This window comes from Bacteroides graminisolvens DSM 19988 = JCM 15093 (assembly GCF_000428125.1).
Taxonomy (GTDB): domain Bacteria; phylum Bacteroidota; class Bacteroidia; order Bacteroidales; family Bacteroidaceae; genus Bacteroides; species Bacteroides graminisolvens.
This window is the reverse complement of the sequence record NZ_KE386627.1, coordinates 197,375-312,717: the sequence shown is the minus strand read 5'-3', so window position 1 is coordinate 312,717 and position 115,343 is coordinate 197,375. Positions and strand designations below refer to the sequence as shown.

At 43.2% G+C, this 115,343-nt stretch carries 93 protein-coding genes, 6 tRNA genes and 2 riboswitches (1 of these 101 cut by a window edge); of the genes, 60 read left to right on the top strand and 39 right to left on the bottom strand.

Annotation, left to right across the window (positions count from 1 at the left end; translation table 11 throughout):
- Both C511_RS0113865 and serB read right to left on the bottom strand, forming a co-directional pair.
- Positions 1–1,074 carry the 5' portion of a DEAD/DEAH box helicase gene (locus tag C511_RS0113865; RefSeq protein WP_024995606.1) on the bottom strand. It extends 156 nt beyond the left edge of the window, so the window shows 1,074 of its 1,230 coding nt (coding positions 1–1,074); its start codon is at positions 1,072–1,074; its stop codon lies off the left edge, out of view.
- Between the two features lie 67 nt (positions 1,075–1,141).
- Positions 1,142–2,377, bottom strand: coding sequence for a phosphoserine phosphatase SerB (gene serB / locus C511_RS0113860; RefSeq protein ID WP_024995605.1), 1,236 nt, complete (start codon positions 2,375–2,377; stop codon positions 1,142–1,144).
- 267 nt (positions 2,378–2,644) lie between these two features.
- On the opposite strand from serB, the gene C511_RS0113855 reads away from it, so the two are divergent.
- Positions 2,645–3,139, top strand: coding sequence for a peroxiredoxin family protein (locus C511_RS0113855; protein ID WP_024995604.1), 495 nt, complete (start codon positions 2,645–2,647; stop codon positions 3,137–3,139).
- Between the two features lie 109 nt (positions 3,140–3,248).
- Here the strand turns inward: C511_RS0113855 and C511_RS0113850 are convergent, their stop codons facing one another.
- The 3 genes from C511_RS0113850 to lon are packed head-to-tail and all read right to left on the bottom strand — an operon-like array spanning position 3,249 to position 7,948.
- On the bottom strand, positions 3,249–4,343 hold the full coding sequence (locus tag C511_RS0113850) for an LptF/LptG family permease (RefSeq protein ID WP_027318298.1): 1,095 nt from the start codon (positions 4,341–4,343) through the stop codon (positions 3,249–3,251).
- 9 nt (positions 4,344–4,352) lie between these two features.
- Complete coding sequence (gene tgt / locus C511_RS0113845) at positions 4,353–5,483, bottom strand: tRNA guanosine(34) transglycosylase Tgt (protein ID WP_027318297.1); 1,131 nt, start codon at positions 5,481–5,483, stop codon at positions 4,353–4,355.
- Positions 5,480–7,948, bottom strand: a complete 2,469-nt coding sequence (gene lon / locus C511_RS0113840; RefSeq protein WP_024995601.1) for an endopeptidase La — start codon at positions 7,946–7,948, stop codon at positions 5,480–5,482. The genes tgt and lon overlap by 4 nt, the downstream gene beginning before the upstream one ends.
- Before the next feature lie 192 nt (positions 7,949–8,140).
- Here lon and C511_RS0113835 point away from each other — a divergent pair, with 192 nt between their 5' ends.
- Positions 8,141–8,845: a tRNA1(Val) (adenine(37)-N6)-methyltransferase gene (locus tag C511_RS0113835; protein WP_024995600.1), complete on the top strand. Its 705-nt coding sequence runs from the start codon at positions 8,141–8,143 to the stop codon at positions 8,843–8,845.
- A 4-nt stretch (positions 8,846–8,849) separates the two neighbouring features.
- On the opposite strand, the gene ispE is transcribed toward C511_RS0113835, so the two are convergent.
- Positions 8,850–9,674, bottom strand: coding sequence for a 4-(cytidine 5'-diphospho)-2-C-methyl-D-erythritol kinase (gene ispE / locus C511_RS0113830; protein WP_027318296.1), 825 nt, complete (start codon positions 9,672–9,674; stop codon positions 8,850–8,852).
- A 143-nt stretch (positions 9,675–9,817) separates the two neighbouring features.
- On the opposite strand from ispE, the gene dnaB reads away from it, so the two are divergent.
- The 11 genes from dnaB to nhaA all read left to right on the top strand — a co-directional run bounded on the left by dnaB (position 9,818) and on the right by nhaA (position 25,531).
- Positions 9,818–11,374 (top strand): replicative DNA helicase, encoded by a 1,557-nt coding sequence (dnaB, locus tag C511_RS0113825; protein ID WP_024995599.1) that lies wholly within the window; start codon positions 9,818–9,820, stop codon positions 11,372–11,374.
- Between the two features lie 36 nt (positions 11,375–11,410).
- Positions 11,411–14,263 (top strand): bifunctional fucokinase/fucose-1-phosphate guanylyltransferase, encoded by a 2,853-nt coding sequence (locus C511_RS0113820; protein ID WP_024995598.1) that lies wholly within the window; start codon positions 11,411–11,413, stop codon positions 14,261–14,263.
- 11 nt (positions 14,264–14,274) lie between these two features.
- Positions 14,275–15,471 (top strand): sugar MFS transporter, encoded by a 1,197-nt coding sequence (locus C511_RS0113815; RefSeq protein WP_024995597.1) that lies wholly within the window; start codon positions 14,275–14,277, stop codon positions 15,469–15,471.
- Between the two features lie 74 nt (positions 15,472–15,545).
- A complete protein-coding gene (pheT, locus tag C511_RS0113810) occupies positions 15,546–18,008 on the top strand; it encodes a phenylalanine--tRNA ligase subunit beta (RefSeq protein ID WP_024995596.1) in 2,463 nt (820 codons plus the stop codon).
- Positions 18,009–18,075: 67 nt separating this feature from the next.
- Positions 18,076–18,807, top strand: coding sequence for a YebC/PmpR family DNA-binding transcriptional regulator (locus C511_RS0113805; RefSeq protein ID WP_024995595.1), 732 nt, complete (start codon positions 18,076–18,078; stop codon positions 18,805–18,807).
- 580 nt (positions 18,808–19,387) lie between these two features.
- Positions 19,388–20,641: an Nramp family divalent metal transporter gene (locus tag C511_RS0113800; protein ID WP_024995594.1), complete on the top strand. Its 1,254-nt coding sequence runs from the start codon at positions 19,388–19,390 to the stop codon at positions 20,639–20,641.
- A gap of 3 nt (positions 20,642–20,644) precedes the next feature.
- Positions 20,645–21,406 carry an exodeoxyribonuclease III gene (locus C511_RS0113795; RefSeq protein ID WP_024995593.1) on the top strand — a complete coding sequence of 254 codons (762 nt, stop codon included), beginning with the start codon at positions 20,645–20,647 and terminating at the stop codon, positions 21,404–21,406.
- Between the two features lie 17 nt (positions 21,407–21,423).
- Positions 21,424–21,879, top strand: coding sequence for a C-GCAxxG-C-C family protein (locus tag C511_RS0113790; protein WP_024995592.1), 456 nt, complete (start codon positions 21,424–21,426; stop codon positions 21,877–21,879).
- A gap of 110 nt (positions 21,880–21,989) precedes the next feature.
- Positions 21,990–22,190, top strand: coding sequence for a winged helix-turn-helix domain-containing protein (locus C511_RS0113785; protein WP_024995591.1), 201 nt, complete (start codon positions 21,990–21,992; stop codon positions 22,188–22,190).
- A 131-nt stretch (positions 22,191–22,321) separates the two neighbouring features.
- On the top strand, positions 22,322–24,103 hold the full coding sequence (lepA, locus tag C511_RS0113780; RefSeq protein ID WP_024995590.1) for a translation elongation factor 4: 1,782 nt from the start codon (positions 22,322–22,324) through the stop codon (positions 24,101–24,103).
- A 75-nt stretch (positions 24,104–24,178) separates the two neighbouring features.
- Positions 24,179–25,531, top strand: a complete 1,353-nt coding sequence (gene nhaA, locus C511_RS0113775; protein WP_034782526.1) for a Na+/H+ antiporter NhaA — start codon at positions 24,179–24,181, stop codon at positions 25,529–25,531.
- Positions 25,532–25,608: 77 nt separating this feature from the next.
- On the opposite strand, the gene C511_RS0113770 is transcribed toward nhaA, so the two are convergent.
- Both C511_RS0113770 and map read right to left on the bottom strand, forming a co-directional pair.
- Positions 25,609–26,856: a DNA recombination protein RmuC gene (locus tag C511_RS0113770; protein ID WP_024995588.1), complete on the bottom strand. Its 1,248-nt coding sequence runs from the start codon at positions 26,854–26,856 to the stop codon at positions 25,609–25,611.
- Between the two features lie 14 nt (positions 26,857–26,870).
- A complete protein-coding gene (gene map / locus C511_RS0113765) occupies positions 26,871–27,725 on the bottom strand; it encodes a type I methionyl aminopeptidase (RefSeq protein WP_024995587.1) in 855 nt (284 codons plus the stop codon).
- A gap of 234 nt (positions 27,726–27,959) precedes the next feature.
- Here map and C511_RS0113760 point away from each other — a divergent pair, with 234 nt between their 5' ends.
- Positions 27,960–28,859 (top strand): PhzF family phenazine biosynthesis protein, encoded by a 900-nt coding sequence (locus C511_RS0113760; RefSeq protein WP_027318293.1) that lies wholly within the window; start codon positions 27,960–27,962, stop codon positions 28,857–28,859.
- 47 nt (positions 28,860–28,906) lie between these two features.
- Here the strand turns inward: C511_RS0113760 and C511_RS17985 are convergent.
- Positions 28,907–28,994: transfer RNA gene (locus C511_RS17985), tRNA-Ser, on the bottom strand.
- A gap of 148 nt (positions 28,995–29,142) precedes the next feature.
- Between C511_RS17985 and C511_RS0113755 the strand changes: the two genes are divergently transcribed.
- Positions 29,143–29,568: a hypothetical protein gene (locus C511_RS0113755; RefSeq protein WP_024995586.1), complete on the top strand. Its 426-nt coding sequence runs from the start codon at positions 29,143–29,145 to the stop codon at positions 29,566–29,568.
- 97 nt (positions 29,569–29,665) lie between these two features.
- Here C511_RS0113755 and C511_RS16945 read toward each other — a convergent pair whose 3' ends face one another.
- Both C511_RS16945 and rlmD read right to left on the bottom strand, forming a co-directional pair.
- Positions 29,666–30,637 carry an RluA family pseudouridine synthase gene (locus C511_RS16945; protein ID WP_034782522.1) on the bottom strand — a complete coding sequence of 324 codons (972 nt, stop codon included), beginning with the start codon at positions 30,635–30,637 and terminating at the stop codon, positions 29,666–29,668.
- 39 nt (positions 30,638–30,676) lie between these two features.
- Entirely contained in the window at positions 30,677–32,104 is a 1,428-nt protein-coding gene (rlmD, locus tag C511_RS0113745) for a 23S rRNA (uracil(1939)-C(5))-methyltransferase RlmD (protein ID WP_024995584.1), read from the bottom strand.
- A 197-nt stretch (positions 32,105–32,301) separates the two neighbouring features.
- Between rlmD and ppdK the strand changes: the two genes are divergently transcribed.
- Positions 32,302–35,022: a pyruvate, phosphate dikinase gene (ppdK, locus tag C511_RS0113740; RefSeq protein ID WP_024995583.1), complete on the top strand. Its 2,721-nt coding sequence runs from the start codon at positions 32,302–32,304 to the stop codon at positions 35,020–35,022.
- 88 nt (positions 35,023–35,110) lie between these two features.
- Here the strand turns inward: ppdK and C511_RS0113735 are convergent, their stop codons facing one another.
- From C511_RS0113735 to C511_RS0113695, 9 genes are all read right to left on the bottom strand, one after another.
- Entirely contained in the window at positions 35,111–35,719 is a 609-nt protein-coding gene (locus tag C511_RS0113735; RefSeq protein ID WP_024995582.1) for a thiamine phosphate synthase, read from the bottom strand.
- Positions 35,720–35,776: 57 nt separating this feature from the next.
- The gene (locus C511_RS0113730) at positions 35,777–36,469 is read right to left on the bottom strand and encodes a HesA/MoeB/ThiF family protein (protein WP_024995581.1); all 693 of its coding nucleotides are present in this window, start codon (positions 36,467–36,469) and stop codon (positions 35,777–35,779) included.
- Positions 36,469–37,593: a 2-iminoacetate synthase ThiH gene (gene thiH / locus C511_RS0113725; protein ID WP_027318292.1), complete on the bottom strand. Its 1,125-nt coding sequence runs from the start codon at positions 37,591–37,593 to the stop codon at positions 36,469–36,471. The genes C511_RS0113730 and thiH overlap by 1 nt, the downstream gene beginning before the upstream one ends.
- 18 nt (positions 37,594–37,611) lie before the next feature.
- Positions 37,612–39,300 carry a phosphomethylpyrimidine synthase ThiC gene (gene thiC, locus C511_RS0113720; RefSeq protein ID WP_027318291.1) on the bottom strand — a complete coding sequence of 563 codons (1,689 nt, stop codon included), beginning with the start codon at positions 39,298–39,300 and terminating at the stop codon, positions 37,612–37,614.
- Positions 39,301–39,347: 47 nt separating this feature from the next.
- Positions 39,348–40,115, bottom strand: coding sequence for a thiazole synthase (locus C511_RS0113715; protein ID WP_024995580.1), 768 nt, complete (start codon positions 40,113–40,115; stop codon positions 39,348–39,350).
- Between the two features lie 31 nt (positions 40,116–40,146).
- Positions 40,147–40,761 carry a thiamine phosphate synthase gene (locus C511_RS0113710; RefSeq protein ID WP_024995579.1) on the bottom strand — a complete coding sequence of 205 codons (615 nt, stop codon included), beginning with the start codon at positions 40,759–40,761 and terminating at the stop codon, positions 40,147–40,149.
- A 3-nt stretch (positions 40,762–40,764) separates the two neighbouring features.
- Entirely contained in the window at positions 40,765–40,965 is a 201-nt protein-coding gene (thiS, locus tag C511_RS0113705) for a sulfur carrier protein ThiS (protein ID WP_024995578.1), read from the bottom strand.
- Between the two features lie 69 nt (positions 40,966–41,034).
- Positions 41,035–41,126: riboswitch (TPP riboswitch) on the bottom strand.
- A 72-nt stretch (positions 41,127–41,198) separates the two neighbouring features.
- Positions 41,199–43,136, bottom strand: coding sequence for a sensor histidine kinase (locus C511_RS0113700; protein WP_226992428.1), 1,938 nt, complete (start codon positions 43,134–43,136; stop codon positions 41,199–41,201).
- 182 nt (positions 43,137–43,318) lie between these two features.
- Positions 43,319–43,936 carry a superoxide dismutase gene (locus C511_RS0113695; protein WP_024995576.1) on the bottom strand — a complete coding sequence of 206 codons (618 nt, stop codon included), beginning with the start codon at positions 43,934–43,936 and terminating at the stop codon, positions 43,319–43,321.
- Positions 43,937–44,058: 122 nt separating this feature from the next.
- Here C511_RS0113695 and C511_RS0113690 point away from each other — a divergent pair, with 122 nt between their 5' ends.
- The 12 genes from C511_RS0113690 (at position 44,059) to C511_RS0113635 (ending at position 52,840) form a co-directional block, all read left to right on the top strand.
- Positions 44,059–46,368 carry an ATP-dependent helicase gene (locus tag C511_RS0113690; protein ID WP_024995575.1) on the top strand — a complete coding sequence of 770 codons (2,310 nt, stop codon included), beginning with the start codon at positions 44,059–44,061 and terminating at the stop codon, positions 46,366–46,368.
- A gap of 109 nt (positions 46,369–46,477) precedes the next feature.
- Complete coding sequence (locus C511_RS0113685) at positions 46,478–46,861, top strand: hypothetical protein (protein WP_034782648.1); 384 nt, start codon at positions 46,478–46,480, stop codon at positions 46,859–46,861.
- A 20-nt stretch (positions 46,862–46,881) separates the two neighbouring features.
- Complete coding sequence (locus C511_RS0113680) at positions 46,882–48,198, top strand: UDP-glucose dehydrogenase family protein (protein ID WP_024995573.1); 1,317 nt, start codon at positions 46,882–46,884, stop codon at positions 48,196–48,198.
- 9 nt (positions 48,199–48,207) lie between these two features.
- Positions 48,208–49,143, top strand: a complete 936-nt coding sequence (locus tag C511_RS0113675; protein WP_027318288.1) for a UDP-glucuronic acid decarboxylase family protein — start codon at positions 48,208–48,210, stop codon at positions 49,141–49,143.
- Positions 49,144–49,385: 242 nt separating this feature from the next.
- The gene (locus tag C511_RS0113670) at positions 49,386–49,727 is read left to right on the top strand and encodes a hypothetical protein (RefSeq protein ID WP_024995572.1); all 342 of its coding nucleotides are present in this window, start codon (positions 49,386–49,388) and stop codon (positions 49,725–49,727) included.
- A gap of 71 nt (positions 49,728–49,798) precedes the next feature.
- The gene (locus C511_RS0113665) at positions 49,799–50,590 is read left to right on the top strand and encodes a phage tail tape measure protein (RefSeq protein WP_024995571.1); all 792 of its coding nucleotides are present in this window, start codon (positions 49,799–49,801) and stop codon (positions 50,588–50,590) included.
- Between the two features lie 19 nt (positions 50,591–50,609).
- Positions 50,610–51,002, top strand: coding sequence for a YybH family protein (locus tag C511_RS0113660; protein ID WP_027318287.1), 393 nt, complete (start codon positions 50,610–50,612; stop codon positions 51,000–51,002).
- A gap of 195 nt (positions 51,003–51,197) precedes the next feature.
- Entirely contained in the window at positions 51,198–52,331 is a 1,134-nt protein-coding gene (nspC, locus tag C511_RS0113655; protein ID WP_027318286.1) for a carboxynorspermidine decarboxylase, read from the top strand.
- A gap of 111 nt (positions 52,332–52,442) precedes the next feature.
- Positions 52,443–52,515 (top strand) — tRNA-Gly (locus C511_RS0113650).
- A 23-nt stretch (positions 52,516–52,538) separates the two neighbouring features.
- Positions 52,539–52,621: transfer RNA gene (locus tag C511_RS0113645), tRNA-Leu, on the top strand.
- Positions 52,622–52,658: 37 nt separating this feature from the next.
- Positions 52,659–52,745 (top strand) — tRNA-Leu (locus C511_RS0113640).
- 22 nt (positions 52,746–52,767) lie between these two features.
- Positions 52,768–52,840: transfer RNA gene (locus tag C511_RS0113635), tRNA-Gly, on the top strand.
- Positions 52,841–53,007: 167 nt separating this feature from the next.
- Here the strand turns inward: C511_RS0113635 and C511_RS0113630 are convergent.
- On the bottom strand, positions 53,008–56,103 hold the full coding sequence (locus C511_RS0113630; protein WP_024995570.1) for a glycoside hydrolase family 2 TIM barrel-domain containing protein: 3,096 nt from the start codon (positions 56,101–56,103) through the stop codon (positions 53,008–53,010).
- Positions 56,104–56,182: 79 nt separating this feature from the next.
- On the bottom strand, positions 56,183–56,893 hold the full coding sequence (locus C511_RS0113625; RefSeq protein WP_024995569.1) for a precorrin-2 C(20)-methyltransferase: 711 nt from the start codon (positions 56,891–56,893) through the stop codon (positions 56,183–56,185).
- Positions 56,894–57,008: 115 nt separating this feature from the next.
- Between C511_RS0113625 and C511_RS0113620 the strand changes: the two genes are divergently transcribed.
- The 3 genes from C511_RS0113620 to C511_RS0113610 are packed head-to-tail and all read left to right on the top strand — an operon-like array spanning position 57,009 to position 60,241.
- Positions 57,009–58,169, top strand: coding sequence for an ABC transporter substrate-binding protein (locus C511_RS0113620; RefSeq protein ID WP_024995568.1), 1,161 nt, complete (start codon positions 57,009–57,011; stop codon positions 58,167–58,169).
- 7 nt (positions 58,170–58,176) lie between these two features.
- On the top strand, positions 58,177–59,214 hold the full coding sequence (locus tag C511_RS0113615; protein ID WP_024995567.1) for an iron ABC transporter permease: 1,038 nt from the start codon (positions 58,177–58,179) through the stop codon (positions 59,212–59,214).
- Between the two features lie 7 nt (positions 59,215–59,221).
- Entirely contained in the window at positions 59,222–60,241 is a 1,020-nt protein-coding gene (locus C511_RS0113610) for an ABC transporter ATP-binding protein (RefSeq protein WP_027318285.1), read from the top strand.
- A 38-nt stretch (positions 60,242–60,279) separates the two neighbouring features.
- Here the strand turns inward: C511_RS0113610 and cbiD are convergent, their stop codons facing one another.
- From cbiD to C511_RS0113575, 7 genes are read right to left on the bottom strand one after another with little or no spacing between them, the layout of a single operon-like run.
- Positions 60,280–62,088: a cobalt-precorrin-5B (C(1))-methyltransferase CbiD gene (cbiD, locus tag C511_RS0113605; RefSeq protein WP_027318284.1), complete on the bottom strand. Its 1,809-nt coding sequence runs from the start codon at positions 62,086–62,088 to the stop codon at positions 60,280–60,282.
- Positions 62,085–63,926 carry a precorrin-4 C(11)-methyltransferase gene (gene cobM / locus C511_RS0113600; RefSeq protein ID WP_024995566.1) on the bottom strand — a complete coding sequence of 614 codons (1,842 nt, stop codon included), beginning with the start codon at positions 63,924–63,926 and terminating at the stop codon, positions 62,085–62,087. Before cobM ends, cbiD begins: the two co-directional genes overlap by 4 nt.
- Positions 63,923–65,116, bottom strand: a complete 1,194-nt coding sequence (locus C511_RS0113595) for a bifunctional cobalt-precorrin-7 (C(5))-methyltransferase/cobalt-precorrin-6B (C(15))-methyltransferase (RefSeq protein ID WP_024995565.1) — start codon at positions 65,114–65,116, stop codon at positions 63,923–63,925. The genes cobM and C511_RS0113595 overlap by 4 nt, the downstream gene beginning before the upstream one ends.
- A gap of 2 nt (positions 65,117–65,118) precedes the next feature.
- Entirely contained in the window at positions 65,119–66,528 is a 1,410-nt protein-coding gene (cobJ, locus tag C511_RS0113590) for a precorrin-3B C(17)-methyltransferase (RefSeq protein ID WP_024995564.1), read from the bottom strand.
- 32 nt (positions 66,529–66,560) lie between these two features.
- The gene (locus tag C511_RS0113585) at positions 66,561–68,024 is read right to left on the bottom strand and encodes a hypothetical protein (RefSeq protein WP_034782515.1); all 1,464 of its coding nucleotides are present in this window, start codon (positions 68,022–68,024) and stop codon (positions 66,561–66,563) included.
- Between the two features lie 19 nt (positions 68,025–68,043).
- Entirely contained in the window at positions 68,044–68,961 is a 918-nt protein-coding gene (locus tag C511_RS0113580) for a sirohydrochlorin cobaltochelatase (protein WP_024995562.1), read from the bottom strand.
- A gap of 2 nt (positions 68,962–68,963) precedes the next feature.
- Positions 68,964–71,144, bottom strand: coding sequence for a TonB-dependent receptor (locus tag C511_RS0113575; RefSeq protein ID WP_051260534.1), 2,181 nt, complete (start codon positions 71,142–71,144; stop codon positions 68,964–68,966).
- A 99-nt stretch (positions 71,145–71,243) separates the two neighbouring features.
- A riboswitch (cobalamin riboswitch) is annotated at positions 71,244–71,469 on the bottom strand.
- Positions 71,470–71,515: 46 nt separating this feature from the next.
- Here C511_RS0113575 and C511_RS0113570 point away from each other — a divergent pair.
- Positions 71,516–72,817 (top strand): cobyrinate a,c-diamide synthase, encoded by a 1,302-nt coding sequence (locus tag C511_RS0113570; RefSeq protein ID WP_027318282.1) that lies wholly within the window; start codon positions 71,516–71,518, stop codon positions 72,815–72,817.
- Between the two features lie 15 nt (positions 72,818–72,832).
- A complete protein-coding gene (locus C511_RS0113565; protein WP_024995561.1) occupies positions 72,833–73,408 on the top strand; it encodes a cob(I)yrinic acid a,c-diamide adenosyltransferase in 576 nt (191 codons plus the stop codon).
- A gap of 671 nt (positions 73,409–74,079) precedes the next feature.
- On the opposite strand, the gene C511_RS0113560 is transcribed toward C511_RS0113565, so the two are convergent.
- Positions 74,080–74,715, bottom strand: coding sequence for an NAD(P)H-dependent oxidoreductase (locus tag C511_RS0113560; RefSeq protein ID WP_024995560.1), 636 nt, complete (start codon positions 74,713–74,715; stop codon positions 74,080–74,082).
- Positions 74,716–74,872: 157 nt separating this feature from the next.
- Here C511_RS0113560 and C511_RS0113555 point away from each other — a divergent pair, with 157 nt between their 5' ends.
- From C511_RS0113555 to cbiB, 9 genes are all read left to right on the top strand, one after another.
- The gene (locus C511_RS0113555; protein WP_024995559.1) at positions 74,873–76,495 is read left to right on the top strand and encodes a DUF6377 domain-containing protein; all 1,623 of its coding nucleotides are present in this window, start codon (positions 74,873–74,875) and stop codon (positions 76,493–76,495) included.
- Positions 76,496–76,659: 164 nt separating this feature from the next.
- The gene (locus tag C511_RS0113550) at positions 76,660–78,639 is read left to right on the top strand and encodes a glycoside hydrolase family 97 protein (protein WP_024995558.1); all 1,980 of its coding nucleotides are present in this window, start codon (positions 76,660–76,662) and stop codon (positions 78,637–78,639) included.
- Between the two features lie 32 nt (positions 78,640–78,671).
- Positions 78,672–81,608 carry a SusC/RagA family TonB-linked outer membrane protein gene (locus C511_RS0113545; RefSeq protein ID WP_034782509.1) on the top strand — a complete coding sequence of 979 codons (2,937 nt, stop codon included), beginning with the start codon at positions 78,672–78,674 and terminating at the stop codon, positions 81,606–81,608.
- Positions 81,609–81,647: 39 nt separating this feature from the next.
- Entirely contained in the window at positions 81,648–83,465 is a 1,818-nt protein-coding gene (locus C511_RS0113540) for a RagB/SusD family nutrient uptake outer membrane protein (protein ID WP_027318280.1), read from the top strand.
- Positions 83,466–83,480: 15 nt separating this feature from the next.
- A complete protein-coding gene (locus C511_RS16940) occupies positions 83,481–84,590 on the top strand; it encodes a starch-binding protein (RefSeq protein WP_024995556.1) in 1,110 nt (369 codons plus the stop codon).
- A 27-nt stretch (positions 84,591–84,617) separates the two neighbouring features.
- Entirely contained in the window at positions 84,618–86,069 is a 1,452-nt protein-coding gene (locus tag C511_RS0113530) for an alpha-amylase family glycosyl hydrolase (RefSeq protein ID WP_027318279.1), read from the top strand.
- Between the two features lie 267 nt (positions 86,070–86,336).
- On the top strand, positions 86,337–87,830 hold the full coding sequence (locus C511_RS0113525; protein WP_027318278.1) for a cobyric acid synthase: 1,494 nt from the start codon (positions 86,337–86,339) through the stop codon (positions 87,828–87,830).
- The gene (locus C511_RS0113520) at positions 87,823–88,836 is read left to right on the top strand and encodes a threonine-phosphate decarboxylase (protein WP_024995554.1); all 1,014 of its coding nucleotides are present in this window, start codon (positions 87,823–87,825) and stop codon (positions 88,834–88,836) included. Before C511_RS0113525 ends, C511_RS0113520 begins: the two co-directional genes overlap by 8 nt.
- Positions 88,837–88,873: 37 nt before the next feature.
- Positions 88,874–89,809: an adenosylcobinamide-phosphate synthase CbiB gene (gene cbiB / locus C511_RS0113515; RefSeq protein WP_027318277.1), complete on the top strand. Its 936-nt coding sequence runs from the start codon at positions 88,874–88,876 to the stop codon at positions 89,807–89,809.
- Here cbiB and C511_RS16935 read toward each other — a convergent pair.
- From C511_RS16935 to C511_RS0113500, 3 genes are read right to left on the bottom strand one after another with little or no spacing between them, the layout of a single operon-like run.
- Entirely contained in the window at positions 89,782–90,195 is a 414-nt protein-coding gene (locus tag C511_RS16935; protein ID WP_024995552.1) for a hypothetical protein, read from the bottom strand. The two genes, cbiB and C511_RS16935, sit on opposite strands and share 28 nt — an antisense overlap.
- Positions 90,196–90,229: 34 nt before the next feature.
- Positions 90,230–90,712: a GNAT family N-acetyltransferase gene (locus C511_RS0113505; RefSeq protein WP_024995551.1), complete on the bottom strand. Its 483-nt coding sequence runs from the start codon at positions 90,710–90,712 to the stop codon at positions 90,230–90,232.
- Positions 90,696–92,273, bottom strand: coding sequence for a sigma-54 interaction domain-containing protein (locus C511_RS0113500; RefSeq protein ID WP_226992426.1), 1,578 nt, complete (start codon positions 92,271–92,273; stop codon positions 90,696–90,698). The genes C511_RS0113505 and C511_RS0113500 overlap by 17 nt, the downstream gene beginning before the upstream one ends.
- Before the next feature lie 310 nt (positions 92,274–92,583).
- Here C511_RS0113500 and C511_RS16930 point away from each other — a divergent pair, with 310 nt between their 5' ends.
- The 16 genes from C511_RS16930 to C511_RS0113420 all read left to right on the top strand — a co-directional run bounded on the left by C511_RS16930 (position 92,584) and on the right by C511_RS0113420 (position 107,384).
- Positions 92,584–92,925: a winged helix-turn-helix domain-containing protein gene (locus C511_RS16930; RefSeq protein ID WP_034782641.1), complete on the top strand. Its 342-nt coding sequence runs from the start codon at positions 92,584–92,586 to the stop codon at positions 92,923–92,925.
- A 119-nt stretch (positions 92,926–93,044) separates the two neighbouring features.
- Positions 93,045–94,367 carry an alginate export family protein gene (locus tag C511_RS0113490; RefSeq protein ID WP_027318275.1) on the top strand — a complete coding sequence of 441 codons (1,323 nt, stop codon included), beginning with the start codon at positions 93,045–93,047 and terminating at the stop codon, positions 94,365–94,367.
- Between the two features lie 16 nt (positions 94,368–94,383).
- On the top strand, positions 94,384–95,130 hold the full coding sequence (gene modA / locus C511_RS0113485) for a molybdate ABC transporter substrate-binding protein (RefSeq protein ID WP_024995547.1): 747 nt from the start codon (positions 94,384–94,386) through the stop codon (positions 95,128–95,130).
- A 263-nt stretch (positions 95,131–95,393) separates the two neighbouring features.
- Positions 95,394–96,218, top strand: a complete 825-nt coding sequence (gene nifH, locus C511_RS0113480) for a nitrogenase iron protein (protein WP_024995546.1) — start codon at positions 95,394–95,396, stop codon at positions 96,216–96,218.
- 25 nt (positions 96,219–96,243) lie between these two features.
- Positions 96,244–96,570 carry a P-II family nitrogen regulator gene (locus tag C511_RS0113475; RefSeq protein ID WP_027318274.1) on the top strand — a complete coding sequence of 109 codons (327 nt, stop codon included), beginning with the start codon at positions 96,244–96,246 and terminating at the stop codon, positions 96,568–96,570.
- A gap of 14 nt (positions 96,571–96,584) precedes the next feature.
- The gene (locus C511_RS0113470; protein ID WP_024995545.1) at positions 96,585–96,950 is read left to right on the top strand and encodes a P-II family nitrogen regulator; all 366 of its coding nucleotides are present in this window, start codon (positions 96,585–96,587) and stop codon (positions 96,948–96,950) included.
- Between the two features lie 16 nt (positions 96,951–96,966).
- Positions 96,967–98,595: a nitrogenase molybdenum-iron protein alpha chain gene (gene nifD / locus C511_RS0113465; RefSeq protein ID WP_024995544.1), complete on the top strand. Its 1,629-nt coding sequence runs from the start codon at positions 96,967–96,969 to the stop codon at positions 98,593–98,595.
- Positions 98,596–98,621: 26 nt separating this feature from the next.
- The gene (locus tag C511_RS0113460) at positions 98,622–100,001 is read left to right on the top strand and encodes a nitrogenase component 1 (protein WP_024995543.1); all 1,380 of its coding nucleotides are present in this window, start codon (positions 98,622–98,624) and stop codon (positions 99,999–100,001) included.
- Positions 100,002–100,069: 68 nt separating this feature from the next.
- Entirely contained in the window at positions 100,070–101,395 is a 1,326-nt protein-coding gene (gene nifE, locus C511_RS0113455) for a nitrogenase iron-molybdenum cofactor biosynthesis protein NifE (protein ID WP_024995542.1), read from the top strand.
- Positions 101,396–101,407: 12 nt separating this feature from the next.
- A complete protein-coding gene (locus tag C511_RS0113450; RefSeq protein ID WP_024995541.1) occupies positions 101,408–102,814 on the top strand; it encodes a nitrogenase component 1 in 1,407 nt (468 codons plus the stop codon).
- A gap of 25 nt (positions 102,815–102,839) precedes the next feature.
- A complete protein-coding gene (gene nifB / locus C511_RS0113445) occupies positions 102,840–104,117 on the top strand; it encodes a nitrogenase cofactor biosynthesis protein NifB (RefSeq protein ID WP_034782505.1) in 1,278 nt (425 codons plus the stop codon).
- Positions 104,118–104,184: 67 nt separating this feature from the next.
- Entirely contained in the window at positions 104,185–104,493 is a 309-nt protein-coding gene (locus C511_RS0113440; RefSeq protein ID WP_024995539.1) for a (2Fe-2S) ferredoxin domain-containing protein, read from the top strand.
- Positions 104,490–105,611 (top strand): homocitrate synthase/isopropylmalate synthase family protein, encoded by a 1,122-nt coding sequence (locus C511_RS0113435; RefSeq protein WP_024995538.1) that lies wholly within the window; start codon positions 104,490–104,492, stop codon positions 105,609–105,611. Before C511_RS0113440 ends, C511_RS0113435 begins: the two co-directional genes overlap by 4 nt.
- Before the next feature lie 46 nt (positions 105,612–105,657).
- The gene (modB, locus tag C511_RS0113430; protein WP_027318273.1) at positions 105,658–106,323 is read left to right on the top strand and encodes a molybdate ABC transporter permease subunit; all 666 of its coding nucleotides are present in this window, start codon (positions 105,658–105,660) and stop codon (positions 106,321–106,323) included.
- Positions 106,324–106,327: 4 nt separating this feature from the next.
- Complete coding sequence (locus C511_RS0113425) at positions 106,328–107,008, top strand: ABC transporter ATP-binding protein (RefSeq protein ID WP_027318272.1); 681 nt, start codon at positions 106,328–106,330, stop codon at positions 107,006–107,008.
- On the top strand, positions 106,980–107,384 hold the full coding sequence (locus C511_RS0113420) for a NifB/NifX family molybdenum-iron cluster-binding protein (RefSeq protein WP_024995536.1): 405 nt from the start codon (positions 106,980–106,982) through the stop codon (positions 107,382–107,384). The genes C511_RS0113425 and C511_RS0113420 overlap by 29 nt, the downstream gene beginning before the upstream one ends.
- Positions 107,385–107,393: 9 nt before the next feature.
- On the opposite strand, the gene cobC is transcribed toward C511_RS0113420, so the two are convergent.
- From cobC to cobU, 4 genes are read right to left on the bottom strand one after another with little or no spacing between them, the layout of a single operon-like run.
- Positions 107,394–107,921 (bottom strand): alpha-ribazole phosphatase, encoded by a 528-nt coding sequence (cobC, locus tag C511_RS0113415; protein WP_024995535.1) that lies wholly within the window; start codon positions 107,919–107,921, stop codon positions 107,394–107,396.
- A 5-nt stretch (positions 107,922–107,926) separates the two neighbouring features.
- Positions 107,927–108,685 carry an adenosylcobinamide-GDP ribazoletransferase gene (gene cobS / locus C511_RS0113410; RefSeq protein ID WP_034782503.1) on the bottom strand — a complete coding sequence of 253 codons (759 nt, stop codon included), beginning with the start codon at positions 108,683–108,685 and terminating at the stop codon, positions 107,927–107,929.
- Positions 108,685–109,725, bottom strand: a complete 1,041-nt coding sequence (gene cobT, locus C511_RS0113405) for a nicotinate-nucleotide--dimethylbenzimidazole phosphoribosyltransferase (protein ID WP_024995533.1) — start codon at positions 109,723–109,725, stop codon at positions 108,685–108,687. Before cobT ends, cobS begins: the two co-directional genes overlap by 1 nt.
- Positions 109,726–109,752: 27 nt before the next feature.
- A complete protein-coding gene (gene cobU, locus C511_RS0113400; RefSeq protein ID WP_027318270.1) occupies positions 109,753–110,265 on the bottom strand; it encodes a bifunctional adenosylcobinamide kinase/adenosylcobinamide-phosphate guanylyltransferase in 513 nt (170 codons plus the stop codon).
- A gap of 121 nt (positions 110,266–110,386) precedes the next feature.
- Here cobU and C511_RS0113395 point away from each other — a divergent pair.
- Positions 110,387–110,459: transfer RNA gene (locus tag C511_RS0113395), tRNA-Gly, on the top strand.
- 490 nt (positions 110,460–110,949) lie between these two features.
- Here the strand turns inward: C511_RS0113395 and C511_RS0113390 are convergent.
- Complete coding sequence (locus C511_RS0113390) at positions 110,950–112,758, bottom strand: MutS family DNA mismatch repair protein (protein WP_027318269.1); 1,809 nt, start codon at positions 112,756–112,758, stop codon at positions 110,950–110,952.
- Between the two features lie 435 nt (positions 112,759–113,193).
- Here C511_RS0113390 and C511_RS0113385 point away from each other — a divergent pair, with 435 nt between their 5' ends.
- Positions 113,194–114,483 carry a dicarboxylate/amino acid:cation symporter gene (locus tag C511_RS0113385; RefSeq protein WP_027318268.1) on the top strand — a complete coding sequence of 430 codons (1,290 nt, stop codon included), beginning with the start codon at positions 113,194–113,196 and terminating at the stop codon, positions 114,481–114,483.
- An 88-nt stretch (positions 114,484–114,571) separates the two neighbouring features.
- Here the strand turns inward: C511_RS0113385 and C511_RS16925 are convergent, their stop codons facing one another.
- Positions 114,572–115,159, bottom strand: coding sequence for a hypothetical protein (locus C511_RS16925; protein ID WP_024995530.1), 588 nt, complete (start codon positions 115,157–115,159; stop codon positions 114,572–114,574).
- Positions 115,160–115,343 lie beyond the last annotated feature (184 nt).

Here is a 115,343-nt window from a genome sequence, read left to right as displayed (position 1 = left end):
ATTTTTAAAATTGCTTTGTTCTTTCTCGTTTACGAAAGTAATAGCTACGCCATCATTATTAGCGCGCGCAGTTCTACCAATACGATGTACATAGTCCTCACTGTCATTTGGAACATCATAATTGATAACTAGGCGAATATCGTCAATATCAATGCCTCTTGATACAATATCAGTTGCTACAAGAATGTTTATCCTGCCCGATTTGAAATCGCGCATAATCTGTTCTCTCTGAACTTGCTCTAAATCAGAATGCATTTCACCAACATTGAGCTTTTTCATTTTCAAAGCACGTGTAACCTCTTTAACTTTTATCTTAGAAGATACAAATACGATCACTTTTTCGGGAACTTCCTGTTCGAAGAGGTGTTGTACAATACCTAACTTTTGGCGTTCGTAACAAACGTACGCAGCCTGAATAATTTTTTCGGCAGGTTTAGATACCGCTAATTTAATTTCAGAAGGATTACGTAGAATTGTGTTTGCTAACTGTTGTATCTTGGCCGGCATAGTAGCAGAAAACATGATTGTTTGTCTTTCTTTAGGCATATGCTTGACAATCTGCATTATATCGTCAAAAAAACCCATATCAAGCATTCTATCAGCTTCATCAAGTATGAAATAAGAAACATGTGACAAATCTACATATCCTAAATTCAAATGAGAAAGCAGTCGTCCAGGAGTTGCTATGACAACGTCTGCGCCCAAAGATAAACCTTTTTTCTGCTGCTCAAATAAGCTTCCGTCATTTCCGCCGTATACAGCTACACTAGATACGGGCATAAAATAAGAAAAGCCCTCCATTTGTTGGTCTATTTGCTGAGCCAGTTCTCTGGTAGGCGACATAACCACGCAATTTATAACATCCTGTCTGTGTTCGCCTTTACATAGTTTGTTGAGCACTGGCAAAAGAAAAGCAGCCGTTTTACCGGTTCCTGTTTGCGCTACAGCTATTAAATCTTTGCCTTCGAGGATAATTGGAATTGCTTGTTCCTGTATAGGGGTGCACTCGTCAAATCTCATGGCATCAAGTGCCTCTAGAACACTCTCTTCTAATTCAAGTTCAGAAAACTTCATCTTATTATCTATTTATGTACAAAGATAAACTAATTCATTGTGCTCACAAATCTTTTCAGGATAGATGTTACAATATGCCTTGTTCATCTAAATAAGAGTCTTTAAATCCGAGAAAATAAAGAACCCCATCAAGGCCAATCGTATTAATTGACTGTTTGGCATTTGCTACTACTTTTGGTTTCGCATGAAAAGCGATACCTAAACCAGCTACACCAAGCATGGGGAGGTCATTAGCACCATCACCAACAGCTATCGTTTGGGCAATATCCACCTTTTCAACTTGAGCAATCAGTTTCAGCAGTTCAGCCTTTCGTTTACCGTCAACCACATCTCCTAAGTAATTACCGGTTAACTTTCCATCAACAATTTCTAATTCATTAGCATAAACGTAGTCTACACCATACTTATCTTGTAAATAACGACCAAAATAAGTAAATCCACCTGATAAAATTGCGATTTTATAACCATATTTTTTCAACACATACATTAATCGGTCTACGCCTTCAGTAATAGGCAAATTTTCTGCTATTTCCTTCATTACTGATTCGTCCAACCCTTTAAGAAGTGCCACACGTTCACGAAAACTTTCGGTGAAATCAATTTCACCTCGCATAGCCCGCTCTGTGATTGCTTTCACCTGATCGCCTACGCCCGCTTTGATAGCTAATTCATCAATAACTTCCGTTTCAATCAATGTAGAGTCCATATCAAAACAGATTAAACGCCGCATTCTACGATACATGTTATCAAGCTGGAAAGAAAAATCCATCTCTAATTCGCTTGCTAACTTCATCAACTGCTCCTGCATTTGTATCCTATCTTTAGGCGTACCGCGTACAGAGAATTCAATACATGCACGGATATTGGCTTTGCATTCGTCAAGCGGAATACGTCCCGTCAAACGTTTAATCGCATCAATATTCATGCCTTGCTCTGCCAATATTTGAGTTACGGCAGATATTTGGCGAGCAGTCAACTTACGTCCTAAAAGCGTTAATATATAACGGTTTTTTCCTTGCATTTTAACCCAATTCTCATATTCACCAACTGAAATTGGATAAAACCGAATGGTGACTCCTAAATTGGAAGCTTTAAACAGCAATTCTTTCATTATAAATCCGGAATACTGTTCTTCCGTCTTACAAAGAATACCTAATGACAGAGTATTGTGTATATCAGCTTGTCCGATATCAAGGATAGCTGCATCATATTTGGCTAATATTTCTGTAACTGAAGCTGTCAAACCGGGCCTATCTTCTCCGGTTATACGCATTAAGATAAGTTCAGTATTTGATAATTCCATAACTTATATTTTATATAATTGGCAAAAGTAAGGAAAAAACCTACATTCTATGCTAAATAACATCAAATATTACAGCTAACAAGGAAGAAAAAAGTATTATTATTTGGATGTTAAGATAATAATTACTTACCTTTGCCCTGATTTCTATAAATAAAGGCCTTGATTATCAGTATATTTTGTGTACTGAATGCCTTTCACAGACAATGTTTCGGGTAGAAATCGCTGTTGGAAGACAGGCCCGGATAGTATTAACTAAAACCTAATTACATGAAATATGTAAAATGGATTTTTGTTGTATTATTAATTAGTTCCTTGACTTCTTTTGTAGCAAAAGACAAATCCACTGAAGGATTGAATGTGGGTGATGTAGCCCCGGATTTTATAATCGAATCTACATTGAGTGGGCACAAATTTAAGCTTGACGATTTAAAAGGCAAGTATGTGCTTATTAGCTTTTGGGCAAGTTATGATGCTCTTTCGCGCATGCATAATGCGCAGTTGAACGAGGTACTCAATCACACTTCCCGAAAGGTTGAAATGATTTCTGTTTCATTTGATGAATTTTCGTCAGTATGCAAAGAAACCATTCGCAAAGACCGACTAAATGCACGTGTTTGTGCTGTCGAAACAAAAGGGGAAGATTCAGGTTTATTCAAAAAGTATCGTTTAAACCGTGGTTTCGCAAATTACTTATTAGATGATAATGGCATAATTATAGCCAAAAACATCTCTGCAGAAAATTTACTCTCTATTTTAAATTAAGGGTAAGTCACATCTGCTGAATGCTACAAATGTATACAACAACAAAAAGTCCCGTTACACTTCAATAAAGAAGTTAACGGGACTTTTTTATTATACTAGTCATCACCATTTACTTAGGAGCCTTCATATATAAATAGACAGCAATAAATGCATATAAAACATTCGGGATCCATACGGCCAGCGCTGGTGGAACATTACCATTAATGGCAAATGTTGATGAGATTGTTTGAAACAATATATATGAGAAGCTAAGTGCCAAACCTATTCCTAAATGAAGTCCCATTCCACCCTTTACTTTTTTGGAGGATAATGACAACCCTATTGCGGTTAGAATAAATGAAGCAAAAGACATAGCAATACGCTTATGATACTCTATCTCAAATTCTTTTATATTCGCAAACCCTCGTTGTTTTTGCCTGTCTATGTACGACCCTAGCTGCGGGCTCGTAAGAACTTCCTGCTGGTTTTTCATAATTAGAAAATCAGTGGGTTGCATGACGATAGTAGAATCAAGCGTTTCGCCACGGGTTATTTTTTCCTTCATTCCATGAAGCTCACGAATCATATAATCTTTAATGATCCACTTGTTTACTGCGGTTGTATCGTATGATATACTACGAGCAGTAAGATGTGAAACCAACTTTTTATCTACAAATTTATCCAAGGAAAAGCGATAACCGGTTTTATTATAATCCTCATATCTCTCTATATATGCAATAACTCCGCTATCAACTTCTAGCTGTACATTTCTTACTGAAGTAGCCTTTCTTTTTTTATAATACCTATCCTCAAAATTTAAGCGTTTCACACTCCCTTTGGGAATTACATAAGATCCGAGACCAAAAGTAACCAAGGCAATGATACCTGCTGATATCATATAGGGGCGCATTAGTCTTTTGAAACTCATGCCCGTAGAGAACATGGCAATGATCTCCGAATTTTCAGCAAGCTTGGAGGTAAAGAATATAACGGCAATGAATACAAACAAAGGACTGAAAAGATTGGCGAAGTAGGGGATGAAGTTCATGTAGTAATCAAAAATGATTGCTTTCCATGGAGCCTCATTGGTCATAAACTTGTCCATCTTCTCATTAAAGTCAAATACTACCGCAATAGATATAATCAAAGCGATAGCAAATACATAGGTACCCAAGAACTTTTTAATGATGTACCAATCCAGCCTTTTAATAAATTTGTTATTCATGTTCGTATGTTACAATCTTGTTGAAACACGTTTAACCATCATTGGCTTCCAGATCGAAAAATCACCGGCAATTATATGTTTACGTGCTTCGCCTGCCAACCATAAATAGAATGCCAGATTGTGTATAGAAGCTATTTGCATGGCCAAAAGTTCCTGAGCATGAAATAAGTGACGCAGATAAGCTTTGCTGTAAAGGGTATCTACATAAGATGCACCATCGGCTTCAATAGGAGAAAAATCTGTTTCCCACTTTTTGTTCCTCATATTCATTATGCCGTCTTTGGTAAAAATCATGCCATTTCGTCCGTTTCGCGTAGGCATTACACAATCAAACATATCAACTCCTCTTTCTATACCTTCCAAAATATTAACGGGAGTTCCTACTCCCATTAAATAACGTGGTTTATCAGTAGGTAGTATTTCGTTAACCAGTTCAATCATCTCGTACATCTTATCAACCGGTTCACCCACTGCCAATCCGCCAATAGCATTACCATCTGCATTTTTCGATGCGATAAATTCAGCCGACTGCTTTCTCAAATCAGGATAAACACAACCTTGTACAATAGGGAACAAAGATTGACTATATCTGTATTTAGGTTCTGTTTCATTGAAGCGTTTAATACATCTGTCGAGCCAACGATGCGTAAGTCCCATTGACTTTTTAGCGTATTCATAATCAGAATCTCCCGGAGGGCATTCGTCAAAAGCCATCATGATATCTGCCCCGATAATTCGTTCAATATCCATAACCTTTTCCGGAGTGAACACATGCTTACTTCCATCAATGTGAGATCGAAACTCGGCACCTTCTTCTCTAAGCTTACGAATTCCCGCCAAAGAAAACACCTGAAAGCCACCACTATCTGTTAGCATGGGACGATCAAAGCCGTTGAATTTATGTAAACCGCCCGCTTTTTCCAAAACATCCAATCCCGGTCTCAGATATAAGTGATATGTATTACCCAGTATAATCTGAGCTTTAATATCCTCTTTCAGTTCTGTTTGATGTACTCCTTTTACAGAGCCAAGGGTACCAACCGGCATGAAAATAGGAGTTTCAATTTGCCCGTGATCAGTTGTAATCAGTCCGGCACGGGCATTGCTTTTTGAATCAGTATATTGTAACTCGAATTTCATTCTTTCGTTGTTGTTTTCTTTATAGTAAAGTCGATAGCATCTACCACCTTTTCCTCACTCAAAGCCAGCGCAAAAACTTCCTTTATATCATTTACATAATGAAACTCCAGTCCTTTTAAATATATATCCTGAATGTCTTCTATGTTTTTCTTATTCTCTGCACTCATGATGATTTCTTTAATACCGGCACGCTTAGCTGCCAATATTTTCTCTTTAATTCCACCTACAGGAAGTACTTTTCCTCTAAGTGTAATTTCACCGGTCATGGCGATGTTGGCTTTTACCTTGCGTTGCGTTAGTGCAGACGCAATAGAAGTAGCCATGGTAATACCGGCAGAAGGTCCATCTTTAGGAATGGCACCTTCAGGTACGTGCACATGTATATTCCAATTTTCAAAGATCTCATCTTCAATTTGTAACATTGCGGCATGAGCTTTGATGTACTCCAAAGCCAGCATGGCCGACTCTTTCATTACATCACCCAAGTTACCTGTCAACGTCAGTCGGCCACCTTTTCCCTTGCTTAAACTTGTTTCCACAAACAAAATTTCACCTCCAACAGCTGTCCACGCTAATCCGGTAACAACACCGGCGTATTCATTGCCCTGATATTTATCACGATTGTATTCAGGTAGTCCCAGAAAGTAGTACAAATCCTCAGGTTTGATTTCCTTGCGACTAAAGAATCCATCAGTAGCATATTCGCGTGCCAGCTTTCTGAATATCTTATTTATTTTCTTTTCCAGTTCACGTACACCACTTTCACGCGTATATGACTCCACCATTGCCTCAAGCGTTTTCTTAGCAAATTTGATATCGTGCTTATTGATCCCGTTAGCTTCCATTTCCTTAGGAACCAAGTGCTTCTTTGCAATTTCCACTTTTTCTTCAGTTATATAACCGCTTACCTCAATTAGTTCCATACGATCAAGTAGCGGAGCCGGTATTGAATTCAAGTTATTGGCAGTAGCAATAAACATAACCTTAGAAAGATCATAGTCAATATCCAGGTAGTTATCGTGGAATGTATTATTTTGTTCAGGATCCAAAACCTCGAGTAAAGCAGAAGAAGGATCTCCCTGACGATCGGAACTGAGTTTGTCTATTTCATCAAGAATGAATACCGGATTCGAAGAGCCAGCTTTAGCTAACCCCTTGATAATACGTCCCGGCATAGCGCCAATGTACGTTTTACGGTGTCCGCGTATCTCTGCTTCATCATGTACACCACCCAAAGACATTCTAATGTATTTCCTTTTTAAAGCTGCAGCTATTGACTTGCCCAAAGATGTTTTACCAACCCCCGGAGGTCCGTAAAGACAGATAATGGGCGATTTCATATCGTTTTTAAGTTGCAGCACCGCCAGATGCTCTAAGATACGTTCCTTCACTTTTTCCAGTCCGTAGTGATCTTTATTCAAAACTTTCTCGGCATTCTTTAAGTTCAGACTATCGGTAGTGTACACCCCCCACGGAAGTCCCAACATAGTTTGTAAATAACTAAGTTGTACATTGTAATCGGGTGATTGTGAGTGTGTTCTTTCTAGTTTGGCCAGTTCCTTATTGAAAACTTCCTGAACTTCGAAAGACCATTTCATTTTTAAAGATTTCTCACGGAGTTCTTCTATTTCTTGCTCCTGAGCACTGCCACCCAATTCATCCTGAATGGTTTTAATTTGTTGTTGCAAGAAATACTCACGCTGTTGCTGATCAATATCTTCCTTAGCTCGCATCTGTATGTTTGCCTTGATTTCTGCCATTTGCAGTTCGGTCGATAACATACGCAGCAAAAGCTGTCCGCGATCCAAAATAGAAGAACAGCTCAAGAGTTCGTTCTTTTGCTTAACTGAAAGCGATATATTGTTACTGATAAAGTTAATAGAAGCCGTTGCATTCGGAATGTTCCTAATAGCAAAAGTAGCTTCATCTTTCAGTTCGGACAATTTAAGCAAGGTAATAGCATACTCTTTACAAGTATCAGCCAAAACCTGAAAGTTCTTATCATCCTTTTCCGGACGATCTTCTTTGGCAAGTTCTACTTCCGCCTTGATGTAAGGAGCATCCTGAACAATTTGTTTCAGTTCGCAACGTACTAAACCCTGAAAAATAACGGTCACGTTATTATCAGGCATTTCCAGTATACGAAGTATCTTGGCTATAGTGCCATATTTATGTAAATCATCTTTTTCAGGAAATTCGGTTTCTGCTTGTTTTTGAGAGAACAGGGCTACTTCTTTTTTCTTCTTATAAGCCTCTCTGATTAGTTTCAAAGAAGAAGGTCTACCCACGTGCACCGGCATCAGTACATGCGGAAATAAGGCTAGATTCCGAAGCGGAAGAACAGGCATCGCATCTAAATCAAATTTCATCTCAGAAACCTTCTCATCATCTTGATAATCTGTCAAGAAAGAAAAGACTTCGTCATCCTGCTGGTCAGTTTCTGAACTGTATATAAAATCATTCATTTTTCGTATATTTCTAGTTTTTAATAATGTCCTCTTCATGGAAATAAAGCGGCTGCAAAGTTAATTTATTTTTTAATAATATGAAATAAAGCAGTTATAAAGGAACAAAAACAATGCCAAATATCTGAAAAGGTCTTTATTACTCTTCAAATATTTATTTAATTTTGCAAAACATATAGATTATTGAAAGCAATGTCCAATTCATATTTTCAGTTTAAGCAATTTACGGTATGGCATGACAAATGTGGCATGAAAGTAGGTACTGATGGAGTTCTATTGGGTGCCTGGACCCGTGTAACACATTCTAAACGAATATTAGATGTGGGTACCGGTACCGGTTTGGTATCTCTGATGCTTGCTCAGCGTTCCGATGCTCTAATTACCGCAATAGATATTGATGCAGATGCTGTTATGCAAGCCAAAGATAATGCCGAAAAATCTCCTTGGGCACATCGCATTGCAGTAGAGCAACACGACTTCACCAGCTACCATACAGGCGCATTATACGATACCATTGTTTGCAACCCGCCCTATTTTATTGATTCGCTGAAAAGTCCGGATAAAAAGCGCAACACAGCGCGGCATACGGATGAACTTACTTACGAAGATATTTTCAAGGGAGTTTCACTATGCATGGAATCAACAGGTGAATTTACAATGATTGCTCCGTTCGACGTGTATGTTGATTTGGTTGCACTTGCCGGCAAACACCATTTATATCCCATACGCCGTTTATCGGTAATCACCAAACCTGGCAGTACCCCCAAAAGAGTAGTAGCCACCTTTTCGTTTACACAGCAATCTTGCGAAAATGAAACCTTGCTTACCGAGATAAGTCGCCACCAATACAGCGAAGAATATATTGCCTTAACCCGCGATTATTACCTGAATATGTGACCGTTTAATCAAGCAACGTTTCGTATACAAAGCAATTACCGAATACATTGGTATTTACTTGTTGCTCGGCATTGAACAATCCGTATACCGAAGCTCCCGATCCACTCATTGATGCATAAATTGCTTCGCGTGCGTACAATTCTTCCTTTATCTGTGCAATCTCGGGGTAAAGTGCAAAAACGCTTGTCTCAAAGTCATTTTTCAGCAGCTCTTTCCATTCCGTGATGGGAGTAGCTAGAATCTCTTTCACTGATACCGGCGGTTTGACTGGGATGATTCTGGAAAAAGCATCTTTGGTCGAAACAAAAACACGAGGTTTTACTAATATCAGTTTATAACCCTTCAATGACAGACTGACAGGGGAGAACAAATTTCCAGTGCCTTCGGCATAAACCGGTGTATTGCGAATAAAGAAGGGACAGTCGGCTCCCAATTTTCCTGCATATGCCTCCAGCTCTTCAGTCTGTAGGTTTAGGCTAAAAGCCTCATTAAGAAGCTTCAACATAAATGCTGCATCAGACGAGCCTCCGCCTAATCCGGCGCCGGTGGGGATGTTTTTATGCAAATAAATATCAATAGGAGGTAGTTGATAGGCAGTTGATAGTAATTTGTATGCCTTCACAACTAGGTTTGTTTCCGGGTCACCTTCTATATCAATGCCCGATGCAGTGAAGCGAAAACTTTTCTCCTGTGCCGGAGCAGGAACAATTTCAAGTGCATCTTGTAGTGGGATGGGGTAGAAAACCGTCTCCAGATTATGATATCCGTCAACCCGCTTTTCTACTATATTCAATCCTATGTTTATCTTCGAATTAGGGAAAGTAATCATGAGTTTTACGTATTAAACAGTGCACAAAGTTATGATTAAATTACATAATAGAAATATTTAATAGGCAGAAGTTTTTATTTTGAATTCAATCACTAACTTTGTAAGCTCTAAAATTAAATAACAACGATATAATTAACGATAAAATGGCTGAAGCAAAGAGAAACACCCGTACTACCAAAACCCGATCACCCCAGCCTGTCAGTGATTATGGCAGACTGCAACCTCAGGCGCCCGAATTGGAAGAAGCCGTGTTGGGGGCTTTGATGATAGAAAAAGATGCTTATGCCCAGGTTAGTGAAATTTTACGTCCCGAATCGTTTTACGAACACAGACACCAATTAATTTATTCAGCTATTACTGATTTGGCCGTTCAGCAAAAGCCTGTCGATATCCTTACCGTGACTGAGCAACTTCGTAAACGCGGAGATATTGATGAGGTAGGCGGACCGTTTTATATCACTCAACTGAGTAGCAAGGTTGCTTCTTCGGCACACATTGAATACCATGCTCGTATCATTGCGCAAAAATACTTAGCTCGCGAGTTGATTAGTTTCAGTAGCGACATTGAATCGAAAGCATTTGATGAAACACTCGATGTTGATGATTTGATGCAGGAGGCGGAAGGTAAGCTTTTTGAGATTTCTCAACGAAACATGAAGAAAGATTATACGCAGATCAATCCGGTTATTGCCGAAGCGTATGATCTCTTACAGAAAGCAGCTGCCCGTACCGACGGTTTAAGTGGTCTGGAAAGTGGATTCTCTAAACTCGACAAGATGACTTCAGGCTGGCAAAATTCCGACTTGATCATTATCGCTGCCCGTCCCGCCATGGGTAAAACAGCCTTTGTACTTTCCATGGCTCGTAACATTGCGGTTAACTTCCGTCACCCGGTAGCTTTGTTCTCGCTTGAAATGAGTAACGTACAGTTGGTAAACCGTTTGATTGTGAACGTTTGCGAGATTCCGGGTGAGAAAATTAAAAGCGGTCAGCTGGCTCCTTACGAATGGCAGCAACTCGATTATAAGTTGAAGGATTTGATTGATGCTCCTTTGTATGTAGATGATACTCCGTCTCTTTCGGTATTTGAACTGCGTACCAAAGCGCGTCGTTTGGTAAGAGAACACGGAGTGAGAGTCATCATTATTGACTACCTTCAGTTGATGAATGCCAGTGGAATGTCATACGGCAGTCGCCAGGAAGAGGTAAGTACCATTTCACGTTCGCTCAAAGGACTAGCCAAAGAGCTGAACATTCCTATTATTGCCTTGTCACAGTTGAACCGTGGTGTTGAAAGCCGAGAAGGTATTGAAGGTAAACGACCTCAGTTGAGCGACCTTCGTGAGTCGGGAGCCATTGAGCAGGATGCTGATATGGTGTGTTTCATTCACCGCCCCGAGTACTATAAGATATATGAAGATGACCGAGGTAACGACCTCCGTGGCATGGCTGAAATCATTATAGCCAAGCATCGTAACGGTGCTACAGGTGATGTGTTGCTACGATTCAAAGGAGAGTTTGCCCGCTTCCAGAATCCGGATGATGATATGATTATTCCGACACCCGACTCGGGAGCCGTACTGGGTTCAAAGATAAACCGCAACCATGCCGGAGCCATACCGCCTCCACCAACAGAAGGGGTACCGTTTCCGGAAAATCCGTTCGGAAGCAATGGAAACGACGGACCGCTACCTTTCTAACGCTCATACATTACAGAATCTGATAACATGAATAAAATGCAAAAATTACTATCTGTACCGTCTAATTTGGTGGACTATTTTTATGAGTTAGAGCAGGTTACTACCGACGAATGGTTTTGTACTTCGGATCCGGAAGGATCCAAGCTCGGATCGGGTGGGGGAACCACCTGGTTGTTAGAATCTTGCTACCGAAACAAAGGCAATAACTTGTCTTTCGATGAATGGTTGAGAACAGATAAACGCATTTTATTGCATGCAGGCGGACAAAGCCGGCGTTTGCCGGGTTATGCTCCTTCGGGGAAAATACTCACGCCCATACCTGTTTTTCGCTGGGAACGCGGACAGAAACTGAATCAGAATCTTTTGTCTTTGCAACTTCCGCTTTACGAACGTATTTTATCTCAAGCACCGCAATCGCTGCACACGCTCATTGCCAGTGGTGATGTATATATCCGCTCTGACAAGCCGTTACAACCTATTCCCGAAGCCGACGTAGTATGTTACGGGCTTTGGGTAGATCCTTCGCTCGCCACACATCACGGAGTATATGTTTCGGAACGGAATAACCCTGCCGAACTCGATTTCATGATTCAGAAACCAACGCTGGGCAAGCTCGAAGAATTATCTAAAACACACATCTTTCTTATGGATATTGGGGTGTGGCTGCTGAGTGACAAGGCCATCAGGCTATTGATGCAAAAGTCTCGAAAAGAAGAATCTACCGACCTTACTTATTACGATTTATATTCGGAGTTTGGGTTGGCATTGGGCAATCATCCTTTACTGCCCGACCCGGAACTTAACGAATTGTCAGTCGCCATTCTGCCTTTGCAAGGAGGAGAGTTTTATCACTACGGCACCAGTCGTGAACTCATTTCGTCCACACTCTCACTGCAAAATAAAGTATATGATCAACGACGCATCATACATCGTAAGATCAAGCCCAACCCGGCTATGTTTATTCAAAACTCCTGCACGTCGGTAGACCTGACTGCAGGCAATGCCGATTTATGGATTGAAAATAGTTATGTATCTCAAGGGTGGCAACTTTCTAGTCGGCACATCATTACCGGAGTACCGGTTAACCAGTGGACAATAACCTTGCCTGAAGGTGTTTGTGTAGACATTGTTCCGGTTGGCGATAAGGAATGGGCGGTGCGTCCTTACGGCATGAATGATGCCTTCAGGGGAAGTCTGACAGCTACAGATACTCATTTCCTGGAGAAACCTTTCACGCAATGGATGTCTGAAAGAAATCTCACTTTGGAAGATTTTAACGGTACAAACACAAACGATTTGCAAGCGGCCGGAATATTTCCTGTCGTTACTAACGTGGAAGAAATGGGACAGGTGCTCCGCTGGATGGTATCCGAAGCCCGGCAGGAAGCAGGCAAAGAGATTTGGAAACATGCCACACGACTATCTGCCGATAAAATTGCATCCCAAGCCAACCTCAAACGCCTGTATGCACAACGTGAAGAGTTTACCCGTCAAAACTGGGTAAGTCTGGCACGCAATTATGAGAAAAGTGTGTTCTACCAGCTTGATCTTCAACATGCTGCCGATGAGTTTGTACGCTTAGATCTCGATGCACCCGATGAACTGCCCGAAGAAGCTCAGCTCATGTCGAGAATACATAATCACATGCTTCGCTCACGCATCAACAGCCGGAAAGGAACTGATGGCGAAGCGGAAAAACTCAAGGCATTTGAATTGCTGCGTGATGGTTTATTAGGAGAAATAAGCAATCAGAAAAGTCTTCCGCAACTCAACGTTTACTCAGATCAGATTGTGTGGGGGCGCAGTCCGGTACGCATTGACGTAGCCGGCGGGTGGACCGATACACCTCCTTACTCTTTGTATTCGGGAGGAAATGTAGTGAACCTGGCCATTGAGCTAAACGGACAACCACCGTTACAGGTGTATATTAAACCTTGCAACGAGCACCACATTATATTGCGTTCCATTGATATGGGAGCAATGGAAATCATTAAAACGTATGAGGAATTAAGCCAATATAAGAAAGTCGGTTCTCCCTTCTCCATTCCCAAAGCTGCCTTGGTACTGGCCGGCTTTCATCCCGATTTCTCTGCTGAACATTACGGCACTCTGAGCGAACAGTTGGAAGCATTTGGAGCCGGACTGGAAATTACTTTGCTGGCTGCCATACCTGCCGGTTCGGGTTTAGGGACGAGTTCCATCTTAGCTTCTACCGTATTGGGGGCTGTAAATGACTTCTGCGGATTAGCTTGGGATAAGAACGAAATTTGTCGTCGCACGCTGGTGCTCGAACAGTTACTTACTACAGGTGGTGGTTGGCAAGACCAGTACGGTGGCGTGTTGCACGGCATTAAACTACTGCAAACGGAAGATGGTTTCAATCAATCGCCACAGGTTCGCTGGTTGCCCGACTACCTCTTCAGTGAACCGGGTTTCAAAGAATGTCATTTGCTGTACTATACGGGCATAACCCGCACAGCCAAAGGCATTTTAGGAGAGATCGTGAGTTCCATGTTCCTCAATTCATCGGCACATCTTAGTCTGCTAGCCGAAATGAAAGCACATGCACTCGATATGGCCGAAGCCGTTCAACGAGGTCACTTTAATCGGTACGCCACACTAGTGGGCAAATCGTGGATGCAAAACAAAGCCCTTGACAGCGGAACCAATCCCCCTTCCGTTGAAGCGATTATCGACCGGATTAAAGATTACACACTCGGTTACAAGCTTCCCGGTGCAGGAGGTGGCGGATATCTCTATATGGTAGCCAAAGACGTTGAAGCAGCCGCAAGAATCAAAGAAATATTAACCAACAATCCACCCAATGCCCGTGCCCGTTTTGTACGCATGGATCTTTCCAACAAAGGATTGCAAATATCACGTTCATAAAACAAAACACCATGAAAATAGTAAGAACCAAAGAAGGTATCTCATACTTCTGGCCTTTTGTATTAGTCACCTCGCTTTTCTTTCTGTGGGGATTTGCGCATAGCATACTTGATGTACTGAATAAGCACTTTCAGGAAGTGCTGGTTATTTCGAAAGCCAAATCGGCATTGATTCAGGCAGTGGTTTACGGAGGTTATTTCCTTATGGCACTACCGGCAGGATACATTATTAAACGATACGGCTATCGCAAGGGAGTGGTATTGGGACTGCTGCTTTATGCCATTGGAGCTTTTTTGTTTATCCCCGGCAGTCGACTCATGTCTTTTGAGTTTTTCCTTTTCTCTCTTTTCATTATCGGTTGCGGACTTACTTGTCTGGAAACAGCCGCTAATCCGTACATCACCGTATTGGGCGATTTAAAGTATGGTGCCAGCCGACTAAACCTGGCTCAGTCATTCAACGGATTGGGTTGGATACTTGGTCCCTTGGTGGGAGGTATGGCTTTGTTCTCTACCAATGCCGACGTGTCTATTCCCTACATCATCATAGGAAGTGTCGTGTTACTAGTCGCTTTCTTTTTTATGCGCATTCGGTTGCCCGAGATAAAAGAAGAAGAACCCTCGGCCGATGCCGCTGTTCTAAATAAAGGCTTATGGCAACACGCTCATTTTTTATGGGGCGTAGTAGCTTTGTTTTGCTACGTTGCCGCACAAACAGGTATCAATAGTTTCTTTATCAATTATGTAACCGAGAGCGATTTACAGGTTAACAATGCCACCGCAGCGATGTTACTTTCTTTTGGAGGAATGGGACTTTTCATGCTGGGACGTTTTCTGGGAAGCTGGCTGATGAATCTGGTGCGGGCGGAGAAGTTATTGTTCTACTTTGCGGTGGGCGCTTCTGTGTGCATGGTTATTGTGATAGGTAACTGGGGATGGCTGTCGGTTGGCGGACTATTCATCTGCTATCTTTTCGAATCGATCATGTTCCCAACCCTGTTTGCTTTGTCCATCGTGCGGTTAGGACATCACACCAAAAGAGCCTCTTCGTTCCTGATTATGGCTATCGTAGGTGGAGCCGTTGCCCCTGTTCTGATGGGGTTGATTGGAGAAAACAACATGGCAATTGGCTTTATTGTACCACTTATTTGCTTCCTTGTTATTGGCATTTATGCTATGGCTTATAAAAGGATGACACGATTTTCATAAGCATAATAATCTGACAACCAAAAAATCTTATTAACTTTGCGTGTCGTTTTTGAAAATAATAAAATACTAATGATATGAATATCTCTTATAATTGGCTAAAAGAGTATGTCGACTTTAATTTAACTCCCGACGAAGTTGCCGCAGCATTAACCTCAATCGGCCTTGAAACCGGAGGAGTAGAAGAAATGCAAACCATTAAAGGCGGATTGGAAGGCTTGGTTATCGGCGAGGTGCTGACATGTGAAGAGCATCCCAATTCAGACCACCTACACGTAACTACTGTTAACCTGGGTAGCGGTGAACCGTCTCAGATTGTGTGCGGTGCCGCCAATGTGGCTGCCGGACAAAAAGTTGTTGTTGCTACCTTGGGCACCGTTCTTTATAGCGGCGAGGAAAGTTTTACCATCAAGAAATCAAAAATACGCGGCGTTGAATCAAACGGTATGATTTGCGCTGAAGACGAAATTGGTATCGGTACTTCTCATGACGGCATCATTGTATTGCCCGCCGACGCTGTTCCCGGTACACTGGCCAAAGACTATTACAACATCAAAAGCGACTATGTGCTCGAAGTGGATATCACCCCCAACCGAGCCGATGCCTGCTCTCATTACGGTGTGGCAAGAGATTTGTACGCTTACTTGCTTAGCAATGGTTTCGAAGCTACATTGAAACGACCTTCGGTAGATGAGTTCAAGGTGGATAATCACGACCTGGATATAGATGTTCAGGTAGAGAATACAGAAGCTTGTCCGCGTTACGCTGGTGTATCCATCAAAGGAGTTACCGTTAAGGAAAGCCCCGAATGGTTGCAAGACAAACTGCGCATCATCGGTATCCGCCCCATCAACAACGTAGTAGATATTACCAATTATATTGTTCACGCCTTTGGACAACCGTTGCACTGCTTTGATGCGTCAAAGATTAAAGGAAACCGCGTGGTTGTAAAAACCATGCCGAACGAAACTCCTTTTGTTACCCTTGACGGAGTAGAACGCAAACTGGCCGATAAGGATCTGATGATTTGCAACAGCGAAGAGGCGATGTGCATTGCCGGAGTTTTTGGCGGACTGGAATCAGGATCAACGGAAACTACGACCGACATCTTCCTCGAGAGTGCTTACTTCCATCCCACATGGGTGCGTAAAACCGCTCGTCGTCACGGGTTGAATACAGATGCATCGTTCCGCTTTGAAAGAGGTATCGATCCCAATATTACACTTTACTGTCTGAAACTGGCTGCACTTATGGTGAAAGAGTTGGCGGGAGGAACCGTTTCATCTGAAATCAAAGATGTGTGTGCAACACCTGCGGCAGATTTCATGGTGAATCTCTCATACGACAAAGTAAACACGCTGATCGGGAAAGTAATTCCGACAGACAAGATAAAGAGCATCGTTCTCAGTCTGGAGATGAAGATCACTTCGGAAACAGAAGAGGGATTGGTACTTGCCGTACCTCCTTACAGGGTAGATGTGCAACGCGATGTTGACGTAATTGAAGACATTCTGCGTATTTACGGATACAACAACGTTGAAATTCCCAGTACGCTGAAGTCGAGCCTCACCACCAAAGGAGAAGCCGACAAGTCGAACAAGTTACAGAATTTGATAGCAGAACAGTTAGTTGGTTGCGGATTCAATGAAATATTGAACAACTCACTGACACGTGCTGCTTATTATAGTGAACTCCCCACTTACCCCGCAGATAATTTGGTGATGCTGCTCAATCCGCTAAGTGCCGATTTGAATGCGATGCGTCAAACACTTTTGTTTGGTGGTTTGGAAAGCATTACGCACAATGCAAATCGTAAGAATGCCGACCTGAAATTCTTTGAGTTTGGTAATTGTTACTATTTCAATGCCGAGAAAAAGAATGCGGAGAAAGTACTTGCGCCTTATTCGGAAGACTATCACCTGGGCATGTGGGTAACCGGTAAAAAAGTATCGGGCTCATGGGCACACGCCGATGAGAACAGTTCCGTTTACGAACTGAAAGCATACGTTGAAAATGTACTCCTTCGTTTGGGATTAAACCCACAGAATTTGGTTATCGGTAACCTTGCCGATGACGTATTTGCTTCTGCACTTTCTGTGAACACACGCGGAGGCAAGCGATTGGCCGTCTTTGGTGTGGTAACCAAAAAACTGTTGAAGGCATTCGACATCGACAATGAAGTGTATTATGCTGACCTTAACTGGAAAGAGTTGATGAAAGCCATCAAATCAGTAAAAGTAAGCTATACCGAATTGTCGAAGTTCCCCGCTGTGAAAAGAGATTTAGCGTTATTGATTGACCGCTCGGTAACCTTTGCCGAAATAGAAAAGATAGCTTATGATACAGAGAAGAAGCTACTAAAGGAAGTCTCTCTTTTTGATGTGTACGAAGGTAAAAACCTGGATGCCGGAAAGAAATCATACGCAGTCAGCTTCTTGCTTCAAGATGAGAATCAGACGCTGAATGACAAGACCATCGATAAGGTCATGAGCAAACTCATTAAGAATCTGGAAGACAAGCTAGGTGCACGCCTGAGATAAGAATTAATAAAAAAATAAATAACAAATGCCTGCCTTCCTCATAGAGACAGGCTTAAAAATTACACCAATGGGAAGAGCATTTGAATACAGAAAAGCCACTAAAATGAAAAGATGGGGCAACATGGCCCGTACATTTACCAGAATAGGAAAACAAATAGCCATTGCGGTGAAAGCCGGTGGTCCGGATATTGAAAACAATCCTCACTTGAGAGCGGTTGTAGCCAATGCCAAACGCGAGAACATGCCCAAAGATAACGTAGAGCGTGCTATCAAAAATGCAATGGGTAAAGACCAGAAAGACTATAAAGAAATGGTGTACGAAGGTTACGGACCCTTTGGTATTGCAGTTTTGGTGGAAACAGCAACCGATAACACGACTCGCACCGTTGCCAACGTTCGCAGTGTTTTCAATAAATTTGGCGGTACTTTAGGTACATCGGGCAGCTTGGACTTCATGTTCAGTCACAAGTCCGTATTTACCATCGCCAAGAAAGAAGGAATGTCAGTAGAAGACCTTATTCTGGAACTGATTGATTTCGGAGTAGATGAAGACGTGGATGATGATGGCGATGAATTGACTATCTACGGTGAATTCCAGTCATTCAATCTGATTCAGAAATACCTGGAAGAAAACGAATACGAAATTAAAAGTTCGGAGTTCACACGCATCCCCACAGATGAAAAAGAACTGAATGCCGAACAACGTGCAACGATTGAAAAAATGGTTGAACGCCTCGAAGATGATGAAGACGTTCAGAACGTATATACCAACTTGAAGCCGGCTGAGGACGAAGAGTAATCAGCAATACATTTACTTTGCCGGTTTTTATAATACCCCAAAGGCTATTAAAATGGCTTTTGGGGTATTTCCGTTTCCGTCGTTTCGCTACATAAAAGTTATGAAAAAAAGTATCACCAAGTATCACCAACCTTGCAATGCGCTGAAAGTCAAGTTGTTAAGGTGTGATACTTGCTCAAAAAAAGTATCACCAAGTATCACCAAGTGTCACACCCGTTTTTATAAATCATTCGTTACACATTTAGGTAATTATCAATAAGCATTATATAGACAAAATGGCGGTTTTAATCTATTGATTTGCACGTGAACAAAATCGTTGTACACCCGGGTGTACAACAGTTATACACCCCCATCTACACAACTTGTAGATCCGGGTGTACACGGTCCATACACCCGGGTGTATACGAAGTTTGTAAACCATCAAAAAAGGAAACATACAGTATGCATTAAAGTATAGCATTACTTCAACAAAACCCATTTTTAGCTACTACCGAAACACCACCAAAATGCACCGTTATAATTGAACCATGAACAAGAATAATTGTTTTAAAACATTATCTTTGCACAAACAGATGAAAATATGAAGAACTATTTAAAAGATTTAAAACGGAAAGACCACAAGCGTTATTTGGGTGGTCTTGATATTTTCAGATACATAGGTCCGGGACTACTCGTGACGGTAGGTTTTATCGACCCGGGCAACTGGGCATCAAACTTTGCTGCCGGTTCCGAATTCGGCTATTCACTGTTATGGGTAGTAACCCTCTCAACCATTATGTTGATTATTTTGCAGCACAACGTAGCCCACTTGGGCATTGTAACCGGCTTATGCTTGTCGGAAGCTGCCACCCAATACACTCCCAAATGGATATCCCGCCCTATATTGGGCACTGCCGTGCTGGCCTCCATCTCCACCTCGCTGGCCGAAATTCTGGGGGGAGCCATTGCTCTGGAAATGCTGTTTGACATCCCCATACTCTGGGGTGCCATACTCACCACACTCTTTGTTGTATTGATGCTTTTCACCAATTCATATAAAAAGATTGAACGCTCCATTATCGCCTTTGTATCCGTTATCGGACTTTCATTCATCTATGAATTATTTCTGGTCGAAATTGACTGGCCTGCCGCTACCGCAGGGTGGGTAACACCCTCTTTTCCGAAAGGAAGTATGCTTATCATTATGAGCGTATTGGGAGCTGTGGTCATGCCTCATAACTTGTTCCTACATTCGGAGGTCATTCAAAGTCACGAATACAATAAAAAAGACGATAACTCCATTCGTAAAGTGTTGAAATATGAGCTGTTTGACACACTCTTCTCCATGATTGTGGGATGGGCCATCAACAGTGCTATGATTCTGCTGGCAGCAGCTACCTTCTTTAAAAGTGGCATACAAGTTGAAGAATTGCAACAGGCAAAGTCTTTATTGGAACCGCTTTTAGGTAATAATGCCGCCATGGTATTTGCTTTGGCATTGCTCATGGCAGGTATCTCTTCAACCATTACCAGCGGTATGGCGGCGGGCTCTATTTTTTCGGGCATATTCGGCGAACCATACCACATCAAAGACAGCCATTCACAGGTAGGTGTATTGCTATCGCTCGGTGTGGCCCTGCTGCTTATCTTTTTCATTGGCGATCCGTTCAAGGGGCTCATTATTTCGCAAATGATTCTGAGCATTCAGTTGCCGTTTACCGTTTTCCTGCAAGTGGGACTCACTTCCTCGCCCCGTGTGATGGGTAAATATGTGAATAGCCGTTGGAGTACTTTTGTGCTTTACAGTATTGCAGTTATCGTATCTATATTAAATATCATGTTACTTTTTTCATAGATTATGAAGATCATTACATACAACGTTAACGGCCTGAGAGCCGCAGCAAGCAAAGGACTGCCAAACTGGCTGGAGCAAGAAAGTCCCGATGTGCTTTGCCTTCAGGAAACCAAGCTGCAACCCGATCAGTATCCTGCTTCTGAATTTGAAGCGCTGGGTTACAAAGCGTATCTTTTTTCGGCAGAAAAGAAAGGATACAGTGGAGTGGCCATTTTAACACGTCGTGAACCCGACCACGTGGAGTATGGCATGGGACTGGAGGAGTACGACCGCGAAGGGCGTTTCATCCGTGCCGACTTTGGTGACTTGTCGGTTGTCAGCGTGTACCACCCTTCGGGTACCAGTGGTGATGAGCGGCAAGATTTTAAGATGATCTGGCTGGAAGCGTTTCAAAAGTACGTTAACCAACTGCGCAAGGAACGTCCCAAGCTCATTCTTTGCGGAGACTACAACATTTGCCACGAGCCCATTGACATTCACGACCCGGTGCGCAATGCAACCAATAGCGGTTTCTTACCCGAAGAGCGCGAATGGATGACCCGATTTTTAGCCGATGGATACATTGACACCTTCCGGCATCTGTACCCCCAGAAACAAGAATATACCTGGTGGAGCTATCGTTTCAACTCACGCTCCAAGAATAAAGGATGGCGTATTGATTACTGTATGGTTACCGCCAATCTGCAACCAGACCTGAAAGAAGCACGCATCTTGGGAGATGCCGTTCACTCGGACCACTGCCCCATGATGCTCGAAATAGTGTAATTTGAAACATGGAAGAAATGCAAAAAAGAATTGAAAGAGCAGTTGAACTGTTTAAAAACGGCTACAACTGCTCTCAGTCTGTCGTGGCGGCTTTTGCCGATATGTACGGATTTACCGAAGAACAGGCCCTGCGTATGTCGGCCTCCTTCGGAGGAGGAATAGGACGCATGCGTGAAACCTGCGGTGCTGCCTGTGGTATGTTTATCTTAGCCGGACTAGAAAAAGGGAGCGTGGTAGCCGGTGATCGTGAGGGAAAAGCAGCCAATTATGCTTTGGTACAAGAGCTGGCCGCCGAATTTCGTAAGAGAAACGGTTCGCTAATCTGTGCCGAATTGCTGGGGCTAAAGCCCCAAACTCCGGTTGTATCGACTCCCGAAGAGCGCACACAGCAATACTATGCCAAAAGACCTTGCGTCAAAATGGTTGAGGAAGCAGCCTGTATTTGGGCCGAATACCTTGAAAAAGTAAAATAAAGTCGGCTTTTTGTGTTGTAAAACATATAATTTATATATATTTGCAAACATTACGTAGTGAATTGATTGCCAGTTCACTGAAAAGAATGTCTAACCAAAACTCTAGAAGAATGTTAAAAGAAAAAGCAGGCGAAACAGCCGGAAAAATCTGGAATGCGCTAAATGAAAGCGAAGGACTCACAGCCAAACAGCTAAAAAAAGCCACTAAACTAGTGGATAAAGACCTTTATTTGGGTCTTGGATGGTTGTTGAGAGAAGACAAGATTTCGACCTCTGAAGTCGATGGAGAACTGTTTGCAAAACTAAAGTAAGGAGAAACTTTCTGCAAACACATAAAATGCAAAAAAAGTGTGCCGTTACATTACGATATGTGATAGGTACACTTTTTTTTATTCTTCCCTTTATGTATCTTTGCACACTAAATTAAAGTTAAATATCCAACATGAAGAATATTCGAAACTTTTGTATCATTGCTCATATAGACCACGGTAAGTCAACATTGGCCGACCGCTTGCTGGAATTCACCAAAACCATTCAGGTTACGGGAGGGCAGATGCTCGACGATATGGACCTGGAAAAGGAGAGGGGCATCACCATTAAAAGTCATGCCATTCAGATGGAATATATGCATAATGGCGAAAAATATATTCTCAACTTGATTGATACTCCGGGACACGTAGACTTTTCTTACGAGGTATCCCGTTCCATTGCCGCTTGTGAAGGAGCTTTGCTGATTGTCGACGCTTCGCAGGGAGTTCAGGCGCAAACCATTTCCAACCTTTACATGGCCATTGAGCACGACCTGGAAATCATTCCCATCATCAACAAATGCGATATGGCCAGTGCCATGCCCGAAGAAGTGGAAGATGAAATAGTTGAGTTGCTGGGATGCAAACGCGAAGAGATTATTCGTGCGTCGGGTAAAACCGGTATGGGAATAGAAGAAATACTGGCTGCCGTCATTGAACGTATTCCTTGTCCGGTGGGTGATGAAGAGGCACCGCTACAGGCCTTGATTTTCGACTCTGTATTCAACTCGTTTCGCGGCATCATTGCCTACTTCAAAATTACAAACGGTGTAATTCGCACGGGAGATAAAGTGAAGTTTTTCAATACCGGAAAAGAATACATGGCCGATGAAATTGGGGTTCTAAAAATGGATATGGTACCCCGGAAAGAGCTTCGCACAGGCGATGTAGGTTATATTATTTCGGGAATAAAGACTTCAAAAGAAGTAAAAGTAGGTGATACCATTACCCACATTGCACGTCCTTGCAGCAAGGGCATTTCAGGATTCGAAGAAGTGAAGCCTATGGTCTTTGCCGGCGTTTACCCCATTGAAGCCGAAGATTTTGAAGATTTGCGTGCCTCCTTAGAGAAATTACAGCTCAACGATGCCTCGCTTACCTTCCAGCCGGAGTCTTCTTTGGCTTTGGGCTTTGGTTTCCGTTGCGGATTTCTGGGCTTACTCCACATGGAAATTGTTCAAGAACGTTTGGACCGCGAGTTCGATATGAATGTGATTACCACTGTTCCCAACGTGTCATACAAGGTGTACGACAAACAGGGCAACATGGCCGAAATACACAACCCGGGAGGTATGCCCGACCCAACACTGATTGACCGTATTGAAGAACCTTACATCAAGGCTTCGGTTATTACCACGACGGATTACATCGGACCGATTATGACCCTTTGTCTTGGAAAGCGCGGAGAGCTGATTAAGCAAGAGTACATCTCGGGCAATCGGGTAGAGATTCATTATAACATGCCTTTGGGAGAGATTGTGATTGATTTCTATGATAAACTGAAGAGTATCTCCAAAGGATATGCTTCTTTTGATTACCATACCGACGGATTCAGACCATCCAAACTGATCAAGATGGACATTCTGCTCAACAGCGAGCCGGTTGATGCTTTGTCAACACTGACCCACGTTGATAATGCCTACGAATTAGGCAAGCGAATGTGTGAAAAGCTCAAAGAACTCATACCGCGCCAGCAGTTTGATATTGCTATTCAGGCAGCTATTGGTTCCAAGATTATTTCCCGGGAAACAATTAAAGCCGTTCGTAAAGATGTTACCGCTAAATGTTATGGAGGTGACATCAGTCGTAAGCGTAAATTGCTTGAGAAACAAAAGAAGGGTAAGAAGCGCATGAAACAGATTGGTAATGTGGAAGTTCCGCAGAAAGCCTTCTTGGCAGTGCTGAAACTCGATTAGTAAAAAACAAAAAGGGGTAACTGCACTTGTTCGCAGAGCTTTGAGCGAAGTTACCCCTTTATAATTTAGATTTATATGGAAAAAGTTCTGAAATCAATTCTTAAAACCATTCGTTTGTGGAGCGCTGCGGTGCCCATGAATATAGTAGCTAGTGCATTTCTCTTTCTGATGGCGTTGTTGGCTGCCGTTGCTGCCAATTCCTCTTTCGCTCCTGCCTACAACGAGTTCTTGTCGCATCAACTGTATTTTCAGGTTGGTGATTTCAATCTGTTTTCGCACAATGGTCACAGCCTAACGGTGCATCAGTTTATTAACGACGGATTGATGACGGTTTTCTTCCTGACCGTGGGACTGGAAATTAAACGTGAATTACTGGTAGGTGAGCTATCGTCCGTTCGCAAAGCATTGTTACCTTTCATTGCAGCCTGTGGCGGAATGATTGTTCCGGTGGCTATTTACACATTTATTTGTCCGGCAAATACCGATGCAGGTCACGGGTTAGCTATTCCTATGGCAACAGACATCGCCTTTTCGCTGGGTGTACTTAGTTTGCTGGGAAAGCGAGTGCCACTGAGTTTGAAGATATTCCTCACCGCCTTTGCTGTGGTCGATGATATTGGTGGCATCATGGTGATAGCAGCATTCTACAGCAAACACGTAAGTCTGGGATATTTAGCTTGGGCAGCCGTTTTATTGCTGATGTTGTTCCTCATAGGTAAAAGAGTGTCGACCAACAAGACTTTCTTCATGCTGATTGGAATTGTAATCTGGTATCTCTTTTTGCAATCGGGCATACACAGTACCATTGCAGGCGTATTGCTTGCCTTCGTGATACCCGCTCGTCCACGTCTGGATGTAGGAAAATACATTGAACGCATCCGGCGTACTATTAATATGTTCCCGGTAACGAATGAAGATGAGATTGTACTTACCAACAGGCAAATCGCCATGCTGAAACGGGTGGAGTCTGCTTCCGACCGCGTAATCAGTCCGCTACAATCACTCGAAGACAACCTACACCTGGCAGTAAACTTTGTGATCTTGCCTTTATTTGCTTTTGCCAATGCCGGTGTGGTGTTTAGCGGAAGCGGGGAGTTGATAGGAGATGTAACCTGGGCCATTGCAGCCGGATTGCTTTTCGGGAAACTCTTCGGTATATATCTATTCACATGGCTTGCCGTTAAAACGGGCATTGCCGGCATGCCAAGGGGTATGACCTGGAAAACAACGGCGGGAGTGTCCTTGCTGGGCGGTATCGGTTTTACCGTTTCCCTGTTTATCACAAATCTATCTTTTGGAGACGGGCAGGCAGTACTGCTAAATCAAGCTAAGTTCGGTGTACTTCTGGGTACTTTAGTGGCGGGTATGCTGGGATTTCTCTACCTGCGTTGGGCATTGGCCTATGATGAAAGAAAATTGAAACATTAATAAACTGCATGTTATCAATAACAAATTGCCCCAAAAGCTCTGGTGAACTTTTGGGGCGATTTTGTTTGTGTAGCTGATTAAGGATTTTCCGTTGTCTCGTCATCGTCGTCATCAAAAGCTTCCAGAGGAAGAATTTTACGACTTTCATCTTGAGGTAGTTCCTCCACTTGCCGCAACCTACGTTCAATGGCGCGTGTTCGTTTTCCCATTACCTCTTCCAGTTGGTCTCCTGCATTTTGCAGGTTCTTTTGAACCTTTTGCAACATGCCTCCAAACTTTCCGAATTCTGTTTTGACAGCCCCCAACACGCTCCACACTTCACTGGTACGCTTCTGAATAGCCAACGTACGGAAACCCATCTGCAAACTATTTAGTATGGCTCCCAGGGTAGTAGGACCGGTAACCACAATCTTATATTCCTTCTGCAGAGTCTCTACCAATGCCGTTCGCCGAATCACTTCAGCGTAAATGTTTTCAAAAGGTAAAAACATAATAGCAAAATCAGTTGTGGCAGGCGGATCAACATACTTCTCATGAATATCTTTAGCCATTTTCTTAATGACAGTCTCCAGCTGTTTGCCGCAAGCATCCATCGCTACGGCATCTCCGGCCTCAAAAGCATCATAATAGCGTTCGTAAATATCCTGTGGAAATTTGGCATCGACCGGTAAGTACACCACCTCTTCGTTATCATTCTTTCCGGGAAGTTTGATGGCATACTCTACAAAATCGGTAGAACTCTTTTTGGTTTTCACATTGACGGCGTATTGCTCCGGACTCAACATCTGCTCCAACAAAGCCCCCAATTGTACTTCACCGAAAGTACCGCGCATCTTCACATTGCTCAGTACTTTCTTCAAGCCTCCAACGTCTTGCGCCAACGATTGCATTTCGCCCAGTCCTTTCTGCACGTTTTCGAGCTGCGAACGAACGATTTCAAACGACTGACCAATGCGTTCGTTCAATGTTTTCTGTAGCTTTTCCTCTACCATCACGCGCATATCATCGAGTCTTTTTTCCGTGGAAGTCACCAGCTTATCCTGCTGCTTGGTCAGCTCATCGAACTTTTGCGCCTGCAACTCACCGTTAGCACGCATATTCTGATACATGGCATCTTGCAAATGACGAATGTTTTCACTCAACGTTTGCGTTATTTCCATGCGTAACTCACGAATGCTACGGTTTAGCTCTTCACGGTTTTCTTGCATCTGCTGACGCAAGACGGTTTGCAGTTCATCCCACTGTTTGGTTTGTCTGCGTCCGATAAAAAGGAAAAGCAACACCAGCAGCACCACCAGGTTGACCGTTAGCAAAACAATCTCCATAAAGTAGTAAGCGATTAATAAGTAAGCACCTCGTTGCCCGTTTCCGTAATCAGAATCATTTTCTCCCATTGAGCAGACGGCATGCTATCATCTGTGTAAACAGTCCATCCGTCTTCCTCATCAATGAAAACATCGCACTTACCCATATTAATCATCGGTTCAATAGTAAAAGTCATGCCCGGCAAAATCATCATTCCCGTTCCTTTACGTCCAAAATGCTCTACATCAGGTTCTTCGTGAAACTTAATGCCAACACCATGTCCGCACAACTCACGTACCACACTGTAACCGTTCTTTTCAGCGTGTTGTTGAATGGCCGCACCCACATCACCCAGTCGGGCCCAGGGCTGCGCTGCTTGAATACCAATTTCCAGGCACTCTTTGGTCACATCTACCAATCTTTTGATAGCCGGGTGCACATTGCCAATCATAAACATGCGCGATGCATCCGAGAAATAACCATTATAGATGGTAGAAACATCCACATTGACAATATCGCCGTTCTTCAGAAATTCTTGTTCCGATGGAATGCCGTGACACACTACATCATTAATTGAAGTACAAACACTTTTAGGGAACCCTTCGTAGTTGAGCGGAGCGGGGATGGCACCATGGGCAAGCGTATAGTCATACACCAGCTTATCGATTTCGGCTGTGCTCATTCCCTCACGGATATGTGCCGCTACATGGTCAAGTACTCCTGTATTGATAAGCGCACTAGCCTTTATCCCTTCAATCTGTTCCGGTGTTCTCAGAACTTTTCTAGGAGGAAGTTTAATGCCTTGCTTTCTATATTTTTGGATTCTTTCTTCCATTTCATCCGGATAGTTTTTAGGTGTAAACCGGCCACCATTCATTATTTTTTTCATCTTGTAAGAAGTTTGTCTCACAAAAGTAATGCTTTTATTTTATCCGTTTATCAAAAGAGAATGAATTAAATCATTATTTTCAATAAAAAAGAAAGGACATTTAAGAAAAAAAAGTATTTTTGATGCGGTTTATTTATTACTTGGTCGATACCTGACAGGCAAGTGGAAACATCTGTTGTATTAGCTAACACAGACAATATCTGAGGTACGAACAAAACTAAACTCAAAAGAAGGATGAAAGAATTCAATTTTAAGAAGATTGATGCATTTGCAACAGAAAGCTCAACCGGAAACCCGGCAGGTTATATACGTTTGGCTGAACTGGCAGATATAACAACTGCCGAGATGCAACAAATAGCCAAAGAATTAAAAGGCTTTGTCAATGAAGTAGGATATCTAGCTCAAGTTAATGATTTTGAATTCGATCTACGTTACTATTCGTCCGAAAGAGAAGTCGATTTTTGTGGTCATGCAACCATTGCAATCATGTATGATCTGATCCAAACAAATAAATTCTTGGCCGAAGTTCCTACCCTGAAAATAAACACCAACAGAGGTTCTCTCACCGTCTACAATCAAACGAAATCCGAAGATGCCGTTTTCATCATGTCACCCGTACCGGAACACAAGAAAATCTTGATTGACAGTGCAGAATTGGAAAAACAACTGAAACTTACATTGGGTGAAGTCGACACGCAACGCCCCATATCTGTTATTAATGCGGGGTTAACCACGCTGATTGTGCCCATTGTTTCATTGGAAGCAATTATAAAAATAAAACCCGATATGGAGGAACTAAAACGGTTTTGTGTGAAAAGCCAGATTGATATTATTGAAGTATATACTGCCGAAACACGAAACAAAACAAATGATTACAGGACAAGAGTTTTTGCACCCACATTCGGCTATCTTGAAGATCCTGCTACCGGCTCCGGTAATTCCGCCTTTGGTTACTATTTAATAGAAAACGATTGGTGGACGGAAGGATTGCTAACGATAGAACAAAATGGATTAATTGACAATTATAACGTTGTTAAGTTGCAAATGCAGAAAGATGAAAGCAATGGGATTAGGGTCTGCTTTGGTGGTAATGCCGTGACCAGAATTGAAGGGAAATACTATATATATAAATAAAGGCTGCCCAATAAATCAGACAACCTTTATCACAACGAACAATTTAGCGGAAAGAGTGGGATTCAAACCCACGGTACAGCAAAGCCGTACAACGGATTTCGAGTCCGTCCCGATCGATCACTCTGGCATCTTTCCTTAACTTGGGCGCAAATATACATCTTTTTAGAGTTCGTTATCACCCGTTGTTGTGCAAAAAAAGTATAAATAACAAAAGAATCTTTCAAATATAATTTTATCTTTGCACCAAATTTAATTAAGTATCAATTATATAATAAAAACTAAAATGAGAAAATTAAACTATGTAAGCATCTTACTTGCGGTAATCACAGTTCTGGGGTTAACTTCCTGCGAAGAAAATGAAGATTTCCAAAACAGTGAATCAAAATTATGTAATCAACTATGGGTGGAGGGGTATAATATAACCTCCGAGGATCATTGTACGCATCAATTGGAATTTGCCTACAACGGTTCGGGTCGCGAAATATTTATTTACCAACGCTACTATAACGGTTACTTACAAACACCTTATAAAACGGAAACCTTTAGTTTTACGTGGTATTGGCAAAACGATAACAGAGAAGGGTTGGTCTTAAAATACGGATCGAATGATTTTATTTATTTTGATGATGTTTGGGTGAGAAATGATTATCTTTCGGGAGTATTTGATGGAGTGAAATCTACTTTTACTAATTCTGTCATCTTGAACTAAGACAGACCAAGTGTTTATCTATATATAAAAAAGAGTGCTCTTCGTAATGAAAAGCACTCTTTTTTTATGTAATTATCAAGAGAATAGCCGCTTCAGATTATTCTGTATCAATGACATCTTCCTTTGGTTTTGCTGTCTTTTGTTTCAACATGATTTTCCTGAATTCCGAAGGATAAGGTGTTTCAAACTCTAACAACTCATCGGTTACAGGATGATAGAATGAGAGTTTGTAGGCATGTAATGCCAAGCGTCCAATCGGATTGTTACCATCACCGTATTTCACATCTCCCAGAACCGGATGTTTGAGATCTTGCATGTGTACGCGAATCTGATTTTTGCGTCCCGTTTCCAGTTCAAGTTCCAGCAATGAATAACCATTTGCTCTTTTGATTACCTTGTAATGCGTAATGGCTTTATCACCTCCGTTATTGGTCATGCTTGAGTAAGTGATAAACACCTTGTTGTCTTTCAACCACGAAGTAATGGTACCACCGTCTTTCTCCACCTCACCCGATACAACAGCCACATACCTTCTGTCTTTCACAATTCTGTCCCAATAATCCTGCAAAGTAATTTTGGTCTTCTCATCCTTGGCAAAAACCAATAAGCCCGATGTATCACGGTCTAAGCGATGTACCACATATATTCTATGGTTTTTGCCCGAACGTTGCACATATTCATTCAAGATGCTGTGAGCAGTACGTTCCTTTTGCTTATCAGTTCCTATTGTGAGAAGTCCTTCGCGTTTATCAACCACCAAAAGATATGCATCTTCGTATACCAGTTTCAGGAGACTGCTTCTAAATTCTTTATTGCCTTTATTTTTGCTCACCTGCACTTTCATACCCGGCTTAAGCGGATGATTATATTGCGTGCGGATCACATTGTCGACCATAACCATGCGCTTGCTCAACAGAGATTTCGCTGTAGTTCTGCTTATACCGTCTATCTTATTCATCAAGAAATCCATCAGTTCGCTGGCCTCTTTCACAGAATACGCTGTATATTTTGCCTTAGCTCTTGCTACAGGCTTACTCTTCTTTTCTTTTTTCTTTTTGGTTATCACCATAATTCATCATTTATAAAGACCATTCATACGGTCCGGTTTTTATCGCTTTTCAAGCAATACCACATTCTCAACGTGATGCGTATGCGGGAACATATCTACCGGTTGCACGGCAGTCACTTTATATTTTTCATCCAACAAAGCCAAATCACGCGCTTGCGTTGCCGGATTGCAACTCACATAAACAATACGTTGAGGTTCTGCAAACAAAATAACATCTACTACATCCTGATGCATACCGGCACGGGGAGGATCGGTAATAATCACATCCGGTCTGCCATATTGGTTGATAAAATCTTGCGTCAGCATGTCTTTCATATCACCGGCGAAGAACAACGTATTCTTGATGCCGTTAATATCAGCATTCACCTTAGCATCTTCAATAGCCTCGGGAACGTATTCAATACCAATAACCTGTTTGGCCTTGCTTGCAACGAAATTGGCAATAGTACCTGTACCCGTATACAAATCATATACCAGCTCATTGCCCGTTAGTTGTGCGAAGTTTCGAGTTATCTTATACAAATTATAAGCTTGTTCGGAATTGGTTTGATAGAATGACTTCGGACCGATTTTAAATTTCAATCCTTCCATCTCCTCATAAATGTAATCGTTCCCTTTGAAGACAAACACGTCTCTGTCTGTTATCGTATCGTTGCATTTATTATTAATAATATAAAGGAGAGAAGTTATTTCGGGGAAAGAATCTGCCATGTGCTGCAACAGTTTCTTAAAGAGTACCATTTCTTCCTCATGGTGTTCTTCGTCAATGCGGCAGATAAGAATGACCATCAGTTCTCCCGTAGTAGAGGTACGAATAATCATGTTACGAAGCATACCTACCTGATTGCGCAAGTCAAAGAAGCTATAATTATGTTCATAGGCATAGTCACGTACGGCATTACGTATACGGTTTGAAATATCATCTTGTAACCAGCATTTCTCTATGGCCAGCACTTTATCAAACGCATTGGGAATGTGAAATCCCACTGCATTCATCTGATCATAAGTTACGTTTTGCTTTACTTCCTCATAAGTAAGCCAACGCTTATTAGAGAAAGTGAATTCCAGCTTGTTACGGTAAAACGTTGTCTTCTCAGATCCCAGAATAGGAGAAATCTCCGGAAGTTCAATTTTTCCGATGCGGGTCAGGTTGTCCGTTACTTGTTTCTGCTTGTACTTTATTTGTTCTTGATAAGGTAAGATTTGCCATTTGCATCCGCCACACACACCGTAATGTTCACAAAATGCTACCTCACGGACAGGTGAATACTCATGGAATTTCACAGCTTCAGCTTCCGCATATTTGTTTTTCTTTCTCTTGACTTGTAAATCGACCACATCTCCGGGCACAACAAAGGGAACAAACACTACCAAATCGTCAATCTTAGCAATTGCTTTTCCTTCAGCCGCCACATCTTTTATAGTCACCTTCTCCAAAAAGGGAAGTTCTTTTTTCTTTCTTGCCACTTTTACACCAGTATAATTAATTATTTTGCAAAAATAAGCATTTTTGGGAGAATTCTCTCTATCTCTATAAATATTAAATATTGCCATCTTGAAATTACATTTAACGTGAATATTTTTCCCTGAAATGTTTTGCAGTCTCCAAAATATCATTAGTTTTGCGAACAGAAAAAACCTTATATAACTTTAAACACACACTTATGGACAAAAAAAGAGTCTACACCTTCGGGAACGGACAAGCCGAAGGTAGAGCCGACATGAAAAACCTTTTAGGCGGCAAAGGGGCAAACCTGGCAGAAATGAACCTGATTGGCGTTCCGGTACCTCCCGGATTTACAATAACCACTGAAGTTTGTACTGAATACTATGAACTAGGTCATAACAAAGTGGTTGCCCTACTTAAAAAAGAGGTTGAACAAGCCATTGCACATATTGAAACATTGATGAGATCCAAATTCGGTGACGTGGAAAATCCTTTATTGGTTTCCGTACGTTCCGGAGCTCGTGCTTCCATGCCCGGTATGATGGATACGATTCTGAATTTAGGTTTAAACGACGAGGTGGTTGAAGGATTAACCCGTAAAACAGGCAATGCACGTTTTGCATGGGATTCATACCGTCGTTTTGTTCAGATGTATGGCGATGTGGTACTTGGTATGAAACCTTCAAACAAAGAAGAAATTGATCCTTTTGAGGAAATCATTGAGGAAGTGAAACACGCCAAGGGTGTTAAGCTCGACAATGAACTCAAGGTAGAGGATCTGAAAGAACTCGTGGCTAAGTTCAAAGCAGCTGTGAAAGAACGTACCGGTAAGGATTTCCCTGCATCTGCTTTCGAACAGTTATGGGGGGCTGTATGTGCCGTATTTAATTCCTGGATGAACGAACGTGCCATCTTGTACCGCAAAATGGAAGGTATACCCGACGAATGGGGAACGGCTGTTACCGTGCAAGCCATGGTATTTGGAAATATGGGCGAAACATCGGCAACAGGAGTGTGTTTTTCACGCGATGCCGGTACCGGTGAAGATCTTTTCAACGGCGAATATCTGATCAATGCACAAGGCGAAGATGTGGTAGCCGGAATACGCACTCCACAACAAATTACACTCATCGGTTCGCAACGTTGGGCTGCTTTGGCAGGCGTTAGTGAGGAGACTCGTTCTAAATGTTACCCGTCAATGGAAGAGGCTATGCCCGAGATTTATGCTGAGCTTGATCGCTTACAAACCAAACTGGAAAATCATTATCGTGACATGCAAGACATGGAATTTACCGTTCAGGAGGGCAAGTTGTGGTTCCTGCAAACGCGTAACGGTAAACGTACCGGTGCTGCTATGGTTAAAATTGCCATGGACTTGTTACATCAGGGAATGATTGACGAGAAAACTGCTATACTTCGCGTAGAACCTAATAAATTGGATGAACTGCTTCATCCGGTATTTGATAAAATAGCTTTAAGTCAGGCCACTGTACTGACTCGTGGACTTCCGGCTTCGCCTGGGGCTGCCACCGGACAAATTGTATTCTTTGCTGATGATGCAGCCGAATGGCATGCCGCCGGTAAAAAGGTGGTGATGGTTCGTCTGGAAACTTCTCCAGAAGACTTGGCCGGAATGCAAGTAGCACAAGGTATTCTCACGGCTCGCGGGGGTATGACTTCGCATGCAGCTGTAGTGGCAAGAGGAATGGGTAAATGCTGTGTATCAGGTGCAGGTGCTCTCAATATTGATTACAAAGCTCGTACGGTAGAGATTGACGGAACCGTGTTAAAAGAAGGTGATTTCATCTCAATTAACGGTAGTACAGGAGAGGTTTACCAAGGCAAAGTAGAAACTCGGGCTGCCGAGTTATCGGGCGACTTCTCTGAATTAATGAAACTTGCCGATAAATATACCAAATTACAAGTAAGAACTAATGCCGACACGCCTCACGATGCTGCTGTTGCCCGTAATTTTGGTGCAGTCGGTATCGGTTTGTGCCGCACAGAACACATGTTCTTTGAAGGTGAAAAGATTAAAGCCATGCGCGAAATGATTCTGGCTGTTGATGCTGAAGGCAGACGCAAAGCTTTAGCCAAAATATTACCTTATCAGCAAGATGATTTTAAAGGAATATTTAAAGCCATGCAAGGCTATCCGGTTACAGTTCGCTTGCTGGATCCTCCTTTGCATGAGTTTGTTCCGCATGATTTGAAAGGTCAGGAAGAAATGGCAGAAGCCATGGGAGTTACGCTTGCGTATATTCAGCAGCGTGTGGAATCTTTGTGCGAACACAACCCTATGTTAGGACACCGCGGATGTCGCTTAGGAAACACGTATCCTGAAATAACTCAAATGCAGACTCGTGCCATTCTGGGAGCTGCACTTGAACTGAAAAAAGAAGGCATAACAACAATACCTGAAATCATGGTTCCGCTTACCGGAATTGTGTACGAATTCAACGAACAAGAAAAGGTGATTCGCAGCGAGGCTGAAGCTTTATTTGCCGAAAAGGGAACGCGCATTGAGTTTAAAGTAGGTACGATGATTGAAATACCTCGTGCAGCACTTACAGCCAACAAAATTGCCGCATCGGCAGAATTCTTCTCCTTTGGAACCAATGACCTCACACAAATGACATTTGGTTACTCTCGTGATGACATTGCTTCTTTCCTCCCGGTATATCTGGAAAAGAAAATATTAAAGGTAGACCCATTCCAAGTACTGGATCAGAATGGAGTGGGACAGCTGGTAAGAATGGCAACCGAGAAAGGACGTTCTGTTCGTCCCGATTTGAAATGTGGTATTTGCGGTGAACACGGTGGTGAACCTTCTTCTGTGAAGTTCTGCCATAAAGTGGGACTCAATTACGTAAGCTGTTCTCCTTTCAGGGTGCCCATTGCTCGCTTAGCAGCAGCGCAGGCAGCCATTGAAGAATGATTTATCCTTAAATTTAAGTTTTTTATATCAAAAAATGGGGCTGCTTTTTAGGCAGCCCTGTTTATATTGTGTATAATGATGATTCTGTTTATTCCGCCATTTCTTTTAACTGTCGGAAATGCTCTACAATACCTTTGTAGTTTATTTCAGTACATGCATCAAACTTATTCCAAAGATCACCTAATACAGCCGCACCACCAAATCCGAAATCTTTTATTTCGGGTAATGTTTCAGGAGTTATGCCTCCTAAAGCGATCACTTTCTTATCAATAATCTTTTTGGCAACTGCTTCTCTTATTTCCTCAGGCGTATAAGGAGGCTCGTAAGAAGCTTTCGATATACTGGGGTAAACCGGACTCAGAAAAACATATTCGTATTTATCTTTGTACTGCTCAACCTCTTCCAAGGAATGACAAGAGAAACTCACATGTCCATGGTAATCATGAGGTTCCTCCGGATTACGACGATTCAAGTGAATACCCATCAAATCAAACTCATTTTTCAAATAAAAATGGTCATGCGTTACGATGCGACGATGATACTTCTCGGGTATCAAAGTAAGCAGTCTTTCCGCATAAATAGCCGGCATGTCGGGCTTACGTAAGTGAAGGATATCCAGTCCTTCTTCGAAGAGAGTAGTAATGATTTTATCCTCTTCTACAAAGTAATTCGGAGTCGTTATTACAATCAGTTTCATTCTAAAAATGTGAAAATTGCCACAAAGTTAGCTCATTCATGCCATACGCTCCAAACTTTATAGTGAAAAGATGTTAGTTTGCAAGGTTCTAATATCTATAGTCCAAAGTTTACCCGCCATCACTTCACCCAAACCACAAATAATCTTCACGGCTTCCATAGCCTGCACACAGCCTGTTACACCCGGTGTCATACCAATTACGCCTTTGGGAGGCGGGGGCATTTTGAGCATCAACTCTTCATCGGGAAATAAGTCGCGATATGTTTTATCCGAATTGTGGTTAAAGACAGATACCTGCCCCTCGAAACCACAAATAGCCCCGTACACATAGGGCTTACCCAACTTTACGCATATGTCGTTTATCAAATACCGGGTGGCAAAATTATCGCATCCGTCAACCACCAAATCGTAAGTACCAATCAGCTCTTCAGCATTCTCCTTCGTCAACCTGCCCGGAAAAGCATGAATGGTAATACTCCGATTGAGCGCCTGCAAACGCATGGCTGCACACACTGCCTTCAAATCACCCGTTTCATCCTCCGTATACAATACCTGCCTATGCAGGTTCGACACATCTACCACATCACAATCTACCAGTCCCAATGTACCTACGCCGGCACCAGCCAGATAAAGGGCAATGGGAGAGCCCAGTCCCCCAACGCCAACAACAAGTACTTTAGCAGCTTGCAGCTTGTCTTGCCCTTCCTGACCTATTTCCGGGAGCATCATCTGCCTGTTATATCTCTCCATCATTTTATTCTGTCTAATGCTAAATCCCAGTCTTTGTATACCGGTATTCTTCCCAATGCACGCAAGGCAGCATCAACCTCCACTGCTTTACGTTCGTCACTCACATGAAATTGCTCCAATGTTTGCGGATAACTGAAGTAACCACCCGGTTCAGTCTTACTTTCCGCACTCATGGTTGTTACCCCCAACGTAGCCATCTGATCACGAAGTTCGGCACATTCGCGGGTGGAATAGGAGATGTCCACATCATGATCAAAGATACGCATCGCAAAGGTCAGCTGTGCCAGTTCCCGATCACTCATAACGACATTGGGTTGAAATCCTCCGTTTTCAGAAGGCCTCATGCGAGGAAAGTTTACACTGTACTTTGTTTTCCAATAATGCTTTTGTAAGTAACGCAAGTGATAAGCCATCATGGTAACATCTGTGCGCCACTCTTCCAAACCAATCAGTACACCCATACCTATCTTATGTACGCCGGCTTGTCCCATACGGTCGAAACCGTTAACACGCCATTCGAATTTAGACTTCATCCCGCGAGGGTGATAAAGGTTGTAATTAGCTCGGTTATACGTTTCCTGGAAACAGATAACTCCATTTAGTCCAGCATGTGTAAGTTGCTCATATTCTTCTGATTTAAGAGGCATAACCTCAATTTGAAGATTAGAAAAATAAGGGCGTGCCAATAACAAAGCCCGCTTGATGTAATCAACCCCTGCCTTAGCCGGATTTTCACCCGTTACCAATAATAAATTCTCAAAAGGAGCCAGCTTTTTAATGGCTTTGTATTCGTTAATCATTTCCTCTTCCGTGAGGATGGTACGCTTCATGGGATTATTATGATTGAAGCCGCAATAGATACATGAATTGGTACACGAATTGGTAATGTAGAGCGGAATAAACATAGAAATGGTTTTACCGAAACGTTCCAATGTATACTTTCGGCTAAGCTGCGCCATCACCTCCAGATAAGGTGTTGCCGCAGGTGAAATAAGTGCTTTGAAATCCTCCACGTCCAGACTCTTTTTTGCTAAGGCCCTACGCACATCGGCATCGGTCTTTTCATAGATATCGCGGGTTGTCTGTTCCCACGATATCTTTTCCAGTTCTTCTGAAAACCACATATTATTTCTTTTAGTGCCCTATAAACTACAATTACTCAAATCTCTGCTCAAACGCATGGCACAGAAGTTAGGACCGCACATGGTACAGTATTCTCCTTCTTCGTGATGCCCCGCTTTGAAGTACTCCAATGCTCTCTCCGGATCAAGTGACAAGTTAAACTGATCTTTCCAACGGAACTCGTAGCGAGCTTTTGACAGCGCATTGTCTCTTACCTGAGCTACAGGATGCCCCTTTGCCAAATCGGCCGCATGAGCTGCCAGCTTATAAGTCACCACCCCGGTACGCACATCTTCTTTATCAGGCAATCCTAAATGTTCCTTAGGCGTGACATAACATAGCATGGCTGTGCCCATCCAGCCAATCTGCGCAGCTCCAATGGCCGATGTAATGTGGTCGTAGCCCGGTGCAATATCCGTGACCAAGGGACCTAAAGTATAAAAAGGAGCTTCGTGACAAGCCTTCATCTGACGGTCCATGTTTTCACGCAGCTTGTGCATTGGTACATGTCCGGGACCTTCAATAAATGCCTGAACATTCTTATTCCATGCTCGTTGCACCAGTTCGCCTAGAGTATCGAGTTCAGCAAACTGAGCTTCATCATTGGCATCGTGAATGGAGCCGGGACGTAATCCGTCGCCCAACGAAATGGCTACGTCATATTGAGCCAGTAAGTCACAAATATCATCAAAATGTTCGTATAAAAAGCTCTCACGGTTGTGCACCAAACACCATTTTGACATGATACTACCTCCGCGTGACACGATTCCAGTCAGTCGTTTCTCCGCCAAGTGAACATTTTGCAAACGAATACCGGCATGTATGGTAAAGTAATCGACTCCTTGCTCGCACTGTTCCAACAGTGTGTCCCGGTATATTTCCCACGTAAGATCTTCCACTTTACCATTCACCTTTTCCAGTGCCTGATAAATAGGGACAGTGCCCACCGGTACCGGACAGTTTCGGATAATCCATTCGCGTGTTTCATGAATATTGGCTCCGGTTGAAAGATCCATTAAGGTATCACCGCCCCATTTACAGCTCCAAATAGCCTTTTCAACTTCCTCCTCCATGCTCGAAGAGGTAGCCGAATTCCCAATATTGGTATTAATCTTCACCAAAAAATTACGTCCGATAATCATAGGTTCCGCTTCCGGATGATTGATATTGGCAGGAATCACAGCCCGTCCGGCAGCGATCTCATCTCGTACAAACTCGGGAGTAATGTGCGTATCAATACCCAGCTGGTCGCAGTTCATGTTTTCACGGATGGCAACGTATTCCATTTCGGGCGTAATCATTCCGCAACGTGCGTAGTATAGTTGAGTAATTTGCTTACCGGCAGCCGCCACATAAGGTGGAACCGTGTTTTTAAACCGCAGCGTATCCAAAGAAGAGTCTTTCAGACGCATACGTCCGTACTCGGAAGTGATTTCTTCTAGTTGTACAATATCATCATTACACCGAACAAACCGTTCACGTATGCGGGGCAAGCCTCTTTCCAAATCAATGCAAACATCAGGATCGCTGTAAGCGCCACTGGTATCGTATAAGTAAACGTCCTGATTTTGAACCAGTTCTTTTTTCCCATCTTTAACCGTTACGGTTGGCATTTGTTCAACTTTACGCATACCCACGTGTAAATCAGGGTAGTGGGTCCCTGTCATATATACTTTTTCCGATGCTGGAAATTCAATTCTATTTTTCATCTTTATAGGTTTATTTCGTTTTTGTCACGTTAAACAATACGCTTCATTTAATCCAGAAATGCGGTAAGTGGTGAACTGGCATCTGCCAAGATTCCCGTCATACCCGGACCTGCTTCAAACGCCCTTTGTCCGGCAATAACTGCCTCTTTGAATGCAACAGCCATGGCTACCGGATTGCCTGCTACAGCTATAGCCGTATTAACCAATACGGCCGAAGCACCCATTTCCATGGCTTCGGCAGCATGACTGGGCACACCGATACCGGCATCTACGACCACAGGAACATTAGCCTGTTCAATGATGATACGAAGGAAGTCACGTGTTTGTAACCCCATATTGGTACCAATGGGAGCGCCCAACGGCATCACAACAGCCGCACCTGCCTCTTCCAGACGTTTGCATAACACCGGATCGGCCTGACAATAGGGGAGTACTACGAATCCCTGTTTCACGAGTTCTTCCGTGGCCTTTAATGTTTCAATAGGATCGGGCAGCAAGTAACGAGGATCAGGATGAATTTCCAGCTTTAACCAATTGGTACCAAAGGCTTCACGTGCCATTTGTGCGGCAAAGACAGCCTCTTCGGCATTGCGTGCGCCCGATGTATTGGGTAGCAGTCCGATACCCGGATGCACAATGTGTTTCAGCATGTCATCTTCCTGATTGTCCATGTCGATTCGTTTCATTGCCACTGTGACTAGTTGTGTATCCGAAGCCAAAATGGCTTCTTCCATCAGTTCGTTCGAACTAAATTTTCCCGTTCCCAAGAACAGACGGGAGGTAAACTCTCTCCCTGCAATTGTAAGTTTCTTCATTGTATTCATTTCTTTAAACGTATGTTTTTCACTACATGGTAAGTATGCGTTTTATCTCAGCATCCGGATCATGTGCTTGTAGAATGGCACCACTCATAGCAATACCTTCTATGCCGGTTACCAGTATAGCCGGAATATCTTCCACGGTAATACCGCCAATAGCCACCGCCGGTAAAATAATATCGGCTTCAATCATTTGTTGTTTGATGTTACGATACCCCTCCAGTCCCAGAATAGGACTCAGGTTCTTTTTAGTCGTAGTAAAACGAAACGGTCCGATTCCTAGGTAATCGGCCCCTGCTTCGTAATGTCGCTTCACATCCTCAAAGGTGTTAGCTGTACCACCAATGATAAAGCCTTCACCCAACAGTTTACGAGCTTCCTCAATGGGCATGTCATTCTTACCTAAGTGCACACCATCGGCCTTCACTTCACGAGCTACCTCAACATAGTCATCAATGATGAGCAATGCATGGCGGTTTTCACAAGCCTTTTTTAGCTCTTCAGCCAATTGCCGTACCGTTTCAACAGCTACATCTTTCATGCGCAGTTGAATCCATTTACAGCCGGCTTCCAAAGCCATAAAAGCTCCTTCACGATACGAAAACTGATCCGTCTCGTGGGTAATAAATTGTAGACTGGCCATGTGTTATCCTCCGCAAGCTGCCTTGATGATCACCACTTCATCTTTTTCAGTTAATGAAAAGGTTTTCCATTGTGTACGAGGAATTAATTGTTTGTTCACAGCCATCGCCATTCCTGTGGACAAGATGTTGAGCTCACTAATGAGCTGTTCCAATGTAGCTGATTCGGAAATCACTGTTGCTTTGTTGTTGACTATTACCTCCATTATTTTCAGTATTAAATAAATAGATGTAAAAACAAAGCGTAGCGCCTGTTAAAAGAAGAGTTTACATAAGAAAAGAAAAATAACAATTCCCTGCGTCAGTATTATCTGCATCAGGTTCGTAGGGTATAATCTCAGCCTTTAGGGCACCCCTTTGTCTTTACAGCGGACAAAGTAAAACAAAATAATTGAGAAACCCTATTGAAAAAGTAATTTTTCGGAGATAAATAAAAAGACTATGCTTTTCTATCCGCTTGTGTAAACGGATGCGAGAATACAAAACGTGCTCCGTCAGTGTATGCGCGATCAATCCAGATATCACCTCCCATATAATTAATGGTAAGCTTACAAATGGAGAGCCCCAGTCCCGTGCCCTGGATAAATTCATCGAGCTTTTCGAAACGTTTAAATACATCCTGATGTTTCTCGGCCGGAATGCCACGACCGGTATCTGTGACAGAAATCAGCACACATTTATCTTCAATATCTTTTTCAAATCCTATGGTAATCTTACCTCCGGGAGGAGTAAATTTCAAGGCATTATTTACCAGGTTAATTACAATTTGCTGTAAGCGCAACGGATCCGTTTCAATGATCAGTGATTCATCAGAAAAACTGGTAGCTATCGCTACTTGTTTTTCTTGCGACAAGCGTTGCGTTTGAACAACCATATCGCTCAGCGTAGCCGCCAAATCACGTATCTCATAATTGAATTTCAGTCGACCCGATTCCAGTCTGGAAATGTCAAGTACATCACTAATGAGTTGCAATAGTAAATCTGAATTGGTTTGAATGATCTTGGCATATTCCTTTTGTTCCTCCGTGGCACAATCATTTTCAACCAATAAGCTGGTGAATCCCACTATGGCATTAAGAGGCGTACGAATTTCATGACTCATGTTGGACACAAAAGCACTCTTCATAAGGTTAGCTTCTTCGGCCAATTCTTTGGCATGACGTAAGTCGGCTTCTGATTTTTCCAGTTTAGCCTTATCGTGTCTAAGCTCTTCATTCAAAGAAGCCATGTTATTTTTCAGAGCTTTCATTTTAAAGTAATAGTACAAGCTAGTAACCAGACCCAATACCAAGGTAATGAAAACCAAGAATAAAGTTTCTATTTCTTTCTTGTAAACCACAAAGAAAGGAGGAATGTGGTTAATCAGGATTGAATTTTTTGGTAACAGTGAGGAGTTTATTTTGAACTCCTTGATCTTTTGATCATCGAACCTGTATTCATTGCGCAAAGTAATCATTTCGGGAGCCTTGACTTCTTTTTTGTCAAGCACCTCATAGGCCTTAAAGCCAAGTCTTCTGCCAATTCCTTCAATATGAGGCATGTATCCGCCAATAGCCCAATGCCCCATACCAGTGCCTGTCAGCGAAAATACCGGTATATGTGGTTGTACAAATTGAAAAGCAGTTGCAGCATTATTTACATAAGAAATATTGAGACTATCTATTTTCCACATGGCAAGTAAAAGTACACTATTGTGAGGTACTCCATGTAGAGCTTCTACTGCTTGATCTAGACTTTTTTTTCTCCCGTCAATATAAATAGGATGAATACCTGAAACTTTCTTCAGCTCTTTCTTGACGTATGCATAATGTGCCAGGCCATAGTAAGTATTATCTGTCAATATGGCCAAATGATTGTTTTTAGGATAAAGTGTGCGAATCAGTTCTATGTTTTTAATCACATTATGATTGCTAGCAATAGCCATCTTCACATTTACACTGTGCATTTGCTCGTACATGTCCACAGACTGCGGTTCGTAATCAGTGAGCGAAATAGAATCGTTCGGAATCAAGAAACCATTGCGGGAAGCCATAGCAAACATCACCGGCACCTTGTTATATTCGGGATCGTTCAATTTCAGGAAAGAGTTCCAAGCCTCACCACCTAATAGTACAATCATGGCAACATGAGGATGTTTATCCAAGAGACGTTTCATTCTTCGAGGCCATCTTTGTGCTTCATCAAGCCCCATGCAGTTCATGTTTTCAATAACTACGGAACAATTTCCGCCCAGATTGCGGTAAGTGTCAATGAATTCGGCTATATTTTCGGAGGTGTAGCGTGTATCGGAGTGGTATGCGCTGATAAACAGAATCTCTTTACTATCTTTTATTTGACCTTTTACAACTGTCAAGTCATGTGCCTTGATAGCTATCAAACAGAAAAACAGTAAAAATATTACCAGAAGAGATCGCTGTGCTTGATCTTTATAAACAAACTTCATAGATATCAGATATTATACAGGCCGCAAAGGTATAAAAAAACACAGACATTAAAATCAATATCTGTGTTTTATTTGTTTCAACGCCACGCTTTTAGTAAAGCGGTGTGAGTCAAGCCTTAAAAGCGGCTTCCTACAACGTCCCAGTCAACAATACTCCAAAGAGCATTGATGTGGTCGGCACGGCGGTTTTGATAATCCAAGTAATAAGAGTGTTCCCATACGTCAAACCCTAGTAACGGTTTCAGTCCTGCACGCACCGGATTACTTCCGTTGGCTTCTTTTGTAATTACCAGTTTACCGCTCTTATCAACAGAAAGCCATGCCCATCCTGAGCCAAACAGGCCAACAGAGGCAGCAGTAAACTCTTTCTTGAAATTATCAAAACTGCCGAAATCTTTCACAATAGCCTCGGCTAGTTTGCCTACCGGTTCGCTATGAGCAGGTTTCGGAGCAAATTGTGTGAAGTACAGTTCGTGATTCAAAACTTGTCCGGCATTGTTAAATACAGCGCCATCGGGAGCAGTTTTTACAATTTCTTCCACACTTTTTCCTTCAAATTCCGTACCCGGAACAAGGCTATTTAAGTTATTTACATAAGCCTGCAGGTGTTTACCGTAGTGAAACTCAATTGTCTGCTGGCTGATTACAGGTTCCAATGCATTGGTTGCATAAGGAAGCGTCGGCATATTATAAGTCATAGTCATAAATATTAAAGACATTAATAATGTATTCATAAGCTCAATGTTTAATCGTGATTGAAACTTTGATTATAATAACGCCATATTTATAAAAAGGTTCGCCAGTATTACAACTTTCTTATATCTTTGCGTACCAAAACAGATAGAAACACTTCATCATGCAAGATAATTACTTGGAAGAACTCAATGAAAGCCAACGTGCTGCCGTACTCTACAATGACGGACCTTCTCTCGTTATTGCAGGTGCCGGTTCAGGCAAGACGCGCGTGCTGACATACAAAATAGCCTGGTTGCTGAGCAGCGGTTACCGTGCAAGCAACATATTGGCACTTACCTTTACCAATAAAGCCGCCCGTGAGATGAAAGAACGTATTGCCCGTCAGGTAGGAGCAGAAGCTGCCCGATACCTCTGGATGGGAACCTTTCATTCCGTATTTGCCCGCATTCTACGTGCCGAAGCAGAACATCTGGGGTTTAACTCGCGGTTTACCATTTATGATTCGGCAGATAGTAAAAGTCTCATCCGTTCCATACTCAAAGAAATGGGACTTGATGAAAAGGCTTACAAGCCCGGTACCGTACAAGCCCGTATCTCTAATGCCAAAAATCATTTGGTTTCTCCTGCCGGCTATGCTGCCAATAAAGAAGCCTGTGAAGCCGATGCGGCAACTAAAATGCCTGCCATACGTGAGGTGTACCAACGATACTGGGAACGTTGCCGACAGGCCGGAGCAATGGATTTTGATGATCTATTGTTCTACACCTGGATACTGTTTCAGAAGCATCCTGACGTGCTGGCACGTTACCGCGAGCAGTTCCGTTACGTGTTGGTCGACGAGTATCAGGATACCAATTATGCACAGCACAGCATTGTGCAACAATTGGCCGGCGAACATCAACACATTTGTGTGGTGGGTGATGATGCCCAAAGTATTTATTCTTTCCGTGGTGCCGACATTGATAACATTCTCTATTTTACCAAGATCTATCCCAATACCCGCGTATTTAAGCTGGAACAAAACTACCGTTCCACACAAACCATAGTGTGTGCGGCCAACAGTCTCATTGAAAAAAACCAGCGGCAAATACGCAAAGAGGTCTTCTCTGAAAAGGAAAGAGGAGAGGCTATCGGTGTATTTCAGGCCTATTCTGACGTTGAAGAGGGCGACATTGTGATTAACAAAATCAAAGATCTTCGCCGCCGTCACGACTATGAATACAGTGATTTTGCCATTTTGTACCGTACCAATGCTCAGAGCCGTATTTTTGAAGAGACCTTGCGCAAAAACGGAATGCCTTATAAAATTTATGGCGGACTTTCATTTTACCAACGTAAAGAGATCAAAGATGTGGTGGCATACTTCCGTGTAACGGTAAATCCGGCTGATGAAGAGGCTTTCAAACGTATCATTAACTACCCAGCAAGAGGAATTGGTGATACCACTCTGGGTAAAATAATTGAGGCGGCAACAGGAAATAATACCAGCCTGTGGAATGTATTGTGTGATCCGCTGGCGTACCAGCTTTCTATAAATAAAGGTACTCATACCAAGTTGCAGGAGTTTCGTGAACTCATTGAATCGTTCCGTGATCGTCTGGTTACGGACAATGCCTATCAGATAGGTACAGATATCATCCGCCGTTCAGGTATTATGACCGATATACATGCCGATAATTCTCCCGAAAGCTTGAGCCGACAAGAAAACATTGAGGAGTTGGTAAACGGTCTGCAAGATTTTTGTGCCCTGCGTATGGAAGAGGGTAGTACAGACATCAGCTTGTCGGACTATCTGTCGGACATAGCCTTGCTTACCGATCAGGATTCCGACAAAGATAACGAAGGGGCCAAGGTGGTACTCATGACCGTACACTCGGCCAAAGGACTTGAGTTCCGCAACGTTTTTGTAGTAGGTATGGAAGAGAATCTGTTTCCCGGAAGCATGGCGGGAGATTCTCCCCGTGCCATGGAAGAAGAACGCCGTTTGTTTTATGTGGCCATTACCCGTGCCGAGGAACATTGCTACCTGTCATATGCCCGTACTCGTTTCCGTTACGGAAAGATGGAATTTGGCACACCCAGCAGGTTCTTACGTGACATTGATACCTGTTTTCTGGACTTACCGCACGAAGCAGGCATAGGGCACAAAGTGGACGAAGGGGCTGCTCGTTTCCGGAAAGAAGAAGTACGGCAGCAAATACGTCCCCGAGCACAGGTTATTGCACCTACGCTGCCCCGTAATCTTAAAAAGGTAGCAAACAGCAGCACCGAAAACCAGTCGGCTCAAAGCATGCAAACCTCTTTGGGCGAACTGCGAGTGGGACAAAACATACAGCACGAGCGCTTCGGGATGGGAGAGGTTACTAAATTGGAAGGTAGTGGCGACAATGCCAAAGCAACGATCCGTTTCCGTCATGCAGGCGAAAAACAGTTGTTGCTACGCTTTGCACGTTTTACCGTGATTGATTAAAAAAATAGAAAAAAAACTGATAAAACCATTGTGCAAAATGCTTTTTTTTTCAATCTTTGACGAAACAATACATTTAGTACGTAAACAGTTGAATGAATTTAATACACTCATGAATCTAGAACTAAAAGACATAGCTTGGAATGCAGCCATAATTGTTGATGAATACAGTCCCGACCGCATAAGGAAGGATGCTTGTGGCGCATGGATCGCCTATGATGATTTCAACAACAAGGAAAGCATGTTTGGCTGGGAAATTGATCATGTATATCCAACCTCCCGGCTTAATATGATGGGCATCCCTCGCAAGTTGTGGAATCATCCGCTGAATATACGTGCCATGCATTGGAAAAATAATTTCAGCAAAGCCAATTCGTTTCCACAATATACATCAGCTGTAGTTGACTGCGGCTTCACAAACATGGAACAAAACAGCGTATTCTGGGTATCCGAAGAACTGCAAGATGAGTTGAACAGGCTTTTTAAAATAAGATAGTAACCATAAACAAACGATATATGAATATAGCAATAGTAGGAACCGGATACGTAGGACTTGTCTCGGGTGCTTGTTTCGCTGAAATGGGAATCAACGTAACCTGCGTAGATATTGACAGTGCCAAGATTGAAAAATTACATCAGGGCATTATGCCAATTTACGAACCCGGTTTGGAAGATTTGGTTTTGCGTAATGTACGCGAAGGCCGTCTTCAGTTTACCACCGATTTAACTTCTTGTCTCGATGATACGGATGTTGTATTCAGCGCGGTAGGTACTCCGCCCGATGAAGACGGCAGCGCCGACCTGCGTTACGTGCTCGAAGTAGCCCGCACGGTAGGACGCCACATGAACAAATACTTGGTACTTGTTACCAAAAGTACAGTACCCGTGGGTACGGCCCCTAAAGTACGCATGGCTGTACAAGAAGAGCTTGATAAGCGCGGAGTGAACATCCCCTTCGATATTGCTTCTAATCCCGAATTTCTGAAAGAAGGAGCTGCCATTAAAGACTTCATGTCACCCGACAGGGTTGTAGTGGGAGTTGAGAGCGAAAAAGCCCGTGAACTCATGGAACGCCTTTACCGCCCCTTTACGCTCAACGGTTACCCCATTCTGGTGATGGATGTGCCTTCTGCCGAGATGACCAAATACGCCGCCAACGCTATGCTGGCTACCCGTATCAGCTTCATGAACGACATTGCCAATCTGTGCGAACGGGTAGGAGCCAATGTTGACAATGTGCGCAAGGGTATGGGTTCTGATCCGCGTATCGGCAAGCATTTCTTGTATGCAGGTTGCGGTTATGGTGGCTCTTGTTTCCCCAAAGATGTAAAAGCACTGGCACATACCGGTATTGAAAACGGTTACCCCATGCGTGTTATCGAAGCGGTTGAGGCCGTTAACGAGGCACAGAAAAATATAGTATTCGAGAAACTGTTGCGAGCTTTTGACGGTGACTTGCGTGGCAAGGTTATTGCCATGTGGGGACTTTCTTTCAAGCCCGAAACTGACGATATGCGCGAGGCTCCCTCTCTGGTTGTCATTGAAAAACTGATTGAGGCAGGTGCCGTTGTTCGTGCTTATGACCCCATTGCCATGGAGGAGACACATCGCAGGATAGGTGATAAAATAACCTACTGCAAAGACATGTACGAAGCTGTGATTGATGCCGATGCGCTGGCATTGCTCACCGAATGGAAACAGTTCCGCATGCCTAGCTGGTCTATCATTCGCAAGGCCATGAGAAATCACGTAGTGGTTGACGGACGTAATATTTATGATCCCAAAGAGCTTCAGGACAATGGTTTCACTTATAGCCGCATCGGCTTGAAATAATACCAGTTTATGAAAAGAATTCTGATAACAGGGGGAGCCGGATTTATAGGCTCTCATCTTTGTGAACGACTTATCAATGAGGGACATGATGTGATTTGTCTGGACAATTACTTCACAGGCAGTAAAGACAACATTCGCCATCTGCTCGATAACCACAACTTTGAACTGGTGCGCCACGACATTACCTCTCCGTACTTTGCCGAGGTTGACGAGGTGTACAACCTGGCTTGTCCGGCTTCGCCGCCTTACTACCAGTACAACCCCATTAAAACCATGAAAACCTCCATATACGGAGCCATGAATACACTGGGGCTTGCCAAACGTATAAGAGCCAAAATCTTGCAGGCTTCCACCAGTGAAGTCTACGGAGACCCTGAAGTACATCCGCAACCGGAAAGCTACTGGGGACATGTCAACCCAATCGGTATACGTTCTTGTTATGACGAGGGGAAGCGTGCCGCCGAAACACTGTTTATGGATTATTATCGCCAAAACGGAGTACGTATTAAGATTATCCGCATCTTCAATACTTACGGTCCACGCATGAATCCGAATGACGGAAGGGTAGTGTCTAACTTTATTATGCAGGCTCTTCGCAACGAGGATATTACCATTTACGGTACCGGTTTGCAGACACGCAGTTTTCAGTATATTGATGATTTGATTGAGGGCATGACTCGTATGATGGCAACAGGCGACGACTTCATTGGGCCTGTAAACATTGGCAATCCGGGTGAATTCACTATGCTGGAGCTGGCACAGAAGGTTATTGATCTGACCAATTCCCGCTCCTCTATTGTACACATGCCATTGCCGGGTGATGACCCGCAGCAACGGAAACCGGATATTTCGCTGGCCATGGAGAAACTCAATGGCTGGCAACCTCAGATACAGCTGGAAGAGGGCTTGAAGAAAACAATAACTTATTTCGAGAATCATCTGTAAAAGAATTATTTTTTCAGTATTTCAGTGATACTGCCGGCCATGTTACTATGTAAGTAATTTACCGGCAGTTTTTTAGCTAATTATCAGGCTGGCTGTGCGAGGAAAGATGCAATAAAGCAACCACCTCAGAATTTCAAATAAAATATTCATAGCTTTTTATAGAAAAAAAGCTTATTTTTGTTTTCAATAAAAATAAAAGCTAACAGCAAGGCAATTAATTATAAACTATTCAATAAATTATTATGAAAGCATTCTGTTTTTTTAGTCTGTTGGTGAGCACTGTTTTATTAAGCAGCTGCTCTCAATTTATCCCCGTAAGCAAGTTTGCCAAGGGTCAGGAACTTTTAGGCATAAGCAAAGAGTTGTTTTTAGCTCAATATGGTATGCCATACAGTCAGGACGCATATTACACGCCCGACAGCGTAATGGAAGAAAGGTTATTTTACATAGAACGCTTATACAATGGGGATTGGCATGTTCTTACCACCATGTTTACCTTTCGGGACTCTATTCTCGTAAAGCAAGAAATGTATAAAGATCAATCGATTTATGATACCTACAAATCTAATGAGAAAAAAGAATGAATTCAATGCAAACACATGCAGTAATTTGGTAGCTCCTGCATTTTAACTAGGTAACTGATAAAATCAAAAATATGAGAACGAACAAATTTGCAAAACTATTATTATTCATTTGCTGTACATTAACTTTTGCGGCCTGTGATGATGAAGATGGAATCTATTTTACACAAGACGAAGTCATACAAGGAGATATACTCACGGGTAAGCAAATAGGCTTGAAGAATAATACACTAAACATCTACACCACAGAAGGTGGAGGGGTAAATGTACAGGGATCCAAAGGAGCTATCAGTGCCACTTCATCTGACGACAAAATAGCAACAGCCACCTGCCAGAACGAAGAAACAAAGTCGGTACAGGTGAAAGCTCATGCTGTGGGCAATACCTTTATTACAGTGACAGATGCCAAAGGAAATTCCCAACGTTTCACCGTTGTTGTTAAAGATGTAGAAGAATTATGGAGTCAAAAAAGTGCCAGCACTGTAAAAGGAGCCAAACAATGTGTAGTAACCGGTGCAACACGGGCAGACTCTGCCGCTATTGCAGTCCATGCCATTGCAAACGACAAAGATTACAAATACGTATACAAAACACGTTCATACATTCCGTTTGGTGATGTAATTTTTCGCTTGGATGTATTCGACAAGGATGACAATCGCATTCTTAGCGGACCGGTTCATGAGAAAACAAGCAATGAACAAATAGAAATCTTTTCGGCAGATTACAGCACTGTTATCATGACATATTATAAACGCAACCTAGAGGGAGCCACATATCTTGTGAAAGATCTGACCAAAGAATATCAAGCAACATATCCCACCGTAACAAAGGTTGAATTGTTTATTCAAACACTACTAATTCAATAATAATTTAGTTAACAATACTATGAGTAAACAGAATATTTCAGAAACAATCATTGCATTAGAAAAAGCAGCTATGCAAGCATGGCTTAACGGCAATCCGTCTCCCTTTCTAGCTCTTTATTCGAAAGACTTTACGTACTTTGATCCGTCGTTAGAATGGCGGCTGGATGACTGGAATAAGATAGAGGAGCTTTATGAAAGCATGCGGGGAAAAGCCAAGATTGATCAATTTGAGATGATTAATCCCGTTGTACAATCAACCGACACGATGGCTGTACTGACTTACAATCTGCACATTCGACTAGGGGATATGCTCTGGAAAGAAAATTGTACAGAGGTGTATCGTCTGGAAGACAATGCCGAATGGAAAATTATTCATTGCCACATTTCACCCACTAAGCCTTCTTTGGAGTGAGCGTGCAAAATTACTCTCTAACATAAATTGGTTGGTGTGTGCCCTGCATATTTGTATTATTTTACGCTTTATCTAACTACAGACACTAGCACCCAAACTTATTGCCCTTTTTTGTTTCTTCAATCGACTACTTAACCAAAACATTTGTCTAACTTTGCAGACTAAAATGATTTATAATAGTTTAGTGACTGACAAATGATAGATTTCAACCAATTCCCTTCTCCTTGTTACATCATGGAAGAGGAACTGCTAAGACGCAACCTCAACCTGATTAAAAGCGTTAAAGACAGAGCCGGCGTAGAAATTATTCTGGCTTTCAAATCGTTTGCTATGTGGCGTTCTTTCCCAATCTTTAGGGAATATATAGACCACTCTACAGCCAGTTCGGTTTACGAGGCACGTTTAGCTCTGGAAGAATTTGGAAGCAAGGCGCATACTTATTCGCCGGCATACACTGAAGAAGACTTTCCTGAAATAATGCGCTGCAGCAGCCACATCACTTTCAATTCATTGACTCAATATGAGCGTTTCTACCAGCAGGCTGCCCAAGAGGGTATCTCTTGCGGCATTCGTGTAAACCCCGAATATTCTGAAGTAGAAACAGAATTGTATAACCCATGTGCTCCCGGTACGCGTTTTGGAATTACATCCGATTTACTTCCCGACGTATTACCCGAAGGTATAGAGGGCTTTCACTGCCATGCACACTGTGAATCTTCTTCGTATGAGTTGGAGCAAACCTTGGTGCATCTGGAAAAGCGTTTCTCTCATTGGTTTAAGTACCTTAAATGGCTTAATCTGGGAGGCGGTCACCTGATGACCCGCAAAGATTATGACGTAAAACATCTTATCGGATTATTAAAGGGATTAAAGGAACGTTATCCGCACTTGCAAATTATCTTGGAACCCGGATCGGCTTTCACTTGGCAAACAGGGGTACTAACAGCCAATGTGATTGATGTGGTAGAGAGCAAAGGTATAAAAACTGCCATATTAAATGTGAGCTTTACCTGTCACATGCCCGACTGCCTAGAGATGCCTTACCAACCCACGGTAAGAGGTGCAGAACTGGGCGAGGAGGGACCTTATGTTTATCGGTTAGGCGGCAATTCTTGCTTAAGTGGTGACTACATGGGGTATTGGAGCTTTGATCATGAATTAAAAATCGGCGAACGCATCGTATTTGAAGATATGATTCATTATACTACCGTAAAAACAAACATGTTTAACGGAATTCACCATCCGGCCATTGCTTTGTGGACGAAAGAAGGAAAAGCGGAAATCTACAAACAATTTTCTTATGAAGATTATCGAGACCGAATGAGTTGATAATCAATATAATGGCTTATAGCGGGAAAAGGGCAGACTGTTTTTACACGAAAAAAAAACTTCGGATTATTTGGAGGTTTAGAGAAAATATCTACCTTTGCAACCGCAATCGCGAAAGTAGCTCAGTTGGTAGAGCATAACCTTGCCAAGGTTAGGGTCGCGGGTTCGAGTCCCGTCTTTCGCTCAACGAAAACAGTTTCTACTAATGCCCAGGTGGCGGAATGGTAGACGCGCTAGTTTCAGGTACTAGTGTTAGCAATGACGTGCAAGTTCGAGTCTTGTTCTGGGCACATAAGTAAGAAACTGCAAGCGATCTTATAATATGTTGGAGAGATGGCGGAATTGGTAGACGCGCTACTTTGAGGGGGTAGTGACAGTTATGTCGTGTGAGTTCGAGTCTCATTCTCTTCACCATTCTATTTGATGTTGATTATTTGCGAAAGTAGCTCAGTTGGTAGAGCATAACCTTGCCAAGGTTAGGGTCGCGGGTTCGAGTCCCGTCTTTCGCTCAATTTTATAATTATCCTAAATCATAACTAGGTCTTGTTCCATGCAAATGAAACGAGACTTTTTTGTATGGTAACCATTGCATTTATTATAAAATTAAAAGCGGCTGTTCGTAAAGGAACAACCGCTTTTAAAACTTAAGATACAATCGTATCTATTACAAAAAGCACTATTTCACCGGAGTAATTAGGAAATTAAATTCATAATCACCGTAAGGCAAACGATACTTCTCAAGAGGTAATGCTCCCCAGCTATTTACGCAACCTAATCCCATTTGCATCTTATCAATACATAAATTGGTGTAGCCGGCTTTGTCAACATCAGCAGGGTGACGCTGATCTTTATCAACTCCGTCATCAAGCGAAGCAATGCTGTAGTTAAGAGCAGAAGCCGAGAAAGCTGCATCGGATGTGAATTGCAAGCCGAAGCCTCCTTTGGTTACTTGTTTCCACCAACGGATATCTGTTTTCGTTCCTGTTTCCTGCGGACGAATATAAGAGTAGAACTGCTCATCTACATTTTGTTTGTATTTACCGATGAATGCAGCATTATTTCTATCCACGTAGTTCTCTACCGGACCGCGTCCGTAATAAATGCTCTGTACATAAGAATCGGGCATTTGTACTTGCATACCAAAGCGGAACATATCGGCCACCTTAGCATTTTTATCAGCTGTAAGCTTCTGAGTTACTTTGATAGCACCCTGATTATTAACCAGATAGGTTAATGATAGCTTACCGGAAACAGCAGGAATGTCATACTGTGCTACAATTTGTACCATTCCATCGACAGTGGCATGCTGCAACGAAACCAATTTAAGTTCGGGGTTATTCCAAACACGGTATCTGTTTTGCAGGTTGGCACCCATATCATTATCGGTAGGCGCACGCCAGAAGTTGGGTGTCAATGCACCTTGTTCTTGTATCAATTCCTTGCCACCCGATACGTATTTACAAAGATATCCGGTGAAACGGTTGAAATTGAGCGTAAAGTCTTGTCCGTTGACAATCAGGTAGTTAAAATCATTATCCTTCACCTGAGGAGCCACAACGGCTTGATTAGTCTCCTCCTGATTGCTTATGGTAACAACAGATGCTTTCCACGGAGTAAGTACCAGCTGATTACGAGCTACGGCATATCCGGCAGGCAATAACGTTTCAGCCGCTTTCAGTTTAAAGGCTACATTAAGCAGCAACTCTTTCTCTGTGGCGGGTAATGCAGCCCGCAAAGGAAGTTTCACCTTAACCGTTTGTTGAGGTGCTACTTGGAGGTTTTGTTCAACACCCGATTGCAACACTTCTCCGTCGGCCAGGATTTGCCATTCCATGTAATAGCCAGATAAATCACGGAAGAAATTCTCATTATAAACACTAACCTCAAGCTCTTTATCGGCTTGTTTCACATCACTGGCCCAGATAGACTGATAGATATGACCTACCTCATACATGTGAGGATTGGGTACACGGTCGGGACTAACCAAACCGTTGTCACAGAAGTTATTGTCGGATGCATCGTAAGCATTGAAATCTCCTCCATAGGCATATATTTCTTTGCCTTCTTTGTTCTTCCAACGGATTGACTGGTCTACAAAGTCCCAAATGAAACCTCCCTGATAAGAAGGATACTTGCGGGTAAGATCCCAATATTCCTTAAAGCCTCCCATGGAATTACCCATGGCATGAGCGTATTCACATTGAATAAGAGGTTTGGTTGGATTACCGCTTACATACCTCTCACTTCCGCGATAATCCAGATACATAGGGCAGTAAACATCCGTAAATTCATTTCCGTGAGCCTGTTCGTACTGAACGGGACGACTCTTGTCTTCATTCTTAATCCAACGGTAACAAGCTTCGAAATTAGGTCCGAATCCGGCTTCATTACCCAATGACCAGAAGATGATGGACGGATGGTTAAACCCACGTTGCACATTGCGTTGATTGCGTTCCATGTGTGGTTTAGCATAAGCAGGATTCTTGGCCAATGTTGTTTCTTTGTAACCCATACCGTGTGATTCCACATTGGCTTCAGCAACGACATAAAGTCCATACTCATCGCACAAATCATACCACAGGTTATTGTCGGGATAATGACAGGTACGTACGGCATTGATATTGAATTGCTTCATCAAAAGAATGTCCTGAATCATCCGTTCGCGAGAGATGTGATAACCGTGATCGGGATCCATTTCATGACGGTTGGCACCTTTGAAAAGCACCGGCTGACCGTTGACTAATATCTGTGCATTCTTCATTTCTATTTTACGGAAGCCCACCTTTACGGGAATCACTTCCGACGTTTTACCGCCGTCTTTCAACGTAGCAGTCAGCGTATAAAGATTAGGCGTTTCGGCAGTCCACTTGGCAGGGTTAGCCACTTGCAACGTAGCAGTTACTTTGCCACTACCTTTAACCATTTGTTGAGCCACCTGCTTGTTATGTGCATCTGTCAAACTCAACTCTACGGTATTACCGCCATTAAGCTGAAGAGCAACGTGCAGCGTACCATCCTTGTACTGAGCATCTAGATCGGGCGTAACACGAATATCTTCTATGCGTTGTTTGTTACGGGCATACAGATAACAATCACGAGCTACACCACTAAAGCGGAAGAAGTCCTGATCTTCCAGATAAGACCCGTCACACCAACGAAACACCTGAAAAGCAATCAGGTTTTTACCCGGTTTCAGATACTTGGTCAGGTTAAACTCCGCTTCGAGTTTACTGTCCTCACTATAGCCCACATATTTGCCGTTTACCCACAAATACATGTTAGACGTTACCGAACCGAAATGAGCAAACACCTCTTTCCCTTTCCAATCAGCAGACAATACAATTTCTTTTCGATAAGAACCCACGTGATTGTTTTCCGTAGGTACCTGAGGCGGGTTGTGCCTGAATTGGTTACGCCAGGCATAACCTACATTCACATAGATAGGATCACCATAGCCATTAATTTCCCACAACGCAGGTACCTGAATATGATCCCAACTCTTATCATTGAAATCAGTACGGAAGAACGTTGTTGGCCGTTGTTCGGCATGACGAACCCAGTTAAACTTCCACAAGCCGTTGAGCGACATGTAGTTAGATGATTTTTCCTTCACTCCCTGAGTAGCTTTTGCAGGAGATTCGTAAGCAAAATAATTAGCATGCATCGGTGCACGGTTCACCGCATTGACCTCCGGATTAAGCCATTCGTTGGTCTGTGCCGATACTCCCAAGCAAAGCGAAGCAATGCAACAGGTTAACAATTGTTTTTTCATGATTTGTTTAAATTGATTTTATAATTGTTTGTTAACAAGATACGTTGAAAAACAGATAAACGCCTAATAAATAGTGTAGTTACATTGTTTTTTTAATAATCATTAGCGAGAAATAAGGAAATTCCTTCTCAATAAGCTCTTTTGTAGCCCTGATATACACCTCACGCGGGGTACCTACGTTCTCAAAATAATGAAAGGTATGATCATTATACTGTGCCATGCATTGTTTCACCGCTTCCCTGCACTGAGAAAGCTTCATGATGACTACTACCAGTCCGGCATCCAGCAAATCACTTAGTTCCTGAGCCGTGGTATTACCGGGGATCACCATCAGGCGCTCTTCCTGACTAACAATATGAAGTCCGGCCAGCGCCCCCGAAGCAATAAAAGCAGGGATTCCTGCCACTTGTTGCACGGCAATGCCCTGCGCCAGCAATTGCTCAAACACATAATGTACCGATGAATAAAAGCCGGCATCTCCCTCAGCCACTATGGCAATACGTTTACCGGCAGCATACGAAGCGGCAGCTTCAGTCGAAAGCTTTTCATAAGCCTCCATAGCGGCCGCACGATCTTTGCTCATGGGTACAATAAAATACTGAATATGTTGTTCGTCTACGTCAAGCGCACGAAGAATGTCGGCCGAGCGGGAGAGTTGTTTACCCGAAGAAGTAAGCGTGGCAGGACAATAGATTACATCGGCCCGACGAAGCGTATTCAAGCCTTTTAGCGTGATTAATTCGGGATCGCCCGGACCCAGCGATACAAAAGATACCTCGTGTAGGTTCATGGTTCGTTTTATTTAGCGTTTTCAAAATACAAAAGTGCTTAAAATATCTCTGCCGAACAAGAATAATTAAGTATCTTTGTTCCTCACTTAAGATTAATTGTAGATTAAACAACGCATGAATTATAAAATAGCAAGTGTATGCTGTCTGTTATGGGCATTATGCGGCACGGGATGCAAACAAAAGACTACTTCCTCCTCTCACTCAACCAGCGGAACGGAAATCACCTCAGCAGATGCGGAGACACAGGTCGCTACTCATTATGCCAAAGGGTTTACTGTAAAATACCTGAGCGATAATTGCCGGCTGGTAGATGTTCAGGACCCACAAAAGCATGGAGGTAAAACGTTTCATTTTGCTTTGATTGACAAAAATACAGAAGCCAAGAACATTCCTTCGGGATATACAGTGATTCATGTACCGGTTGACCGGGTTATCTGTATGACTTCTCTTCAGCTTTCTAACTTCATTAAATTGGGAGCGGTTAACAAAGTGAGCGGCATTACCAGTTCTCGTCACCTGTTCAATAAGGAAATGAAAGAGCGTTTGAAGAGCGGTGCAGCACAAAAAATAGGTATTGAAGGTAACTTTGACAATGAACTCATTATGGGTATCAACCCCGATGTCATATTTATATCTCCCTTTAAGAGAGGCGGTTACGATGCCATGCGTGAAGTAGGAATTCCACTCATTCCGCACCTGGGTTACAAAGAAACATCACCGTTGGGCCAAGCAGAGTGGGTGAAGTTCATCGGTCTGTTTACCGGACAAGAAGCCAAAGCCAACAAGCTCTTCTCGGCTACTGAAAAACGATACAACGAACTGAAGCAACTAGCAGCGAATGTAAAAAAACGTCCGGTAGTGTTCAGCGGCGAGTTGCGTGGTGGCAATTGGTATGCCGTGGGTGGAAAGAGTTTTCTGGCACAGTTGTTTCGTGACGCCGGAGCCGATTACTTCTTAAGGAATGATTCTACATCGGGTGGGGTAACGCTCGACTTTGAAACGGTGTATAATCAGGCGGAAGATGTTGACTACTGGCGCATTGTTAATAGCTTCAAAGGTAATTTCAGTTATGAAACCCTGAAAGAAGAAGATGCCCGTTATGCTGATTTCAAAGCATTCAAAGAACATAAGGTGGTGTACTGCAACATGTCTAAAACACCCTTCTACGAAAGCATGCCGGTGGAACCCGAAGTGGTACTTGCCGATTTTATACACGTGTTTCATCCTGATTTATTGCCCAATCACAAACCCGGTTATTACGAACTGTTAAAGTAGCAGCACCATGAAGAGACACACCTCCCTGCTGATGGCAATGATCGCAGCATCTATCTTTCTGTTCTTCCTGCTGAACCTATTGATTGGTTCGGTGGATATTCCGTTGTCATCTGTAGTGAATATCTTGTTGGGCGGTGAGGAGCAATCGGTGGTATGGCAAAACATTGTCCTGAAGTCTCGTGTACCACAGGCGTTAACAGCCTTGGTGGCAGGAGCCGGACTATCCATCAGCGGCTTACAGATGCAAACTGTTTTTCGCAATCCGTTGGCAGGTCCCTCGGTGTTGGGTATCAGTTCGGGAGCCAGCCTGGGCGTTGCTTTTGCCGTACTTATTTCGGGTAGCATAGGAGGTGTGGCGTTGAGCAACATGGGCTACTTTGGCGAAATGGCATTGACTATTTCGGCTACCATTGGGGCTTTTACGGTTATGGCCATCATCGTATACGTATCACAAAAAGTAAGAGGAAACGTTACGTTGCTCATTATCGGCGTGATGATTGGCTACGTGGCCAATGCCATTATCGGCGTATTGAAATACTTCAGTGTGGAGGAAGATATACGGGCCTATGTTATCTGGGGACTGGGCAGTTTCTCGCGCGTATCGGGTGATCAAATGGTGTTGTTTGTATGCCTCATGCTAGTGCTGATGCCTTTGTCTTTTCTGCTCATTAAAACAATGAACCTCTTGCTGTTGGGCGATAGCTATGCCCGTAACCTGGGACTTCACATCAAGCGGGCGCGACTGTTGGTCATTGTTTGCTCGGGTGTGTTGGTAGCCATCGTAACGGCCTACTGTGGCCCTATCATGTTTCTGGGACTGGCCGTTCCTCATCTGTGCAGGGCTATTTTCCATACGTCAGATCACCGTGTACTGATGCCCGGCGTGTTGCTGACCGGTGCTTCATTGGCACTGATATGCAACCTTATTTCGCGCATGCCCGGCTTTGAAGGAGCTATGCCCGTTAACTCGGTTACCGCATTGGTAGGAGCACCTATTGTAGCCTCCGTACTATTCAAGAAAAGAAAAAACGAACTGAATGAATAAAACTGATATGAAAAGCGAAACGATACGAATTGATTCCCTTTCCATCGGATATCGTGGAAAAAGCAGTGTAAAAGTGGTAGCCGCGAACTACAACGCTACCATTAACAGTGGGGAACTAACCTGTCTGTTGGGAGCCAACGGAGTGGGTAAGTCGACCTTGCTGCGTACATTATCGGCTTTCCAACCTAAGATTTCAGGACACATATTCATTCAGGGGAAAGATATTTCGGACTACACAGACAGTGATTTATCCACCGTAATCAGCGTGGTGTTGACGGAAAAATGCGATGTGCGCAACATGACAGTTACCGAACTGGTGGGACTGGGAAGAAGTCCGTATACCAATTTCTGGGGTACACTGACCAAAGACGACCGCCGCATAGTGGAACACTCCATCGAACTGGTTCGCGCCGGCGAACTAAAAGACCGCATGGTACACACCCTGAGTGATGGTGAACGGCAGAAGGTGATGATTGCCAAGGCTTTAGCACAAGAAACGCCTGTCATTTTCCTCGATGAACCCACTGCTTTTCTTGATTTCCCCAGCAAAGTAGAAATCATGCAACTGTTGCACCGTTTGAGCAGAGAAACCGGAAAGACCATCTTCCTTTCCACGCACGACCTGGAGCTGGCTTTACAGATAGCCGACAAGATTTGGATGATGGACAAAACCAACGGATTAACCATCGGAACCCCCGAAGACCTGTCGTTAAACGGCAGTCTGAGCGGATTCTTTGCCCGCAAAGGGATTACTTTTGATCGGGAAACGGGTTTGTTCCGGGTAGAGAATGTGCATACTTCGGAGTTGCGACTGGTAGGACACGGACAAAAGTACGCCATGGCTCGTAAAGCTTTGCAACGCAACGGAATACTGGCAGGTCGTTCGGTGGAATCGGAGTTTTTTATTGAAACCGGAGATTTGAAAGACACGAAATACGTGGTGCATCCTATTGATAATGAACCATTTACAGTCCATTCCATCGAAGAATTGTTGAACTACGTACTACAACAAAAGCCCAACCATTAGTTTCACCCGATAACAATATATGTTACGAGCCTAACACATCAATAAACATCCCCTTCTTCTGTAAGCAACAAAATAGTCAGCTCGCCCTGAGGGAGCAGCACATCGGCGTGCAGGTGACATGCCTGTAACAGCAAAGTAAAGAACCGTTTATGATCGTCGGCATGAAACAGACTCCACAGCTCACGTGCTAACGTGATGGAATCAATGGCAGCCACAGCATCTGTCGAGCATCCTGCCTGTTGTGCCATGTCTTGCAAAAACAACTTGTTCATGGTACTGTGCTTACTATGCGTATCGAGCGAACCTTCGGCCAGCTTCACCGCCTTGCCAATCATAATACCCATGGTTACCCGGGACAAGCCCACCTCGTGAGCCACACGAATCGTTTCACCAATGAAGTTACCGTAATGCACAAAAGCTTGTGAGGGCAGGTGAGGGTAGAGCTTGCGCACGTACTTCTCACTCTTGGCACCCGAATTGATGACCAAACGTTCCACCTTCAACGCCTGAACCATTTCAACCTGCTTGCGAATGGAGTTAACGAATGCTTCTGAAGAAAAGGGCTTCACAATGCCCGACGTACCAATGATGGAGATGCCTCCCTCAATGCCCAAACGAGGATTAAATGTTTTCTTTGCCAATTCTTCTCCCTGCGGAACGGCAATGGTTACAGTAATAGTTCCCGTTGTAATACCTTGTTGACGGAGGTGATAGCGAAGATTTTCTTCTATCATCCGACGGGGAGTTTGGTTGATAGCCGCACCGCCCACTTCAAGTCCCAGTCCGGGTAGGGTAACGCGTCCCACGCCCTGACCACCCTGAATGCAGATTTCGAGTTTACCGGCTGAAGGACGGTATTCCACGGTCGACCAAATCTCGGTTCCATTGGTTATATCGGGGTCATCGCCTGCATCTTTCACAACACAACCCATAGCTGAATAATCACTAAGTAGACGAGCTTCAGCTTGAATGGAGATGCTTTCTCCGTCGGGTAAAAAGATGGATACATGCGCAACAGCTTCACCCAGCCATCTTTTTAATGCAGCTACAGATGCTGCCGTGGCACAACTGCCTGTGGTGTAACCCGTACGAAGCGGATAGAACCCCGGCAAGAGCTGCTCCACAGTCCTACGCAGACCGTGCGGACCGTCTACCAACCGAAAGTCGGGCGACAATTCAGGCCTTTTCACCACAAAAACCTTCACACCCGCTTGGCGGGCTGCTTCTATTTTTTCATTAAATCCACCGCTTGCACCACTCTCTTTGGTTATGATTGCCTGCGGATGCAGCTGATTCAACACTTCACCCTCGTCACCACCGGGTTGGTAGAAAAGAACTCTTTCGGCCGGAAAACCTTGTTTCACAGCTAGTTGCAGCGACTCTTCCCGGTCCAATACCCGAAACCAACAAAGATGCTTTTGCCAAAAAGGAGCCAATTTACCGATGGTTTGTACCCCGGTGAGCGCCAGCAAACGGTCTACTCCGGCTGCCTCCATCTGCTGCATGGCATCCTGGTAATCATTGCACCACACCAAGTCATTGTCTCTCGGAGGATACTGCCTCTCGTAGCGGACTACCGGGATGTCCAGCTCGCCGGAAACATCCGCTACGGTGCAGTGAAGATTTTCAGCAAAAGGGTGGGCGGCATCTACCAGCAAACGAATGTCGTGCTCCTTGCAGAAAGCAAGCATAGAGGCTGCATCCAGCGCCCCCGTAATGCGTGTTCCGTGAGGAGAAGCCACTTGTTGCACTTCGCCCTTGGTAGAATAAAAGTATGGCTGTGCTGCCTCTTCAAGCACCTCAACCGCCTTTCGACCTTCCGTTGTACCGCCTAAAACCAGAATCATTTTGCATCTCCTTCCGTTCCTTTACGGAACAAATGAGTAAACTTGTGCGAGTATAATTTCGACAATCCCTCCCGGTTGTCTATGGCATCGCCCACCACAATCATAGTGGTCAGCGTCAGGTTGTTCTCCTTTACGATGGATGCCAGGTTTTGAAGTTCACCGCGGTAGATGCGCTCGTCTTTCCATGTAAGGTGATAACATGCTGCCACAGGTGTAGTGGGCGGGTAGTGTTGCAACAGCTCCGCTTGCACCTGATCAACCACTCCGGCACTCAGGAAGATACACATCGTACTCTGAGAACGAGCCAGCAGATGCAGTTTCTCTTTATCGGGCATGGGCGTACGTCCCTCACCACGGGTCAGAATGATGGTTTGTACCTTCTCGGGAATGGTGAATTGCGACTGTAAAGCTGCCGCTGCCGCCTGAAACGATGAAATGCCCGGAGTAATGTGATAACGCATGCCGTACTGATCAAAGAAGGCCATCTGTTCTTGTATGGCACCATAAATACAAGGATCACCCGTATGCAGACGTACCACCAATTGCCCCCTGTCATAAAACTCCTTCATCAGAGCAAACTGTTCTTCGAGTGCAAGGGAAGCCGAACTACGCACGGTGGCTCCCTTCTTGGCACAGTAAGTCAGCTCCCGAGGTACCAAGCTACCGGCATAAAGTATCAAATCGGCCTCTTCAAGAAAGTGACGCCCCTTGACGGAAATAAGATCCGGATCACCCGGTCCAGCACCCACAATTTCAATATGTCCGCCGCGACAGGCACCGCTATCCATAGCTACTGCAAAAGTAAAATGGCTGTTCTCCGTGAATACTCCCTTCTGCTTTTCCAAACAAAGAGCACCACCGCCCGATGCCAGAATGGCCGATGCTTCGGCTACACTGGATGTGCCCGTTACCGTATCAACCTTTTCCGACGGATGCGGTACGGCTACTTCATTCAACTCTTCACCCGAGTAGATGTGCAGCTCGTTCACCCCGAAACTTTGTTGAAGATCGGCCAGCAAAGGCTCCTCTTTCTTCAGGTCAATGGTCGACAAGCTAACAACCGACAACGGAGAAAGTCCACTTTTTACCAATTCCTCTTTTATATACTCACTCACCCCCTGCGGATGAGCCTCCTTACGGCATCCCATACCCAAATGGAGCACCTTGGGGCGGAAGTACAACACCGGAACATCCGCAGCGTAAATGCGCGGGGTAACAGCTATAATCAAACCAACATCCGCAACCTGAATGTCCTCGTAACGGTAGCATACATGTACATGAGGCGGCAAGGTACGCTCCAGATAAGAGGTCCCTGCATCTCTCACCTCGAGTAGCAAAGCAGTAGGTTCACCGTTCACAAAGGCAGCAATAAGCTGGTTCATGCTTGCACCAAACGGCTCAGCCGCCCAATGGTATAAGGACGGTAGCAAATCCAACGCCCACAGTCCGCTATTATCACTCTGCGTGGTAATAACCGGTTCGGCACCAAGCACAGATGCCACGTGACGCGTTAACTCATTGGCACCACCCACGTGTCCCGAAAGGACGGAAACCACATATTTGCCGGTGCTGTCAACGTTGATCACCGCCGGATCCGTATGTTTGTGACCCAGGCAGGGAGCAATGCTACGAACACAAATGCCCATGGCGCCAATAAAAATAAATGTGCTGAATTCTGTGAAGTTTTGCTCCACAAAAGCAGCTATATGATCAATTTGTGTACAACCTTCTACCGGAGCAGTAGTATAAACGGTGCTTTGCTCCAACTCTTTTTGTAAGACAGACGCAACGGGTAAACCGGAAGGAGAAACCAATATAATGGCAGTTTTCTTTTTCATAATACGGCACTTAAAATTCGTATCGGGTTATTATCATCGAGTGCAACGAGGCACTCGTTTTGTAAGGTCAATGGGGTGACTGCTACAGCTTCCAGAAACAAACGGTAACTGTTTTCGCTCACCGAGTTGAACACCACAATGCCTCCGGGCAGTAACACCCGGCTGATTTGTTCCATCATCTCTTTGAGTTTACCGCCGTGACCACCTATAAATACGGCATCGGGAGCGGGTAGGGAAGATAAGTCCTGTGCAGTGAAATCACCTATCACACTCCGTATACCCGGAGCACCGAAACGACGGGAGTTAGCTTCCATCAACTGTTCGCCTTCGGGACGGATTTCAAAGGAGGTAACGAGCAGGTGAGGAAATTGCAATCGGGCCTCAATAGACACCGACCCGGTACAAAAGCCAACGTCCCAAAACGAACGACGGTTTTGCAATCCCAACACACTTAAATCCATCAGCCGCAGGGGAGCTTTGGTAATCATCTTGTCACGGTTGTGAAGCAACTCAAACTCCCCATCGGGAATACCGAAATAACGGGGTCTGCCTTCACCTTGAGCCAGCAGAATAAGGTTGTTAGGGTGTTTGAACGACTCTTTGGAAGCTTCCTCCAAACTCAGTGTACGAATCCGTTGTTCTTCTTCGTTGCCCAAACATTCGCCCACAAACAGAGTGTAACCGCTGTAGCCGTAATATAACATGCGCGCGGCAATAGTAGCAGGCGTATGCTCCCTGTCGGTCAGCACCCCCATCTTAGTCGTGCGGCGAATCAGCGCATTGTCAAATTCTTGCCACGGACGCCCCGTAAGCGACACCACCTGCATGTCGTGGTAAGGCATAGTCAGTTCATGTGCCAACATCTGTAATGAGTTGAACGCAGGGTAAGTTACCACCCGTGCCTGCGGAAGCCTCTTCTGTATGGTTGTGGCAAAACCAAAAAACAACGGATCACCCGAAGCAAATACCACCACGTGAGAATGACCGGCATACTGCCGGAACACATCATCGAGCGGTGTGGTTATGTCTATCCACAAAGCACCATGCGGTAAGTGATTCTCCATAATCTGTCTGTGACGCACCCCACCCGAGAACACCTCACCGTTACGGATGATGCGCTCTATGTGCGGAGGCAGAAACAGTTCCCTGCCGTCACTCAACCCAATGACTGTAAACAATTGCTGTTCCATGTCTATACGTCTCTTCCGGGCTTTAACAGCTCGGCATCATTGAAACATAAAATGGCGTTGACCAGCGTAGCAGCCAGGTTGCTGCCCCCTTTACGTCCTTCTACAATTAGCTTGGGTACAGCGGCAAAAGGTTTCAACATGTGCTTGGATTCTTCTACATGTACAAAGCCTACCGGAGCAGCAACAACCCCCGCAGGAGCAGCTTTTCCCTTTTTAATAAGCAGGCAAAGTTCCATCAGTGCAGTAGGGGCATTGCCAAACACATACAGCGCATCGGGATGTTCCTCAACGGCTAGGCGAATACCTGCCTGTGTGCGGGTAATACCTTTTTCGGCAGCCAGAGCAGCCACCCGTTCATCGCCCAAGTAGCATTTCACCTCCACGCCCATGCGTTGCAAAGCACCTTTCCGAATGCCCGATGCAGCCATTGTCACATCCGTCACTACTGTCTTTATCTCTCTCTTTTCAAAGCGAGAATAGAGGTTTTCCACCGTATTATCGTCTATCTTAAGCAGTTTTTCCATATCGAAATCAGCCGTGGTATGAATGGCATGCAGCAAAGCCCATTTACGTCCCAGGGGAATGTTCTTGTCTTTCAGTTCGGCCTCAATGGTACGGAAACTGCGAATCATAATCTGTTGTCCGATGCCGTTGGCCTCTTCCGCATCTTCCTTGTAATAACCGCGGGGAGTAATAAACGTGTTCTGCCAATTGTAAGACTGTGAGTTACCCACCAGCACAACGGTAAACATATCGGCATCATCGGGCTGAAAATCGTGCAGCGTAGTAAGCTTCACCTGCTGTTCTTCCCGTCCCGCCTGACGTACCAGTCCCACAGGCGTTTCCGGCGAGCGACCTGCTTCGAGGAACAACTCTTTCAATCGGTGCAATTGCCAGTAACGTCCTTCACTACGGGGATTATATATAGCAGTAACAAAATCGGCTGTTGCAGCCGCAATGATTCTTTTCTCAATCTTCTCCCAAGGAGTCATCAGGTCCGACAGAGAGATGACGCAGAAATCATGCCCCACAGGCGCACCCAGCAAACTGGCTGCCTTCTGAAAAGCACTGATGCCTGGCAATGAAACAATTTCCACCTCACTGCTGCGTTCCTTCTTCATTTCGTAAACCAGCGGAGTCATGCCATAAATGCCGGCATCACCGGAACTGATGACGCAAACCGTTTTTCCCTGATCAGCGTATTCAAACGCTTGTTCGGCTCGCTGTCTTTCTTTCTTCATGCCGGTATCTACACACACCGTGTCGGGAGCAAGATAAGGCTTTATAAACTGAAAATAATATTTGTAGCCTACCACCACATCGGCATGGGCAACGGCATGAAGCACAGCCGGGGTTATGTCGGCCTCACTGCCCGGTCCGATACCGGCTACTATGATTTTTCCTTTTTTCATATTTTTTTCTATCTGAATATGCAAAGATAAAATTAACTCTTTAGTTTTCGGCATTTGCGCGCCACATATCTGTAACCAAGCACTACGCCACTCAACGAAACAACGGCGCCACCGGTTAGTAATGTCCACATCACAAGAGTCCACACCCACGGATAATCAAGCAAGAACTTAATCTTTAAACTGTGTAACCCCTGATACATCCAGAAGCCCCAACGATCGTGATTATTCACATGGCGATACTTCCCTGTAGCCGGGTTGATATAGTAAGTATCCTTGTCTTCATTATCAATGTTAACCCGATATACAGGTAAGGGGAGGTGTCCTGCCTTTGAAATATAGTAAGCATCGTACTCAGTAAGCAACGATATGTTCTTAGGAATATGGTTGCCATGAATTTCATGGATTACGCTTAGCACATCCTGCTCTGTCAATTGTAAAACCCGAAGCGTATCGGCAGATGCGTCTATCGTTACTTTATCCGTTTCAGTTACGATATTGTACAATGGAATATTTCTGAAGTTATCCCATTCCACCGATTTTATTTTTCCGCTATACGCCTTAACTACAGTACGGTAATCAAGTTTGTAGTTCAAAGAAGAAACGTTGCGATGAGACAAAACCCGATCGACCGAAGATTCATTCCGTGTTCGTCCTAACCACGAAGGCGTGTCGACAAGAGACATCATTCCGCTAAAGATCCATGTAAGCACAAAGATTCCAAACAGCACACCGGTAACGTGGTGCCACCAATACCATTTCTTCTTATAAGGAGAAGCCAGTGTTTTTTGTCGGCGGTATCTCTGCAAATAAGCATCAATACCTACCCAAATGCCCGATACTGTCATTAGAATACCCAGAGCAGACAGGATCACAACCGACTTCACCCATAGGTCTTTATCCTGCCGTAAGATTGTAAAATACACCCAATGCGGTATAGCACCCACCCACGCCCAAAAACGCTGATCGGACGTAGTAAACTGAAGTACATCTGCCGATTTGGATGAAATATACAATTGGTGATTCTCTTCATCATCGTAATAGAACTTATAGATGGGGAAGTCTTTCTTCAATTGCCCAAACGGTATCCACTGGTCTAGTTTTCTTAGCGTGTCGACTCTGATTACTTGGGCGCTACACCACTTTTCAGCAGTCTGCTTTATGTAATTCCAGTTAACCTCAGAGAATGTTTTCAATGAATCGGCAGGTATTATACATTCTGTTTTGCCTGCTTGTACATGAAACTTTGTTTCGCCCAAGAACTGATCCAGTCTGATGGTTCCTTCCAGCATCGAATCAGGAATCTGATGCAGTACCGAATTGAAATCAGGTAAATGGGCAACCGACAAAGTATCGAGCACCTTCGTTTTCTGTTTGTTATTAACCTTGGGAAAAGTGTGGTAAATCAAAACCATGCCCGTAACAAACCACATTAGAAACAGAACACTGAGCAAAGTGCCCAGTATTCTGTGAATTGAATAGATTATTTTATTTATCATAATTGACTGTCGTCTATTTTTATTCATTTTCTGATTGTGCGTATTGTTTCTTCTTGTCTTTAATATCAATTAGTTTATGAGTCAGCGCAAAACGGGCATGCTCCATAAACTGCTCCTGAATCTGGGGTAACTCACCCAACCCCTGCATCATTACATCTACCCGAAAACCCTCTTTTACTAATGCTTCTTTCCAATCAACAGCTATGTCGTTGTTGGCATGATCGCCGGCAACAAACATGAAAGGCATCAGTGTAACTTCTTTCTTTCCGCTGGCCTTGAGCTGTTGCAACATATCATCAAAAGAAGGATAGCCTTCAATGGTGCCTACGTGGAAATTAGCATATCCTTTGGCCTTTAGCATATAATCCATCATGGCATAGGTAGATGTGCTAGGAGTGTACGTGCCGTGTCCCACCAATACAACCTCTTTACGAGCAGGTGCGTGCTGCACTACCGTTTGAAGTACCTGACGGTAGTCGTCAACTGAATAGAGCAGGGGATTACCCACCCGGATGTCTTTGAAAAGTGAAGTGGCCTGAGCTACCTCACCCCGCAAAGCTTCCATCTCAATGCCCTCAATAATATTGGTTGATTGTACCACCACGTGCGTAAAACCCTCTGCGTGCAATTGCTGCAATGCTTGAGCAGGAACAGGAATCTTTTCTCCACGGGCAGCCATGCGCTTAATCACAATACGTGAAGTCCAGGCCTCACGTATTGTCAGTTGCGGAAAAGCATCCGCTATTGTTCGATTGATAGCTTCAATGGTCCGTTGGCGGGTTTCAGGATAGGTAGTACCAAAATGCACTACCAGCAAGGCTGCCTTATCGCCAGGTTGGAGCGATGCAAGCATGTCCGACTCTACAAAATTTCCTCCTTCGTGAGCTTTCATTATGACACTAAAAAGAATTGCGAAACAAAAGATGAATTTTCTCATGGTTATTTCTTGAATTTAAGAAGCAGACTCACATATACGGTACGCCCTGGAGTAAGTGATGCATAATTAACTCCATACGGACGGTCGTCACGATAATTGAAAATGTTATTCACGCCCAAGCCCGGTTCCAGAATAAAATGATCCCACTTATCAAAAGTGTGACGTGTATTCAGGTTCCAAAGACCAAATCCGGGAGCCGATTCATCCAAATCGCCCGACTGGTGGAAACGTTTGCTCTGTACACGTCCATTGAGGTTCACGTTAAGCTGATATGCCTTCCACGAATGTGCCCAGTTGGCTGTAACACTACCTGTGTGACGAATGCTTCTCTCTATATTGGTCCATCCGCTTTCATCCTTTCCGCGAGCGTATGCAAAAGAATAACCGCCGCCCAGCATGAATCCGTAACCCAGTGCTGCATTCAAATTGGCATCAAAACCTTTCACCAATGCTTTATCGAAGTTTTTATACTCCTTGTAATTCTTCAGGTTTTTAATTTCGGTAGCTCCGAAAACGGCAGTCGCTTTTTCGAGAATAGCCGCTTGTTGATCAGCCGGCATAGACGAAAGAGCAGTCGTTTTGCTGCTGATCATATCTTCTATGGAATTAACATAAGCATTGACCGAAGCGGTGAAACGGTTGTGCACATACTCCACATTCAAAGAACCGTAATGACTCTTCTCGGGTTTAAGCTCGGAGCTACCTGCCGTAATGGTTTTGGTTTTAAAAGTATAATAATACAATTCATCCAAGCCCGGTGCACGGAATCCCGCTGCGTATGAAGCTCTGAAATTAAAGTCGCCCAGACTATACATCAACGAAGCCTTGGGAGTAAAGCTGTTGCCCGCTGTTTCGTGGTGCGAATAACGAAGTCCCACAATGGCTTGCAAGTTCTTTAGTATATTGATTTCTTCCTGCCAAAAAGCCGCAGCAGTATATACGCTTTCGTCAACACTGGCATCGGGACGCTTCAACTCGTCGGTAACATACTCCAATCCCACAATGCTTTTAAAAGCATCCGAATGTTTGAAAACTCCTTTCAAATTGGCATTGTAGTAGTTTTGTTTCTTGGTCATGCTCTCATCACCCTCCTTAAAATTGCCCGACTCCTTGAGGTATTTATAGTATGACACGTAGTTGTTTTTAGTCAAGTCCAAGCTGAGGTATGATGAGTTGCCCAATAAATATTTGGCACCGGCACCCAAATTGTACGCATCATATTTCATGTTGTAGGTGTATGCACTAACGGGACGCTTCGTCATCCGGTCATAGTATCCGCCTTCGGCATACATGGATAAAGCCGCTGTAGGCGAGTAGGTAAATTTCTGATTAATCACATCGGAATAAAAAGCATTCACGGGTAACTTATCCGTCAGGTTACCATCCTCGTCGTACGAATTCAGCTTCCAGCTATCCGACTGCTGACGGGTGTATGAAGTGAACGATCCAAATTTTCCGGTGTTAACATCTACATTGACACCCTGTGTAAACTGTCCGCGCTCTTCGATCTTCGTATTCGAAGTAACAGTAATCAAATTCTTGGGGTTATCTGTAATGATGTTGATCACCCCGGCAATGGCATCGGAACCGTAAAGAGCAGAAGCAGCTCCTTTCAACACCTCAATACGCTTCACGTTGTTCATGTTAATTTGACTCAGGTCGATGTTGTTCGATGTATCACCCGTCAGCTTCTTACCATTCACCAGGATGAGCACGTATTTGTTGCTCAGTCCGTTCATCATCAGGTAAGACCCCATGGCATTGGTTGAAAAAGATAGCGAAGGCTGAAGCATGGTCATGGCCGTTTGAAAATCGGTGATTCCGGCTTTCTTGATGTCGGCAGCGCTCATCACTTCAATAGGCACGGGAGTGTCCTTTAACTTATGATGCGTCCCGGTACCCGTAACAACCACCTGATCGAGGTTGATGTATGCGTTCTTCAACTTTAGCACCAGATTGGAGTTGCTGCCCGATATTTTCCGACTAAGCGGAGCATAGTTTAAGCAGCTCACCCTGAGCACTTGTTCCCCTTCTTTCACATTACTGAGAGTGAATTCTCCTTTGGCATTGGTAGCACAACCGATAGTAGTTTGTTCCAAACGAACGTTAGCACCCCTCACGGGTAGTCCGTTTTCTGCGTCAATCACTTTTCCGCTCAGCGTTACTTGCGCGAACGAATTCATAACAATGCAACCTTCTACAAGGATTGCAAGCAGGCATTTTTTCCTCATTGATATATGATAAGTAGTTAATAAATAGCATTCCTGACCCCGGGATTGCTGTATTCATTATGTTGCCTGGCAGGTTTCCTGACTTTCCCCTTGAAGAGCGCCTTCCCGTTTCATTATGCAATAAGAAACAGTGGCATGTGAGCGAGTAAGCTCTTCAGGTTATGCCCTGTAAGGGCAGGGGATTACAGTAGCGGGCACTGTTCCGGACTCTCACCAGATTCCCTTTTATGTAGCAAACAGGATGTTCGTTACATCACCAAAGCGCCGCAAAGTTATTAATTTATTTTATATTTGCATCTTATTAACTCAAATTGATAGACCAAATGAATGCCCATATATTGATAGGTGCCGCTTCTTCGGGCAGCGGAAAAACAACGCTCACGCTGGGTTTGCTCAGGCTTTTGAGTAAACGAGGGTATGCGGTGCAACCGTTTAAATGCGGTCCCGATTACATTGACACCCAGCACCATGCACTGGCTGCGGGATGCCCTTCGGTGAATCTGGATACATGGATGGCTTCCGAGGAACATGTGCGCGAGCTTTACAGCCGTTACGGAGCCAAAGCCGATGTTTGCCTCACGGAAGGAGTGATGGGGTTGTTCGACGGATACGATGGCATGAAGGGTAGCAGTGCTGCCATTGCCTCCCTGCTCCAAATTCCCGTGGTACTGGTTCTCAATGCCCGCTCCATGGCTTACTCGGTAGCTCCTATACTTTACGGATACAAACATTTCAATCCGACGGTGCGCATTGCCGGAGTCATCTTTAACCAAGTAGCCGGTGAAAGTCATTTCAGCTACCTGAAACAAGCCTGTACGGATGCGGGGGTTCATTGCTTCGGGTACCTTCCGAGACAAAAAGACATTGAGATTCCGTCGCGTCATTTGGGCCTTACACTCGATGAAAAATTCCGTTTCGAGGAGTTTGCCGACCGCATTGCCGCATCAATAGAACAGTACATACAGGTAGATGATTTGTTAAATATTTGCAGCAAAGAGACAGAAAATGTACAGTCCATATCCGCACCCGTTTCGTCATTTTCTTCTCGAAAACTTAAAATTGCCGTAGCGCATGACGAGGCTTTCAATTTTACCTATCAGGAAAACATAAATCAGCTAAAAGAATATGGTGACGTGGAGTTCTTTAGCCCGCTAAGGCACTTTTCCGCTCCTCTAAGCGCCGATCTCCTCTATCTGCCAGGAGGATACCCGGAATTCTTTTTAAGCCCGCTAAGCGCAAATAAAAGCATGATTCAGTCCATTAGGGATTATGCGCTTTCGGGCGGACGGGTTTTGGCTGAGTGCGGAGGGATGATGTACCTGTGCAACTCCATAACGGGCATGGATGGCATTTCGTACCCCATGGCGGGGGTTTTAGACCAGGAAGCCACCATGGAGAACATGAAACTTCACTTGGGCTACCGGATGGGTGAGTACAACGGCGTAACATGGCGCGGACATGAGTTTCACTATTCAAGCCTGCGCAACCCCATGAAGAGTGCCTGCCAGCTTTATTCGGCCCGAAACACGCCGGTAGACACAGCGCTGATACGCTACAAAAACGTTATTGCCGGCTACACACACCTGTACTGGGGCGAGCAGTGCATTTTCGATTTATGGAAATAACCTAATCTGCATAAAATGAGCAAGATATACACTAAAGGAGGCGACAAGGGACGCACCGGAATTCACGGTGGCACCCGGGTTGAGAAGGATGATATTCGCATTGAAGCCAATGGCTGTCTGGACGAGCTGAATGCCGTTTTGGGCATCGTGCGGTCTTTGCTGCCGCCCCATCATGAATTTCAGGATACGCTGCACACCATTCAGCGGGAATTGATGGTGGTAATGAGCCACGTAGCCACTCCGGCAGCTATCCGGAACGAGAACCCCAATCGAATTCCGGATGACATGACCATCCGCTGCGAACAGGAAATTGACCGGCTGAAAGAGTTGCTGCGCGACAATGATTACTTCGTTTTGCCCGGAGGCACGCTGCCATCGGCACAGTTGCAGTTTGCCCGCACCGTGGCCCGCAGGGCAGAAAGACGCTTGTGGACACTGAACAGGCAGGATGAACTACCGGGCGAAATACTGCGCTTCATGAATCGCCTGTCTGACTTGCTGTTCGTGATGGCCCGCTACGAGATGCAACAGCAAAACCTACCCGAAGAACGTTGGCAGGCATTTGCCTACAAACGCAAGTCGAAAACATAAGCCAACGGCTTCTGAACAAGCCTCTCAGTCATCATAACCGCTGGGCTATGTACCTCAGAGGTCACGGGCTATATACCCCAAAGGTCGTGAGGTATATAGCCCGTGCTCATGAGCTATATGGACGGGAGGGCACGAGGTATATAGCTCATAACCCAAAGAATTTGTCTGGGCTATCAGCCCCAAATGATAGCTCAGACTTGATGCTATGAGTATCTATGATACTCTCTCTCTAATGGCATTGCACACGCATAACGACAAAAACTGATTATCAGCGACTTAGCATGCTTCGTTTGGGCAACAGTCGGGCTCAAGTAGCTCTCGTTGTGCGCTTGCAATGCATTTGCATAAATGCATACGAAACTAATTTTGCAAAGCACGATCATTCCCGTCAAAATGTTAACAAAATACCTTAAAATATTAAACCATGTTATAAAGCAATGTTTTTATCCTGCATAATTTGCAAATAAGATCTCAACACGTAACTTTGTACTGTGTTTTTCATAGTATTAGATTTAAGGTTAACAAAGATTGGTTGCCCGTGACGGGTAGCCATTTTTTTTTGCTTTAAACCAAAGACCTAACTTTGGATCGTTTTACAAAAAATAAAGGCTGCCTCTTGCTATTGCAGGGGCAGCCTTTATTTTTATAAAATTGAAGAATGTATACTTTAGCTACTTCATTTCAATAACAAATTCTTCCTTGGGCAAACGAACTTTCTTCATATTAACCAACCAATCAGCCGAAGCATCACGGTAACCTACGGGCAAGATGCTTACACTTTTCAATCCGAGGGAAGAAAGGTTTAGCAACTCGTCGAGCTGATCGTTATAAAACCCTTCCATAGGAGTGGAATCAATCTTCAACTCGGCAGCCTGCGCCATAACCAATGCCAAAGCAATATATGTTTGGCGGGCAATATGTTCAAAGTTTTCCTTTTCATCTTGTGGCAGATAAATAGACTTTAGCTTATCAGTATAAGCACCGAAGAAACCTTTTGCCAATCCTCTTTCTTCTGTCGTGAAGTCGTAAATGGAATCAATACGTTCGGCAGAATACCTGTTCCATGCCGCAAACACCAGGACATGAGAGCAGTCGGCCACTTGTTGTTGGTTCATAGCAATAGGCACCATTTTGTCTTTCAACTCCTGATTGCTGACTACCAACACACGAAAAGGCTGAAGTCCGGATGAGGTAGGCGCTAAACGAGCTGCTTCTACCAATTTATCTATATCTGACTGAGAAACTTTTTTGGTTGAATCGAATTTCTTTGTGGCATAGCGCCACTGTAAATCTTCTATTAATGACATAACATCTAATTACTTTAAAATTAAAAAACTGGTTATATAACACAAAAACAGCAATTTATGTTTTGCACAACAAGAAATAAAACAACCTATTCATTGTTTGCGTCGGCAAAATAAATACGTTATATTTGTCGTTTTACAAATCTATATGATACCGGATATGAGGAAGTTAACCACAACGATTATTTTCTGTTTCTCAATACTCTCCGGGAATGTTGCCATCGGTGATGAACTATATTCTCGTCTAGACAGTATGATCATGTTGCAAAGTAGGTTTACAGATGAAAAGATCAAGGAAATAAACGTTATAAAATCGATACTTAAAGACAAGAAGCTCACAGATATTGAAAGATACTCAATAAACAGTAAACTCTTCAAAGAATACGAGGCTTTTAAATATGACTCTGCTTTTAAATACGTAGAAAGTAATATTCAACTAGCTAGCAAAATGGGCGATCAACATCGTATAATGCTTAGCAAGCTTGAAAAGGCTCATATTATTTCTGTAGCCGGAATATTTGACGAAGCAGAAAATGTACTAAATTCTATTGACTTCAATCTACTTTCAGGTGAAGACCTTATGAACTACTATAACCAGTGGTGCGAGCTCTACTTATTCAAAGCAGAATTCAGCAACGGTACTCAATATTACAACGGATATATTGACAGGGCTAAATTTTACCGAAAATTGATAATTGACAATGCCAACAAAGATTCATATTTGTATACGTCTACTTTGGCCAACTATGTATGTCAGCTTCAGCAATATGATAAGGCCATTTCTCTATTATCTGCTTATTTAAATAAACTGAATTCGGGTGACCGTCAATACAGCATTGTTACTAGTACGTTGGCTTTCTTCTACTATTGTAAAGGTGATTATGAACAGCAAAAAAAATATCTTATTCTGAGCGCAACATCTGATTTAAAAGGATGCATTCGTGAGAACAATTCAATACGTGAACTTTCATCAATCCTTTTTGCGGAGGGTAATGTAGAGCGCGCCTACAAATACCTGAACGTCAGTATAGAAGATGCTAATTTCTATGGGACAAGGCTTCGCAACACTCAAGCCTCTTTGCTTATACCACAAATTGTATCTGGTTACCAAACCGAGCAACATGCACAACATAAACGTATTGTGATATTACTCATTGCAATATCTATTGTGGCAATACTGCTCATTGCCGGATTAACAGTAATTTATTGGCTCTTAAAGCGTTATCGCCGAGCCAACTATAAGGTGAAACTAATGAATATAGAATTAAACAAGGCTATAGAGAAACTACAACAGACGAATGGGCTGATGCAAGAAGCCAATGGAATTAAAGAAGAGTATCTGGGAAGATTTCTTGAATTCAGTTCTATTCTTATTGACAATGTTGAACAGCAACGCAAAACAGAAAACAGACTGGCTAAAGACCACAAGTTACCAGAGTTGTATGAAATATTAAAAAGCAATGAGTTTATCAATAGCCATACTAAACAGTTTTACCAAAATTTTGATTCGGCATTTCTCAACATATATCCAAACTTTGTATGCGAAGTGAATAAATTACTCAACGATGACGGACAAATTATTCCAAAACAGGATGAGAAACTTACAACAGAACTAAGAATTTTGGCCCTCATAAGACTTGGGTTCACTGACAATCAGAAAATATCAAGTATCCTTCGTTCAAGCATAACAACTATCTACACCTACCGATCAAAACTAAAAGCACGCTCAAAATATAAAGATGATTTTGAGCAGAAAGTCATCAAAATAGACTCATACATATAAGATAAATTTTAGATTTTAATAAAACAAATAGAGGCTAAACAGCTTATAATAAGCAGTTTAGCCTCTACCTCATTCTAGATTTCTATTTGTTCTACTTTTTTCACCCTTTGTTTCAGGCTACTTTTACGTCAGAATCATTTATGACTAAATTCTATATAAGTACCATGAAACAAAGATTATTAGCTACATTAGTTATAGCTGCTTTTTATTTACTACCGTTAATGGCCCAAGAACATATTAGCTCTCCGAATGGAAAAATACAACTTTCTGTCGGGCTCAAGAGCGGCAGGCCTTATTACGAATTAAAATATCACGATCGGAACATCTTCAATACTTCCTTTTTAGGATACAAACTAAGTGATGGTAATCTGGATTCTGATTTCAAGATTATAAGTTGTACACGCACCACTAAAGACGAAACTTGGCAACAGGTTTGGGGGGAAGAAGAGTTTGTGAAAAATCACTATAATGAACTCACAATCCATCTTCAGCAGAAAAAAGGTCTGAAGCGCAAACTCGATATTGTATTTCGAATCTTCGATGACGGTATCGGTTTCCGATATATCATACCAGAGCAAAAAACATTAAATACTATTATTATTAATGAAGAGGAAACTCAATTTGCTTTGGCGCACGATGCAGAAGCATGGTCAATACCATCTAATCATACTGAATACTTTGAAGGTATTTACCGCAAAAGTCTTATAAGTACAAAGGATACTGTATGCACGCCTCTGACTATTGAATATGAGCCTGATATCTATCTATCCATTCACGAGGCGGCCCTCAATGACTATGCAAGTCTGAACCTAACGCCACGCGGTAATACACTTACCTCGGCTCTCACTCCTTGGAGCAACGGTATAAAAGTATATGGAAACAAAAATCTGATGAGTCCTTGGCGTACTGTCATTGTGGTACAAAAAGCCACCGATCTTTTGCTTTCAAGAATCATGCTCAACCTAAATGACCCTTGTAAAATTGAAGATACAAGCTGGATTAAGCCTGGAAAGTATATCGGTATATGGTGGAGTATTCACAAGAAAAAGAATACCTGGGAAATGGGTCCTAATCATGGGGCAACCACTGCAAATGTTAAGAGATATATTGATTTTGCTGCACGCCACGGTTTCAGTGGAATACTGGCTGAAGGTTGGAATCCAGGGTGGGGGAATGGTGAAAAAATTACATATCAGAAATCATATCCTGATTTCAATATCGAGGAAGTAAATCAATATGCACGAAGTAAAGGCGTGAGATTCATTGGCCACATGGAGAGTTGGGGTAACAGCAAACTGATTGAAACAGAAATGGATTCAGTGTTTAGGTGGTTTCATTCTATGGATATGAATACAGTAAAGACAGGTTACGTGGGTCATAAATTCGATGGCAAGGAGCTCTCCAAATCACAATACGGCATACGCCACTATAGAAAAGTGATTGAAACTGCTGCACGTTATCATATCATGATAAATAATCATGAGCCAGCCATGCCTACAGGAATTCAGCGCACATGGCCTAATCTGATGACTCAAGAAGGCGTACGCGGACAAGAATACAATGCGTGGGACAAAAAAGGCGGAAATCCTCCTGAGCATACTGCTACATTACCATACACCCGGGGATTGGCGGGACCGACAGATTTTACGCCGGCAATATTCAACTTTAGTGAAGTTATTAAAGGCACTCGTCCTCACTCAACACTAGCAAAACAGTTGGCTGAATTTGTGATAATATACAGTCCGTTACAAATGGCAGCCGATGAAATAGAAAATTACGAGGGCCAACCTGCACTAACCTTTATTGAAAATTGCCCTACCACATGGAGCCAAATGGTTGTTCCTAACGGAAAAATTGGCCAATATATAACAATTGCTCGTAAAGAACGTAATGGCGACAGCTGGTTTTTAGGCAGTTTGACAGACAACAAAGCCCGTGAACTAGACGTGAGGCTAGATTTTCTTGATGCTGATAAGAAATATACAGCCATAATTTATGAAGATGGTCCGGAGGCTGACTTTGAAACAAATCCTATGGCCATGAGTATACGCCAAATAAAAGTCGACTGTAATTCAACACTGCATCTAAAACTTGCAAGAAGTGGAGGTGCTGCAGTGCAGTTGAAAGTTGCATCTAAGTTATAAACACCCAATTATTAATTCTTAATACTAAAACGATGAGAACAAAAAATCTGTTTTACCGTACGCTAATGTTATGTACGGTAATGTTTTTTGCCCTTAAAGTTTCTGCACAGACCATTAATGGTAATGTGCGAGACGAAGTAGGAGAGCCTATCATAGGTGCCAACGTCGTCGTGAAAGGAACTCAGGGCGGTACCATCACAGACATTGATGGTAATTTCAAGCTCCAATGCAAAACTGGAATCACACTGGTTGTGACTTACATTGGTTACAACCCGCAGGAAGCACAAGCCAAGGATGGCATGCAAATTGTGCTGCGCGAAGATGTTGCTCAGCTTAATGAAGTAGTTGTTGTAGGCTACGGATCACTGGCAAAAAAGGAAATTTCAAGTTCTATTGTTCAAATAAGTAAGGAACAATTCAACCAAGGAGCTGTAACAGACCCGATGGCACTTGTAAGTGGTAAAATAGCCGGTCTTAATGTTAGTGCTACCGCCGAAGCAAATCCTAATTCGCTTTCAAGCATTCAGGTACGTGGAGCGGGTTCTCTGACAGCTAGTAATGGTCCGCTAGTTGTTATCGACGGCATTGCAGGAGGTGACCTCCGCAACATATCGACTCAAGATGTTGAATCTATCACAGTACTCAAGGATGCTGGTTCAGCAGCTATTTATGGAACCCGAGGGGCAAATGGAGTGATCCTCATTACAACTAAGAAAGGTAGTGCAGCTCAAGGTGTTGTTAATTTCACTTACGACAGCTGGGTAGCGGTCAACTTAGCAAAAGGCAAGCCAGACATTCTCTCTGCCGATGAATTCCGTCGTTCGCGCCGTGGTACTGATTATGGCTATAACACTGACTGGTACGACCTCATCACCCGAGATGCTTCCTACAACGTAAACCAGTATCTCTCTGTAGACGGAACAACAAAAAACGGATATTTTGGAGGAAGTCTTAACTACAAAAAAGCAAATGGACTCGACATAGCCAGCGGACGTAAGGAATTCGGGGGACGTTTCGTGATCGGACAGCGCGCACTAGATAGCCGTCTGCAATTCAATTCATCACTAAGCTTGCGTAAGGTTCACGAAGACTATGGCAATGACGGTATGTTTGATACAGCCCTTACCATGAATCCAACTCTTCCTGTGTACAATGCAGATGGAAGTTATTATCAAGCTACATCACCTACCGACATTTCTAATCCGGTACTCACAATGAAAGAGAATACCAGTAATGCCGATCGTATTTATCTGCTTGGTAATGCTGATGTGAAACTAAACATTCTTACAAATGAGAAACATAACTTAGACACTTCACTCAGTTATGCTTTACAATACAACGACAATAAGAATAACTTCTATACTCCTAGCTATTCAAGCGAATCTTTCTGGGGAGGATATTCCGGTCGCGCCAATATCAATTATCAAAAATGGTGGACAGATCGTCTGGAATGGCTTGCAAACTATACACTATCTCTCCAAGATCACCAGATAAAGGCTGTTGTCGGCTATTCTTGGGAACGTTCCATGTGGGAGCAGAGCGGTAACGAAAACAAAGGATTTGCTTACGATACAACCTTGTATCATCTTATAGGAAGTGGTACAGCTCTCAAAGATGGTACTGCCAACATGTGGGCAGGAAAAAGTGAATCTACTCTTATCGGTTTCTTTGGACGTGTTAACTACAATTACAAAGATATGCTCTTCGCTTCTGCATCATTACGTCGTGAGGGCAGCACTAAGTTTGGTACCAATCAAAAATGGGGCAATTTCCCATCAGCATCTTTGGCATGGGAGCTTACAAAAGTTCCTGTCTTCAGCAAGATGACCTCTGCTTTTCAGAGTTTGAAGCCACGTGTATCTTATGGGGTAACCGGTCGTTCCGACTTCGATGCATACCGCAGCATGCCAACTTATTCGTCTAACGGAAGCTATTTCATCAACAACCAGTGGGTAACAGGTTTTGCTCCCTCTTCAAATGCTAATCCGTCATTGGGTTGGGAGAAAAGTAAAGCATTTAACATAGGTGTAGACTTTGCAGTGCTAAATAGTCGACTACGAGGTTCTGTTGAATACTTCAACCGCAAATCGGAAGATCTTCTCTATTCATATACAGCTCCACAGCCACCCTACGTATGGAACAGCATTTTGGTGAATGTTGGTACTACAGAAAATACAGGTTTTGAGGTTGTACTCGACTATGATGTTTTTTCAAAGAATGCCTTCAAGTGGACAACCGGAGTCAATTACTCTTATGGGACAACTAAGTTAAGCAAATTATCTAATGATATTTACAAAGCTTCTTACGTAGATCTCTACCTGAAACCAGGCGTAGGAACAAGCGAATATTTCTTCCGTATTCAGGAAGGTGGCAAAATAGGTCAATTTTACGGTTATAAATATGCCGGTACGGATGAGAACGGTAACATGCTTATCTACAACAATGACTCTGAAGCTATCCCTGTGTCTCAGGCAGATGCTTCTTTCAAACGCTATATTGGCAACGGAGCACCTCCTCACTTCCTCTCTTGGAATAACTTTTTTAGCTACAGAAACTGGGATCTGAGTTTTCAATTCCGTGGAGCCTTTGGATTTGAAATTTTTAATATGCGCAAGTATGGTATGGGACTCCAACTTTCGGGAACAGATAATATTTTACGATCTGCATATCTTGAAGACAAAGACCTGAAAACAGGTGGCGGTGTGATCTCATCTTATTTCCTCGAAAAGGGCGACTATTTGAAACTAGATAACCTAACTCTTGGATATACATTTACTCCAAAAAATCGCAAATTAGTTGAAAACTTACGTGTATATCTTGCCGCAAAAAACATCTTCACTCTTACCGGATATAAAGGCAATGACCCATCTATCGTGACATCTACAGGTATTACTCCCGGTGTAGATAGTAATAGCGCTTATCCAACAGCAACACAGATGAGCATTGGAATAACAATGAAGTTCCATTAAAATAAGAGCATGAATAATCTATTTAAATCGAAAATTATTATGATAATGAAAAAATATAGCTGGCTATTAGCTCTGGCTCTGATGTTCGGTTTCTCATCATGTACCGATCTTGACGAAAAAGTGTATGATCGCATTGATGCTAGCACTTACTATCAAAATGAGACTAGTGTTCAAGGTGCTCTTGCATCCATCTATAATCAAGCAGGAAACAGCTTTGCCGAAAGTTTTTTCTTCCTGCAAGAACTTCCTGCTGACCAAATAGCATGGCGTGTTTGGAATGGAGGGCAGTGGGGATACGATGAAGCTGAAAAGTATGTTCTTTCTACTCAAACATGGAGTCCCGAGTCAAAAATCATACGTTCTTCCTGGGAGAGCGCATGGAGTATCATTGGACTCAGTAACAATTTGATCAACGATCTTGCAAGTGTTAACCCTGCTTCTATCAAGATGACTCAAACAGCCCTAGATTCTTATATTGCTGAGGTTCGCACCCTTCGTGCATGGGCATATTATAACCTGTTTGAAATTTGGGGTGGTGCTCTGCCTTTAAACACAGCATCAGGCGGAGAGGTTCCTGGAGTAGCTGATACAGACTGGAATACCAGCTGCAAAAAAATCTATGATTTTATCTGCTCCGAACTTGACGAAAGTAATGATATCCTTCCAAAAGAAAATGGCGACAACTCGACTCGTAATCGTATGAATCAAGGGGTTAACCGTATTCTCAAAGCACGTATGCTTCTAAACAGTCAGCTCTTCATTGGAGAAGACCATTACAACGATTGTGAGAATCTTTGTCTTAAAATATTTAGCGGTGACTATGGTTCATACAACATTGCTGACGATTATCGTGACATTTACAATCTCAATAATACTCAGTGTTCAGAAGTGGTATTTGCTTTTGCTGCAGAAGACGGACAAGGTGCTACCAATGCCCTCACAAATATGCGTAACATGCCTTTTCTTCCATATAACTACTATGAATATGCTGATTGCGAACAGTTTGAAGGTATCGGTGCATGGAATTGTGTAATTGTGGTTCCTTCACACGACAATTCAGGAACTGTTCTTCCAACAGGCGGTACAGACACGGGCGGTAAGAGCTTCATAACTGATTACAACGATAAGCTAGGTGGAGTTTGGGACCGTATGGATGATCGAGATATTCGTAAACAGAATTATGTTTATGACTCGTCAACAAAAAACTACAAGGGCATATTTCTAAAAGGCGCTATGAAAGCTAGTTTTGGTAAGGGAAATACACTTAAAGCTGACGCTGACCGCGACGGACAGAATCTCGTTTACGTTGATCAGCTTGGTACATTTCTCAATCTTGGTCGTAACCTTGAAACAGTCATGTCGCCACGTTGGGGTGAAACTAATTCAGGCATTCGGCTTATGCGCTATCCCATGTTTGCAAAGACTGAAAATGGTGGGTTCAAAGATATAGATGAAGTTGAATTCAGACTTGCTGAAGTTGCATATATGATCGCAGAATGCCGTATGCGTGCGGGTGATGCAACTGGTGCAAAGGAATATGTTGATAAAGTTCGCTCGCGCTATTTCACAGACAAAGCTGCACTTAACATTCCGGGTCCTGGTTTCACTAGCTTTGATATGGATTGGATGCTTTCTCAGTGGGGACTTGAATATCTTGCCGAAGGCCGTCGGCGCAGAACTGATCTTCGTCGCTTCGACAAGTTCACTCAGGGACAGTGGTGGTTTTTTGGACGTGCAACAGAAGATGGATTTGATCTTCCTGCAAAGCGCAATCGTAAGTACGAATGGTATCCATTACCTGCTTCTGCACTTTCTGTGAATCCTGGACTTATACAGAATCCTAACTATTTGAACTAATTAAAACATACCAGTATGAAAAAGAATATATTGTGGTTGTTATTTATTCTCCTGCCTTTGTTTTTAGGCGGTTGTAACAACGACGAAGAAATAGTTTTTGATCACGAGCGTCCTCAGTTTGAGCTTAGAGAAGGACAAATCTTGCTTGAAGTTATCATGCCTCAAAGCACTGCAGCCGACGATGAGATATTTATATCAGGCGACTTTAATGGTGGTGATTCTCTTGCCATGCTTAATTCTAAATGGCAACTCATTAAAGCCGAAAATAGTGACATAAAATGGGCTATCTATATCAACCCTTCCGATCTCAACGGATATAACCTTGCTGATGGTTACCACTTCGTGTCCAAGGCTGAAGGTACAGAACGAACTGTTTTTAATGAGGAAGCTGTACATACAGAGAACCCTGGTGTCAATGCCCGTGTCAACGTGTGGGTAAATCGTTGGGCTAGCTACTTTGAAGTAGATGAAGAGCCTGAAGAACCTGTTCACGACGGTTATGCAGTATATGTTGAAGATAATACAGGATGGGATGTAACAACTATCTATGTATGGGGTGATGCAGAAATATTTGGCGGATGGCCGGGTGCACAGCCAACAGGCACACAACTTATCAATGGCATTACATATAAATATTATGATTTCGGTGAGGCTAACACTGGTAAGTCTGCTAACCTGATTTTCAACAACAACGGAGGCGGAAATCAGTTTGATGGAGTCCAAGGATTTATTGTAAATCGTGATCTTTATCTTCGTATTACAAGCAGTGGCTATGAGGAAATTGTCGTTGAACCTGAAATTACACATGATGGATATGCTATCTTCATTGAAGATAATACAGGATGGGATGCCATAACAATGTATGCTTGGAATGGTGATGGCTTGCCAGAACTTTTTGGAGGATGGCCAGGCATATTACCCACAGGTGAAGCTACCATAAACGGAGTGAAATATAAGTATTTTGACACTGGCAAAGTCAACGAAGGGACTGTTTACAATCTCATTCTTAATAATAATAATGGTGGAAATCAGTTTGATTTAGCAAATGTGACTCTCAATCGTGACTATTACTTCACATGTAGTAGTTCTGGTGGTACAGAAATTAGTTTGTCAACGAATAAATAACTGTTATATAATTATACAAATTGAAATATGAAGAAAAAAAGTTATATACTATTTCTTTTCGTACTCGCACTGCCTTTATGGGCTTGTAATGACTCTGATGAGTCTGAACAACTTAATGGCGATCCAATCGTGAAAACTGAAACACTCAACGTTGACAAGACGTCACCGTTGAGTGATCAGAACAGCGTGATATATGAACTCAATGTAGGTAGTTTTACAACCGAAGGGACATTCACTGCTGCTACTACCAAGCTCAATGACCTACGAACTCTTGGAATTGACATAGTTTGGCTAATGCCTATATATCCCCGTGGAGGTGGCATTAACAGCCCTTATGCAGCAACAGATTATCAAGCTGTGAATCCTTCGTATGGAACAATCTCCGATCTCAAGACTTTTGTATCTAAAGCGCACAGCTTAGGCATGAAAGTATGGCTCGATTGGGTTCCTAATCACACTGCAACCAATCATCGGTGGGTTACTGAACATCCTGAGTATTATGTGAAAGATGCAAACGGTAACATAATTCATCCTAACAACTATGGTGATGTGTATCAGCTGGATTATACAAACAATAGTTTGTGTGATGCTATGAACAATTGTCTCAAATACTGGATTGATCAGGCTGATATTGACGGATATCGTTGTGATTACATCAGTAGTCCGGCTATTCCGGCTTCCTATTGGCAATTGGCTATTCCTATGCTGAAAGCCCATAAATCAAGCCTCATTGTAATGGCTGAAGGTGACCTCACAGATACTAATAACAAACGTCTGCAAAATGTAGAATTTGATTTTGATTATGCATGGCAATTCCAAGAAGGACTGCTGTTTAATCAGTTTGGATCAAGCGGAACAAATGCATCTGCTCTGCAGGGTAACCTTGAAAGTTTTCTTTCTGCTTCACAAGCTCTGAGTAACGACCGTATGGTATATCTTACCAACCACGATCAAAATTATAATGACGGTGGCCGTAGTCTTAAAGAAATGTATGGTGATAATACTTGCGCTCTCACAACTCTCGTATTCACTCTCTATGGAATGCCTCTGCTCTACAACGGGCAAGAGACTGGAAATGATCAGATTCTTGATTATTTCAATGATACTAAGATAAAGTGGACTGTAGGTGATCGTAAAGTTAATAATACCATTCGTACCCTCATTGCTTTGAAACATAGTCAAAAAGCACTTGCTCACGGCAATAGCAATCAGCGTGGCAACATTCGTTTCCTGAATACAGGCAATAACAGCGTTATAGCCTATGAGAGAACAAAAGATGATAACACAGTTGTTGTGCTACTCAACTTCGGAACAAATCAGCAAAACATCAGAATTTCCGATATTACTTCCGGTGAGTATGTTCAATGGATAGATAGTAAAACAATTGCAGCAGGTCCTGTTAGTAAGCAGGTTAAGCTTAATTCTTCTGATCCAATAGTAATTGGCACTAAAGGCTATGCAGTGTATGTTAAGAATTAAATTTAAAGTGATATGCTGCTAGATAATAAGCTTCAATTTAAGCTGAAAAGAAATGGATGTTAATCCATATTTTTAATTTTAAAGTTAACTTAGGTATTGAAACCTACTAGAGGACGGCTTCGTGAGAAACTGTCCTCTTTATTATTTACTGATAAGCCTAATTTGTAAAATCAAAACAACCACTAAAAATGTTTTTTAGCAAGTATTTAGAACTGTTACCTTGTTTTTTTCTAACTTTGTTGCTCCATAAAGACGAAATAAGAACAGATGAGTAACAACGAATCACTAAAACCTTTGATGTTTGCCGGTACGGGCAGTGACGTAGGAAAAAGTATCATTGCTGCCGCTTTTTGCCGCATATTTTTGCAGGACGGCTACCATCCGGCACCTTTCAAAGCGCAAAACATGGCGCTGAACTCGTATGTAACGCCTGCCGGACTGGAAATTGGTCGTGCACAAGCCGTACAAGCCGAGGCAGCGGGTATTGCTTGTCATACCGACATGAACCCTTTGTTACTGAAGCCATCGTCGGATCACACCTCGCAGGTAGTGCTTCATGGCAAACCCATTGGTAATCGCAGTGCCTATGACTATTTTCGAAAAGAAGGACGAGAAGAACTGCGAAAAGAAGTTTGCGATGCGTTCGATCGCTTGGCGCAAGCATATAACCCCATCGTAATGGAAGGAGCGGGGAGTATATCTGAAATCAACCTGCGTGATAGTGACTTGGTGAATCTGCCCATGGCCCGTCATGCTCAGGCAAATGTAATACTAGTAGCCGACATTGACCGTGGAGGGGTGTTTGCCAGTGTTTACGGCTCCATCATGTTGCTTAATGAAGAGGAACGGAAACTGATAAAAGGTATACTCATAAATAAATTCAGAGGAGATATACGACTTTTTCAGTCGGGTGTCGAAATGCTTGAAAAACTATGCAACGTACCCGTAGTGGGTGTTGTTCCCTACTACAAAGATATTTATATTGAAGAAGAAGATTCTGTGGCCCTGCAAACAAAAAACAGGCAAGCAGAAGCAGGCAAGGTGAACATTGCCGTGGTACTACTGCGACACTTATCAAACTTCACTGATTTCAATGTGTTGGAGCGTGATCCCAGAGTTCATTTGTTTTATACCAACAACACAGATGAACTTCAGAAAGCTGATATTATTCTGATTCCGGGAACAAAAAGTACATTGGCCGATCTCTATGAGCTTAGGCGAAACGGGGTGGCACAAACCATTGTAAAAGCCTATAGAGAAGGAGTTACCGTTATGGGAATATGTGGTGGATACCAAATTATGGGCATGGAGGTTTGTGATCCGGAAGGAGTGGAAGGAGAGATCATCCGGCTTCCTGGATTGGGTTTACTGCCTGTAAGTACTACCATGCTAGGCGAAAAGATTACCCGTCAGGTAGATTTTAATTTTCTCGACTCGAATGTCGTATGCCACGGATACGAAATTCACATGGGCAACACCGTAACATCCGAAGCAGCTGAGGTTATTCCGCTAAACAGCATCAGCGACGGACAAGCAGATGGCTGTTTTGTGAATGAGCGCTGCATGGGCACATATATTCACGGTATACTCGATAATGGGGCTTTTATTGATTTCCTGCTAAAACCTTTTGCCGGTAAAATGGAACACAAAGAATTTGATTTTGCATCGTTCAAAGAGGAACAGTACAATAAATTGGCAGATCATGTGAGAAACCATGTGAATATGGATGTTATCTATCAATTAATGAAGAGCAATGATTAACGGACACGGAGACGATTTATATCTTTACGAACAAAAAATAACAGCCAACTTTAGCTCGAATGCTTTTTATGGGGCTGATTTGCACGGACTGAAGCAACATCTTTCGGAGCACATGGAGGTCATTGCATCGTATCCGGAACCGGAACCGTATACGCTCGAGGCATTAATGGCGCAAAAGTATGGGTTGCAAAAAGAGGAGGTATGTGTAACTAACGGCGCCACAGAGGCTATCTATCTGGTTGCGCAGGCTTTTGCAGGATGTCGCTCGGGTATTGTGATGCCTACCTTCAGCGAATATGCCGATGCCTGCTGCATGCATCAGCACCGGGTAACCTCTCTCTATTCGTTACAAGCACTGCCCAATAACTTAGAAATGCTCTGGTTATGTAACCCCAACAATCCCACGGGCAAGGTATTTGATAAAGCAGAACTGACTGCTTTAATCAGTAAACACAGCGATATCTGTTTTGTTATTGACCAATCTTACGAAGATTTTACCTTGAAACCGCTACTATCTGCCTCCGAAGCAGCAGAGTTCCCTAACGTGATTTTGCTTCATTCGCTGACCAAACGATTTTCTATTCCGGGTTTACGATTGGGCTATGTCACCGCTTCATCGGCTCTCTTGCAACGAATTCGCATGAAACGCATGCCGTGGTCGGTCAACGCTTTGGCCATTGAAGCCGGCAAATACTTGCTGAACAAAACGGATAACGTCTTGAACATTGAAGAGTATTTGCTGGAAACAGATCGATTGGCTACTCTTCTGCAAAAGACAGGCTGTTTTGATGTGTGGCCTACTGATACGCACTATCTGTTAGCCAAATTACGCATAGGAAAAGCTTCTGCGCTAAAGGATTACTTAGCGAAAGAGCATGGGATGCTGATACGCAATGCTTCTAACTTTGAAGGGTTAGATGACTCTTTTATTCGTATAGCGGCACAAACGCCTGAGCAAAACAATGCATTGGTTAGTGCCATTGACTGTTACCTTACTAAAAACTAAATCTATTATGATGGAAGCATCGGGACTTTATCTATTTATGTATACCTGCTGGGGCGGACTCTTTGTTATCTTCAGCGGATGGTTACCCGATAAAATATGGGGTGATCCGGCTTATCTTCCGCACCCGGTTGTGGGTTTTGGGAAATTAATCTCCTGGGGCGAAAAGAAATTAAATAAGGGAAATCACCGCCTGCTAAAAGGAGGGATTCTATCCATCGGATTGGTATTACTCATTTTTAGCATCACGTACCTGCTGATGTCTGCTACCGCAGCTATTAACGGTTATTTAGCATGGATTACCGGTGCCATATTGGTTTTCTTTTGTTTGGCCGGAACCACATTAATTCGCGAAGTACGCGGAGTATTTGAGGCTGTAGACCGTTCGCTCGACGAAGGAAGAAAACAGGTTGCCCGCATCGTTGGACGCAATACGGAGGAGTTAACGGCGCAAGAAGTTCGCACTGCAGCGCTGGAGACGCTAGCGGAAAATTTAAGCGACGGAGTCATCGCACCGCTCTTTTGGTACTTACTGTTGGGTGTACCCGGCATGATGGCTTACAAAATGATCAATACACTTGATTCAATGATTGGTTACCGCAATGAACGATACAATTTGTTTGGACGGATTGCAGCCCGAATGGATGATGCCGCCAATTACATTCCTGCTAGGCTCACTGCCATTTTAATGATATTGGTAAGCGGCCGCTTTTCGCTTCATGCTTTTGTGAGACAATACGGAGCAGCCCATGCCAGTCCCAATTCCGGATATCCCGAAGCGGCATTGGCAGGCATATTAAATTGTCGGTTCGGTGGATCACATCATTATTTCGGGGAATTGGTTCACAAACCTTACATCGGACACAATGAACGTGAACTTACCACAGCGGATATGAAAACGGCCATCCGTGTTAACCGGCTGGCCGAATTACTGATGGTATTACTCGTTCAGGTATTGATTTTGTACTCAATGTAACACTTCATCTCAATCAATCCTTTAATGATCCATATCAACTCATCGTTAGAAGGAGTGGTATATCCTTTGTCATCAAGCGAACAAATAGACTCATGCGAAGCAATGAGTCGTGCAGTTTCGCGCATTTCATCAGTTAGCCCTTTATCCATGCCTCGTGCCTCCTTGAACAATGCCAAAGGAGTGTGATGAAGAGCCTCTACTTCATAATGAGCTAATAAAGCTACAAACAGCTTCTCAAAACTCATTACAACTAGGTTAAATAACAAAGTGTTATCAAAACGACTGGGGCGAACTAAATGTTGCTCCAACGGCTTCATGAAGCCTTGTGCTTCGGCAAGCAAGGTGATTGCCTGTTCTTGCCAAATAGATTCTACAGTTTCTTTCATTACGTGTATTTATTTTGTGTTGATAGTTAATCAATTATAAAGGCCTGGTCCAGAAGTACATAGGATCGTTACCTTCTTCAAATCCTTCCGATTTATACAGATTCTGAGCTGTAGAGTTATCAACTCTTACTTCTAGCGTTATTTTTCCACATGACAAGCTTTTACCTATCTCAATAATACCTTGAATAAGTTTACGCCCTAAGCCTTTCCCCCGGTACTCATCACTCACAAAAACATCATGTACATTAATCATCGGCTTGCATTTGAATGTTGAAAAATTGACAAATGCATTCAATACCCCCGCAATTGCTCTATCATTCAACACGAACAAAGTGATGGCTTTGGGATGAGACTCTAGTCCGTCGAGCAAACGGAGTTTTTGTGAATCAGATAACGGTTCACCTCCTCCCATAGGATGAGTGATGTACTCATTAATTAAATCACATAAGGCAGCACAATGCTGTGGATTAGTAAAATCACATAATTCCAAATCTGGTTGTTCAATCTTGATTTCCATTGTTGTTATTGTATTTAAATCGTTTGGGATCAATTGCATACCTACGTATGCGAAGACCCATAATTCTTTCCGTAATTCCCAATTGAGCAGCAGCTTTCACCAAGTTACCTCCGGTAGCCAGCAGTGTGTCTTGAATAACCTGCTTCTCTATCTTACCTAAAATGGTATCTAACGTACCGTTTGATTTTGTTTCACTTGACACAGCGTTTTGCAATGTAGGAGGCAAATTATAGGTATGAATCACATCATCCGTACTCAATATACAAGCCCTTTCTATGCAATTTTCTAACTCGCGAATGTTACCAGGCCAGTGATAAACCATTAAGCAATCAATGGCCGAGGCCGTAATACGCTTAATATTCCGGCTATTCTTCTCATTAAAACGAGCAATGAAATGATCCGCCAGAGCCGGTATATCATGCAAACGCTCACGCAAAGGTGGTATATAAACGGGAAATACATTGATTCTGTAGTATAAATCTTCACGAAAATTACCTTCTTCTATCATTTTTTCAAGATTTTTATTAGTTGCACAGATAATTCGCACATCAATCTTGATAGGTTTAGTACTTCCTAAACGTTCAATTTCCCTCTGTTGAATAACACGTAATAGCTTAACCTGAACATTGGCAGGGATGTCTCCAAATTCATCTAAGAAAATGGTACCTCCGTTAGCCGCTTCAAAACGCCCTACACGTTGGGAATCAGCACCTGTAAAGGCTCCTTTCTCATGACCGAAGAGTTCGCTTTCAATGAGACTTTCTGGCAAAGCGGCACAATTGACTTTAATATAAGCCTTTGTTTTACGAGTGCTGTTGTAGTGAATGGCATCGGCAACAAGTTCTTTTCCAACACCACTCTCACCGCGTAATAAAACTGTTGTTGAAGTGGACGACACACTTTGTATCAACGAGAAAACTTCTTTAAGCTTTCCAGAATTACCTTCTATATTAGGAAACGATTGATCGGTAATTACTTGGCGGAGCTTGTTGTTTTCTTTTTTAAGTGATTCAATTTCTTCACGGGTTTCGTAACGTCTACGAGCTGTACGGGCAATCATGGAACTCACTATAGTAAGCAGTTGCACATTGTTTTTAAAATCGGGTGCTCCAAAATAGACTTTATGTGCACTGAGTGTTCCAATGACTTTTCCTTTTTCCCGCACGGGAATGCATATAAAAGATATATCCCGATTATTAGCTTTCAAGGGAAAATGTAACTTGTTTAAAAACTCTTTTGACTCGGAAATACTTCGTATAACCTTAGGTTCTCCGGTTTGCACCACATAGCCAATGATACCTTCACCCAACTCATAAGTCAGCTTGCTAAAATCTTGATCAAAAGGTCCGAATGACTCTTCCACAAATAGCTTGTTTGTATTACGGTTCAATAAGGTGAGAATAACGCACGTAGCATTTAACTGTCTTTTTAACTGTTTAATGATGCCGTTTAAATCTACCGTGCTTTTGGATAGCTCGTTTCCTATCTCCATAAGAAAATCAAGTTCCCGTTTTGCTTCACAGTCTTGTTCGCACATCGGGCATGTTCGAAGCATTGCCATATAATATATATTTTTATTTGTGTTATCGTAATATCGCAAAGATAGTTTTTATTTTTATTTAATACCAATTTAAAACAATAAAATTAATACTAATGATCAAAATAACACATAAATAGAATATAAAGCATTAAATTGACTAAACAAATAAAAACAATAATGTAATTATTGCACTAAACACCTACATTTACGTTTAGAACTCACAAAGCTCAAAATAACTAATCTCCTGATTATTAGCAACTTATAATTTTTGGCACAATAATTGATAGATACAGTAACGAGATACTATTAAAGAAAGTAGGAGAAAAAAAGTATGTTTGAAGTAAAGGGAACTTTTGCCATATACAAAAACGAGGAACAATTCTTCGGGCAACTTCAATATACACTGCTCAAAGCTCTCATATCTGAAGGATCTATTAATGCTGCGGCCAAAAAATGTCATATTTCCTATCAACAGGCCTGGAGCATTGCCGATAAGATGAATCGTAACTCACCAATTCCTATTCTGATTAGATACAAAGGGGGAAAAGATGGTGGGGGATGTAGGGTAGGCGCTTATGGGTACGAGTTAATTAAGATATATGAAGAATTGCATAGCAAGTTCGTGAAAGAATTAGTTGGCTTAAATGCCAATTTGGATTCTTGTTTATTGTAACGATTAGGCAGAAATCTTTCTGCTATTTTTTTTAAAATCGTTATCTTATTCAGAGATAACGGTAAACTATCAAGCTCAAATAAACACGTAACATTGTATTCACTTATAATAATTAAGGTATGAAGAACGTAAGTAAAACAGGCAAAACTATTGCAGCATTTTCGTTATTGTGCATATCAATAACGAATATCAATGCACAAGAAATGAGTGTGGGCATTGAATTAAGGCCCAGAGCCGAGTATCGTGATGGGTATGGCTCACCCAATGCGGAGAATACTGATCCCGGTGGTTTCATATTACAACGTACTCGGTTAACGGTGGGTTTTAAAAACAGTTACCTCAAAACAGGTATAACGGTGCAAGACTCACGTACTTTAGGAGAAACCGGAACCAACTCAGAGGCTGTATCTGCGTCGGGCTCTTTATCTGTTTACGAAGCATGGGCAGATGTACTACTTTGTCCCGGCGGATCGGTTGTTATAGGCAGGCAGGCACTCAAATACGATGACAATCGTATTTTTTCAGCATCAAACTGGAGTAACACCGGAAACTCGCATGATGTTGTAGTATTCAAGTATGAACTAGAGCATATCGGAGCGGCTCATTTGGGATTAGCATATAATAACGACAAAACTATATCAAAAGAATCAATGTATTCAGGAGCCATAAAATACAGATATCTGGGGTATATTTGGATATCAAAACCGCTTATGCCCAACTTGTCGCTCACTGCTTTAGCGCTCGACGAAGGTTTCCAGAAAACAAGTACAGATGCAAACGGAAGCAGTACTTACGGTAATAAAGTATCCATGTATCATCGATACACGGCCGGTGGAAATATTAAGTTTTTAAAGAAAGATTTTCCGCTCGACTTGTTTGCGACCGCTTATTTCCAATTTGGAAAAACATCCGCCACAAAAAGATTGAATGCCTCTCTGTTAGCATTAAAAGCCAATTATGCATTTATGCCTCAATTCATACTCACGGCAGGAGCTGATCGTTATTCGGGAGGCGGTTCGAGCAATTCATCGAAAAGCAAAACATTCAACTGGTTATATGGTGCGCCACATAGTTTTAATGGATATATGGATTATTGGACAGCAAGTCTGCCTACTCAGGGCTTACTGGATGTGTACGGTCAGGTAGGCGGGAGCATTATAAAAAAATGGGGGTATGAGGTAGGCTATCATTTATTTAAAACCGTAAAAGACATTGAATACGACGGAGCTTCACAAGGTAAATCGTTAGGTAGCGAAGTGGATATTAAACTTTCTTATAAAATGAATGATTGTGTTTCTGTTGAAGGAGGCTGGGGAAGTTACTTTCTGAATAACAACAGCCGGTTTTTAAAACTGAAATCGTCTTCAGCAGCTTGTCGCACTCCGGGATGGGCTTATATTTCACTCACCATCAAACCCGATATGTTTAAAATAAAATTATAATCTAAAAATATTAGTCATGAAAAAAGTAATTTTAATAGCAACACTCTTTTTCTCTGTATGTATGTTCGCTAACGCACAAAAAAGCGTCAAAGTCGCAGCAGCAGCAAATCTCAGAGACGTATTTATGGAAATAAAAGAAGCTTATGAGAAGGAAAATCCAGGAGTTAAAATAGATGTCACCTTCGGTAGCTCCGGCAATTTCGTACAGCAAATTTTGAACGGTGCTTCTTTTGACTTCTTCATGGCGGCCGACAAAAGCTTTCCGCTTAAGCTTCAAAACAAAGGAGCTACATACGGTAAAGTCAGCACATATATATATGGCAAGTTAGCTGTATGGAGCAACACTATTGATGTGAAAAAAGGGCTGGATGTGTTGAAAACCAATGCGGTTAAAAGAATCTCAGTTGCTAACCCGGAAACGGCTCCTTACGGTGAAAGAGCTATTGAGCTCTTAAAAAAGCAGAATATCTATGATGAAGTAAAGACTAAAATTATATATGGAGACAACATTTCGGCAGCTGCACAATATGCATTTACAGGTAATACAGAGATAGGTTTTATCGCTTTGTCATTGGCCATGTCACCAGAAATGAAAGGCAAAGGCAAATGCTATGTTGTACCGCAAAATTTGTATACTCCCATTGAACAGGCATGTGTGCTAATTAAGAAAAATTCGAGAAATATAGCTGCAGAAAAATTTATGAAAAACATCATTAGCCACAACTACGATGCACTTTGGATAAAGTATGGTTATTCCAAATAAATAAAGCTACATTTATGTAGAATTTTCTTTCCGATGACTACCTAAATGAAGTGATTCATAGGTAGTCATTATATTGAATAATACACATTAATAGGTATTTAGTAACTCATAATACACTGTCGTACAAGTATTTAGCAAACATATTGATCTCACAAAACAATAAAAAGTATGTTTTTTGGCATACTTTTCTCTTTATATAGTTCAGAATGGTAACACAAATACCAAATAAACAACTTTATGGTATAATTTTAAGGTTTTAGATTATGAGAAAGATTGCTATTTACGGAAAAGGGGGTATTGGTAAAAGTACTACTACTCAAAACACAGTGGCTGGATTAGCCGAGATGGGGAAAAAAGTGATGGTAGTGGGATGCGATCCCAAAGCCGATTCAACACGTTTGCTACTTCACGGACTAGCGCAAAAAACTGTTTTGGATACGTTGCGTGACGAAGGGGAGGATGTTGATCTAGATGATGTTATGAAAACCGGCTTTGACAATACAAGCTGTGTAGAATCAGGCGGACCCGAACCAGGAGTGGGATGCGCAGGTAGGGGAATCATCACATCAATCAACCTACTTGAACAGCTGGGAGCATACGACGATGACAAACACTTGGATTATGTATTCTACGATGTATTGGGCGATGTTGTATGCGGTGGTTTCGCAATGCCGATACGTGATGGTAAGGCACAAGAAGTATACATTGTATGCTCCGGTGAAATGATGGCCATGTACGCAGCTAATAACATTTGCAAATCTATTGCAAAGTTTGGTAAGGTTGGTACAGTTCGTTTGGGAGGGTTAATTTGTAACTCTCGAAAAGTAGATAACGAATCGAATATGATTCAGGAATTCGCCAGAAAGCTAGGTACGCAAATGATTCATTTTGTTCCCCGCGACAACATGGTTCAACATGCTGAAATTAATAGAAAAACAGTTATTGACCATGCACCCGAGCATCCTCAAGCCGACGAATACCGCGCACTGGCAAAGAAAATAAATGATAACAATATGTTTGTCATCCCAACGCCTTTGACAATGCCTGAGTTAGAAGACATGCTGGTTAGCTTCGGTATCATGAACTAATATAACAAGTTAAGGAGGAACAATTATGTATTTATTAAGAGCTATAGTAAGACCCGAGAAATCACCCATCGTAATGAACGCCTTGTTGAACGCAGGATTTCCGGCTGTAACAAAATTATCTGTATTCGGCCGCGGTAAACAGCGCGGATTAAAAGTAGGCAATGTTACATACGACGAACTACCTAAAGATTTGTTGATGATCGTAATTCCTGAGAAAGACAAGGATTTTGTCATTGAAACTATCATAGAATCTGCCCGATCGGGCGATAAAGGTCAGTTTGGAGACGGTAAGATATTCGTAACTCCGGTTACCGAAACATATACTATCTCTAACGGCAAGAAAGAAATCTGATAATACAAACGCTTATGAAACTGATACTTGCAATCATACGAATTGCCAAAATGCAGGAAACAAAAATCGCTTTGCAGGAAGCTGGACTACCGTCATTCACAGCAATGCCGGTGTTAGGAAGGGGAAAAGGTCATGGTGATCTGGAGAAAGCAGAACTTTATGCACCCGAACATCAGGAACTGATTTCAACAACGCCCCGCCTCAAATCAAAGCGTATGATAACACTGATGGTAACCGATGAGAAAAAAGATCTTGCAGTAGAAACAATTATCAAGACCAACCAAACCGGACAAAGCGGTGACGGGAAAGTATTTGTGATAGATTCTTCGGATTCAGTGCACATACGTACCGGTGAGAAAGGGGACAAAACACTTGATTAATAGAGGAGGACAAACAATGGAAAAGAATATTTTAAATATCGATTTATCAAGTGCCAAAGAGGAACTGATAGAAATCTACCCCAAAAAGGTAGCAAAAAAGCGCAGTAAAGCCATTGTGGTTGCTGACCCCGATAATATTCCTGAAATTCAAGCGAACGTGCGCACCATTCCGGGAATAATCACCCAAAGAGGATGTACCTATGCCGGTTGTAAAGGGGTGGTACTAGGACCTACCAGAGACATTATCAATATTACGCACGGTCCCATCGGATGCGGCTATTATTCATGGTTAACCAGACGCAACCAAACCCGTCCGTCAGAAAATGAACCAAACTTCATGACGTACTGCTTTTCGACTGATATGCAGGATTCCAACATCGTTTTTGGTGGAGAACAAAAGTTGAAAGATGCCATTCGAGAAGCTTATGAATTGTTTCATCCTAAAGCCATAGCCGTCTTCTCAACTTGTCCCGTAGGATTGATTGGCGATGACGTTCACCGTGTTGCCCGCCAGATGAAAGAAGAAATAGGTAACGGCATCAACATTTTCGGTTTTTCGTGCGAAGGATACAGAGGAGTATCTCAATCGGCCGGTCACCACATTGCCAACAACCAACTTTTCAGAAATCTCATTGGAAATGATGATACTGTAAACGCCACACACAAATACAGAATAAACGTATTAGGAGAATACAACATTGGAGGAGACGCTTTTGTTATCGACGAATTATTTAACAAATGCGGTATTCAGGTAGTAGCAACCATGTCGGGTAACTCAACCGTAGAACAGTTTGAAACAGCACATACAGCCGACCTCAATCTGGTTATGTGCCACCGTTCCATCAACTACGTGGCCGAAATGCTCGAAACATCATTTGGTATACCTTGGATGAAATCCAATTTCATCGGTGCCGATGCCTGCGCCAAATCACTAAGAAAAGTAGGCAAATATTTCGGTGATCCTGAACTGATTGCTCGCATTGAAGAAGTTATTGCCGAAGAGATGATTCCGGTCATCGAAGCCAGAGAAAAAGCAAAACTGAAAACAAATGGCAAAACAGCCATGCTTTTCGTAGGAGGATCTCGTGCTCATCACTACCAGGAACTATTTGACGAATTGGGCATAACCACACTTTGTGCCGGTTACGAATTCGGTCATCGCGATGACTACGAAGGAAGACGTGTTATTCCGAGCATACAGATAGATGCCGACAGTCGTAACATAGAGCAAATTACCGTTACTAAAGACGAAACACGTTATAAACCTCGCAAAACAGAAGAAGAACTAAAAGCGCTTGAAGCTGAAGGTTTGGAGTTCAACGGATACGATGGAATGATGGCTGAAATGAAAAAAGGATCGTTAGTTATTGATGATCTGAGTCATTACGAAATGGAAAAACTCATTGAAAAGTATCACCCTGATGTATTCTGCGCGGGTATTAAAGAAAAATACTGCGTACAGAAAATGGGTATACCTCTCAAGCAACTTCACAATTACGATTCCGGAGGACCCTATGCCGGTTTTGCAGGTGCAGTAAACTTCTACAAAGACATTGAACAAATAGCTTGTTGCAGTATCTGGAAGGAAATGAAAGCTCCCTGGGAAAGTGAAGAATATGTAGAAGCGGTGTATGCAGCCGTTTAAGTTTGATTACTTTAATATTGAATAAGATGTTACTAAAACATACTACTGCCAAAGAAATTGATAGAAAAGCACTGACTATCAATCCGGCAAAAACCTGTCAGCCAATAGGAGCTATGTATGCAGCCTTTGGTATACACGGATGTTTGCCCCACAGTCACGGTTCGCAAGGCTGCTGCTCTTATCACAGAAGCGCGCTTACACGCCACTTCAAAGAACCCATCGTAGCCTCAACCAGTTCGTTTTCAGAGGGATCTTCTGTGTTCGGAGGATCGGCTAACTTGGTACAATCCATCGAAACAATCTTCTCAGTTTACGAACCGGAGGTGATTGCCGTGCACACCACTTGTTTATCTGAAACGATTGGCGACGACCTCACGCAGATTGTATCGAAAGCCGCTGAAGAAGGGAAAATTCCCGAAGGAAAGCAGGTTATATACTGCAATACTCCTTCTTACGTGGGTAGCCACATTACAGGCTATGCCAATCAAGTTGCAGCCATGGTAAAGTTTTTCTCTACTGCTACTCTCAAAAAGAGGAACGTGGTAAACCTCGTTGCAGGTTGGATGGAACCATCGGATATGCGTGAAATCAAGCGCATCGCCTCTGTCATGGAAGCGAGAACATTGATGTTTCCCGATATGACTGATGTGCTCGACACACCACTTACCGGAAAATATGAAATGTATCCCAAAGGAGGTTGTACCACCGAAGAACTGAAGACTACGGGCGATAGTAAATTCACCATCGGTTTAGGCGAATACTCTACCAACACAGCTTGTGTAGCGCTTGATAACAAATGCAAAGTAAAATTTGAGATAACAGACATCCCCATCGGCCTGAAAGCAACCGACCGTTTTGTAACTGCGTTAAGCAGACACGCTAACGTACCGGTTCCCGAAAGTATCTCGGCAGAAAGAGGACGTTTGATTGATTTGATAGCCGATAACCAGAAATATTTCTATGGAAAAAGAGTAGCTCTCTGGGGAGATCCCGACACACTGATTCCACTTTGCGAATTTCTGGTAAGCATGGATATGCGTCCGGTTTACGTTGTATCGGGAACTCCCGGCAAGCCTTTCGAAGAGAGACTCAAGGTTATTCTGAAAGACATTCCGGAAGCCAAATTCAAAGGAGGGGAGCTGGCCGATATGTTTCAAATGCATCAATGGATCAAGCAAGAAGGAGTAGACTTACTTATTGGTAACACGTATGGCAAGTACATTGCCCGTGACGAAGATCTCCCATTTGTACGCTATGGTTTTCCAATTGCCGATCGCCCCGGACACAACTTCTTCCCCAAAACAGGTTATGTGGGAGCAACCAATCTGGCGATACAGATTCTCAATGCATTTATGGATCACATGGATCGCACCTCTCCCGACGAAAAGGTTGAGTTTCAGCTTTAATTACATACGGAATATTATAACGCTGCACTCTTCGCAGCGTTGTAGTATTTCTATAAACGACATGAAATATGAGCACGCTGTTAGAAGAAAGAAAGAATCAAATAGGCAGAGTTGGCAATACACACGAAGTGATTGCCTGCGAAAAAGCCAGTCTGGCAGGTTCAGTCAGTCAAAGAGCCTGCGTTTTTTGCGGTTCAAGGGTGGTACTCTACCCCATAGCAGACGCTCTTCATTTAATTCACGGACCTATTGGTTGTGCTGCTTATACATGGGACATCAGAGGATCACTGTCATCGGGACCGGAACTGCACCGGCTCAGTTTCTCAACTGACTTGAGAGAAAGAGACGTTGTTTTTGGTGGAACTGCTAAGTTACATGCTTCACTTGATGAATTAATAGAGTTACACAAGCCAAAAGCTGCTTTTGTGTACACCACATGTATTGTTGGAGTCATCGGCGATGATGTGGAAGCAGTCTGCAAGGAGATGAGCCGGGAAAAAGGAATTCCGGTCATTCCGGTACAAGCACCCGGATTTCAGGGATCAAAAAAAGACGGCTATCGCATTGCTTGTGAATCTCTTTTTCAGTTGGTAGGCACACAAAACCGTCCGATACCCAAATACTCAATCAACATTTTGGGTGATTTTAATTTGGCAGGTGAGTTATGGATTCTACTCGATTATTACAAACGGATGGGCATTCATGTGAATGCAACTATCACCGGCGACGGAAGAGTGGATGATATTTGCAACGCCCACCGCGCTTCATTGAATGTAGTTCAGTGTTCGGGCTCTATGATGCATCTGGCCAAAATGATGAAAGAAACATACGGTGTGCCTTTCATGAGAGTATCTTATTTTGGTATTGAAGACATGAGTGACGCTTTGTATGAAGTAGCTAACTTCTTTCAAAGCGATGATTTGCTTCAGCAAGCCCGTACTATCGTTAAAGAAGAATTGGGACGCCTGCTTCCTGCTTTAGCTCCCTATAAAAAGGCATTGAACGGTAAAAAAGCAGCGATCTACGTTGGTGGTGCTTTCAAAGCCATATCGTTGGTCAAAGCATTGAGGCTGATTGGCGTTAAAACAGTAATTGTAGGCTCGCAAACGGGCGACAAAGACGATTATAAACTGATTCAGGAACTTTGTGACGAAGACACCATCGTTGTTGACGACTCAAATCCTGTTGAACTGTCTGCCTTTGTGAAGGAAAAACAAGCCGATTTGTTTATTGGCGGTGTAAAAGAGCGCCCCATCGCATACAAAATCGGATTGGGATTTTGTGATCACAATCACGAGCGCAAAGAAGCATTGGCCGGTTACGAAGGCATGCTAAACTTTGCTAAGGAAGTATACGGAACCGTGATGAGTCCGGTTTGGAAATATGTCAGATAAAAACAGAACGTTATGCAATCGACAACAGAAAATAAAAAAACACCCTATGCCTCTTCACGCAATGCGTGCAAACTTTGCGCACCACTGGGAGCCTCTGTGGTATTTAAGGGAATAGAAGGTTGTGTGCCTATGATACACGGATCGCAGGGATGTGCCACTTACATTCGCCGATATATGATAAGCCATTATAAAGAACCGGTGGACATTGCTTCGTCAAACTTCAGTGAAACAACCACTATTTACGGAGGTAACCGGAATTTTATCGAAGGCATAAACAATGTTATCAGGCAATATAGTCCCCAAGTAATAGGCATAGCCACAACCTGTTTGGCCGAAACAATAGGTGAAGATGTAAACGCACTTGTGGCCGAATACAAACAAGCAAATGAAGAAAACCCACTGCTGCCCGTCTTTATTCATGCCTCAACACCCAGCTATCAGGGTAGCCACATGGATGGGTTTCACGAAGCAGTATACGCCGCTGTAGCAACACTAGCCGACAAGAATACAAAGAGCGGTGCACACATCAATCTCTTTCCGGGTTTTGTTTCGCCGGCCGATTTACGTAACCTCAAGGAAATGCTCACAGTATCGGGTATAGAATACGTCTTGCTGCCCGACTATTCCGCCTCGCTCGATAATCCTTTCTGGAAAGATTATCACTTAGTACCCGAAGGCGGAACACCGCTCAATCACATCAGGATGACGGGAGGTGCCAGAGCCAGCATCGAGTTTGGCACCATACTCAACAAGGGAGCATTGACCGGACGAATTCGTAAAACAAAAACAATCACCACTGCGGGTGAATGGCTTGAAGAACATTGCGATGTACCCAATCACAGAATGAGAATGCCTATCGGAATTGATGCTACAGATCATTTTATAGAAACCATTGAAACCATTTCGGGTAAGAAGATTACTGAAAAATACAAACTCCAGAGAGGACGACTGGTTGATTCGTACATCGACGGGCATAAATATGTATTCGGCAAAAAGGCAATTGTCATTGGTGATGAAGACATGGTGTCGGGTCTGGTTTCTTTCCTGAGCGAAATAGGTATTATTCCTGTTATCGTAGCCTCGGGTGGCGAAAGCGGTCTTTTAAAAGAAGAGATAGAAGCCGTAGTCGAAGATCCATCACACATACAAGTGATGAACGGAGCCGATTTTGAATCGATACGCGAAGTAATTCAGGAAACAAAACCCGACTTACTAATTGGAAGCAGCAAAGGGTATTACATTGCACGCGAACTAGGCATCCCGTTAATTCGTGTAGGATTTCCCATACACGACCGCGTAGGCGGCCCTCGCATGGAACATCTTTTTTATTCCGGTGCCCAGCAATTATTTGACAGGATAGTGAATGCTTTGTTGGAATACAAACAAGAACATTCGCCTATCGGCTACAAATACATGTAATTGATCATTAATAAAACGAAGAATCATGGTTAAAGTTATTACAAAAAACGATATAGCGAAACATCCTTGTTTCGATGTGGAAGCCAGGCATACACATGCACGCGTTCACCTTCCTGTTGCCCCCCGATGCAACATTCAGTGCAACTATTGCAACCGGAAATACGATTGTGTCAACGAAAGCAGACCGGGAGTAACCTCTTCCGTACTAGATCCGTTTAAGGCGGTAACTTATCTGAAAGAATTGAATAAGCACATTCCTAACATTTCTGTAGTTGGCATAGCAGGACCCGGTGACCCCTTTGCTAACCCCGACGAAGTGCTAAAAACTCTCCGAGCTGTAAAAGCTGAATTCCCGGATAAAATATTCTGCCTATCGACCAACGGACTGAATTTAGAACCTTACATTGATGAGATCGCTGCTTTAGACGTAACACATGTCACCCTCACCATCAATGGCGTACGAACCGATATAACCTCAAAAATATATCGCTGGGTCAGATACAACAAGAAAGTATATCGGGGAGAAGAGGCCGCCGCCCTGTTATTGGAAAAACAATTAGCTTGCATTCCCTTGCTCAAGGCCAAAGGCATAACGGTGAAAATTAACTTCATCATTATTCCGGGTATTAATGACCGCCATATTGACGAAACAACTCGGGTAGTAAAAGGGTTGGGGGCAGACCTCATCAATTGCATGCCACTGATACCTACGGCCGGTTCTAATTTTGAGGATATGCCGAAGCCCGACCAAAAGATGATTTTCCGTGTACGTGCCGAAGCCAAACACCACCTGCCCATCATGACACATTGTGCCAGATGCCGGGCCGATGCAGCCGGACTCTTGGGGCAAGACATGAAAGAGGCTTATACCATTCTGCAACAAGTATCATCGAGTGTTGAAACAGGGGAAGAAAGCAGACCTTATGTAGCTGTGGCAACTTACGAAGGACATCTGGTTAACCTCCATCTTGGTGAAGCCAAATCTGTTTACATCTTCCGCCAAACACCTAATGGATTCCAATACGTAGAAGAACGTGAAATGCCAGATAAAGGAGGAGGCGATCAGAGATGGATTGATGTGGCCAGATTGTTGATAGACTGTCGTGCCATACTTGTTGCAGGGGTCGGAGAGAATCCTGCTTCCATTCTCAAAGAATGCGGCATCCGTGTAGTACAGATGACCGGAATGATTGACGAAGGACTTGATGGGATATACAATAACCTGCCCATACGCAGCATCAAGAAAGCAGATGCTTTTCGCTGTGGCAGCGGCTGTAGCGGAAACGCACAAGGTTGCGCCTGATCAACACGGCAAACTATTATAACAACACTATCATTCATAAAGTACTAACAAATTAAAATCTGACAAAATGAAAAAGCCCAATTACCACATTTTAGTATGCAACTCTTTCCGTCTGAGTGGAGAGGCACAAGGAGCCTGCAACAAAAAGGGAGCATCGTCTCTGCTGCAATACATCATGGAAGAATGTAACGACAGAGGACTCGACGTGGCTGTGTCGACTACAGGCTGCTTAAACTTATGCTCGCAGGGACCGGTCATCGTTGTTCATCCGAATAACTTCTGGTACGGCTGCGTAGAAACAGAAGAGGCAATAGACGAGATCCTCGATGCGCTCGAAGAAGGAGAGGCTTGCGAAAAATACCTGATTTCAGAATGAAACATCCCCAAGCACATATTATTGATACTACACTGCGTGACGGCGAACAAGCCGCCGGCGTAGTGTTCTCATTGGAAGAGAAGCTGAAGATTGCCGGCTTACTCCACAACGCCGCTGTGCCCGAAGTAGAAATAGGCACGCCCGCCATATCGACAAAAGAAAAGGAAAACATCAAAACATTGGTTGGGGCGGGTTTCTCTTTCAAATGTCTAGCCTGGTGCAGAGCTTTGCCGCAAGACATTGACCGTGCGGCAGAAACAGGAGTACAAGGTGTACATATCTCGTTTCCCGTTTCTTCCATTCACCTGCGTGCTTTGGGAAAAAACGAACTATGGGTGATCACACAGCTCAAAGAAATGCTCAATTACGCAGCCGGCCGATTTGACTACGTAACAATAGGTGCACAAGATGCTTCCCGAAGCGGTCCCTCTTTTCTGACCGATTTCATTGGTCATGCCATGCTTTACGGAGCAGCACGCATCCGCATAGCCGATACAGTTGGCATTCTGAACCCGCTAAGCGTTGCATCACTGTTTGGCAAGCTAAAAAAAGAATATCCGGCGGTTCCTTTTGAATTTCACGGACACAACGATTTGGGCATGGCAACCGCTAACACGGTCACCGCTTTATTGTCGGGTGCCGATGCAGCCAGCGTAACTGTTAACGGATTGGGCGAAAGGTCGGGAAATGCCGTACTCGAAGAAGTCATCATGGCACTTCAACTTAGTTCTCGTATTGAAACCGGTATTCAAACCCGATACCTAACGGAACTATCGTCTTTTGTGCAGCAAGCTTCCAATCGCAGCCTGTCTGATATGAAACCCATTACGGGCAAATACGCCATTAGTCACGAATCGGGCATACACACGCAATGCCTGCTAACCGATAGAAACACCTATCAGATTATTGATGCGTTAAGTGTAGGCAGGAGTGAGGAACCATTTGTTTTCGGTAAACATAGCGGCAGTAGGGCTTTGTGCAGTTTCCTGTCATCTAAAGGCTGCAACCTGACGGAACGCGAAAGCATCAAGATGCTCAACGAAGTAAAGAAGACGTCCGACAAACTAAAACGTTCCCTCACCGAATCTGAGTTACTTGGACTGTACAAACATCGTTGATTTTTTAGCCCGTCGATATCTTTTTAATTTATAACGACAACAAATTATGGAGAACGAGTTTATAAGCACACTACTTACAACCGGAAAACTGGCAAGTCTTACCACAATTATTCTGTTGGTAACAGGCCTGCCGATTGCTTATTTTCTGGCATTTTCGCGTTTTCGGCTCAAGGCAGTTGCAGAAGCCCTGATCTCTATGCCTATGGTGTTACCCCCCACCGTATTGGGATTTTATATACTAGTAGCCTACAGTCCGCAACATGCCTTTGGTAAAACCCTGGAAGAATGGTTTGATGTGCGACTGGCATTCAGCTTCACCGGCATACTCATTGCCAGCATACTCTGCTCATTACCTTACATGATACAGCCCTTACAAAACGGTCTGTCCGCACTACCCGTTAGTTTGCGCGAAGCATCATATACCATGGGTAAATCGGCCACAACCACTTTTTTCAAAGTGCTTTTGCCCAACATACGAGGAAGCGTAATCACGGCAGTTGCCATGACCTTTGCCCATTGCATAGGCGAGTTCGGCATCGTTTTAATGGTAGGCGGTAACATGCCCGGCGAAACCCGGGTAGCCTCTATCGCTCTGTATGATGAAGTGCAGGCGCTGAACTACAGTGCCGCCAATCAATACGCATTGATTCTATTTCTCATTTCATTTGTCATACTGACAGTAATCTACAGTATTAACAAAAAAACAAACTGAACACATGAAAGAATCTATCTACATTGACGTACGAAAAGAAATGACCACTACCGAAGGCAAAAACATGCTGAACATCCGGAGAGAAATTTCCGGCGGCGACTTTATCTGCTTGGTGGGACATTCGGGCTCAGGGAAAACTACATTACTCCGAATACTTTCCGGACTACTCACACCCGACGAAGGAGTGATACGAGTAGGCGGCAAAACTTGGTTTGACTCCACCGCCCGCATCAACCTCAAACCCCAACAACGAAGCATCGCCTACATGTTTCAAGACCTGGCACTCTTTCCCAACATGACGGTGGCGCAAAACATAGGCTATGCGCAACGTGCACACAACCCAACTCATATAAACGAACTGCTGGATATTTTCGGAATGAAAGGACTGGCAACACAGAAACCCGGCAAACTATCGGGCGGACAAAAACAACGGGTAGCACTGGCAAGAGCATTAGCTTCTTCCCCACAGATATTACTGCTCGATGAGCCGCTGTCATCCATTGATCAGGAAATGCGTGAGGCATTGCAAAGCGAAATACTCAAGGCGCACGAATACCTCAACTCAACCAGCATCATGGTTACACATGACCTGCCCGAGGCCCGGCGCATGGCCAATGAGATTATCAAAATTAAAAACGGACTAATAGTAGAAACAGATGAAACTGATCATACCCGTATACGATAACAAACTGATTGCCGAAGGATTTAACAAGACTACCCACGTATGCATATTTGATCCCGAGGCCTCTGATGCAGAAACTTGCTGTTTTATTCCCTGGCGCACCATTATACCGCCCGGAAGTAAAATTACCAAACAGATGAAAGAAATGGGAATTGCAGCTGTACTAACCTCACAAATTCAGCTGCTTGCCCTCAACCTTTTTGTTGAGAACGGCATACAAGTATATAAAAGCAGTGGAACAGATTTAACACAAAACCTGCTATTGTACAAGCAAAACAAACTGCATCCATTCACCGTGACCGACGCTATGGAGAGTAGTAACCTCTGTTCGGGCACGTGCGACAGTTGCACGTCCGACGAGAGCAATTGCAAGGAATAAAAGGAATAATCAAAGATTAATACGCACAATGCCTCCATAAGGAGTAAGAGAACTGAATGCCTCTTCAAACGGAACCACACCGGCGTACACCTGTGCGCATATCAACACACCTCCGTGAGCAAATAAGGCAACACGTTCGTAAGGCAATACGCGCAGTTCATCCAGAAAATCGGCTACACGTTTGTATTGGTCCTTGAAAGATTCACCACCGGGAACAGTTACGTGCATAAAGTCTTTATACCATTCCTGCAAACGCGGATCACGTATTTCATCGTAATGCTTCATTTCCCATTCGCCGAAGTTCATTTCCATCAGTCGGTCGTCACGCAGAGCAGAGGAATATCCGCAATAATTAGCCAAGTGCACACAACGAGACAGCGGACTGGTGTACACTCCGTCGAACGTTAAATCCTTTATTTTCCGGGAAACAACTTCTGCTTCTTTTTGAAAACTATCTTTCAACGGAACATCCGTTTGTCCGTAACAGGTGTGTGGCGGTACATCCACCGAGGTATGTCTGATTAGATATATTTCCATAATGCTTAAACAACGTAGTAATGATATAGAATGTTTATTCCCAAATAAAAGTTCAGTTCGCACAACAAAAATGCCGCACCACAGCAATCGCCCGTATACCCTTGTAACTTCCGTTTCAGGAACACAATGAGCAGGGCAATCGTAAGAAGTGAAAACAGTGCGGCTGCTACATATTGATAAGGCAGAAACAAAACGGCGGGCAAGACACCGGTCAGCAAAGCAAAGATAAAAGTCCCTACCGACATTTTATTATACACCACCTTCGCTTTGCTGTCTTCCTCGCGCCGGGCATAAGGCAAGAAATTGACGAGCTGTGCCGCAGAGAACTTTCCCCACGGATCACCAGCCAGCACCGCCGCACAAGCCAACGGAAGAGGTAATGCATGCAACAGCGAAAAGAGCAAAGCAAAATAAACAACGAGCCCCGTTACCCCGTAGCTCCCGATAAACGAATCCTTCATGATGGCCAAAATCCGCTCACGCGAAGTGCCACCACCCAAGCCGTCGAAGAAATCCGCCAGTCCGTCTTCATGCAAACAACCGGTAAGCAATAGCCGTCCCGCTAAGGCTAGTATGACAGCCACGGAGTAGGGAAGTATTTGAGCCGACAACCACAACACCGACGCCAATACCCCTCCCGTTAACCAGCCCGCCAAAGGCCAATAGTTAACCACCGTTTTATAACATTCGGCCGGCACCTGCGCCAAGCGCCAGAAAGGTAAACGAGTGAAGAAGATAAAAGCCGCCAGTATACGATAGCCCATTATTCAAAGTATTTAGTCACTGCCGCATGGGCAAAATTATCCATCTCATTAATCATCCTCACCGCCGAATCAATAAGCGGATAAGCACAAATAGCACCGGTACCTTCACCCAGACGTAAACCCATGTTTATTAAGGGGTTAACATTCATGGCATTAAGTAACAGTTTATGTCCGGTTTCATCACCCTGATGACCAAATATGGCATAATTCAGTACGGCAGGATAAAACTTGGAAGCCATCAGCATACAGTTAGTCATAATGAAACCATCCACCAAAATAACCATATTCAGTTCCGCCGCCTGCAACATGGCGCCCACGGCCATGACCATTTCCAGTCCGCCGAAATAACACATCACATCTTCTGCCGCACCGTTACCCGTATATCGTTCAAGCGATTGCTTCAACACACTGTACTTGCGTTGCACCCCCTCACTGCTTAGTCCGCTACCGGCCCCCACACATTGCTCCAACGGGATTCCCGTGAGGCATGACATCCACATGGAAGAAGGAGACGTGTTACCAATGCCCATTTCGCCAAAGCTAATGACATTGCACCCTTCACTGTGGCACAGTCTCACTACTTCCGCACCACGTTCTATACACAAATCGGCCTCCTCACGAGTCATAGCCGCTTCATACAAAAAGTTTCGGGTTCCCTTGCGCACCTTGAAATCGATGATTCCCTTTCCGGCAGGGAAATCATAATCGACCCCTGCATCTACAATCTTCAGTTCGAAGCCATGCTGACGACAGAAGAAGTTGACCCCGGCACCACCGCGAAGGAAGTTACTGATTTGTTGCCAGGTAACCTCTTTGGGTGAAAAGCTCACCCCTTCGTCAACAATGCCGTGATCGGCAGCAAAAATAATATTTTGAGGATTACGTAATTCGGGTTCGAGCGATTGCTGAATCAGTCCCACCTGCAAAGCCAGTTCCTCCAGTCGCCCCAGCGACCCTTTGGGTTTGGTAAGGTTATTGATTTTGTCTATTAAAAGCGGACGGATTGCTTCGTCGGGTTTATGAATTTGAAATGTTTTCATTCTTGTTCTATTTTGAGTTTGCATAGATTATTCTTTCACGTTGACCGGAATGCCCGACACCATAAGCACCACTTTATCTGCCCGTGCGGCAATGTACTGGTTTACCCACCCTTGCAGGTCGGTGAATTTCCGTTGAATTTCATTTTCCGAAGTAGCTCCCATGCCTATTTCGTTGGTCACAAAAATAAAAGTAGCCTCTTGGCTCACCAGCTTATCGAACTCCTCCTTCACCGCTTGCAAAGCCTTGTCAACATCAGCCTGCAGGTCAAAAAAGAAATTGGTACACCACAGCGTTACACAATCAATAAGTACCACTCGGTTAGTTAGAGAATGACTGCTGAGCCACTTTTCCTCCTCCAGATTAGTCCACTCGAGCCCCCTGTCGCGCTGATGCCGAAGCACGCGTTGCTTGAATTCATCGTCCCAAATACGGGCCGTGGCTAAGTAGACCGGATTATCAGACAACGTAAGTGCCAGTTTCTCAGCGTGTTTACTTTTTCCGGAGCGTGCCCCACCGGTTATCAATATGATTTGTTTCATGTATTATCTTACTAATATCGGAAGCAAAGGTAGTATTTTTACTTGCTTTTTTTTGGTTAAAATGCGTATTAATTCAAATATATACTTACCTTTGCATCGTTTTAATAGAGTACATAGCGCTGCGGCAGTAGCTCAGTTGGCAGAGCATCAGCTTCCCAAGCTGAGGGTCGTGGGTTCGAATCCCATTTGCCGCTCAAGTGATTATCAGGCATTTACAGTGATTGTAAGTGCCTTTTTTTATTCTTCGCTGCCCAACGCCTACATAAAAAGTATAAAAAGAAGTATCACCAAGTATCACCAACCTTGTAACAACTTGATAATCAGATTATTCTGTGTGACACTTGGCTAAAAAAAAGTGTCACCAAGTATCACCAAGTATCACACTTATTTTTCAAGCATACGTTACATATAGAAAGAGTAAATAGCAAATTATATATAAACAAAAAGGCGGTTTTAATCTATTTATTTGCTTGTGCGGAAAAGCTGTGTACATCCGGGTGTACAGGCACTATACACGGGGGTGTATAAAGTTTGTAGATCCGGGTGTAGGAGAGGTGTACACCCGGGTGTATATGGAATTTGTAAACCGTCAATTTTATAAACACAAAGCACTTGTTTGTGCGAAACATTATTTCAACAATGGCCTTTTTCAAGCACCACGAAAAAAGGCACATTTCGTGTCCGTTAAGCGATAGCAATACCCATCTTTTTCATCAAAAAGCATGCATTCATGTTTTGCGCAACCCCTTCTCTTATTCGATAGGAGAAGGTTAATTCATTATGGGTTATGTCGGCCTCGAAGCAATAGTTCTTAATTTGTCCCGGATACACATCGGCCAACGTCCCTAATTGAAGGTCGTGCGTAGCAATGATACCGTTTACCTGCAAAGTCATAAATTGTTTAATCAATGCCAGCGAACCTTTCTGTTTATCGATTGAGTTAGTTCCTTTCAGTATCTCATCGAGAATGATAAACAGTTCGTCGCCCGCCAACCTACGATCAATGATGCTTTTCAGGCGCTTCAACTCTGCAAAGAAATAAGATTCGTTTTCATTCAGCGAATCGGTTGTTCGCAAACTCGTAGCCAGTTGGGCGGGGTAGACCTCCATCTCATCGGCCCACACAGGGAAACCGGCACATGCCATCAGGTAGTTAACGCCCACCGTGCGCAGATACGTACTCTTGCCTGCCATGTTGGCACCTGTTACCACCAGGAAAGCCGGCTGGGCGGTGATGCACACATCATTTCGCACACATTTGTCACGGCGCATTAGCGGATGCCCCATAGCGGTTGCCTTCATGCAAAACGTATCGACAGCCACGCGAGGGTACACATAATCGGGATGATTGTAGGCAAAAGTGGCCAGTGAACAATACGCATCCATCTCGCCCAGCGCATCGAGCCAGTCGGGTAGTTGCGAAGCGTGAGCTTCTTTCCATGCCTCGATGTGCATCATCTGTCGCAACTCCCAAAACATAAGTCCGTTGAGCACAAAAGCAACCAAGATATTGTTGCGCTGATCAAGTCCGTTAAGCAGCTTGCTCAATTTATGCACCGCCAGGCAGGCCGAATGATTGCCTTGCTTGAAACGCAATTGCAGTTGGCCAAGATTGGCAGTACGGAAATATTGATTTTCAATGAGCTCTATCAGTTTGGAATGGGTGTTCAGAATTTGCATCTTCGCACCGTAAACCGACTGGATTTTGGTGATGTTTCTGGAATAAATAGTGCTTGCCAACGCAAAAATAACGACTTGCAACACAAAAAGACTAGCAGGGATGACGTCTAGTAAGAGCAGGGACAGAGTGATTGCATTAGCCACAGGTATTAAAACAGAAAGCAGCTTCGGCACTCTTTTTTGGTAATACCGCGAAGGCGATTGCGCCCATTGCCTGATTTCATCCTCATCGGCCAGCTTGCCTTTGTAAAGCAAACCCAGCACGCGAAATTTCTGGCGGAAAACCCGATTGGCAGTCAGCTCCTGAACAGCCTCTTGCCTATTAATGATGGCTCCTTTTTTTAGCAGCGGGTGCTTCATCCACTCTGCCAGAGTCAGTTCTCCGCGACGAATCACCGTACGGTTAAGCGACTGAAAAAGAGAGGAGTTACCAAACAAATCGAGGTCGTATGAATAGCTGTGCGCCGGGTCAATAAACTCTTCGCCCGCATTGAATGCTGAAAAGTCGTAGCCAAGTGCCTGCAACTCCTGCGCATTGACTTCCGCTTTCTTTTCAAGGTAGTCTTTCTTATAAAAACAACGGTTGTGAACCTTAACAAGGTATAAAAAGGCAACAAGAAAAAGCAGCATAACAGGCACAACTACCACGGCACCCAAAGGCCATGCATACACTGTAGCCACAACCCCTCCGGCAAAGACCGAAATTCGTAAAAGAGCAATGCGGTATATCTGTTGTTTGGCCGAGGCGATGCGTTGTTGCGTTTCTAGCAGCTGTGACCGATAGGTCGATTCTATTTCCGGTAGAGAATTCATGGTATTTTGTTTTGGGCGTAAATGTAGCATTATAATGTGAAACAGCCAAAACCAGGCACATAAGATGCTTGATTATCAAATAAAGCACTAGAAAAAGAAAAAGCCACCCTCACGGGCAGCTTATCCTTTTGTTAACCTTAAAATCTAATCCTATGAAAAAAAACTATTCAAATATAGGCATAATTTGATTATCAGCAAATTACAGATGCTTTTTAGAGGGAAATATAACAAGGTTTAAACCTATTATCATCCTGTTAACAATAAAAGGTATTTGTGTTAACAATTAACATTATCAAGCGTAAGAATTAGGCATTGCCTGATGCGTTGCAGCTAAAAGAAATATCTCTTTCATAGATAGTTTTGCTAAAAAAAGCATTATTTGTGTATATTTGCTTTTCAATAAAATAAATACCTATCAATTTAATCGGCAAAAGAATGAAAATAAGACCAAAAGGAAACATAGCAAGCATTCCGTTATACATAAAAATACTGGTTGGCATGATAGCCGGAATAGCAACCGGCATGCTTTTTATCTCATTCGGGCAAGGAGAGGTGGTTCAGTTGTGGATAAAACCTTGGGGAAACATCTTCATCCGAATGCTTCAACTCATTGCCGTGCCACTGGTATTGGTTTCACTCATCAAAGGTGTTACGGGCATTGAAGACATACGGCGGTTTTCACAAATCGGACTGAAAGCTCTTCTTATATATATGAGCACTACCGTTTGCGCCATACTTGTGGGACTAGCTTTGGTGCTGTCAGTAAAACCGGGTAATTTTGTTGATGCTGCCGTGGCAAGTCAGATGAAAGAAAGCTACCAGCATGTGGTGAATGAGAAAATGTCGGCTGCCGAATCGACAAGCGAACAGGGGCCATTATCGTTCTTAAATGACATCGTTCCCGATAATCTTTTTGCCGCATCGAGCAACAACAGCAAAATGTTGCAGGTTATCTTCTTCGCCATCTTTTTCGGGATAGCAGCCATCAGTTTACCTAAAGAGAAAACCAAAGCTGTCTTAAAGGTCGTTGATTCGCTTTATGATATTATTCTGAAAATGGTGGATTACATCATTCGTTTTGCACCTTACGGCGTGTTTGCCCTCATGGCGGCACTTGTGGCCGATAACTCAAGTAATCTCAGCATTTTCGCAGCATTGGGCATGTACACCCTTACGGTAATTGCGGGATTACTGCTGCTTATCTTTGTGTTTTATCCTTTGTTGGTTCATCTGTTTACACGGATCCAAACCAAACATTTTATTCGCAACATGTATCCGGTTCAACTACTGGCCTTTACAACCAGCTCCAGCGCTGCCACTTTGCCGCTGAACATGGAAACAACCGAAAGGGATTTGGGCATATCAAAAGAAATCACCTCCTTCGTTCTGCCCGTTGGAACAACCATTAACATGGACGGAACGAGTTGTTATCAGGCCATAGCGGTTGTATTCATTGCCCAGGTTATGCACATTCATCTGGGCTGGAGTGAACTTATTGCCATTGTGCTGCTCACCACCATTTCATCCATCGGTACGCCGGCCATTCCCGGAGGCAGCTACGTCATACTAACCATGGTGCTGTCGTCCGTGGGTATTCCGGCCGACGGACTGGCGTTGATATTGGGTGTAGACAGACCGCTCGATATGCTTCGCACTTCCGTCAACGTAACAGGCGATGCTACCGTGGCATCCATCATTGACAAGCCCCGCACAAAAAGAAAATAGGATGTGCACAGCGAATTTGCTTTCTGTGCACATCCTATAAACTTTCCGCGCACAACAAATTTAGCGCGTATTCGAGGGCTAATAAATGCTACCTGCCATTGTTGGCATGTTTGCTCTTATTCTTATTGCCTTTATTCTCTTTCTTTCCTTTTGCCTTATCGTTGCCCTTCATCTCTTTGGACTTCTTATCAAAATCTCTATAAAGATCTGACTTTAAAGCTGTTCTCTTCTTGTAAGCAACTTTAGGATTTTTTTTCTTACCATAATCTTTAAACGTATTTTTCCAATAAGAATCTTTCTGACTCATCTGACTTTTCAGTCTCTTAAACTGATCGGAACCGGGCTTAATGCCCATCTCTTTGGCAATAACGCCCCAGCCTTTACCCTTGTTCTTGTTATAACAGCTGTACACATCATACACGGGTCTGTTCAAATAGTTACTCAATTCGAGCGTTGCTGCCACATCTCCCCAATTGTTATTGTATGATACATACAAACTATTGAGTGTATTCATAGGCACACCGTAGTGCTGATTAAGCAATGCTGATATTTCGGCACCTTTGTAATTTACCGTCAAACCAACCATTGTTTTGGCAAAGTCACCCAAAAAATTCTGTGCCCGTACGCCTGTAAAAGACGTAAACACAACTACAATTACTAATAAAATCTTTTTCATGTTGTTCTGTTTAAGTTAAATGATATATCAAATATAACATCTAGCATGATACGTTGGTGTTTTCGTTAGCTATATTTAACCATAGAGCGTCAGTAATGAATCTTTATGCAATTCAAATAACAATTTCTACATAAAACTAACGAGAAGCGAAATTTGTTCTTAAAAGAAACAAATTAAATCAATC

What these genes read in the sequence shown, in the direction of transcription:
- modB (WP_027318273.1), top strand. Translation starts at nt 105,658, where the DNA reads ATGGAGAACGAGTTTATAAGCACACTACTTACAACCGGAAAACTGGCA.
- C511_RS0113695 (WP_024995576.1), bottom strand. Translation starts at nt 43,936, where the DNA reads ATGAATACATTATTAATGTCTTTAATATTTATGACTATGACTTATAAT.
- nhaA (WP_034782526.1), top strand. Translation starts at nt 24,179, where the DNA reads ATGGAAAAAGTTCTGAAATCAATTCTTAAAACCATTCGTTTGTGGAGC.
- C511_RS0113770 (WP_024995588.1), bottom strand. Translation starts at nt 26,856, where the DNA reads ATGGAGATTGTTTTGCTAACGGTCAACCTGGTGGTGCTGCTGGTGTTG.
- C511_RS0113435 (WP_024995538.1), top strand. Translation starts at nt 104,490, where the DNA reads ATGAAACATCCCCAAGCACATATTATTGATACTACACTGCGTGACGGC.
- cobU (WP_027318270.1), bottom strand. Translation starts at nt 110,265, where the DNA reads ATGAAACAAATCATATTGATAACCGGTGGGGCACGCTCCGGAAAAAGT.
- C511_RS0113690 (WP_024995575.1), top strand. Translation starts at nt 44,059, where the DNA reads ATGCAAGATAATTACTTGGAAGAACTCAATGAAAGCCAACGTGCTGCC.
- C511_RS0113755 (WP_024995586.1), top strand. Translation starts at nt 29,143, where the DNA reads ATGAGAAAATTAAACTATGTAAGCATCTTACTTGCGGTAATCACAGTT.
- C511_RS0113665 (WP_024995571.1), top strand. Translation starts at nt 49,799, where the DNA reads ATGAGAACGAACAAATTTGCAAAACTATTATTATTCATTTGCTGTACA.
- C511_RS16945 (WP_034782522.1), bottom strand. Translation starts at nt 30,637, where the DNA reads ATGGTGATAACCAAAAAGAAAAAAGAAAAGAAGAGTAAGCCTGTAGCA.
- C511_RS0113525 (WP_027318278.1), top strand. Translation starts at nt 86,337, where the DNA reads ATGAGTAACAACGAATCACTAAAACCTTTGATGTTTGCCGGTACGGGC.
- C511_RS0113475 (WP_027318274.1), top strand. Translation starts at nt 96,244, where the DNA reads ATGTATTTATTAAGAGCTATAGTAAGACCCGAGAAATCACCCATCGTA.
- C511_RS0113545 (WP_034782509.1), top strand. Translation starts at nt 78,672, where the DNA reads ATGAGAACAAAAAATCTGTTTTACCGTACGCTAATGTTATGTACGGTA.
- dnaB (WP_024995599.1), top strand. Translation starts at nt 9,818, where the DNA reads ATGGCTGAAGCAAAGAGAAACACCCGTACTACCAAAACCCGATCACCC.
- serB (WP_024995605.1), bottom strand. Translation starts at nt 2,377, where the DNA reads ATGGAATTATCAAATACTGAACTTATCTTAATGCGTATAACCGGAGAA.
- C511_RS0113470 (WP_024995545.1), top strand. Translation starts at nt 96,585, where the DNA reads ATGAAACTGATACTTGCAATCATACGAATTGCCAAAATGCAGGAAACA.
- ispE (WP_027318296.1), bottom strand. Translation starts at nt 9,674, where the DNA reads ATGATTACTTTCCCTAATTCGAAGATAAACATAGGATTGAATATAGTA.
- C511_RS0113685 (WP_034782648.1), top strand. Translation starts at nt 46,478, where the DNA reads ATGAATCTAGAACTAAAAGACATAGCTTGGAATGCAGCCATAATTGTT.
- C511_RS0113575 (WP_051260534.1), bottom strand. Translation starts at nt 71,144, where the DNA reads ATGAATTCGTTCGCGCAAGTAACGCTGAGCGGAAAAGTGATTGACGCA.
- C511_RS0113630 (WP_024995570.1), bottom strand. Translation starts at nt 56,103, where the DNA reads ATGAAAAAACAATTGTTAACCTGTTGCATTGCTTCGCTTTGCTTGGGA.
- C511_RS0113390 (WP_027318269.1), bottom strand. Translation starts at nt 112,758, where the DNA reads ATGAATTCTCTACCGGAAATAGAATCGACCTATCGGTCACAGCTGCTA.
- C511_RS0113620 (WP_024995568.1), top strand. Translation starts at nt 57,009, where the DNA reads ATGAATTATAAAATAGCAAGTGTATGCTGTCTGTTATGGGCATTATGC.
- C511_RS0113385 (WP_027318268.1), top strand. Translation starts at nt 113,194, where the DNA reads ATGAAAATAAGACCAAAAGGAAACATAGCAAGCATTCCGTTATACATA.
- C511_RS0113820 (WP_024995598.1), top strand. Translation starts at nt 11,411, where the DNA reads ATGCAAAAATTACTATCTGTACCGTCTAATTTGGTGGACTATTTTTAT.
- C511_RS0113490 (WP_027318275.1), top strand. Translation starts at nt 93,045, where the DNA reads ATGAAGAACGTAAGTAAAACAGGCAAAACTATTGCAGCATTTTCGTTA.
- C511_RS0113610 (WP_027318285.1), top strand. Translation starts at nt 59,222, where the DNA reads ATGAAAAGCGAAACGATACGAATTGATTCCCTTTCCATCGGATATCGT.
- nifD (WP_024995544.1), top strand. Translation starts at nt 96,967, where the DNA reads ATGGAAAAGAATATTTTAAATATCGATTTATCAAGTGCCAAAGAGGAA.
- C511_RS0113790 (WP_024995592.1), top strand. Translation starts at nt 21,424, where the DNA reads ATGCAAAAAAGAATTGAAAGAGCAGTTGAACTGTTTAAAAACGGCTAC.
- C511_RS0113670 (WP_024995572.1), top strand. Translation starts at nt 49,386, where the DNA reads ATGAAAGCATTCTGTTTTTTTAGTCTGTTGGTGAGCACTGTTTTATTA.
- lon (WP_024995601.1), bottom strand. Translation starts at nt 7,948, where the DNA reads ATGAATGATTTTATATACAGTTCAGAAACTGACCAGCAGGATGACGAA.
- thiC (WP_027318291.1), bottom strand. Translation starts at nt 39,300, where the DNA reads ATGAAAAATAGAATTGAATTTCCAGCATCGGAAAAAGTATATATGACA.
- C511_RS0113855 (WP_024995604.1), top strand. Translation starts at nt 2,645, where the DNA reads ATGAAATATGTAAAATGGATTTTTGTTGTATTATTAATTAGTTCCTTG.
- C511_RS16935 (WP_024995552.1), bottom strand. Translation starts at nt 90,195, where the DNA reads ATGAAAGAAACTGTAGAATCTATTTGGCAAGAACAGGCAATCACCTTG.
- C511_RS0113565 (WP_024995561.1), top strand. Translation starts at nt 72,833, where the DNA reads ATGAGCAAGATATACACTAAAGGAGGCGACAAGGGACGCACCGGAATT.
- C511_RS0113420 (WP_024995536.1), top strand. Translation starts at nt 106,980, where the DNA reads ATGAAACTGATCATACCCGTATACGATAACAAACTGATTGCCGAAGGA.
- lepA (WP_024995590.1), top strand. Translation starts at nt 22,322, where the DNA reads ATGAAGAATATTCGAAACTTTTGTATCATTGCTCATATAGACCACGGT.
- C511_RS0113550 (WP_024995558.1), top strand. Translation starts at nt 76,660, where the DNA reads ATGAAACAAAGATTATTAGCTACATTAGTTATAGCTGCTTTTTATTTA.
- C511_RS0113505 (WP_024995551.1), bottom strand. Translation starts at nt 90,712, where the DNA reads ATGGAAATCAAGATTGAACAACCAGATTTGGAATTATGTGATTTTACT.
- C511_RS0113680 (WP_024995573.1), top strand. Translation starts at nt 46,882, where the DNA reads ATGAATATAGCAATAGTAGGAACCGGATACGTAGGACTTGTCTCGGGT.
- C511_RS0113425 (WP_027318272.1), top strand. Translation starts at nt 106,328, where the DNA reads ATGAAAGAATCTATCTACATTGACGTACGAAAAGAAATGACCACTACC.
- cobC (WP_024995535.1), bottom strand. Translation starts at nt 107,921, where the DNA reads ATGGAAATATATCTAATCAGACATACCTCGGTGGATGTACCGCCACAC.
- C511_RS0113785 (WP_024995591.1), top strand. Translation starts at nt 21,990, where the DNA reads ATGTTAAAAGAAAAAGCAGGCGAAACAGCCGGAAAAATCTGGAATGCG.
- C511_RS0113795 (WP_024995593.1), top strand. Translation starts at nt 20,645, where the DNA reads ATGAAGATCATTACATACAACGTTAACGGCCTGAGAGCCGCAGCAAGC.
- C511_RS0113460 (WP_024995543.1), top strand. Translation starts at nt 98,622, where the DNA reads ATGTTACTAAAACATACTACTGCCAAAGAAATTGATAGAAAAGCACTG.
- C511_RS0113805 (WP_024995595.1), top strand. Translation starts at nt 18,076, where the DNA reads ATGGGAAGAGCATTTGAATACAGAAAAGCCACTAAAATGAAAAGATGG.
- C511_RS0113835 (WP_024995600.1), top strand. Translation starts at nt 8,141, where the DNA reads ATGTCCAATTCATATTTTCAGTTTAAGCAATTTACGGTATGGCATGAC.
- C511_RS0113520 (WP_024995554.1), top strand. Translation starts at nt 87,823, where the DNA reads ATGATTAACGGACACGGAGACGATTTATATCTTTACGAACAAAAAATA.
- cobS (WP_034782503.1), bottom strand. Translation starts at nt 108,685, where the DNA reads ATGGGCTATCGTATACTGGCGGCTTTTATCTTCTTCACTCGTTTACCT.
- C511_RS0113560 (WP_024995560.1), bottom strand. Translation starts at nt 74,715, where the DNA reads ATGTCATTAATAGAAGATTTACAGTGGCGCTATGCCACAAAGAAATTC.
- C511_RS0113555 (WP_024995559.1), top strand. Translation starts at nt 74,873, where the DNA reads ATGAGGAAGTTAACCACAACGATTATTTTCTGTTTCTCAATACTCTCC.
- C511_RS0113730 (WP_024995581.1), bottom strand. Translation starts at nt 36,469, where the DNA reads ATGGAGAGATATAACAGGCAGATGATGCTCCCGGAAATAGGTCAGGAA.
- tgt (WP_027318297.1), bottom strand. Translation starts at nt 5,483, where the DNA reads ATGAAATTCGAGTTACAATATACTGATTCAAAAAGCAATGCCCGTGCC.
- C511_RS0113540 (WP_027318280.1), top strand. Translation starts at nt 81,648, where the DNA reads ATGATAATGAAAAAATATAGCTGGCTATTAGCTCTGGCTCTGATGTTC.
- ppdK (WP_024995583.1), top strand. Translation starts at nt 32,302, where the DNA reads ATGGACAAAAAAAGAGTCTACACCTTCGGGAACGGACAAGCCGAAGGT.
- C511_RS0113625 (WP_024995569.1), bottom strand. Translation starts at nt 56,893, where the DNA reads ATGAACCTACACGAGGTATCTTTTGTATCGCTGGGTCCGGGCGATCCC.
- thiS (WP_024995578.1), bottom strand. Translation starts at nt 40,965, where the DNA reads ATGGAGGTAATAGTCAACAACAAAGCAACAGTGATTTCCGAATCAGCT.
- C511_RS0113615 (WP_024995567.1), top strand. Translation starts at nt 58,177, where the DNA reads ATGAAGAGACACACCTCCCTGCTGATGGCAATGATCGCAGCATCTATC.
- C511_RS0113570 (WP_027318282.1), top strand. Translation starts at nt 71,516, where the DNA reads ATGAATGCCCATATATTGATAGGTGCCGCTTCTTCGGGCAGCGGAAAA.
- C511_RS0113580 (WP_024995562.1), bottom strand. Translation starts at nt 68,961, where the DNA reads ATGAGAAAATTCATCTTTTGTTTCGCAATTCTTTTTAGTGTCATAATG.
- C511_RS0113710 (WP_024995579.1), bottom strand. Translation starts at nt 40,761, where the DNA reads ATGGCCAGTCTACAATTTATTACCCACGAGACGGATCAGTTTTCGTAT.
- C511_RS0113450 (WP_024995541.1), top strand. Translation starts at nt 101,408, where the DNA reads ATGCAATCGACAACAGAAAATAAAAAAACACCCTATGCCTCTTCACGC.
- cbiD (WP_027318284.1), bottom strand. Translation starts at nt 62,088, where the DNA reads ATGATTCTGGTTTTAGGCGGTACAACGGAAGGTCGAAAGGCGGTTGAG.
- nifH (WP_024995546.1), top strand. Translation starts at nt 95,394, where the DNA reads ATGAGAAAGATTGCTATTTACGGAAAAGGGGGTATTGGTAAAAGTACT.
- C511_RS0113760 (WP_027318293.1), top strand. Translation starts at nt 27,960, where the DNA reads ATGAAAGAATTCAATTTTAAGAAGATTGATGCATTTGCAACAGAAAGC.
- C511_RS0113815 (WP_024995597.1), top strand. Translation starts at nt 14,275, where the DNA reads ATGAAAATAGTAAGAACCAAAGAAGGTATCTCATACTTCTGGCCTTTT.
- C511_RS16940 (WP_024995556.1), top strand. Translation starts at nt 83,481, where the DNA reads ATGAAAAAGAATATATTGTGGTTGTTATTTATTCTCCTGCCTTTGTTT.
- nspC (WP_027318286.1), top strand. Translation starts at nt 51,198, where the DNA reads ATGATAGATTTCAACCAATTCCCTTCTCCTTGTTACATCATGGAAGAG.
- modA (WP_024995547.1), top strand. Translation starts at nt 94,384, where the DNA reads ATGAAAAAAGTAATTTTAATAGCAACACTCTTTTTCTCTGTATGTATG.
- C511_RS0113585 (WP_034782515.1), bottom strand. Translation starts at nt 68,024, where the DNA reads ATGATAAATAAAATAATCTATTCAATTCACAGAATACTGGGCACTTTG.
- cobJ (WP_024995564.1), bottom strand. Translation starts at nt 66,528, where the DNA reads ATGAAAAAAGGAAAAATCATAGTAGCCGGTATCGGACCGGGCAGTGAG.
- C511_RS16930 (WP_034782641.1), top strand. Translation starts at nt 92,584, where the DNA reads ATGTTTGAAGTAAAGGGAACTTTTGCCATATACAAAAACGAGGAACAA.
- C511_RS0113500 (WP_226992426.1), bottom strand. Translation starts at nt 92,273, where the DNA reads ATGGCAATGCTTCGAACATGCCCGATGTGCGAACAAGACTGTGAAGCA.
- C511_RS0113595 (WP_024995565.1), bottom strand. Translation starts at nt 65,116, where the DNA reads ATGGAACAGCAATTGTTTACAGTCATTGGGTTGAGTGACGGCAGGGAA.
- nifB (WP_034782505.1), top strand. Translation starts at nt 102,840, where the DNA reads ATGGTTAAAGTTATTACAAAAAACGATATAGCGAAACATCCTTGTTTC.
- C511_RS0113715 (WP_024995580.1), bottom strand. Translation starts at nt 40,115, where the DNA reads ATGAAGAAACTTACAATTGCAGGGAGAGAGTTTACCTCCCGTCTGTTC.
- C511_RS0113530 (WP_027318279.1), top strand. Translation starts at nt 84,618, where the DNA reads ATGAAGAAAAAAAGTTATATACTATTTCTTTTCGTACTCGCACTGCCT.
- map (WP_024995587.1), bottom strand. Translation starts at nt 27,725, where the DNA reads ATGAAAAAAATAATGAATGGTGGCCGGTTTACACCTAAAAACTATCCG.
- cobT (WP_024995533.1), bottom strand. Translation starts at nt 109,725, where the DNA reads ATGAAAACATTTCAAATTCATAAACCCGACGAAGCAATCCGTCCGCTT.
- C511_RS16925 (WP_024995530.1), bottom strand. Translation starts at nt 115,159, where the DNA reads ATGAAAAAGATTTTATTAGTAATTGTAGTTGTGTTTACGTCTTTTACA.
- pheT (WP_024995596.1), top strand. Translation starts at nt 15,546, where the DNA reads ATGAATATCTCTTATAATTGGCTAAAAGAGTATGTCGACTTTAATTTA.
- C511_RS0113675 (WP_027318288.1), top strand. Translation starts at nt 48,208, where the DNA reads ATGAAAAGAATTCTGATAACAGGGGGAGCCGGATTTATAGGCTCTCAT.
- C511_RS0113440 (WP_024995539.1), top strand. Translation starts at nt 104,185, where the DNA reads ATGAAAAAGCCCAATTACCACATTTTAGTATGCAACTCTTTCCGTCTG.
- thiH (WP_027318292.1), bottom strand. Translation starts at nt 37,593, where the DNA reads ATGTGGTTTTCAGAAGAACTGGAAAAGATATCGTGGGAACAGACAACC.
- C511_RS0113735 (WP_024995582.1), bottom strand. Translation starts at nt 35,719, where the DNA reads ATGAAACTGATTGTAATAACGACTCCGAATTACTTTGTAGAAGAGGAT.
- C511_RS0113660 (WP_027318287.1), top strand. Translation starts at nt 50,610, where the DNA reads ATGAGTAAACAGAATATTTCAGAAACAATCATTGCATTAGAAAAAGCA.
- C511_RS0113850 (WP_027318298.1), bottom strand. Translation starts at nt 4,343, where the DNA reads ATGAATAACAAATTTATTAAAAGGCTGGATTGGTACATCATTAAAAAG.
- cbiB (WP_027318277.1), top strand. Translation starts at nt 88,874, where the DNA reads ATGTATACCTGCTGGGGCGGACTCTTTGTTATCTTCAGCGGATGGTTA.
- C511_RS0113800 (WP_024995594.1), top strand. Translation starts at nt 19,388, where the DNA reads ATGAAGAACTATTTAAAAGATTTAAAACGGAAAGACCACAAGCGTTAT.
- nifE (WP_024995542.1), top strand. Translation starts at nt 100,070, where the DNA reads ATGAGCACGCTGTTAGAAGAAAGAAAGAATCAAATAGGCAGAGTTGGC.
- cobM (WP_024995566.1), bottom strand. Translation starts at nt 63,926, where the DNA reads ATGAAAAAGAAAACTGCCATTATATTGGTTTCTCCTTCCGGTTTACCC.